Source organism: Aureimonas glaciei (assembly GCF_014643375.1).
In the GTDB taxonomy this organism is placed as follows: Bacteria; Pseudomonadota; Alphaproteobacteria; order Rhizobiales; family Rhizobiaceae; genus Plantimonas; species Plantimonas glaciei.
In genome coordinates this window covers 281,567-393,984 of the sequence record NZ_BMJJ01000002.1, presented here as the reverse complement: position 1 = coordinate 393,984, position 112,418 = coordinate 281,567, and the positions used below count along the sequence as shown (strand labels likewise).

Here is a 112,418-nt window from a genome sequence, read left to right as displayed (position 1 = left end):
GGCCCGGCTTGGCCGCCTCCTCGCGCCCTCGCCGGGCAAAGACTCAGAGCCGGCTACAGAAAAGCGAACATATCTCCGATTCGCCAGTTCATATCTCTGTCGCATCGAGGAGCAGCAGCATTATGAGACGGACGGCGGGCCACTGGCCGATCGTGGCGATCCCCGCCCGCAACGAGGAAAAGCGTCTGCCGCTCCTGCTGGCGGCCCTCGCCAATCAGACCTGGCACGCCCATTCGGGCCTTCCGCTCGAGGTGGTCATCGTCCTCAACAATTGCGACGACGGCTCTCGCACCGCGGTCATCGAGGCGACGCGGCTGGAGCCGCGCCTGTCGGTCGAGCTGATCGACATCCACTTTGCCGGCGGTGACGCCCATGTCGGCACGGCACGCCGCCTGGCGATGGATATGGCCGCCCAATCCCGCGCCGGAGCGGACGGGACCGCGATCCTGACCACCGACGCCGACGCCGTGCCGAGGTCAGACTGGGTCGAAGCCAATCTGCGCCATCTCCAGGAGGTTGACCTCGTCGGCGGCCACATTCGCGGCGATCCCGCCGAGGAAGCGCAGCTTGGGCCGGGCTTCCGCCGGCGAGCCGTCCAGCATCTGCGCTATGCCGACCTGATCAACCAGCTGGCCGCCGTGGTGGATCCCATCGCCCACGATCCTTGGCCACGTCATAGCGACCATACCGGTGCGAGCCTTGCCGTTCGTGCCGACGTTTACGCCGCGGTCGGCGGCCTGCCCGCGCTGCCGCGGCGCGAGGATCTCGCCTTCGTCACGCGCGTCGCCGCTGCGGGCTACCGGATCCGGCATCCGCTGGATGTCGAGACCGAGGTGTCGGCCCGCCTCGTCGGCCGGGCATCCGGCGGCATGGCCGATTGCCTGAGAGAGTGGATGCGTGAAGAGGCGACGGGGGCGCCTCTCCTCGTCGAAGATCCGCAACGCGTTCTGGCAAGGCTGCAACGTCGTCGCCGTCTGCGGCAGCTCGGCGACGCCTCCCCCACTGAGCGCGCCGCCGTGGCGCGCGATCTCGCCCTCGATCCCAGCGCCTTCTTCGATGAAGACGGCCTCGCCCTTTCCGCCGCACAGCTCGTCGAACTCCTGGCCGGCGAAGAACCCGACGCGCCGTCGACCGTCCCCATCGACCTGGCCTTCGCGGAAGCCGAACGTCTCCTGGCGCAGATCGAGGAGATCGCCCGTGCAGCATGAACGCCTGGATGCGCCGGTCTTTTCCGGGCTGACGCAACGTCTGGCCGCGCAGGCGGCAGACAGCGATCGGTCGGGCGAGTTTCCAGCCAAGAGCTTCGATATCCTTCGCGCCGGCGGCCACATCGCCGCCCCGCCGGTCGCGGTCTCGGACATCGGCACGCTGCTGCTGCTGCTGGCGGCCGTCGGTCGCGGCTGCCTGTCGACCGGCCGCATTTTCGAGGGGCACTGCAACGCCATGCTGCTCATCGACACCTGCGGCACCCCGGCGCAGCGCAAGGCGGCGCGGGCCGTGGCGGCGAAGGGCGGGGTGTTCGGCGTCTGGAACACCGACATGCCCGGCAATCCGCTGCGGCTGGAGGACGGCCAACTGATCGGCGCGAAGAATTTCAGCTCCGGCGTCGATGGCCTGAGCCACGCCATCGTCACGATCGCCACCACCACCGGACGGCAGATGCTGGTCGTGCCGCTGGAGGACCTCGAGATCGATCGTAGCTGGTGGAAACCCATGGGCATGCACGCTTCGGGTAGCCACATCGTCGACTTCACCGGCCGGACGGCGCTTTTTGAATGGGCGCTGGGCCGGCCCGACGACTACATCGCCCAGCCCTGGTTCTCCGGCGGCGCGATCCGCTTTGCCGCGGTGCAACTCGGGGGCATGCATGCGGTCTTCGACGTCGCCGTCGAGCATCTGGCGCGCATCCGCCGCGACGGCGACCCTTATCAGCGCCAGCGCATCGCGCGGATGGGGATCGCGGTCGAGACCGGTTATGCCTGGCTCGACCGCGCCGCCACCGCCTGGCGCGAGGCCGCCGAGGCGAAGACGCCGACGTCGAGCGAGCGTCTCGTCTCCACCTCCAATGCCTTTCGCACCGTGGTCGAGACCGAGGCGCTCGCCGTGCTCGAACTGGCCGAACGCAGCGTCGGCGCCGGTGGCTTCATCGCCCCTCACCCCTTGGAGAGGCTCGTCCGCGACCTCAGAACCTACCTTCGCCAGCCCAATCCCGACGGAGCCCTCGCCGCCCTTGGCGAGGCCATCTCGGCGGGGCGCTGGGCGCCTGGAATGAACGCATGACTCCTCCTTCCCTCTCCCTCCACCCGAAATCGGTGACGGCCGAGCGCATCCTCGTCGTCGCCCCTCATCCCGACGACGAGTCGCTCGGCTGTGGCGGGCTCGTGGCGTCGCTCGCCTGCCTCGGACGGCAGTTCCACTTTCTCTTCGTCACCGACGGAGGCGCGTCGCATCCCGGCTCGGCCAGTTGGACGCGATCGGCTCTCCGCGCCCAGCGCGAGATCGAGGCGTCGGACGCGCTGTCGCGGCTCGGGGTGCACGATGCGGGTCGCACCTTCCTGCGTCTGCCCGATGCCGCCATGCCGTCCTCGGGCAGCGAGGCCGAGGTCGCCGCGCGAACCCGCATCGTGGACCTCCTCGCCGACTTCGATCCCGACCTCGTCCTCCTGCCCTGGCGCCGCGATCCGCATTGCGACCACCGCGACTCCTGGCTGCTGGTCGACCGGGCGCTTCGCCAGGCCGACCGTCATCCCAGACGCCTCGAATACGCCATATGGCTGGATGAGCTCGGAGCCGACGGGGACCATCCGCGCGTCGGAGAGGCGGTGCAGGTCAGCTTCGATGTTCGGTCGGCAGTGGTGGCCAAGCGCGCCGCGACGGAGGCGCACATCTCGCAAACGACAGCCCTGATCGCCGACGATCCCACCGCCTTCCGCCTGACGACATCGACGATCGAGCGCCTGACGGGACCTTCGGAGATCTATTGGTCGCCCCTGCCGTGAAGGCGATCGACCCCGAGGGCTTCGAGGCCATGTTCCGCGGCGATGTCGACCCGTGGAATTACGGCGCCTCGCCGTTCGAGGCGTTCAAGCGGCGCGCGCTGCTGCGCGCCTGTGGCGACCGCGTCCGCGGCAGGACGCTGGAACTGGCCTGCGCCAACGGCGAGACCACGCTGGCGCTGGCGCCGCTGAGCCTCAGCCTGCTGGCGCTGGATTCGTCCCCGACGGTCATCGCCGAAGCCGCACGGCGCACGGCCCATCTCCCGCGCGTCGAGACGCTTCAGGCGGTGCTGCCCCAGGATATGCCGAGAGGCCGCTTCGATCTCGTCGTCGTTTCGGAAATTCTCTACTACCTTGCCCAACGCGATGCCGGCCTGATGATGGCGCGTCTGGCCGAGGTGACGCGCGGGCGCATCGTGATCGTGCATCATCTCATGGATTTTGCCGACGCGGCGCAGAAGCCGGCACGCGCCCAGCACGCGGCGCGGCACTTCTTCGGCAGCCGCATGGCGGAAGTCTTCCACGAACGACACGGCCGGTTCGAGGTCCTCGCCTTCGACGCGCCGAGGCGGCCGCGCCCACACTGAATCCCGTGGGCAGGAGACGGCCCCGCCTGGGCTCAGGACAGCGGGGCGGCGTCGACGACCGGACGACGGATATGGGCCAGCGCCTGCATGACCAGTGGGTGGACGTCCTCCGCAGTTCCGCTCTCCAGCCGCTCGCACAATTTGGCCCTCATGCGCGGTTCCCAGAACTTGTTGATGTGGTCGGCGACGTCCGCGGTCTGGCGCGCGCCCCGCGGGTTGGAGGCGCAGAAGGTGGCGATCTGGTTCGCCATGTGGATCAGTTTGTCATGCTGCATGGCTGGTCTCTTCGAGCGCGGCAGAGGCTGCGGCGGCGCCGACGACGCGGCCGGGATGGGTGAAGATCTCGAACTCGTCGCCGCGCACGACCGCGACGAGGGTGACGCCGGAGGCCTCGGCCTCCGCGATCGCCAGGGCCGACGGCACGGAGACGGCGGCGATCAGGCCGCAGCCCATCATCGCCGTCTTCTGGATCAGTTCGACGGACACCCGGCTGGTGATGGTGAGAAAGCCGCTCGCCGGATCGATGCCCTGCTGCGCCAGTGCTCCCGCGACCTTGTCCAGCGCGTTGTGGCGGCCGACATCCTCGCGCGTCAGCACCAGGCGCGCCTTGCCCTCGCGGTGGAAGGCGGCGGCGTGCACGGCGCGGGTCCGGCGGCCGATCACCTGCTCGCCCGCCATCGCCGCCATGGCCGCCACGATCGCGGCGGGCGCGATGGTCAATTCGTCGGCGACGACGGGAAGTTCCCTGGTCGCCAGCGCCAGGGATTCCACGCCGCAGAGGCCGCAGCCGACCGGGCCGGTCATCTGCCGCCGACGTGCCGTGTAGGACCGGCCGCGTTCCTCCGACAGCCAGATCTGGCAGTCGAGGCCGAGGTCGGTCGTCACGATCTCCAGCCGCTCGATCTCGTCCGGGCTGGCGATGATGCCTTCGTTGAGGGCGAGACCGATTCCGAGATCCTCGACATCCCCAGGCGTCGCCATCATCACCGCATGGGTCGATCCGTTGACGGAAATCGCCACGGCGGCTTCCGCCGGCACCGGACGGTCGACGGCGACGAAGCGCCCGCTCCGGAACGCGAGCGCCTGGCCGGGCGTCCTGCCTTCCGACATCCCCTACTCCGCCGCGTCGAGGATCGGCGCGATGCGGCGGCTGTCCTCGGTCAGTTCGCGGTATTCCTCCTGCCATTCCGTCGGGCCGTTGGAGGGCGAGATCTGCACCGCCGTCACCTTGTACTCCGGACAGTTCGTCGCCCAGTCCGAGAAGTCGGTGGTGATGACGTTCACCTGCGTCATCGGGTGGTGGAAGGTGGTGTAGACGACGCCGACGGCGACGCGGTCGGTCAGCTTGGCGCGCAGCGAGGTCGAGCCGGCACGGCTGTCGAGCTTCACCCAGTCGCCGTCGCGCACGCCGCGCATCTCGGCGTCGTGCGGATGGATCTCCAGGAGATCCTGGTCATGCCAGACGACGTTGTCGGTGCGCCGCGTCTGCGCGCCGACATTGTACTGCGACAGGATGCGGCCGGTGGTGAGCAGCAGCGGGAAGCGCGGACCGGTGCGCTCGTCGGTCGCGACATATTCGGTGACGACGAAATTGCCCTTGCCGCGCATGAACTCGCCGATGTGCATGGTCGGCGTGCCCTCGGGATGCTCTTCGTTGCAGGGCCACTGCACCGAGCCCTCTTTTTCCAAGAGCGCATAGCTGACATTGGCGAAGGTCGGCGTGACCTTCGAAATCTCGTCCATGATCTCCGAGGGGTGGCTGTAGTTCATGTCCATGCCGATCTCCTGCGCCAGGCGCTGGGTGATCTCCCAGTCGGCATAGCCGGATTTCGGGCTCATCACCTTGCGCACGCGGTTGATGCGGCGCTCGGCATTGGTGAAGGTGCCGTCCTTTTCCAGGAAGGACGAGCCGGGCAGGAAGACGTTGGCGTAGTTCGCCGTCTCGTTCAGGAAGAGGTCCTGGACGATCAAGAGTTCCAGCGCGTCGAGGCCGGCCGAGACGTGCTTGGTGTCGGGATCGGACTGCAGGATGTCCTCGCCCTGGACGTAGAGGCCCTTGAACGTGCCGTCGACGGCGGCGTCGAACATGTTGGGGATGCGCAGGCCCGGCTCGTTGTCGATCTTCACCTTCCACAGGCTCTCGAAGGTCTCGCGGACGTCGTCGCGCGACACGTGGCGGTAGCCGGTGAACTCGTGCGGGAAGGAGCCCATGTCGCAGGCGCCCTGGACATTGTTCTGGCCGCGCAGCGGGTTCACGCCGACGCCGCGCCGGCCGATATTGCCGGTGACCATGGCAAGGTTGGCGATCGCCATGACCGTGGTCGAGCCCTGGCTGTGCTCGGTGACCCCGAGGCCGTAGTAGATCGCGCCGTTGCCGCCGGTGGCGTAGAGGCGCGCGGCCTTGCGCACGAGGTCGGGATCGACGCCAGTGATCTTGGCGACGGCCTCCGGCGAACGGCTTTCGTCGGAAACGAAGGTCGCCCAGTCCTGGAAAGCCTCCCAGTCGCAGCGGTCGCGGATGAACTCCTCGGCCATCAGGCCCTCGGTGACGATGACATGGGCGAGCGCCGTCATCATCGCGACGTTGGTGCCGGGCGTCAGCGGAAGGTGATACTCGGCCTCGACATGCGGGGTGCGGACGAGATCGATGCGGCGGGGATCGATGACGATGAGCTTGGCGCCCTCGCGCAGCCGCTTCTTCATGCGCGAGGCGAAGACCGGATGGCCATCTGTCGGGTTGGCGCCAATGACGAGGATGACGTCGGAATTCTCGACCGAGTCGAAGTCCTGCGTGCCGGCCGAGGTGCCGAAGGCCGTCGACAGGCCGTAGCCGGTCGGCGAGTGGCAGACACGGGCGCAGGTGTCGATGTTGTTGTTGCCGAAGCCGGCGCGCACCAGCTTCTGGACGAGGTAGACCTCCTCGTTGGTGCAGCGCGAGGACGAAATGGCGCCGACCGAACCGCGGCCGTATTTCGCCTGGATTTCCTTGATCTTCGACGCAGCGAAGCCCAGCGCCTCGTCCCAGGAAACTTCGCGCCACTCGTCCTTGTAGGTGGCGCGGATCATGGGCTTCAGGATGCGGTCCTTGTGCGTGGCATAGCCGAGGGCAAAGCGACCCTTGACGCAGCTATGGCCGCGATTGGCCTTGCCGTCCTTGTACGGCACCATGCGCACCAGCTCCTCGCCGCGCATCTCCGCCTTGAACGAGCAGCCGACGCCGCAATAGGCGCAGGTAGTGACGACGGAATGCTCGGGCAGGCCGATCTGGATGACCGACTTCTCCTCCAGCGTCGCCGTCGGGCAGGCCTGGACGCAGGCGCCGCAGGAGACGCATTCGGAGGAAAAGAAATTGTCCGACATCATGCCGGCGGAGACCTGGCTGTCGAAGCCGCGGCCCTCGATGGTCAGCGCGAAGGTGCCCTGCACCTCCTCGCAGGCGCGTACGCAGCGCGAGCAGACGATGCATTTGGCCGGGTCGAACTGAAAATAAGGGTTCGACTGGTCCTTTTCCTTGGCCAGATGGTTCTCGCCGTCATAGCCGTAGCGCACTTCGCGCAGGCCCACTGCGCCCGCCATGTCCTGCAGCTCGCAGTCGCCATTGGCGGCGCAGGTCAAGCAGTCGAGCGGGTGGTCGGAGATGTAGAGCTCCATCACGCCCTTGCGGATGCGCTTCAGCCGCTCGGTCTGGGTGGTGACCGACATGCCCTCCATGGCGGGCGTCGTGCAGGAGGCGGGCGTGCCGTTGCGGCCGGCGATCTCGACGACGCAGATGCGGCAGGAACCGAAGGAATCCAGCATGTCGGTCGCGCAGAGCTTGGGCACCTGGATGCCGGCATCCATGGCGGCGCGCATGATCGACGTGCCCTCGGGCACGCTGACGCGGCGGCCGTCGATGGTGAGCGTCACCTCCTTCTCGGCCTTCGATTTCGGGGTGCCGAAGTCGATTTCCTGGATGAGACTCATGGGTGCATCTCCCCGTGCAAGGGTTGGCGGGCGGACAAAGGGCGAAAGCGCTCGACGGCGCCCCCCTCTGTCCTGCCGGACATCTCCCCCTCAAGGGGGGAGATCATCAGATTAACAAGTGTCGCAGCGTCGTTGGTGGTTGCACCCGCTGCGTTGTGCCGGACCAGTCGATCTCCCCCCTTGAGGGGGAGATGTCCGGCAGGACAGAGGGGGGGTGCGACCGCAGCCATTCCCATTATTCCGCCGCCTCGCGCAGGGGCGCGGGATGGTGGCCGTGGAAATCTTCCGGGAAATGCGTGATGGCGCTCATCACGGGATAGGGCGTGAAGCCGCCGAGCGCGCAGAGCGAGCCGAACTTCATGGTGTTGCAGAGGTCCTCGACCAGCGCGATGTTCTCCGCCGGGCGGTCGCCGGCGATGATCTTCTCGACCGATTCCAGCCCGCGCACCGCGCCGATGCGGCAGGGCGTGCACTTGCCGCAGGATTCGATGGCGCAGAACTCGAAGGCGAAGCGCGCCTGTTTCAGCATGTCGACGCTCTCGTCGAAGACCACCAGCCCGGCATGGCCGATGAGGCCGTCGCGGGCGGCGAAGGCCTCGTAGTCGAACGGCGTGTCGAAGAGCTCGCGCGGAAAATAGGCGCCGAGCGGGCCGCCGACCTGGACCGCCCGGACCGCCCGGCCCGAGGCCGTGCCGCCGCCGATGCCGTCGACGATCTCGCCGAGCGTCAGGCCGAAGGCCGTCTCGTAGAGGCCGCCGAACTTCACATTGCCGGCGATCTGGATCGGGATCGTGCCGCGCGAGCGGCCGGTGCCGAAATTCTTGTACTGCTCGGCGCCCTCGGCGAGGATCACCGGGACCGACGTGATCGAGATGATGTTGTTGATCACCGTCGGGCGGTCCATGAAGCCCTTGTGCGCCGGTAGAGGCGGCTTGGCGCGGACCTGGCCGCGCTTGCCCTCGAGGCTTTCGAGCAGCGCCGTCTCCTCGCCGCAGACATAGGCGCCGGCGCCGACGCGCATCTCGATGTCGAAGGCCGGTCCCGTGCCCATCACCGAGGGGCCGATGATGCCCGCGGCATAGGCGAGCCGGATGGCCTCCTCGACGACGCGGATGGCGATCGGATATTCCGAGCGGGTGTAGACGAAACCCTTCGTCGCCTTCGTGGCGAGGCCGGCGATGATCATGCCCTCGATCAGGCAGAAGGGGTCGCCCTCCATGATCATCCGGTCGGCGAAGGTGCCGGAATCGCCCTCGTCGGCATTGACGACGATGTATTTGCGGTCGGCCTCGGCCTCCAGCACCGTCTTCCACTTCACGCCGGTCGGAAAGCCTGCGCCGCCGCGGCCGCGCAGGCCGGACTGGGTGACTTCACCGACGATCTCCTGCGGCGTCATGGCGAGCGCGCGCTTCAGCCCGTCGAAGCCGCCATGGGCGCGGTAGTCGTCGAGGGACAGGGGATCGATGATGCCGCAGCGCTTGAAGGTCAGACGCGTCTGATTGGCGAGGAAGGGATGCTCCTGGACGTCGCCGATCCGCTTGGGATGATCACCGCCCTCGAGGAAGCCCGCCTTGAGGAGGCCGGCGACGTCGCCCGGCTCGATCGGCCCATAGGCGATGCGGCCCTCGGGCGTCTCGACCTCGACGAGCGGCTCCAGCCAGGCGAGGCCGTGCGACCCGTTGCGCACGATCGTGACGTCGAGATCGGCTTTGGTGATGGCGAGCAGGAATTCGTCGGCGATCTCGTCGGCGCCGCAGGCGACGGCGAAGGAGTCGAGCGGGATGAAGATCCGGGTCACAGGCGGACCTCCTCGACCAGGGCTTCGACCTTGGCCTGCGACAGGCGGGCGACGAGCCTTCCGTCCAGCATGGCCGAGGGAGCGGCCGCGCAGAGGCCGAGGCAGTAGACGGCTTCCAGCGTCACCTGGCCGTCGGCCGAGGTCTCGCCGAACTTGATGCCGAGGGAACGCTCGATCGTATCGGCGATCGCGTCGCTACCCATCGACTGGCAGGCTTCGGCGCGGCAGACCTTCAGCACGTGGCGGCCGTGCGGCTCCTTGCGGAAATCGTGGTAGAAGGAGACCACGCCATGCACCTCGGCGCGCGAGAGATTGAGCGCGGCCGAAATCAGCCGCACGGCCTCCTCGCCGATCTGCCCGAAGCGCGCCTGGAAGGCGTGCAGGATGGGCAGGAGCGGCCCCTCCAGGCCCCGCAATTCATGGATGATCTCGGTCGCGTCCGCGGCGTCGAACGCCGTCTGATAAGTCACGGGTTCCCGCCTCCCTTAGAACCGTTTCAATCAGATGACGCCCATTTCATACATAAATCAATGCGTGACTTCCGTTCGACGATAGAGGATTTCTATCGATCCAGCTTCGCGTCAGCGGCCTCCGACCAGAAGGCCGCCACCAGGGGCGGCCGGGGATCGCGCCGGGCGGCGACAAGGCCGATGCGGTAGGCGGCATCGGGATCGACGATGCGGATGGCGCGCATCGGCTCCCCGAGGCCCAGGATCTCGGCCGAGCGATAGGGCATGATGGTGGCGAAGCGGCCGGTGCGCACATGCGCGATGAGCGCGATCATCGAGTTGGACTCCAGCACGGTCTCGAACCGCGTCCCGGACGAGCCGAGCAGGCCGTTGAGGATCTTGCGATTCTGCATCGTGTTGGAAAGGAGGCACAGGGGAATCGACGCCGCCTCGGACCAGGAGACGGTTTCGTTGTCGGCAAACGGATTGCCGCGCGTCGTCACCAGACAATAGCGTTCGTCGTAGAGCATCTGCTTGTCGATGCGGCCGAGCCGCTCGTCGTCGAGATAGGTGATGCCGAGGTCGATCTCGAAATCCTCGATGCCCTTGATGATCTCCGACGAGGTCTGCGAGACGATCTCGAGGGTGACGCCGGGATGGCGCTCGAAGAAAGGCGTCGTCAGCCGGGAGACGACGGCGAGCGCGGTCGGGATGACGGCGATGCGCAGATGGCCGGAGATGCCGAGCTTCAGCGCGCGGATCTCGTCGTGCATGGTGCGCACGTCCTCGACGATGCGCCGGGCCCAGGCCAAGACGCGCTCGCCCTCCGGCGTGATGCCCTGGAAGCGCGAGCCGCGGTTGACCAGTGTGACGCCGAGACGCTCCTCCAATTGCCTTATCCCGGCCGAGAGCGTGGGCTGCGTCACGCCGAGCCGTTCGGCGGCACGGCCGAAATGGCGTTCCTGGGCGAGGGCGATGAAATATTCGAGCTTGTCGATCATTTGGCAAGCATAGCACCCGGCGCCGCGCCGGCGACAGGTGGCGTCTCCCCCGTGCCGATCCGGAAGGCGCGCCTCGCGGCCCTTCGCAGAAGGCTGTCCAGCCATCGAGCCGCGGCCGCGTTTCCGCGCCGCGTGCCGATCCCGGGACGACCGTCGTCGGCAGCGCGGTGCGGGCCTGACAACAGCGCCTGGCCTCGTCTGGATGCGACAGGCTTGATCGCGAGCCTGCTTCGGCGCTATCGCTGGTTTTTCCGGATCGGCCTGGCGGCGATCCTCTTCGCCGCGCTGAAATGCCTGGCAGGCCCGGGGACCGGCGGCGGCCGAGATGCTTCCCGGGGCCGCCGTTTCCTCCCGACCTTCCGGCGCCCTGCCTTCCCCATCGAGAGCCCGACATGACCGAAAGCCATCTGACCCAGCTCGGCGCCGAGGCGCGGCCTGCCGCCTCGCCGGACGAAGCCGTGCTGGAAACCGTGCCCTACCAGCGCCTGCCCGGACCGCCGACCATCGTGCGCTTTGCCTGCCCGGAATTCACCTCGCTCTGCCCGGTCACCGGCCAGCCCGACTTCGCGCATCTCGTCATCGACTACGCGCCGGATGAAAGACTCGTCGAGTCGAAGTCGCTGAAATTGTTTCTCACCAGCTTCCGCAACCATGGCAGTTTCCATGAGAGCTGCACGGTCGAGGTCGCCCGCCGCATCGTGGAAGTGACGAAGCCGCTTTGGCTGCGGATCGGCGGCTATTGGTACCCGCGCGGCGGCATTCCGATCGACGTGTTCTGGCAGACCGGCGCGCCGCCCGAGGGCGTCTTCCTGCCCGATCAGGGCGTGCCGCCCTATCGGGGCCGCGGCTGATATCAGCAGCGTCAACCGATCCGGCCGTTGATCCCAACGCAACCAAGGCTTACGAGCGTGGCAAAAGCGCACGCCGGCAGGAGACTTCTCATGGAACTCGACTCAATCGAAGATGCGATCGCGGCCATCGCCGCCGGTGAGATGGTCGTGGTCGTCGACGACACGGACCGTGAGAACGAGGGCGATCTGATCATGGCCGCGGCCAAGACGACGCCGGAGAAGATGGCGTTCATGATCCGCCACACCAGCGGCATCATCTGCGCGCCGATGCCGGCCGAGCGGGCCGACGCCCTGAACCTGCCGCCGATGGTCGCCAACAATCTCGACCCGATGCGCACCGCCTTCACCGTCTCGGTCGACTACAAGGTTGGCATGACCACCGGCATTTCCGCCGAGGAGCGCACCAACACGGTGCGGGCGCTCGCCAACGACAACTGCTCGGGCGGCGATTTCCTGCGCCCCGGCCACATTTTTCCGCTGATCGCGCGGGCCGGCGGCGTCTTGACGCGCTCGGGCCATACGGAAGCCGGCTGCGACCTGGCTTCGCTCGCCGGCCTGCCGCCGGTCGGCATCCTCGCCGAAGTGGTCAATGACGACGGCACCGTCAAGCGCCTCGCCGAGCTCATCCCCTTCGCCCGCGAGCACGGGCTGAAGATCATCTCGATCGAGGACCTCATTTCCTACCGCATCCGGCGCGAATCCTTCGTCACCTGCGTGAAAGAGGAGAAGATGCAGATCGCCGGCATGGAAGGCACGATCCGCATCTACGAGACGCCCTTCGACGCCATGCAGCATGTCGTCGCCGTGTTCGGCGAGGTGCGCGGCTGCGAGAAGGTGCCGACCCGCATTCACCGCGAACAGCCGGTGCTCGACCTCTTCGGCCGCACGGAAGCGTCGAAGACCTGGGTCGAGATCGCCGTGGAGACGCTGAAGACACACGGCCGCGGCGTGCTGATGCTGCTGCGCCAGCCCCATGTCGACGATTTCGAGGCCTCGCCGATCGGTGCCGCCGACGCGGTCGAGGCGCCGAGCGACGGCGAGCGGCATGTCAGCGCCCGCGCCCGCATGCGCCGCTGGCGCGAGGTCGGCGTCGGCGCGCAGATCCTGCGCGATCTCGACGTGCGCTCGATCGCCGTCCTCGCCACCGAGGAGCGCTCCTATGTCGGCCTCACCGGCTTCGGCATCGAAGTCGCCGGCACGATCCTCGTCGAGGACTGACGCGGGCCGATTTCCGCTGTGCCGCATGCTTTCGGAGCCCGGCTGATTGGACTCGATCCGGCAGTGAAGGCGGCTTGGAATGGATCCCGGCTCAAGGCCGGGATGACGATCTCCAAACTTCGTCGCCAAGCCGGAATGCGATCGTCTCGCAGATTCGTGGATCGCCCCGCACCGGTACAGGACGATCCAAGACTCCGGACGTCGTCATCCCGGGCTTGACCCGGGATCCGTTCCCAATCGTCTGAGACCGTGGCACCGACATTTCGAGGCCGCCGCCCGAGAGCCAAGCCTATTCCATGTTCGTGTGGTTGGCCCGCATCGTCTCCGGCGTCACGCCGAGGATGTCGCGGATCTTCAGCACCATGATCTCGAAGACGAGGAAAAGCGCGCCCTCGTAGAGCGAGCCCATCGGCAGGACGGAGGTCGCCGCCGCGCCCTGGTCGTTCGCCATGGTCTGGGCCGGGATGGTGAGCACCCTGTCGGCCATGGCCGCGCCCCGGCTCTGAGGCTGCGCGGTGAGGAACAGGATTTTCGCCCCCGCCGCCTTGGCGACGCCCATCAGCGCCAAAGCCGTGGAGATCTCGCCGGGGCCGACGGTGACGAGGAAGAGGTCGCCCTCCCCCAGCGCCGGCATGGTCATGTCGCCGACGACCGCGACATCCAGGCCGAGATGGAAGAGCCGCATGGCAAAGCCCTTGATCTGCAGGCCCTCCCGGCCGCCGCCGAAGACGCCGACGCGGCGCGCGCCGGCGATCATCCGGCAGGCCTCGTCGACGGCCGCATCGTCGATCCGGTCGGCGACGGCGCCGAGTTCCTCAAGGGCAGTGCGGTAGAGGGTCATGTCGGATTTTCCTTTGTCAGTGGGCGGGTTCGCACGGCTGGGCTGGATCGATGGGCGCTGCTTTCCCGTAAGCCTGCCTTTCCTCGAAGTGCGAACGCTTCCCTGGTCCTCATCCTGAGCTTGTCGAAGGGCGAGGACCACGCAGGGCGCGTCCCCGTGGTGCCGACCCCTCGTGGTTCGACAGGCTCACCATGAGGGATGAAAGCGGGAGCTCACTCATTCACACGATCCCGCCGCCCGTTCCCCGGACCGCCGGCCGCTCGGCGGCGACCTTCGCGCGGTAGCCGCTCGCGCGGTAGGCGCCGATGGGGTCGATGGCGCCGCCGGCCTTCAGCCGTGCCAAAGCGAGGATGGGCTCGACATCGGTGCGAAACGCCTGCTTCAGCGTCTCGGACGCCATCAGCGCATCGTTGTCGTCCTGATAACCGTGCAGAGCGGCGCGGTCGACGAGAAGCGCCTGCGCATAGGCGCGGCGGACCTCGCCGGCCGAGCGGATCAGGCTCTCGATCGGGTCGGTGACATTGTGCGACTGGTCGAGCATGTGGGCGGGTCGCAGCGCCGCGACGCGATCTTCCGCCTCGACGAGTTCGTTGAAGACGAGGAACAGCCGGAAGGGATCGATCGAGCCGGCATCGAGATCGTCGTCGCCATAGCGCGAATCGTTGAAGTGAAATCCGCCGAGCTTTCCCGCCTTGATAAGCCGGCTGACTATCTGCTCGATATTGACGTTCGGCGCGTGGTGGCCGAGGTCGACGAGGCAGAAGGCTTTCGGTCCGAGCTCCGTCGCCGCGAGGTAGCTCGTGCCCCAGTCCTGCACCACCGTCGAATAGAAGGCCGGCTCGTACATCTTGTGCTCGGCAAAGATCCGCCAGTCCGCGGGCAGTCTCGCGGTGATCGCCTTCATCGACTGGAGATAGCGGTCGAAGGCGCGGCCGAGGTCGGACTGGCCGGCAAAGTTCGAGCCGTCGGCGATCCAGACCGTCAGCGCGGTGGAACCGAGCGCGGTGCCGATCTCGACCGTCTCGAGATTGTGGTCCACCGCCTGCGCCCGCACCGCGGCGTCGGCATGGCTGAGTGAGCCGAACTTGTAGGAAAGCGGCTGCTTCGGATCGTGCGGATGATCCTGAAAGGTGTTGGAGTTCACCGCGTCGAAGACGAGGCCAAGGCCTTGCGCCTTCGCCTTCAGTTCGGCCGGATCGGCCTTGTCCCAGGGAAAGTGCAGCGAGACGCCGGGGGTCGCCCGCCCGAGCTGCTGGATCACCGCGCAGTCGTCCAGTTTCTCGAAAATGCCGCGCGGCTCGCCTGGGCCGGGAAAGCGGGCAAAGCGCGTGCCGCCGGTGCCGACGCCCCAGGACGGCAGCGCGACGTGGAAGGAAGCGACCTTGGCCGTCACCGCGTCGATCGAGAGCCCACGCCGCGCCAACTGATGACCGAGCGCGGCATAGTCGGCGGTCAGCGCCGCGTCGTGGCGGGCATTGTCGTCGTCGATGATCTCCGGATCGATCGGCAGTTCCAGCATTCAGCGTCTCCCCTTGCCTCGACGTTTCTTGCGTCCGTCGTCTCAACGGTGACGGCAAGCGCCCCCTACCGCGTAAAACTCTGCGCGTTGCCGGCATCGACGTTGACGATGTTGCCGGTCGATTTCGCCGACTGGTCGCCGGCGAGAAAGTAGACGGCCTCGGCGATGTCGGCGGGCAGCACCGAGCGCTTCAGCATGGAGCGCTTGCGGTAGTGCTCCTCGAGCTCCCCCGGCGCCATGTTGTAGGCGGCGGCGCGCTGCTCGCGCCATTCGCCGGTCCAGATCTTCGAGCCCTGCAGCACCGCGTCGGGGTTGACCGTGTTGACGCGGATGCCGGCGTCCGCCCCTTCCAGCGCGAGGCATCTTGCGAGATGGATCTCGGCGGCCTTGGCGGTGCAGTAGGCGGCGGCGTTCGGCGAGGCGGCAAGGCCGTTCTTGGAGGCGATGAAGACCACGGCGCCGCCGAGTTTCTGCCGGCGGAACAGCCGGAAGGCTTCGCGCGAGACGAGAAAATAGCCGGTGGCAAGAATGTCGATGTTGCGGTTCCACATCGACAGTTCCGTCTCTTCGATCGGCGCCGAGGAGGAGATGCCGGCATTGGAGACGAGGATGTCGACGCCGCCGTATTCGGCGCTGGCCTCGGCGAAGGCGGCGGCGACCGCCGTCTCGTCGGTGACGTTCATGGTCACGGTGCGGACCTGGTCGACACCGTAGGCCTCGGCGAACTTTACCCGCGTCTCGACCAGCGCGGTCTCGTCGATGTCGGCGAGGACGACGCAGGCGCCTTCCGCCAGGAGCCGTGCCGCCGTCGCCCTTCCGATGCCGCCGGCGCCGCCGGTGATGAAGGCGACGCGCCCGGCGAGAGGCTTTGGCTTCGGCATGCGCTGGAGTTTGGCCTCCTCCAGGAGCCAGTATTCGATGTCGAAAGCCTCCTGCTCGGGGAGGCCCTCATAGGTGTCGACCGCGGAGGCGCCGCGCATGACGTTGATGGCGTTGACGTAGAATTCGGCGGCGATGCGCGCGGTCGCCTTGTCCCGGGCGAAGGTGATCATGCCGACGCCGGGGACGAGGTAGACGACCGCGTTGGGATCGCGCATGGCCGGGCTGCCCTCGTGCCGGCAGCGCTTGTAATAGGCGGCGTAACCCTCGCGATAGGCGGCGACCGCCGCGTCGAGGCCGGCGACGAGGGTTCCGACGTCGCCCATGGCGGGATTGAAGTCGAGGACCAGCGGCCGGATCTTGGTGCGCAGAAAATGGTCGGGACAGGAGGTGCCGAGCGGCGCGAGGCGGCCGAGGTCGTGCGAGCCGACGAAGTCGAGCACGGCCGGCTGATCGTCGAAATGGCCGATCTTGCGCTCGTCGGCGCCGATCCGGGCGCGGATCTCCGGCATCAGCCGGGCGGCCAGAGCGCGGCGCTCGCCCGGCGGCAGTAGCTGCAGCCTCGGGCCGCCGAAGGCGGGCTTGCCCCGTGTCTCCTCGGCGAACCAGGTGATCGCCTTGTTGATGATGCGGATCGTCGTCGCGTAGCAGTCCTCGGCCGTGTCGCCCCAGGTGAACAGGCCGTGGCTGCCGAGGACGACGCCCTTGGCCTCCGGATTCTCGGCGGCGAAACGCGCCAGGTCGAGGCCGAGCTGGAAGCCGGGCCGGCGCCAGGGCAGCCAGCCGATCTCCTCGCCGAAAACCTTCTGCGTGATCGAGCGGCTGTTTTGCGTCGCGGCGATGGCGATCACGGCGTCGGGGTGCATGTGATCGACATGCCGGTAGGGCAGAAAAGCATGCAGCGGCGTGTCGATCGAGGCGGCGCGGGCGTTGAGGTTGAAGGTGCAGTGCGGCAGGAGGGCGACCATCTCGTCCTCGTGCGCCTCGCCGCGGTAGAGGACGCGCAGGGCTTCGAGCCTGTCCTGATAAAGCGTGGCGAAACCGTCGCGCTTCATGGTGCCGACGTCGCCGCCGGAGCCCTTGACCCAGAGCACCGTCACATCGGCGCCGGTCAGCGGATCGCGCTCGGCGACCTTGGCCGAGGTGTTGCCGCCGCCGTAATTGGTGATGCGCTTGTCGCTGCCGAGAAGGTTGGAGCGGTAGAGCAGGCGGCCGGCCTCGTCGAGCGCCCCGGCCGCCTCCCGGTCCCAGAGGTTTTCCAGGAGCGTTTCCGCCATCGCCATGTCCCTCGTTCCCGTCCCCGCGCCTTGGCCCCCGACCGTCCGCGCCCCGTGAACCTGCCGACGCGGCGGAAACCTGTCAATGCCATATCGTCATATCCGGTCATTGTGCGATGCGACATGACGAGATATGATCATTCTTGATTGACATGACGCTGCCCTGCGGATGTACTCGGGATGGGAGGCGCAGGATGCACGAACGCGAACGCCACAGGATCATGCTCAGCGCGGTGCAGGCGCGGCCCGTGGTCACCGTGCAGGAATTCGCCGCTTTGACCGACGCCTCCGAGGCGACGATCCGCCGGGACATCGCGACGCTGGCGCTGCAGAAACGGCTGCGCAAGGTGCGCGGCGGCGCCGAGGCGCTCTCGGCCTCGCCCTTCGGCGCCGTCTCCGGCCCCTCCTTCGAGGCCTCGCAGGGGCTGAACGCGGTGCAGAAGCGCGCCATCGCCCGGGAGGCGGCGCTGCTGTGCTCGGACGGCGACGCGATCATCATCAACGGCGGCACGACGACCTTCCAGATGGTGCACATGCTGACCAGTCTCCGGCTGCAGGTGCTGACCAATTCCTTCCCGATCGCCGGCCATCTCGTGAAGCACTCGAAATGCACCGTGCTGACGCCAGCGGGGGCGATCTACCGGGAACAGGGGCTGATCCTCTCGCCGTTCATCGACGACGGCATCGCGCATTTCCGGGCCCGGCGGATGTTCCTGGGCGCGCAGGGCGTCTCCACCCACGGCATCGCCGAGGCCGACCCGCTGCTGATCCAGTCGGAACAGCGGCTGATGCGGCAGGCCGACGAGATCGTCGTCATGGTCGACGCCTCGAAATTCAAGGGCCGGTCGTCGATGATCGTCGTCCCGCTCGACCGGGTCGGGGTGGTCATCACCGACGAGGGCGTGGCGGATGCCGACGCGGCGATGATCGAGGCGGCCGGCATCAGGCTGATCGTCGCCCGGTCGGAGCGCACGGAAGGGGTCAGCGATGTCGCCTGAGCCCCGCGCGCCCCTCGCCGCCTCGTCGGCGGCCATCCCGCCGGCGCCGCGCTTCGTCGCCGTCATCGACATCGGCAAGACCAATGCCAAGCTGGTGCTGCACGACCTCGAGAAAGCGAGGGATCGCGATGTCCGCAGCATTCCCAACCGGGTGCTGACCGACGGTCCCTATCCGCATGCCGACGTCGAGGGGCTCTCGGCCTTCATTCTCGACGGTCTGGACGCCTTTGCCGGCGCCGGCCCGCTCGACGCGATCTCGATCACCACGCACGGCGCCGCCTGCGCCCTCGTCGACGCGGAGGGGCTGGTGCTGCCGGTGCTCGACTACGAGCACGACCTCGCCGGCCCCATCAGCGACGACTACGAGGCACTCCGGCCCGATTTCGCCGAGACGCAGTCGCCCCGGCTGCCGAAGGGGCTCAACGTCGGCAACCAGCTCTACTGGCTGCAGCGACGCTTTCCCTCAGCTTTCGGCCGCGCGACGCATTTCCTGACCTATCCGCAGTACTGGGCCTTCCGGCTGACGGGCGTCGCGGCCTGCGAGATCACCTCGCTCGGCTGCCACACCGATCTCTGGAACCCGGCGGCCGGCGACGTCTCCTCGCTGGTCGATCGTCTGGGCTGGCGGTCCCTGTTTGCGCCGATGCGCTCCGCCTTCGACGTCCTCGGCAGCCTGCGGCCCGACATCGCCGCCGCGATCGGGCTGGCGCCCGGCCGGCAGCTGCCGGTCTTCTGCGGCATCCACGATTCCAACGCCTCGCTGCTGCCGCACCTCCTCTCGCGGGAGGCGCCGTTCTCGGTCGTGTCGACCGGCACCTGGATCGTCAGTTTCGCCGTCGGCGGCAAGCCCACAGCGCTCGATCCGGCGCGGGACACGCTGGTCAATGTCGACGCCTTCGCGCGGCCGACGCCGTCTGCCATGTTCATGGGCGGCCGCGAGTTCGACCTCTTGACCCGGGGCGCGGCCGACGAGCCCGACGACGCCTGTGTCGCCGCCCTTGTCGCACGCCAGGTGATGGCCCTTCCGGGATTCGTGCCGGGCACCGGCCCGTTCCCGGCGAGCGAGGGCTGTTGGAGCGAGGACCCGGACAGCCTGTCGCCGGCCGAGCGCTCGGCCGTCGCCAGCCTCTACGCGGCGCTGATGGTGGACACCGTGCTCGGTCTCATCGGCGGCGACGGCCCGACGGTGGTCGAAGGACCGTTCGCGCGCAACGGCGTCTTCCTCGATACCCTCGCCGCCCTCACCGGGCGGCCCGTGATCGCCTCGGCCGGCGTCACCGGCACCAGCGCGGGCGCGGCCCTGCTCGCCCGGGGCAGCCAGCACGAACGCCGCGAATTGAGCGGCGGACAACGGCGCGGGGAGAAGACCGACCCTGCCCTTCTCGACTATGCTGCGGTCTGGCGGCGACGCGCGGCCAGCGCCGTGTCGCCCGCCGCGACCGCCAGTACTTTCCTGCCGCCCCGGACAAGCCAGCGGCCGAACATCGGATGATCGACATGTCTCAAGCTCACGCCCTCCCCGCCAGCACCGAAACCCGCGCCCTCGTCCTCGAGGCCAAGGACAGGCTGTCGCTGCGCGACTGCCCGATCGACGAGACGGTCGGCCCGCACGATGTCAGGATCGCGATCCACACGGTCGGCATCTGCGGATCGGACGTGCATTTCTACACCCACGGCGCGATCGGCCCCTTCATCGTCAAGGCGCCGATGATCCTCGGCCACGAGGCCTCGGGCATCGTCACCGAAGTCGGCAGCGACGTCGCCACGCTGAAGGTGGGCGACCGCGTCTGCATGGAGCCGGGCATTCCGAGCCCGACGGCCAAGGCGACGCAGCTCGGCCTGTACAATCTCGATCCCGACGTCCGCTTCTGGGCGACGCCGCCGGTGCACGGCGTGTTGCGCTCCAGCGTCGTCCATCCGGCCGCCCTCACCTTCAAGATTCCCGACAACGTCACTTTCGCCGCCGCAGCCATGGTCGAGCCGCTGGCCGTCGGCGTCCATGCCGTGACCAAGGCGCGGGCCGCGCCCGGCCACGTCGCCATCGTCATCGGCGCCGGGCCGATCGGCCTCGTCACCGTGCTGGCGGCGCTCGCCGGCGGCGCCTCGCACGTCTTCGTCAGCGATCTCGACGACACCAAGCTCGACCTCGCCCGCACGCTCGGCGCCGTGACGACGGTGAATGTCGGACGGGAGAAGCTCGCCGACGTGGTGAAGGCCGCGACCGAAGGCTGGGGCGCCGACGTGATCTACGAATGCTCGGGTTCGGAACGGGCCGTCGCCGGCATCTTCGAGCCGCTCTGCCCCGGCGGCGTCCTCGTCTTCGTCGGCATCCCGATGTCGCCGGTGCCCTACGACGTCGCCTCGGCGATGGTGAAGGAGGCGCGGGTCGAGCACGTCTTCCGCTACGCCCACGTGTTCCCGCGCTGCGTCGCCATGCTCGCCTCCGGCACGATCGACGTCGCGCCGCTGATCACCCGCACCTTCGCCTTCGAGGACAGCGTCGAGGCCTTCGAGATTGCCGCCTCGGCACCCAAGGGTGAGGTGAAGATGCAGATCGTGATGGGCCTCGACGGAAAATAGACCGCCGCACATCGCGGCAAACCGGCGGGCTTTGGGAGGAGCGCAATGGAGTTCGACGGCAGACAAGTGATCGTCACCGGTGCCGGCAAGGGCATCGGCCGGCACACGGCGCAGCTTCTGGCCGCGCGCGGGGCACAGGTGACCGCGCTGTCGCGGTCACAGGCCGATCTCGATTCGCTGAGGGCCGAGATCGGCGGCCGCTCGATCGCCGTCGATCTCGAAGACAAGGTGGCAGCGCGGCAGGCGGCGGAAGCCGCGCTGCCGGCCGACCTCCTCGTCAACTGCGCCGGCATCAACATCCTCGAGCCGTTTCTCGAGATGCAGGACGAGAGTTTTGACAAGATCCAGGCGGTGAACGTGCGGGCGACGGCGATCGTCTCGCAGGTCTTTGCCCGCGACCTCGTCCGCCGGGGCGTGAGCGGGGCGATCGTCAACGTCTCCTCGCTCTCCTCCTTCTTCGGCTTTCCCGACCATGCCGCCTATTGCGCCTCCAAGGGGGCGATGGACGGGCTGACGCGGGTGATGGCGAAGGAACTCGGGTCCCACGGCATACGCGTCAACGCCGTCAATCCCGGCGTCACCCTCACCGATCTCGCCCGCGTCGCCTGGTCCGCGCCGGAAAAGGGCGGGCCGATGCTGGCCCGCACGCCGCTCGGCCGCTTCGCCGAGACCGGGGACGTCGCCGAGGTGATTCTCTTCCTCCTCTCCGACCGGGCTGCCATGCTGACGGGTCTGGCCCTGCCGATCGACGGAGGTTTTCATGTCGTCTGAGGCCAGCCCGCCGATCATCGAACTGCGGAAAGTGTCGAAGGCTTTTGGCCCGGTGGTGGTGCTGAAGGAAGTGGACTTCGACCTGCGCGCCGGCGAGGTGCACGCGCTGATGGGCGAGAACGGCGCCGGCAAGTCGACGATGATCCGCATCATGTCCGGTGCCCACCGTGCCGATGCGGGCGCGCTCGTCGCCGACGGGCGGACCACCCGCTTCGCCAGCCCCCGCGAGGCACAGGCCGCCGGCATCGCCGTGGTGCACCAGGAGCTTCTGCTGTTTCCCTCGCTGACGGTGGCGGAAAACATCTTTCTCGGCCATGCGCCGAAAACGCGGTTCGGCACGCTCGACTGGCCGGCGATGCGAGAAAGGGCGCGCGCCCTCCTCGACCGGCTCGACTGTCCCGATCTCGATGTCGACCAGAAGGTGGTGAAACTGTCCGTCGCCGACCGGCAGCGGGTGGAGATCGCCCGCGCGCTGTCGCGCGACGCACGCGTGTTGATCATGGACGAGCCGACGGCGGCGCTCGCCGAGAGCGACGTGAAGCGCCTCCTCGACGTCATCCGCTCGCTGCGCCAGGCGGGCGTCGGCATCGTCTATGTCAGCCACCGCATGAACGAAATCTTTGAGATCGCCGATCGCGTCACCGTCCTGCGCGACGGGGCGACGATCGCGACGAAGCCGATCTCGGACGTCACCGAGGCCCAGCTCGTCTCGATGATGGTCGGGCGCGACATCGCCCAGCTGTTCCCGTGGGAGGATATCCCGATCGGTCGCAAGGTGCTGGAGGTCCGCGGCCTGACGCTCGACGGCGTCGTATCGGACATCTCCTTCGACCTGCATGCCGGCGAAATCCTCGGCGTCGCCGGCCTCGTCGGCTCCGGCCGCACCGAAATGGCCGAGACCATTTTTGGCGTCCGGCCGGCCACATCCGGCGAGATCCGCATCGACGGCACCAAGGTCACGGTCGACGGCGTGCGCACCGCCATCGACAACGGCATTGCCTATGTCCCCGAGGACCGCGCGCTGCACGGCCTCGTGCGGGCGCAGTCGATCCGCGACAACGTCTCGATGGCGATCCTCGACCGGCTGGTCAAAGGCGGCACCGTCGACCGGGCGAAGGAAAATGCGCTCGCCGTCGACGCCATCGCCCGGTTCCAGATCCGCGCCCGTGGTCCCGGCCAGACCGTCTCGCAGCTTTCCGGCGGCAACCAGCAGAAGGTCGTGCTGGCGAAATGGCTGGCGACGAACCCGCGCATCCTCATCCTCGACGAGCCGACGCGCGGCATCGACATCGGCGCCAAGACCGAGATCCACAAGCTGATGAACCAGCTGGCGCGCCAGGGTCTGGCCATCCTGATGATCTCCAGCGAACTGCCGGAGGTGCTGGGCATGAGCGATCGCATCGTGGTGATGAATGCCGGCCGGCTGTCCGCGACTTTCTCGCGCGAGGAGGCGACGCCTGATGCCGTCGGCGCGGCGATGATGGCCGGGCGGACTGCAACGGGAGCTGCCGCATGACCGCGCCGGACACGGCCGCCCCGACCCGGCGCGCTTTGCGCGTGCCGCGCGTCGGCGGGCTCGGCCAGGAGCTGCTGCTCCTCGTCGCCATCGTCGCGCTGTTCGCCTTCGTCGGCTGGATGAACCCGCGCTTCCTGTCGCAGAACAACCTGACCGCCATCTTCGTCGGCAACGCCTATATCGCGGTGGCCGCCATCGGCATGTCGATGGTGATCATCTCAGGCCATATCGACGTCTCGATCGGCGCGCTGATCGGGGTGCTGGCCACCGTCTCGGGCCTCATCGCCACTTCAGGCTACCCCGTCTGGCTTGCCTGGCTGGTGCCGCTTCTGGCCGGCGGGGCGATCAACGCCTTCGTCGGCGCGCTCATCGCCTATGCCAAGGTGCCCTCGATCATCGCGACGCTCGCCATGCTGTCGATCCTGCGCGGCGGGCTGATCGTGGCGACCGGCGGTGCCTGGATCTCCAACCTGCCGCCGAGCTTCCAGCTGGCGCAGTTCCGCCTGCTGCAGGTGCCCTCGCCGGTCTGGTTCATGGTCGGCATGACGCTTCTGGCCGCTCTCCTCCTTCGCCACACCGCCTTCGGCCGCTCGATCTACGCCGTCGGCAGCAATGCGGAAGCGGCGGAAGCGAGCGGCATCGCCTACAAGCCGACCATCGTCAAAGTGTTCGCGCTGCACGGCGTCATCGGCGGCATCGCGGCGGTGCTCTTCGCCACGCAGCTGCAGGTGATCCAGTCGACCGTGCCGAACGGGCTCGAACTCATCATCATCACCGCCTCGGTCGTCGGCGGCGTGTCGATCCTCGGCGGCATCGGCACGGTCATCGGCTCGACGCTGGCGGCGATCCTGTTCGCCACCATCGGCGCCGCGCTGATCTTCCTCAACGTCTCGGCCTACTGGCTGCGGGCGGTGCAGGGCATCCTCATCCTTGGCACCGTGCTCGCCGACATGGCGCGGCGCAAGAAGACCGGCTGAGGAGAGATGAGATGACCGCCCGCCTTCTCCTCCGCCACGAAGCGATCCTCGGCCTGTTGCTGGCGCTCGCCCTCGGCGTTCTCGCCTTTCAGACCGAGAGGTTTCTGACCACCGCAAATCTCCTCAACCAGGCGCGGCTGATGACGGAGGTCGGGCTGATCGGCGTCGTCATGACCTTCGTCATCATCACCGGCGGCATCGACCTCTCCGTCGGCTCGATCCTCGGCCTCTGCGCCATCCTGATCGGGGTGTTCTGGAAGACGCTGGGGCTGCCTTTGCCCGCCGCGATGGCGCTGGTCGTCGTCGTCGGCACGCTCTGCGGCCTCGTCAACGGGCTGATCATCACCCGCTTCAAGGTGCCGCCGCTGATCGCGACGCTGGCGACGCTCGCGCTCTACCGGGGCCTTGCCGAAGGCATCAGCCAGGCCCGGTCGATCCGCGGCTATCCCGAATGGTTCTTCGCCCTGGGCCAGGGCAGCCTTCTCGGCATTCCGACGCAGCTCTGGCTGTTCGCCGTGGTCGCCGCCGTCGGCTTCTACGTCCTGCGCTTCACCACCTTCGGCCGCGCCACCTATCTCATCGGCAACAACGAGGCGGGCGCGCTCTATTCCGGCATCGACGTCGCCGGCACGAAACTCTGGATCTATTCGGCCTCGGGCTTCGTCTCGGCGCTGGCCGCCATCGTCTTCGTCAGCCGCGTGTCGACGACGCGCTCGGACATGGGCAACGGCATCGAGCTCGACGTCATCACCGCCGTCGTCCTCGGCGGCACCTCGATCTTCGGTGGCCGCGGCATGCTGGTCGGCACGCTGCTCGGCCTCTGCCTCGTCCAGGTCTTGAAGAACGGCCTGGCGCTGTCGGGCGTGCGCGGCGACGGCACGATCATCGTCATCGGCGTGGTGCTGATTTTCGCCGTGCTGATCTCGAACTTCCTCAGCCGCTACAGCGACGACTGAGGCTCAGCCGGGCGGCGCCGGAAGAGCACCGCCCTTTTCGCACCCTGTGGGAGGAAACCAGCATGAAGAAGATCACGATCGGCCTCTATCTCGGCGCCAGCCTGTTGGCCGCGCCCGCCTTCGCCCAGAGCGCCTGGACGGGCGGCGACGAGCTGCCGGCCAATCCGCTCGCCTGCGACGCCAGCGTCGCGACGGCCGCGCCCGGCGAATACAATGGCGGCGTGCCGACCAACGCCCCCGACCGCAAGGGCAAGAACCTCACGGTCGTCGACATCCCGAAACTGATCGGCGTCGGCTACTTCAACTCCACCGCCGCCGGCATCCAGGAAGCGGCCAAGGAGCTCGGCACCATGACCGTCACAACGGACGGGCCGACCAAGGCGAACATCGACGAACAGGTGACTTTCATCGACAACTACATCACCTCCGGCGTCGACGGCATCCTGTTTGCCGCCAACGATCCGGTCGCCATCGCGCCGGTGCTGAAGCGGGCGCTGGAAGCCGGCATCAACGTCGTCGGCTACGACGCCGAGGCCGAGCCCGATGCGCGCCAATGGTTCGTCAACCAGGCCGAGCCGAACGGCGTCGCCAAGGCGATGATCGACCAACTCGCCTCGGAGATCGGCGAGGAAGGCTCCTTCGCCATCGTCACCTCGACGTTCACCACGCCGAACCAGGCGCGCTGGATCTCGGAAATGGCCGGCTATGCCGAAAAATGCCATCCGAAGCTGAAGTTCCTGGAGACAGTCGAGGCGCAGGAGGACAACATCCTGTCCTTCAACCAGGCGCAGACCCTCATCAACAAGCATGGCGACGAGCTGAAGGGCATTCTCGGCATGACCTCGGTCGCGACGCCCGCCGCCGCCGAGGCGGTGCAGCAGAACCAGCTCTGCGGCAAGGTCTCGGTCGTCGGCCTCGCTCTGCCCAATGCCATGAAGCCCTACGTCAACAACGACTGCATCAAGTCGACCATCCTCTGGTCGACCGTCGATCTCGGCTATGCCGCGGGCATGGTGATGCGCGCCGTCGCCGACGGCACGCTGCAGCCGGGCGCCACCGAGTTCGAAGCCGGCCGCCTCGGCAAGCTGCAGGTGGTCAACCAGAGCCAGATCCTGCTCGGCCTGCCGAAAGTGTTCACCAAGGCGGATATCAACGACTTCGACTTCTGAAGCTTGAAAACCTTCTTCTCCCCTTGGGGGAGAAGGTGCCCCGAAGGGGCGGATGAGGGGGCACGGGTGGAGGGTTTCCGCCCACGTGGCCCCCTCTTCCGGCCGTCGCTTCGCGCCGTCCACCTTCTCCCCGGAGGGGAGAAGAATGGCGCCCCTTCTTGTGACGCTTCAATCCAACAAAAGAGCCCGCCCGGATCGCTCCGGGCGGGCTCTTCATGTCAGCCTCGTTGCAAAGCCTCAGGCCTTGCCGGACGTCCCGGTCACGGTGCCTTCAGCAACCGCCACCTCGGTGGCGGCGACGCGGACACGGCGGCGGGTGCGCCAGTCGCCGAGGAAGAGCAGGATCGGCGCGGCGATGAAGACCGAGGAGCTGGCCGCGACGAGAATGCCGAAGACCATCGGCACGGCAAAGCTCTCGACCGCGCTGCCGCCCCAGATCGCCAGGGGCAGCATCGCGAGGAACGCGGTGATCGAGGTGTACAGGCTTCGCGCCAGCGTCTCGTTGATCGACTTGTCGATCATGTCGCGCATCGGCATCGCCTTGTAGAGCCGCATGTTCTCGCGCATGCGGTCATAGACCACGACCTTGTCGTTGACGGAATAGCCGATCAGCGTCAGCAGCGCCGCGATGGCCGTGAGGTTGAACTCGATGCCGGTGAGGGCGAAGAAGCCCACCGTCTTGGTCACGTCGAGGATCAGCGTGGCGATCGCGCCGACGGCGAAGGGCCATTCGAAGCGGAACCAGATGTAGAACATCATCGCCAAACTGGCGAGGATGACCGAGATCCAGCCGGCCTGGGCCAGCTCGCCGCTGACCTTCGGGCCCACCACTTCGGTGCGCTCGATCTTGGCGGTAGGATCGATGCTGGCGACAGCCGTGCGGATCTGCGCGACGGCCTCGTTCTGCGCCTCTTCGCCACCCGGCTGGCGTTCGGCGCGGAGCAGCACGCTGTTCGGCTCGCCGAACTGCTGCAGACCGACGCCGCCGAGCCCGAGCGCCTCGAGCCCGGTGCGCATGGCCGCCAGATCCGTCGGCCCCTCGGTGCGCACTTCCATCTGGATGCCGCCCTTGAAGTCGACGCCGTAGTTGAGGCCGGGCGACAGGAACAGGATGATCGAGGCGATCGACAGCACGGCCGACACGCCGATGCCGAAGAACCGGCCCTTCATGAAGCGGATCTTGGTGTTGTCCGGGATCAGCTTGATGCCGAACAGCGGCTCGATGCGGATCGTCTTCAGGCGCCAGCGGCGGACGATGGCGGTCATCACCACCTTGACGATCGACACGGCCGTGAACATCGAGATGGCGATGCCGAGGAACATGGTGATGGCAAAGCCGCGCACCGGGCCGGTGCCGAAGTAGAACAGGATGGCGGTGGCGATCAGCGCGGTGACGTTGGAATCGACGATGGTCGAATAGGCCTTGGAGAAGCCGGCATCGAGCGCCGGGAAGGCGCCGAGCCCCTTGCGGCTCTCCTCGCGAATGCGCTCGTTGATGAGGACGTTGGCGTCGACCGCGAGGCCGATGCCGAGCACGATGCCGGCAATGCCCGGCAGGGTCAGCGTCGCCCCGAGAATGCTGAGCGCGCCAAAGGTCAGGATGACGTTGAGGGCGAGGGCGAAGTTCGCCAGAAGGCCCCAGCGGCCGTAGAGCACGAACATGAACAGGAAGACGAAGCCGAAGCCGACGAGGCCGGAGACGATGCCGCGCTCAATGGCGTCGGCACCAAGATCGGCGCCGACCGTGCGCTCCTCGATCACCGTCAGCGGCGCCGGCAGCGCGCCGGCGCGCAGCAGCGCCGAGAGCACGGTCGATTCCTCGACGGTGAAGTTGCCGCTGATCTGGCCCTGGCCGCCGGTTATCGGCTCGCGGATCACGGGCGCGCTCAGCACCTTGCCGTCGAGGACAATGGCGAAGGGCCGTCCGACATTGGCGCGGGTGATGTCGGCAAATTCGCGTGCACCGGTGGAGTCGAAGGTGAAGGAGACGATCGGCTCGTTGGTCTGCGAGTTAAAGCCCGGACGCGCGTCCGTCAGCCGCTCGCCGGACAGGGCGACCCGGTCCTCGATCGGATAGGTGGTGGTGCCGTCGGCATCGGGCAGCATGGTGACGCCCGGCGTGTTGGCGCCGCCATTGTCCGACAGCATGTGGAAGCTCATCTGCGCGGTCGAGCCGAGCAGTTCGCGCAGCCGCGCCGGATCCTGGACGCCCGGGAGCTGGACGAGGATGCGGTCGGCGCCGACGCGCTGAATCGTCGGTTCGGAGACGCCGACCTGATCGATGCGCTGGCGCACGATCTCGAGGCTCTGCTGGATCGCCTGCGTGGTGCGGTCGGAAAGGCCGGCCTCGGTCAGGGCAACCCGGATCTGGGCGCCGCTGCCGGAGATGTCGAGGTCGGACGCCGTGGTCGCGCCGAAGGCGGACGGAGCGAGCGGCACGGAGAGGGCCTGGATCAGCGGCAGGGCCTTGTCGCGATCAGCCTCGGTGGCGAGCGTCGCGGTGACCGCATTGGCGTCGCCGCGGACCGAGCGGATCGGGATCCGCGCGTCGCGCAGCGTCGAACGGACCTGGTCCTGCAGCGCGCGCAGCCGGTCGGCCTTCAGCGTGACGCCGTCGACCTCGAGCACGAGATGCGAGCCGCCGGAAAGATCGAGGCCGAGGCTGACCGCGTGCTTGGGCAGGAAAGCGGGGAAGTTTGCCCGCTGCTGTTCCGTAAAGAGATTGGGCAGAGCGGCGAGCAGGCCGAAGAAGATGATGACGGCATAGAGGCCGAGCACCCAGCGGGACGTGCGCATGGACGGTTCCGAATAATGCGTCGCCTGCCGGGGGGCGGCATGGCGGGAGAACGAAAGGGAGAAGCGGGGCCGCTAGGCGGCGTCAGGCCGGAAGGCGCGGCGGCGCACGGGCCTGGAAGGGCGGGCCGGCAAGGCCGCCGGGCACAGCCAAAGCGGCCAGCGCCGGCGTGGCGCGACGGGCGCCGAGAGACAGGAAGGCGACGGACTCGGCCGCAAGCGCGGGATCGCCGCCCGCGGGCGCGGCCTGCTGCTTGCCGTCCTTGGCCCTCAGATCGGTCCCGGCGAGCTTGGCGAGATCGCGCAGCCGCGGCGCCGAGGAGCCGAGGCTGTTGCCGGCCTGCCGTGCGACCGCCGCCTGCCGTTCGAGACCGGAAAGCGGGCCGACGGACAGACCCCATTGCAGGAGACACAGCGACGCCAGAACCCACAGGAGCGGCACGGCGCGGTGCCGTCGGTCGTCTCGCAAGGGGGCGCGGTTGGGCTGCATCGGTCCTGTCAGTTTCGCCGGTTTCTGAGGCCTATAGCAGGACAATGGGGGCTTTGCACGTCACGGAAGGGAAAGGTGATCGCCGGCGATAGATGGGCGCTCCCCCAAACGCTAGTCATCATCGGGCTTGACCCGACGACCCATGCCGAAACGGGGGAGTGGCACGGCCCCAGCAGGACAAGACTTGTCAGCTTTTATGGAGCAGTGAACCGCAGCGGCGGTTGAAGAGCTTCGGCATGGGTTCTCGGGTCAAGCCCGAGAATGACTATGTTTCGAAGGTTCGCGTTCGACGACCGAAGACAGCTATTGCCCTCTGAACCCGCCCGAAGAGCGGTTTTCTTTCCAGTCGTCATCCTCGGGGCCGTAGCCCCGGGGATGACGAGCCCTGTACGTCTGCACGACTGGGTAATCGTACCCGACCGCACCGCGCCCCTGCCATCGGCAACCAGAACGTCGCTACAGCGCCAGATATTGCAGCCGGAGTTCCTTGTTGTCGATCATCTCCTGCGCCGAGCCGTCGAACACGACCTCGCCCATTTCCAGCACGATCGCCCGGTCGGCGAGATGCAGCGCGGCGACGGCGTTCTGTTCGACGAGGATGGTGGTGATGCCGAGACCTTTGATCTCCTCGACGATGCGCTCGATTTCCTGCACGATGACCGGGGCGAGGCCCTCATAGGGCTCGTCGAGGAGGAGAAGTTTCACCTCGCGGGCGAGCGCCCGGGCGACCGCCAGCATCTGCTGCTCGCCGCCGGACATGGTGATGCCCTCCTGCGTGCGGCGCTCGGCGAGGCGCGGGAAATGCTCGTAAATGCGCTCCAGCGACCAGCCGATCGGCTTCTGGATCTGGGCGAGCTTGAGGTTTTCCTCGACCGTCAGGCCGGCGATGATGCGCCGGTCCTCGGGCACGAGCTGGACGCCGGCCTGCGCCGCCTCGTGGCTCTTCATCAGGTGCAGGGGCGCACCGTCGAGCCAGATCTCGCCGCCCTTCAGCGCCGGCGTGGTGGTGCGGGCGATGGTGCGCAGCGTCGAGGTCTTGCCGGCGCCGTTGCGGCCGAGCAGCGCCAGGATCTCGCCTTCGCGCACCTCGAAGGAAACGCCCTGCACGATATAGCTCTCGCCGTAATAGGCGTGGATGTCGCGCACCGACAGGAAGGGTTTTGCCGCCACCGAGGGCACGGCGCCGGGCGCGAGGCCAACGGCCGGGACGGAGCGCGGGGACAGGGTGCCGTGGACGTCGCTCATAGATGGGCTCCCCCGAGATAGGCTTCCTGGACGCGCGGGCTCGCCTTGATCTCGGCGGGCGTGCCTTCCGCGATCACCGTGCCCTGCGCCATGACGCTGACGGTCTCGGCCAGCGAGAAGACGACGTGCATGTCGTGCTCGATGATCACCTTGGTGATGCCGCGGCCGGCGATCTTCTTCAGGAGTTCGACCGTGTTGTTGGTGTCGGCGCGCGACATTCCGGCGGTCGGCTCGTCGAGGAGAAGGAGTTTCGGCTTCTGGACCAGGCACATGGCGAGCTCCAGCCGGCGCTTGTCGCCGCGCGACATGGAATCGACGCGCTGGTCGCGCTGGTCGGCGAGCTGCAGGTCTTCCAGGATGTGCTCAGCCTCCTCGCGGATTTCGGCGCGACCGAGCGCGCGCTTCCACAGATTGATGCGGAAGGAGCCGTCGTGGCGGGCGAAGGCCGGGATCATGACGTTCTCGAAGACGGTGAGCTCGCCAAAGGTTTCCGGCGTCTGGAAGACGCGGGCGATGCCGGCCTGGTTGATCTCATGGGCCTTGCGGCCGAGCAGCGAATGGCCGGCGAAATCCACCCTGCCCTCGTCCGGCACGATGCGGCCGACGAGGCAGTTGAGCAGCGTCGACTTGCCCGCGCCGTTCGGCCCGATGATGGCGTGGACGCTGCCCTCCTTGACGTTGAGGTTGACGTTGTCGAGGGCGCGCAGGCCGCCGAAACGCTTGTTGACGCCGCTGATCGAAAGAATGGTCATGCCGTGCCCCTCACTTCGCAGGCGAAACGGGGGACGGCGGCGTACCGGCGGCCCGGGCGCTCGGCTTCGACCAGAGCCCGCCGATGCGCTTGAAGCCTTCCATCAGGCCGCCCGGCAGGAAGATGACGAGGACCATGAAGAGGATGCCGAGCGTGAGGTTCCAGCCCTCGCCAACGAAGGGGCTGGTGATCGCGACCATGAAGCTCTGCAAGCCATCCGGCAGGAAATCAAAGAAGCGGGTGAGAACACCGTCATTGAAGGAGGAGAAGATCTGCTCGAGATATTTCATCACCGCCGCGCCGAGGACGGGGCCGAGCAGCGTGCCGACGCCGCCGAGAATGGTCATCAGCACCACCTCGCCCGAGGCCGTCCACTGCATCCGGTCGGCGCCGGCGAGCGGATCGGTGACCGCCAGGAGGCCGCCGGCAAGCCCGGCATACATGCCGGAGATGACGAAGGCGGTGAGGAGATAGGGCCGCGTGGCAAAGCCCGTGAAGCCCATGCGGTTCTGGTTCGACTTGATGGCGAGCAGCATCATGCCGAAGGTCGAGTTCTTGATCTTCATGGTGATGGCGAAGGCGATGACGAGGAGCGTGGCGCAGAAGTAGAAACCGGACCAGCCCTGCAGCGCCATGCCGAAGAAGTTCGGCGACGGGATGCTGGTCCCGGCATCGCCCAGCATCCGGTCGAGGACGCGCGGATCGGTGCGCGCGATCTGCAGGCCGGTCTCGCCGTTGGTGATCGGGGTCAGCACGGAATAGGCCAGATTGTAGGACATCTGCGCGAAGGCGAGCGTCAGGATCGAGAAGTAGATGCCCGAGCGCCGGAGGCTGACATAGCCGATGCCGAGCGAGAAGATCGCCCCGATCAGGACGGCAAAGGGCACGGCGAAGATGACGTTCATCGACACCAGCTTGAACATCCAGACCGCGGCATAGGAGCCGGCGCCGAGGAAGGCGGCATGGCCGAAGGAGAGGTAGCCGGAGAACCCGAACAGGATGTTGAAGCCGAGGGCGAAGATGCCGAAGATCGCGAACTTCTGCAGGATGTCGGGATAGCCCGCCCCGATCGGCGCCAGCCAGATCGGCATGGTGAAGACGGCAATGGCGAAGACCACCAGAAGCAGGGCGTCACGCCCCTGGCCGGAGGACAGGCGCTGGCTGAGGGACGGCGCGGCGACAGGCCGGCCGGACGGCGTGGTGGCGGCGGACCGCTCGATCGTGGTGCTCATCGCCTCAGGTCTCCATGACGCCGCGGCGTCCCATCAGGCCGCGCGGCCGCACCAGAAGCACGACGACGGCGACGAGGTAGATGATGATCTGGTCGATCCCCGGCACGACCGCCTTGACCTCGGTCATCGAGGCGAAGGACTGGAGGATCCCCAGGAGGAAGCCGGCCAGCACCGCGCCCGGCAGCGACCCCATGCCACCGACGACGACGACGACGAAGGACAGGACGAGGAAATCCATGCCGAGATGGTAACTCGGCGCCAGCACCGGCGTGTACATCACCCCGGCAAGACCGGCGACCAGCGAGGCCAGCGCGAAGACGATGGTGAAGCGCTTGCCGATGTTGATGCCGAGCAGTCCCACCGTCTCGCGATCGGCCATGCCAGCCCGCACCACCATGCCGAAAGTCGTGAACTGCAGGAAGGCGAAGACGGCGGCGATGATGATCAGCGAGAAGGCGAAATAGACGATGCGCCAGGTCGGGTAGGAAAGGTTGGCCGCACCGATCAGCCAGCCGACATCGGTCGAACCGGAAAAGGCGGCCGGAGCGTTCAGCGGGATCGGATTGGCGCCGAAGAAGGACTTGACGACCTCCTGCAGGACGATGGCGAGGCCGAAGGTGACGAGGATCTGCTCGGCATGGCTGCGCTTGTAGAAGAAGCGGATCAGCCCGCGCTCCATGATCAGCCCGACGAGCAGCATGACCGGAATGGTGAGGAGGATCGACAAGGGCACGGCCCAGTCGAGGAGAACCGTGCCGGTCTTGCCGAACCAGATCTCGGCATAGGGCACTTCCTTGTAGGCCTCGAAGAAGGTGATGCTCTCGTCGCGGACCTTTTCGGAAATGGTGAGCATGCGGGAGAAGGCGACGGCGCAGAAGGCGCCGAGCATGAACAGCGCCCCATGGGCGAAATTGACGACGCCGAGCGTGCCGAAGATCAAAGTGAGACCCAGCGCGATCAGCGCATAGGCTCCGCCCTTGTCGAGACCGTTCATGATTTGAAGAAAGATGGCGTCCATGTGCTCCCCTGGTCGCACGGCATCGGCTGTCATGGCGAAAGAGCTGCCGGCCTGCCGGCAGCCCTCTCCTCTTCCGTCTCAGATCAGGCGGCGCACATCTTGGCGTCCGCGGGGCCGAGCTCGCCGCCGAAGATCGCGGGATCGTAGGTCACGGTGTCGCGCGGCACGGTCTTGACGATCTCCATCAGGTCGAACTGGTTCGCCGGCGCCTGCTTGCCGCGCACGACCAGAACGTCCTTGAAGCACTGGTGATCGGAGCCGCGGTAGAGCGTCTTGCCGTTGCCGAGGCCGTCGAACTCGAAGTCCTCCAGCGCCTTGATCACTTCCGGCGGATAGAAGGTGCCGGCCATTTCCGCGGCATTGGCGTAGAGCAGGGTCTGCGCGTAGCAGGTCTGGGCGGCCTGCGAGGGCGGGGTGCCGTAGACGGCGCCGAAGGACTTCGAGAAGGCCTTCGTCGCCTCGTCTTCCAGCTTCCAATCCCAGTTGGCGGTGCCGAGAATGCCCTTCACCGCGTCGCCGGCGCCCTGCGCCATCAGCTCGGAGAACAAGGGCACGACGATCTCGAACTGCTTGCCGCCGACCATCTTGCTCTTCATGTCGAACTGGGTGACGGCCTGGCGCAGCGAGTTGACCATGTCGCCGCCGTAGTGGTTCAGGATCAGGACGTCGGCGCCCGAGTTCAGGACCGGCGTCAGATACTGCGAGAAGTCGCCGGCGCCGAGCGGGGTGCGGACGGCCTGCATGGTCTTCCAGCCGAGCGCCTCGGTGGCGTTCTTCATCGACTCTTCCTGGGTCCAGCCCCAGGTGTAGTCGGCCGTCAGGTGGTAGGCGGTGCGGTCCTTGCCGTATTCCTCGCCGAGCACCGGGCCGAGCGCGACGCCCGACATGTAGGCGTTGAAGAAGTGGCGGAAGCCGTAGCGCCGCTTGTCCTTGCCGGTGGTGTCGTTGGAGTGCGTCAGGCCGGCCATGAACAGGACGCCCATGTCCTGGCACAGCGACTGCACCGCGATGGCCTCGGCCGAGGACGAGCCGCCGGTGATCATGATCGCGCCGTCGGCCTCGACCATGCGCTTGGCGGACGCGCGGGCCATGTCGGCCTTGGTCTGGGTGTCGCCGGTGACGAAGACGACCTTCTTGCCGAGAATGCCGTTGCCCTTCAGGCTCGACGGCTTGAACAGCGGGATCATGCCGCCGTCGCCCTCGCCGTTCAGATGCTGGACGGCGAGCTGGTAGGCGCGCAGTTCATCGGCACCTTCGTCGGCATAGGCGCCGGACTGCGGCACGTTGAAGCCGAGCGTCACGGTCGCGCCGGTCGGGTTGTTGCAGAAGGCCTGGTCCTGGGCCCAGGCGCCGCGCGTGAAAATGTGCGGCATCATCAGGCCTGCGCCGGCGGCGGCGCCGGTCCTCAGCAGCTGGCGACGGTTCCAGCCCGTCTTGATAATCGTCATCGAAATCCTCCCAGAGTGTCGAAGCCCACAGAACCCAGACCGTCGCCGGACTTCACGCCTGTGTTCGGCGCATTTCCCCGGTCCGGCGATTTGAATTGCTGACATCTGTTTCATGCCAGCAGCGGTTTTGACTATGCTACTTTAGGGGAAAGAGCGTTCATCCGGCGGTTCTGCTGCGCTTCCAGCCACCACCACAACAGATATGCTGCAACGCACAAAGACCATCCTCACTTAAGATCGAACCGGCCGCCCGGCCTCACGCCTTAACGTTGGGTCAGGATTGCCCCGGCGCGCCGGCAGGGGACCGAGGCGCCCAGGCGGGAGCCTTCCGATCTTCCTCCTTGCCGGGAGACCGGATGGTGGACGGGACGGACGATCTGCGACCGCCCCCGCCTCCCGCGCTCAGTCGATGCGCTTCTCGGTCTCCGCGTCGAAGAGATGGACGTTCTCGGGCGCGACGGTGAGGCCGACGAGCGTGCCGGCGGCGCGCTTCTCGCTGCGCGGCACGACGGCGACGGTGTCGCGCCCGTCGATCATCACGTGCAGCTGCACGTCGGCGCCGGTCGTCTCCGACAGGATCACCTCGCCGTGAATGTGGCCGCCGGCGGCGACTGCCAGATCGTTTGGGCGCACGCCGAGAGTGACGCGCTGCCCCGGCCGGGCGCGGCTTCCGGCCGGGATCGGGATCGACACGCCCGGCGCCTGGAACACCGGCGCGCCGTCCGCCACGGCGATCTCGCCATCGATGAAGTTCATCGACGGCGAACCGATGAAATCGGCGACATATTTCGAATTCGGCCGCTCGTAGATCTCGTCGGGCGAGCCGATCTGGACGATCTTGCCGCCCTGCAGGAGGACGATCTTGTCGGCCATGGTCATCGCCTCGATCTGGTCGTGCGTGACGTAGACCGTCGTCGTCTTCAGCCGGTCGTGCAGCTGCCGGATCTCCAGCCGCATATGGGCGCGCAGCTTGGCGTCGAGATTGGACAAGGGCTCGTCGAACAGAAAGACCTCGGCCTCGCGCACCATGGCGCGGCCCATGGCGACGCGCTGGCGCTGGCCGCCGGAGAGTTCCTTGGGATAGCGGTGGAGATAGTCGGTCAGGTTGAGGATGGAAGCGGCCTGCTCGACCTTGCGCCGCACCTCGGCCTTCGGGACTTTTGCCACCTCGAGGCTGAAGGCGATGTTGTCGTAGACCTTCATCGTCGGATAGAGCGCGTAGTTCTGGAAGACCATGGCGATATCGCGGTCGCGCGGATGCTTGTCGTTGACCCTCGTGTCACCGATCAGGAGATCGCCGGCGGAGATGCTTTCGAGGCCCGCGGTCATCCTCAGAAGGGTGGTCTTGCCGCAGCCGGAGGGGCCGAGGAGCACGACGAACTCGCCATGCTCGATGCGGAACGAGACGTCGCGCATGATCTCGACCGCCCCGTAGGACTTTCCGATCTTGCGGTATTCGACACTGGCCATGATCGATGGATTCCTTGGACTAGGCGGTCCCGGTCGCGGATCGCTGCGGCACGGTCCCGGCGGCCAGAAGGCCAGTCGGGGTTGGCACGTCCGGCGCGTCAGTAGCGCTGGCGCGTCGGGGTGATGCAGATCTCCTGGACGAGGGCGTTCTGCGGCATCTGGTAGGTCGAGAGGATGAGGTCGGCGACGTGCTCGGGGCCGATGCCGCCGCCGATCGCCGCCTTGTTGGCCTGGTAGGCGGCCAACGTGCCGGCGTCCTTGACCCCCGACAGGACCTCGGTCTCGATCACGCCCGGCGAGATCACCTGGACGCGCACGTCGTAGGCCGAGAGATATTCGCGCAGGCTCTCGGACACGGCATGGACGAAAAATTTCGTGCCGCAGTAGACGGTATGGTCGGGATAGACCTTTCGGCCGGCGATCGAGCTCATCATCACCAGCGTGCCGCGGCGGCGGGCGATCATGCCGGCCATCACGGCGTGGACGGTGTTCATCACACCCTTGGTGTTGATGTCGATCATCGCGTCCCAGTCTTCCGGCGGCTGCGTCGCGATGTCGGCGAGATGGGCGACGCCGGCATTGGCGAACATGAGGTCGACCGGGCCGAAAGCCGCCTCGCCGTCGGCGACGGCGGCGGCGAGCGCGGCACGGTCGCGCACGTCGACCTGGCGCAGCACGGCGTCCGGCAGGTTCAGCGCCGCCATGCGGTCGAGCCGCCGCGCCATCAGCAGCAGCGGGTAGCCGGCGCGGGAGAAGGCGATGGCGGTGGCTTCGCCGATGCCGGAGCTGGCGCCGGTGATCGCGATCAGGGGCTTGTCGGTCATGGCGCGTCCTTGGGCGGGTCGTCGAAGCGGCTGGTCGAAACTGGGCGGCGGCGCTGGGACGCCGCCGCGGCGGGCGTTGCCGCCCGACATGCCGGCGCGGGGGAGAGCCCGCGCCGGAATGGAGGCACCGTCAGCCAGCGAGGATGCCGGTGACCTTGGCGGCGATGTCGTCCATCGCCTCCTTGGGGCTGGCGAATTCGCCGGCGAAGTAGCGGCCGAGACCGACTGGGATCGTGTCGCTGGAGATTTCCGCCCATTCCGGCAGGTCGGGCTCGGAGCCCATGTGCTTGGCGATGGTCTCGCGCACCACCGGCAGATGGCGCGTGGTGCCGGCGCCGACGCGGGCATTGGCGAGTACGCGCGGGTCGTCGTAGACGCTGGTGCGGGTCGGCCCGGTGCCGCCGCCGAGCACGGTGATCAGCGCCTGCGTGTCGGCCGAGGTCGCCCACTGCATGAACACCCAGGCGGCGTCCGGGCTCTTGGAGTATTTCGACACGGCGAGGCTCGACCCGCCCTGGTGGCCGACGCCCGGGATCTCGCCGAAGCCGGTCTTGTCGGGGGTGATCAGGCTGTTTGCCCGCGGCGGCACGGCGGCCTCCATCAGGCCGGAGATCTGGCCGGACTTCGGATCGTCGAAGAAGGGGAAGAACTCGCCCCAGGACAGCATCGACGCCGCGACGCCCTGGCTGACCGACTGGCCCTGCCCGTCCCATGTCCAGCCGTTGACGCCGGGCGGCATCGTCTTGTGCAGCCGGTCCCAGTATTCCATCGCGGCAAGGCCCGCCTCGTTGTTGCCGGCGAATTTCTTGTCGGCGTCGAAGATCTGGCCGCCATGGCCCCAGAGCCAGGCCGTCCAGTCGCATTCCAGGCTGTAATGGCCGGACTTCATCTGGCCCGACGTGCCGTACATCGCCGGCCCCTTGGCATCGGTGATCGCCTTGGAGTTCTCGTAGAGCTCCTCCAGCGTCTCCGGCGCCTTCAGCTTCAGCTCGTCGTAGATGTCCTTGCGGTACTGCATGATGAAGATCGGGATGTCGTAGGGCACGCCGACCATGGCGTCGCCATACTTGGAAATGCCGTCGACCAGCGCCGGCAGGAAATCGTCGATGTTGTAGTCGGGATAGAACAGGTCGGGCTTGGCCTCGATCTGCTCGCGCGGGTCGAACACATCCTGGGCAAAACTCGCCGCCCAGCTCTGGTCGATATAATAGAGGTCGTAGGTGCCGAGCGAGGAGGCGACGTCGAGGGTCAGCTTCTGCAGCACCTGTTCGAGCGGCAGCACCTCGATCTCGATCTTGATGCCGGTCGCCTGCTCGAAGAAGGGTTTCAGACTGTTGGCGATGGCGTTGGACGGCGGGGTGGATTCGGTCGCCAGCCGCAGCGTCGTGCCGGCGAAGGGTTTGCCGACGTCGCCGAGCCATTTCATCATCTCGGCCGAGGGTTCCATCGAGCCCTGCGCATAGGCCGGGGTGCCGAGGCCGAGGAAGGGCCGGCCGCCGCCCATGCCGGCGCCGAGCGCACCGGCGGCGAGCCCGAGCTTGCCCGCCGCGCGCAAAAAGCTGCGGCGGTCCATCGTGCCCCTGACATAGCGATCGGTGATCGATGCCAGGAAATTCTTGCGCTGCCAGTCTCTCATCGTCCGGTCTCCTCCCAATCCGGCAGTTGCGCGCCCGCCTGCCGCCTGCGGGTATTCGCTCCGCCCCTCTCCGGGGGTCGGGTCGATCACTGTTTCAGCGAGCCCATGGTAAGGCCGCGCACGAGATGCTTCTGGACCGCCAGGACGAAGATGAAGGCGGGCACGATGGCGGCGGCGCCGAGCGCGGCCATGTTGCCCCAGGCGGTGCCGACCGAGGTGACGAAGGTGGTGGAGACCACCGGCACGGTCTTGATGCCCGTCTGCGTCAACGTCAGCGCGAACAGGAATTCGGTCCAGGAAAAGATGAAGCAGAGCACCGCCGTCGCCGCGATGCCGCCGCGCGCCATCGGCAGAACCAGGCGGCGAAAAATCGTCCAGCGGCTGGCGCCGTCGACCACCGCGCTCTCGTCGATCTCGGCCGGAATGTCGTCGAAAAAACTCTTCATCAGGAGCACGGCGAGCGGCAGGTTCATCAGCGTGTGGATGAGGATCATGCCGAGATAGGTGTCGAGGAGACCCAGCGTCTTGTAGATGAAGAACATCGGGATCGCGACGGCGACCGGCGGCATCATGCGCGTCGACAGCACCCAGCCGACGAACTGGTGCCGGCCCTTGAACTGCATGCGCGACAAAGCGTAGGCCGCGAGCGTCGCGATGATCAGCGCCAGCGCCGTCGAGCCGGTGGCGATGACGATCGAATCCCAGAGCCGCGGCCCCATGTAGAAATTGCCGCCGCCCGGCGTCACCGCCACGGCGCCGCTCTCGGCGAAGGTGATGCCGAAAACCTTCTGGAAATTGTCGAGGGTCGGCGTGAAATTGAACAGGATCGGCGGCCGCGCAAAAATGTCCTTGCCATCGCGGAAGGCGACCGACGTCCAGTAGTAGATCGGGAAGAAGAACAGCCCGACCAGCGTCCAGGCGGCCAGCATGCGGACCATGCGGGGAAAGAAGGCGGCGCGCATTACCACTTCACCTTTGCCAGCTTGATGAAGAGATTGGCGACGACGACGATGATCGCGAGCGTCACCAGGCTGAGCGTGGCGCCATAGCCCCATTTCAGGAAGCTGAAGGTCTGCTGCCAGGCGTAGAGGCTGAGCGTGTAGGTGGCGGTGCCGGGTCCGCCCGAGGTCATGACGAAGACGTAGTCGAAGGCACGGAAGACATCGATGCCGCGCAGCAGGATGGCGATGGCGATCACCTTCGACATCATCGGCAGGGTCAGCCGGGTGAAGGTCTGCCAGGGGCTCGCACCGTCGATCAGCGCCGCCTCATAGGGCTCGGACGGCAGGGCACGGAGGCCGGCGAGCAGGATCAGCACCATGAAGGGCGTCCACTGCCAGATCTCGGCCAGCAGCACGCCGGCCAAAGCGAGGCTGGGAGTCGACAGGATCGGCGACCCGGGATCGAGCAGGCCGAGCGCCTGCAGCATCATGGTGATGACGCCGAACTGCGGGTCCTCCATCAGGAGGTACATCATGCCGACGATCGCCGGCGGGATGACCAGCGTCATCGTCAGGAGGCCACGCAGGAAGCCGAAGCCGGGCTCGTCGCTGTCGAGCAGCAAAGCGATGGTCATGCCGAGCACGAGTTCGACCGACAGAGCGACGACGAAATAGGTGACGGTGACGCCGAGCGACTGCCAGAACCGGGCATCGGCGACGAGCTGCGACCAGTTGGCGAGGCCCACGAACTGCAGCGCCCGCTTGCGCGGGACGAACTCGTGAAAGCTCAACCAGATGTTGTAGAGAAGCGGAAAGACGGTGAAGACAAGGAGGATCGCCACCAGCGGCAGCAGCCAGGGCCAGGGGTGATCGGACACCACGGTGCGGCGCAGTCGCGTCGAGACCAAAGACTTCCTCCCGATGCACGCCGGAATGTCTCTATGAACATTTTTCCGGTCATTGTGCATTTGTTCAAAATTGGTATAGCTCGCAGCAGGCCTTGGCAAGCGGCTTTTTGACCGGTGCCGCGCCGCGCCGGAACGGCCGCCTCGATCGGTGCAGGAAGCGCGGCCGGCGACCCGGCGTCCGCCCGTGCGAGGCGGACCCGGCGCGGGCCGGACAGGAGAAACGATGAGCCAGGAAGATCTTCTCGCGCGGGTCGCCCATCTCTATTACGTCCTCGGCGAAACCCAGCAGGTCATCGCCCAGCGCCTCGGCATGACGCGGATCCGAGTGCACCGCCTCCTGGCGGAAGCGCGAGAGCAGGGCGTGGTCCAGGTCCAGATCCGCAGCCAGACGGGCGCCACCCTGGACCTCGAGCACCGGCTGGCGGAGCGGTTTGCCCTCGCCGCTTGCCGGGTGACGCCCAGCGACGAAAGCCCCGACCATAGCCTCTCGCAGATCGTCGGCAGCTATGCCGCGCCCTTCGTGGCACCGATGCTGCAGCCCCCCCTGACGGTGGCCATGGCCTGGGGCGTGACGCTGCAGTCGCTGGCAGGCGCAATCGAGCCGGTAGGATCGACCGGCGAGGACACGGTGACCGTGGTCCCGCTGCTCGGCTCGCTGTCGCGGCGCTCCTCGATCGACCGCTACGAGGCCGGCACGCTTCTCGCGCAGCGCTTGCATGCGGAATGCTACTACCTTCCAGGCCCGATCTTTACCGATACCAAAGCGAGCCGCGAGGCGATCCTGCAGCAGCCGCTCGCACAGGAAGTGATCGCGCTGGCGCTCTGCGCCGATCTGGCGCTGGCCAGCGTCGGCGGCACCGATTGCGGCACGCTGCGCAGCGTCGGCTATTTCTCCGACGCGGTCTTCGCCGAGGTCCTGGCGCTCGGCGCGATCGGCAATTTCCTCGGCTATTTCATGGATGCGCAGGGCCGCATCGTCGATCATCCCGCCAATGAATGCGTCGTCGGCGTGCATCCCTTCGATCTCGGCGGCGTGCCCTGCCGCGTGCTCGTCTCGGGCGGCACGTCGAAGGCGCCGATGATGCGCATGCTTCTGGAGCGCGGCACCTTCACCCATCTCGTCACCGACGCGGCGACGGGGCGCGCGCTGCTGCAGGAGGGCTGAGGCCCGGCTCACAGATGCCGCAGCGCGAGGCGCGCGACGCCGACGGCCGCATCGCCATGCGCGGCCGGCACGGTGGGCAGGCCGACCAGACGCGCGCGGATGGCCTGGAAGGCGGCGCTCTTCGTGCCGCCGCCGACGGCGAAGAGGCGCAGCGGTCTCGCGGCGCCGGCCGTGGCCAGTGCCGCGTAGCCGGCCGCCTCGATGCGCGCGAGGCCCTCGTAGAGACCCTGGAGATAACGGACGTCGTCTTCCGGGCGCGGCGTCAGCCGCGCCGCCAGCGCCGGATCGCTGACGGGAAAGCGCTCGCCGCGCCCGACCAGGGGATAGAAATCCTGGCCGGTATCCTCTGAGGGGCGCAGCGCCGCCTCCAGCCGCTGCAGGTCGACGGGCGAGAAGATCGCGGCGATCGCCGCGCCGCCGGCATTGGAAGCCCCGCCGGCCAGCCAGAGATCGCCGATGCGGTGCGAATAGATGCCCATTTCCGGCGCGAAGACCGGCCCGTCCGAGAGGATCTTCACCGTCAGCGTCGAGCCTAGCGAGGACACCGCGTCGCCCGGACGGCTGGCCCCCGTGGCGAGGAAGCTGGCGCAACCGTCGGTGCAGCCGGCGACGACAAGGGTGTCTTCGGCCAGGCCGAGTTCGCGGGCAAAGGCGCCGGCCGCCTCCCCCAGCACCGCGCCGCAGGGGACGACGCGCGGCAAAAGGTCGATGGCGAGGCCGGTGGCGGCGATCCAGTCTGGCCAGCGCCGTATCACCGGATCGTAGCCGGTCTTCAGCGCATGGCTTTCGTCGGAAATGCCAGGCTCCCCGGTCAGGAGCCCGTTCAGCCAGTCGGCCTGGTGGACGAGGCGGACGGGATGGCGGGCGAACTGCAGGAACAGGGCCCGCGCCAGCCCCGACATGGCGCCGCGCGCCGCGGTCTCTCCAGGCGCCACGGCGTCGATCGCCGGGGCGAAACGCGCGCCGCTGGCATCGTTGTACATCAGCGCATCGCCGATCGGGCGGTCGGCGGCGTCGAGGCCGAGGATCGTGCCGGAAGTCGCGGCGGTCGCCACGGCCCTGACGCAGGCGAGGTCGATCGTGCCACCCAGCCGGCCGACGACCTCGGCGATCGCCGCGCGCCAGATCGCCGGACGCTGGCGCACCAGGCCATCGCTCCGGCGTGGTGCCGGCATGGCCGTCGCCGCCTTTGCGACGACCGTGCCGTCCGCGGCCAGGGCGGCAACGCGCACGCCCGACGTGCCGACATCGATGCCGAGGGCGAGGTCCCTCATCCCGTGCTCTGACCCATCAGTCCGCCATCGCCTTTTCCTGCAGCCCGTAGGAGCCGAAACCCCGCGCTGTGGCGGCGATGTCCGCATCGCTGAGGATCACCGGTCCGCCCTCGAGCTGCAGGCTGTAGAAATACTGCTTGGCGATGGTCTCCAACTCAACCGCCCGCCACATCGCCTTGTCCAGGCTCTCGCCGAGCGCGATCGTGCCGTGATTGGCGAGGAGGCAGGCGGTCCGCCCCTCCAGCGCCTCGAGCGCCGTCGCCGAGAGTTCCGGCGTGCCGTAGACGGCGAAATCCGAGCAGCGCACGTCGTTGCCGCCGAAGGCGGCGATCATGTAGTGGCAGGCCGGAATGGGTTTTCGCGCGATGGCGAGCGTCGTGGCGAAGGTCGGATGGGCATGCACGACCGCGTTGGCGTCCGGCCTGTGGCGCAGAATGTCGCGGTGGAACCGCCATTCCGTCGAAGGCTTCAGCGGCCCGTCCCATTCGAAGGCGTCTCGGTCGACTCGCATGGAGGCGATCATGTCCGGCGTCATCGCGTCATAGGCGGTGGCGCTGGGGGTGATCAGCATGTGGTCGCCGTGACGGGCCGAGATATTGCCCGACGTGCCCTGGTTCAGCCCATTGGCGTTCATTTCCCGGCAGAGCTCGACGATGCGCTGGCGCAGTCTCTTTTCGGTCTTCGACATGTCTCTCATCCTTTCTGGCCCGTCCCCGCCTCCCCGCCCCGCAGGGCGGGTGTTCAGGCGGCGGGGCGCCGGGCATCGAGCAGCCGGCGCGCCACCTCCACGAACCCTTCGCCACCCCGCCGCGTCGTCACGAAGGCCGGCTCGGCCTCCATCTCGCCGCCGAAGTCGAGGACATTGGCGACGCCGCAGGCCGCAGGGAAGAAGCCGAACATCGGCGCATCGTTCGGGCTGTCGCCGACGAAGACGATGCGGCGCCTCTCGGCATCGAGATCGAGTCCCAGAATGTCGGCGGCGAAATGGCGCGACATCGAGAGCTTATCGTAATCGCCGAACCAGCCGTTGACGTGGATCGACGAAATTTTCGCCACGGCGCCCTCCTCCTCGAAGATGTCCTTGATCCGGCGCACCATGGCCTTCTCCAGCGCCGGAACATCCTCGCAGAAATCGATGGCGAGATCCGCCTCGCGGTAGAGCTGGTCGGCCGAGATGGCCGAGCCCGGCACCTCGGCGAGGATGCGGCGACCGACGGCGTCGAGGCGGTTGCGGTTCTCGAGCCTTTCCTCAGTCGAGGCGAAGAAGCGCCGGCGCATGCGCTTTTCCCCGGCGTCATAGGCGAAATAGAAGGCGCCGTTCTCGCCGACGACGCCGCTCACCGGCCAGAACCTGGCGACCATGTCGCACCAGCCGGCGGGCCGCCCGGTGATCGGCGCGACGAACAGGCCGGCCTCGGAGAGCGCTTCCAGCGCCGCATAGGCGGCGGAGGGCAGGCGGCCCTCGGTCGTCAGCGTGTCATCGATGTCGGCGAAGACGCCGACGACCGAGGCAGCGACATCGTCGGGCATGTCCCGGAGGGGCCGTAGGGTCGGACCGGCCATCAGGCTTCTCCCGCGACGAAGTCTCGAAGCAGGCCGGCGTCGTCGGCGACGTCCAGCATCGAGAAGCGGTTGCGCATTTCGCGGCAATGGAGGACCGCCTCGCGGTAGAAATCGGTGGGCACGCCGAGTTCCGCGGCGGTGACGGCGCCGCCTGCGGCCGCCAGCAGGCGCCGCATTTCGGGGACAGGGATGGCGAAGGCCGTGAGTTCGCGGCGCAGATCCGGCCAGAGCGTTTCGAGCCGTGCGTTCAGCGCCGCGGCGCCGGCGTCGTCGAGCGCCTTCTTGCGATACTCGGCAAGGCACTCGGCGGCGATGGCCGGGCCCATGCGGGCGATCATGCCGGCCTCGTCGATCACCGTTGGGCGCACCACCGGGGCTACGTCGCTGGCGAGCATTTCCTGCTGCAGCCGCGCCATGGTCAGCGACGCGACGCCGACCTGCTGGCCGTGCAGCGTGCCGGGATGGCGGTCGCCGGCAAAACAGTCGATGTAATGCGAGATCTGGTGCTCGCCCATCGAACCGTGGTTCGACACGCCGGTGAAGGAAATGCCGAGGCCGCAGAGCGTCAGCACGCGGTGCAGATAGCCGTTGGCGGCGACCTCGTGTCCGGCGATGCCGGCGGCGCGGGCATTGAGCTCCGCCTCGTCCTTTTCCTGGATGGTGTAGGGCATCTGGAAATAGGGCGTGCCGAGCAGGCGGTGCGAGAACCACCAGTCGATCTGCGCCACAGAGCGGGCGAGGCAGTCGCCGAAGCCAGCGGCCGAGAGACGCACCGGCGCCTCGGCGGAGACCGTGAGGTCGGCGAAGAAGCCGACCGGCGCATGCGCCGGCAGCGACACCTTCAGCCCGCTCTCCAGCGTCATCGACGCCGTCGTCGAGGTGTAGCCGTTCATCGAAGCGGCGGTGCCGAAGACGCAGTAGCGCCGCCCGTCGGCAGCGGTGACGAATTTCACGAGGTCGTTGATCGTGCCGGAGCCGACGGCCACCGCGCCGTCGAAACCGGCGAGTTTCTCCTTCAGCGCCGCCGCCTCGGCCATGTCGGCATGCGGGCGCTTCAGGACGATGACCGTCGGGGACAAATGCTTCAGCGCGCGCTCGATCCGCCCGCCCATGACGTCGAAGGTCGCCTCGTCGGCGACGATCGCCAGGCGCTCGCCGAGACGCATGGAGGCGACGAGATCGGCCTCCCGCCCCGCGAGGCTGTCCTCGATGACGATCGACTCGTAGGGCACGCGGGCGGGCGTCCCGGTCACGGGGTTGATCCAACGTCCGGCGACGAAATCGTCGATGTCCGCGGTCCAGCCACCCGACGGCGCGGCGGCGCCGTCACGGCCAGTCAGTGATGACGGCATGTGCGCTCCTCCCGTTTTTGGACATTTGACGGAAGGCCATGGCAGATGTCAAACCATTTGACATCTCGATTTGACAAAAGTCACGGGCGCGTCAGAGTGACGGAATGCAAAAGCCGCTCCCCTCCCCCGCTCCTCCCGCGCCGCCGCTGGAATTCGACGACCTGCTGACTTTCGCTGCCTGGCTCTATTATGTCGACGGCCTGACCCAAAGCGACGTCGCGCAGCGCCTCGGCGTGTCGCGCGCCTCGGTGGTGAACTACCTGCAGGACGCGCGCACCCGCGGCATCGTCTCGATCCGGCTCGATCCGGCGGCGGCCAGCCGGATCGGCCTGGCGCGGCGCCTCGCCGAACGTTTCGGCCTCGTCGCCGCCCATGTCATCCCGTCGATCGCGGAGACTGCCGGCAGCGATGCCGGCCGGCCGGACCGCCGCATCGGCACGGCGGGCGCGCGGATCCTCGCCGACATGCTGAAGCCCGGCGATACGGTCGGCGTCGCCTGGGGAAGGACGGTGCTGGCGGCCGCCCGGGCCACCGTGGCCAGCGAGATCAAGGGGCTGACCATCGTCCAGGCCTCCGGCTCGTCGCTGTCGACCGACGATTTTTCGCCCGAACTCTGCACCTCGCTGCTGGCCAACCAGCTCGGCGCCCGCTGCCTGAACTTTCATGCCCCCGTGGTGCTGTCGAGCCGGGCACTGCGCGACCAACTCCTCGCCGAGCCCTCGCTGCGGCGCCAGTTCGAGCACATCCGCGCCGCCGACATCATCCTCTTCGGCGTCGGCGACATCGGCCCCGGCAGCACCTTCGCAGCCTCTGGCATGGCGGACGCGGCCGAGCTGGCGCAGCTGCGCAAGACGGAGGCCATCGGCATCGTCATCGGCCGGCTGATCGACGCCAAGGGCGAGGCCGTGGCGAGCGATCTCGACGCGCGCATCGTCGGCATCTCGCTCGCCGAGCTGAAACAGGTGCCGGTGCGGCTGTGCCTGGCCGGGGGCGCGCACAAGCGCTCCGCCATTGCCGCCGCGCTGTCGGGGGGCTGCGCCACGCATTTTGTCACCGATGCGACGACGGCGGAGGCGCTGCTCGCGGGCAAATGACGGATCCACGGGGCGCCGGAACGGCTGCGCCCCGACACGAAACAGGTCGACACGGGCGCAGAGACGCCGGGCGACGGGGGAGGACGACATGGCCGAGTCAGGGCAGGACAAGCGGGGCACAGCCGGCGCTGCGGCGGAGCGACTGGTGGTCGGCATCGATTCCTCGACCCAGAGCACCAAGGCGATCGCCTTCGACGCCTCCGGCCGCACCGTCGCCGAAGGCCGGGCGCCGGTCGCCCTCTCCAGCCCGAAACCGGGCCATGCCGAACAGGAACCGGAAGACTGGTGGACCGCCGCCTGCACGGCGCTGAAGGCCGTCACCCGAGCGGTCGGCGCGGACCGGATTGACGCGGTCGCCATCTCCAACCAGCGCGAGACGGTCGCCTTTCTGGGTGCCGACGGACGCCCGATCGGCCCGGCGCTGGTCTGGCTCGACGAGCGCGCCACGCCGACGCACGCCGCCTATGCCGAGCGGATGGGCCGGACGTTTCTGCACGAGACCACCGGCAAGCCGGTCGACACCATCCCCGTCGTCTACCGGCTCGACTGGCTGCGCCAGAACGATCCGGCCCTGCTCGACGCTGCCGCGGAGATCGTCGACGCGCACGGCTTTCTCGTGCGTCGCCTGACCGGCACGGCGGTGGCGAGCTGGACCAGCGCCGATCCCTTCGGCATTTTCGACATCACGGCCATGCGCTGGTCGCCGGAAATCCTCGCCAGCCTCGCCATTCCCCTGTCGAAGCTGCCGCAGGCGGTGCGGCCCGGCACGGCGATCGGCCAAGTGAACGCCGCGGGGGCGGCGGCGACGGGCCTCGCCGAGGGCACGCCGCTCTATGCCGCCGGTGGCGACGGCCAGTGCGCGGGCCTCGGCGCCAACGCTTTTCGCCCCGGCCAGGTCTATCTGAACCTCGGCACGGCGACGATCACCGGCGTCTACTCGAAGGAGCCGCGCACCAGCCTCTCCTGGCGCACCATGACCGGCCCGACCGGCGAGGGCTATTTCCTGGAGTCGGCGCAGAAGGCAGGCGCCTTCTTCGTCAACTGGGTGATCGACACCTTCTGCGGCGGCCGCGCCGACCCGGCGGTGTTCGACGCGCTGGAGGCCGCCGCGGCCCGGCTGCCGGTCGGTTGCGAGGGGCTGATGATGACGCCGCACATCCTCGGCGTGATGAACCCGCACTGGGACCCGAAGGCGCGCGGCGCCATCGTCGGCCTGTCGCCGGGGCACGGCCGCGCCCATCTCTACCGCGCCGCGCTGGAAGCGCTGACGCTGGAAATCGCCCGCGCCCTTTCCGCCATGGCCAGGGAAGGCATCGCGCTGGACTGCATCCGCGCCATCGGCGGCGGCGCCAAAAGCCGGATGTGGCTGCAGATGCTGGCCGACGCAACCGGTCTGCCGGTCGAGCGCTCGGCCACCGTCGAAGCCTCGGCCCTCGGCGCCGCCATCATCGCCGCCCGCGGCGCCGGCTGGTTCGGGTCCTACAAGGAGGCCGCCGAGGCGATGACTGAGGGCTGCGAGAAAGTCCTGCCGCGCCCGGAGATGCGCAGCGTCTGGGACGCGCTGTCGGCCCGCCAGGACGGGGTGTATTTTGCCACGCGGGCGTATGGAATGCCGTGAGGCAGGGGAGACGAAGCGCGGCGACCAAGCTGGCTGCGGCGAGAGTTGTATTGACATTGTGTAGACGGATGACACTATTTCGAGATGCCCGACACCCGCTCTTCACCCTCGGTCGACGATACGCTCCCTCCCGTCGACGGTCGCCCATCGGCCGGAACAAAACGGGGCAGCATCAACATGCGCATCGAAAGCGGCACGCAGCAGCTCATCGATGAGGCCGCCGCCGTCCTCGGCAAGACGCGGACAGAGTTCATGGTCGAGAGCGCCCGGCTCCACGCCATCGATATCCTGCTCGACCAGCGTCTTTTTGCGCTCGGGGGCGAGAGCTACGACGCCTTCGCGGACGCGCTCGACCGTCCGCCGACGCCGGGACCGAAGCTGACGTCGCTGATGGCGCGCAAACCATCCTGGCAGAAGTAGCAGACCCGCTTGCCGCCCCTGAAGCTGTCGCCGCCGGTTCCCCTGACGCCCGCGCACGATCTCTCCCGCTTCGACTGCGGCAAGCCGGCCCTGGACGAATGGCTCCGGCACAGAGCCTTGAGGAATGAAAGCCGCTTCTCCCGCACCTATGTCGTCTGCGACGGCGCCAGGGTCGCCGCCTATTTCTGCCTATCGGCGGGCGCGGTGGAGCGGTCGGCGGCGCCGTCGAAGCTCCGGCGCAACGCGCCGGACACCATCCCGATCTCGATCCTCGGACGCCTCGCCGTCAATCGCAGCGACGCCGGCAAAGCTCTGGGCGCCGACATCCTGTCGGACGCGCTGCGTCGGATCGCCTTCGCGTCGGAAACGATCGGCATCCGGGCCGTTCTGGTGCAGGCCATGGATGAGGAGGCGCGGCGCTTCTACCTGAAGCACGCCGAGTTCATCGAATACCCGGAAGGCAGCCGGGCCCTGTACCTGCCCATTGAAACCATCATCGCGGCGATGCGGTAGCGCATGCTCGACGGGAGGTGACTTCCAGCTTTTGAAACAGGTCGTGCGGAAACCAGGAACCATGGCGGGACGGCAAGTCGAAGAAAGCCATTTTGCTACGCGGCGACGGACTGCGCATGCGGCAGAGCCCGCTCGATCCGGTTCCGGCCGAGCGCCTTGGCCCGGTAGAGCGCCGCGTCGGCGGCGGAGAGGAGCGCCGACAACCCTTCGCGATGATTCGCCGACCCCGCGATCCCGATGCTCACCGTAGCCGCGATGCCCAGCCCTTCCGGCCGGGCGGCTTCGATCGCAAAACGCTTCATGACATGCGAGGCCACGTCATGGGCGGAATCGGCGAGAGGGACGGGCAGGACGGCCGCGAACTCCTCGCCCCCGAGGCGGGCCAGTACGGCATTCTTGCCCACGACCTCGCGCGCCACCCCGGCAAACAGCCGGAGAACGGTGTCGCCCGTGCTGTGGCCGAAGCGGTCGTTGATCGCCTTGAAATGATCGAGGTCGAAGGCGAGGAGCACGACGCTGGTCTGGTCCCGGCGCGCCTTTTCCAAGAGGCGCTCCCCCTTCTCGAAGAAAGCGCGGCGGTTGTCGAGATCCGTCAGGTAGTCCGTCTGGCAATCGGCCACCAGAGCGCGCTCCGTCCTCTCCCGGGCCGCCACAAGAAGCGCCATCGGCGCCGCGGCGGACCACAGGATGCCCTCGAACATGGTGACGGTGATGTTGCTGCCCCACAAGGTGATGGTGCTGCCGAGATCGAAGCTGGTCACCAGCGCACGGACTGCAAAGAAGCCGCCGTGGAACGCAAACAGCGTACCCGCCAGCTTCTGCGACGGCCGGCCGCCAGCGCGGCCCGTAGACAGCGCGGCGGCGGCCCACAGGCAAAGGCCGCCCGTCAGCGCCGACGTCAGCGCGATGCGGAGCGGCATCGGCTGGCTGTAGCCGCCGGCCAGCCAGGCAAAGGCCGACACCACCAGCGCCATCGGAAGCCAGTGGGGGACGCGCCTGCCGGAAAACAGGACCGCGCCGTAGCAGATGACGGCATAGCCCAGCCCGACGGCGACATTGGACAGGCCGACTGTCACGAAGCCCGGCAGTTCTGAATCGGCGATGCGAACCAGGCAGCCGGCGGAGATGAGGAGATAGCCGAGGGCCCAGAGCCCGAGTTCACGGCGATGCGGCGCATTGAATTGCCGCTCCCATACCGTCAGGCACCCGGCCACGAAGGTCGTGCCGACGATCAGGAGATAAAGGGTGGGAACATCGATGTGCATGGGGCGGATTCAGGCTGCGGTGGCTGCACGCTAAGACGGCAATGGCAAACGTTCCGTTGATCTCGGGCGTTTTTGCCCGGCATGGTGAAACAATCCTGAACGGCCAGGAAGACGGCCGGCGACGGGACGTCGACGCCGAGACCGCCCGACGCTCCCCGCGCAACCGCCCCTTCCCTCAGCGCGCGAAGTGATCCGCCATGACCTTCAGCATCAAGGCCGCCGAGGCTGCGCCCGGGTCCATGTGGCCGAGCGAGCGTTCGCCGAGACGCGAGGCGCGGCCCTTGGAGGCGAGCATGGCCTTGGTCGACTCGGCGCCCTCGGTCGCGGCCTTGGCGGCGGCGTCGAGGCAGGCGGCGAGCGGCTGGCCTTCGGCGCGGGCGGCTTCCGCCGCCTCGGCGCCGGGGAGCCAGGCGTCGACCATGGTCTTCTCGCCGCGCGTGGCCTTGCCGCGGTCCTGAATGCCCTTCGCCAGGGCGGCGACGGCGTCGACCATGGCGTCGCGGTCGAGCACGGGCTTGCCCTTCACCGCGGCGCCCGCGCGCATGAAGGCGGTGGCGTAGAGCGGGCCGGACGAGGCGCCGACGGCGTTGAGAAAGCTCTTCGCCGCCGTGTTGAACACCGCCGTCGGGTCGGCGGTGGCCGTGTCGAGATCGGCAAGCGCGAGGCCGACGGCGGTGAAACCGATGCTCATCGTCACGCCGTGATCGGCATCGCCGATGACGCCGTCGAGCTCGCAGAGATGGCCCTTGTTCGCCTCGATCATCGCGCCGATGGCGTCGAACATGGCGACGAGGTCTGTGGTGGTGATGTCGCTCACGGCGTTTTCTCCGGTCTGTCTATCGGGGTCGGACGGCGGCGCAGCGGCGCCGGATCCGGTCGGTTTCGGCGCTGCCGCCCTGCGGCGGGCAGCGCCCCATGATCACAAGCTCGACGGCGGCTTCCGGAGCGTCCCATAGGAAAAGCGGTCCCGACGGCGCGCCCCGGCGACGGCCGGTCAGCCGGCGCGGAACATCGCGCAGTCGCAGGGGTGGTCGAGAAGCTCGGTCAGCTCGGCGTCGAGATGGATCAGCGTCACCGACATCCCGGCCATTTCCAGCGAGGAGCAATAGGTGCCGACCCAGTTGGCATGGACCGCGATGCCGCGCTTCTCCAGCCGCTGGTGGACGCGCCGGTTGACGACGTAGAGCTCCATCAGCGGCGTCGAGCCGAGCGAGTTGATGAGCACCGCGACCTTGCCGCCCTTTTCCGTCGGCAGCTCGTCGAAGATGCGCTCCAGCATCGCATCGGTCACCTCGTCGGCGCTCTTCAAGGGCTCGCGCACGATGCCGGGCTCGCCATGGATGCCCATGCCGATCTCCATCTCATTCTCGCCAATCTCGAAATTATGCTTCAGGGTCTGCGGCAGCGAGCAGGGATAGAGCGCGACGCCGACGGTGAAGGTCGACGCGTTCGCCTTCTGCGCGACGCGCTCGACCTCGTCCAGCGTCCACATCTTGTCGGCCGCGGCGCCCGCGATCTTGAAGACGAAGAAGTTGCCGGCGACGCCCCGCCGCTTGTCGCGCTGGTCGCGCGGGGCGGAAGCGACGTCGTCGAGGGTGACGACGGTGCGCACCTCGATGTCCTCCATCGCCGCCATCTCGGCGGCCATGTCGAAGTTCATGACGTCGCCGGCATAGTTGCCGTAGAGATAGAGGACGCCGGCGCCACCGCTGGCCGCCTTGGTGCATTCCAGGATCGGGTCCGGCGGCGGCGAGGCGAAGACGTTGCCGACGGCGCAGGCGTCGGCCAGCCCCTTGCCGACGAAGCCAAGAAAGGACGGCTCGTGCCCGGAGCCGCCGCCGACGACGATGCCGACCTTGCCGGGCCGCGGCCCGTCGACGGCGACCAGCGAGCGGGAATTTTCGGGAAGCTGGCGCACCTTGGTCGGATGCGCCTTGACGATGCCCTCTAGCATTTCCTCGATGATGTTCTTCGGGTCGTTGATCAGTTTCTTGGTCTTCACGGCGGTCCCTCCCTGGAGCTGTGTCTTGCCTCGGCCGCGCAGGGCCCCGAGCGCCGCCGGCACGCCTTCGGCCTGCAGGATGCCGTGGCCGGTCTTGGCGTCGGTGACGAGGATGTTGGCATGGCGGCCGCGCAGCACGGCGAGGATCGCCGGCACCTTGTCGGCGCCGCCGGCGACGGCGATGCGCGTGCGGATGCGGCCGATCTCGGCCAGCGTCAGGCCGATCGTGCGGTCGTCGAGCGCGCCGAGGATCGGCCGGCCGCGGTCGTCGATCAGGCGGCCGGCGACGACCGCCGTCGCCCGGCTGGTCACGGGATCGCCGACGTCCTCCGGCGTCACCAGCGCGCTTTCGTAGATCAGGCTGTCCGGCCGGGTCGAGCAGACGCCGAAGAGGATCTTGTCGACGCTGCGCGCCAGCGCGAACTGCTCGGCGAGGATCGGCTCGGCCATCAGCACGTCGCGCACCGCGGCATGCGAGACGATCGCCGGGGCGCTGATGTTGATCGAGCGGGCCCCCAGCGCCTGGGCGAGACGCGAGGCGCAGAGCTCGGGCGAGAAGTCGAAGGTCGCGGTCAGCCCGCCGGTCGCCTGCACCACCGAGAGGTCGGGCACGACAGTCGGCGCCATCGCCCGCGCTACCGCCATCACCGTCCGCCCCCAGGCGACGCCGATGCTGTCGCCCGGCTTGACGAGACCGCGCAGGACTTTCGCGCCGGCGAGGCCCAGCCGCTCGATCAAAGGGCTCGCCGGGTCGGCGGCGGGAACCACAATGCAGGCCTCGAGCCGGAAATGCTGCTTCAGCGCCTGCGCCACGGAGAACTCGCCGAGACGCGTGGCCTCCATCGACAGGCTGACGATGCCGGTCCGGCGCGCCTCGGCGAGATAGCCGTTCACCGTCGCCCGGGACACGCCCATGACCTTGGCGATGTCGCTCTGGGTCAGCCCGTCTTGGACGTAGAGCCAGCCGGCCCACAGCAGCGGGTCGTCCTGGAAATGCCAGGGAATAGCCGGCGCACCGCCGGCCGGAGCGGCGGCGACGGGGTCGCGGACGAGGGAGGAGACATTTTGACGAGCCATCTTGACATTTGTTGTAGCTGATTTGAATAATGTCGCCAACCTAATATTCGCGCCGTCCCGTCCAGCAGAACTTTCAAGCGGATCCGGACACAGCGCGAGGACATGAACTTCGTCAAGAAGTCGATAGGGAAACGCAGCAACCGCGGTTGCACTGGGAGGGTCTTATGCAGAATACCCCAAAAAATCAGCACGGCCTTATTTTGCCGCGGCGCACAATTTTGAAAGGCGCTGCAGCATTCGGCCTGTCCGGTGCTTTGAGCGCGCCCTTCATCAACCGGTTGGCGGCGCAGGAAGCGCACCCGCTGAAGGGCCAGACGATCGAGATGAACATTCTCGGCATTGCCGGCTGGGTGCCTTCCTCGCTCGGCGTGAAGATGTCGCCGCTGTTCGCAGACTACGTGAAGGAGAAGTACGGCTACAACGTCTCCTTCGCCTTCGCCGAGGCACCCTTCTCCGACCTCTTCCAGAAGGCGGCGACCTCGCTCGTCACCAAGAGCCAGGAATACAACATCATCATCTCGGATTCGCAGTGGCTCGGCGCGCTCGCCCAGCCCGGCTGGATCCTGAAGCTCAACGACGTCATCGCCGCCAACAAGGGCCTGCAGATCGACTGGTACTCCAAGACCGTCGTCGACACCTACATGACCTATCCCGACGGCAGCCAGGACATCTGGGGCCTGCCGCAGGAGGGCGACGTCGAGGCGCTGTTCGTGCGCAAGGACTGGCTCGAAGACCCCAAGGAAATGGAGGCCTTCCAGGCCAAATACGGCAAGCCGCTGCCGAAGACCTTCGAGGACTTCGAGGCGCTGACCATGGACGAGTTCGAGAAGATCGCCGAGTTCTTCACCCGGCCGGACGAGCAGCGCTGGGGCTTTGCCCAGCAGTACAGCCGCGTCTACGATTTTGCCACCTGCGCCTTCAACAACTTCCTGTGGAGCCGCGGCGGCGAGCTGTGGGACCCGGCGACGGGCCAGATCGAGGGCGTGCTCAACACGCCGGAGAACGCCGCCTCGCTCGCGGAGTTCAAGCGCTGGCTGAAATACTGTCCGCCCGGCGCGACGAACATCGGCATCGCCGAGGGCATCGACGTGTTCACGCAAGGCAAGGTGTTCTCGACCATCCAGTGGGCCGCCGTCGGCCCCTCGATGATCACCGAGGAGCTGAAGGGCAAGGTGCTCGTCGTGCCGCCGCCCAAGCACGGCACCGGCGAGACGGCCAAGCGCATCTACTCCATGGGCGGCCAGCCGTGGGTGATCAACGCCTTCAACGACGAGACGAAGATGCGCGTCGCCATCGACTTCATGAACTGGTGGTACCAGCCGGACACGGCGCTGGAATTCGCCAAGCGCGGCGGCAACCCGGCCGACAAGGCGACGCTGTCGCGCGACGACTTCGACTCCATCAATCCGTGGAACCAGACCTACAAGTTCATGCTGGAGGACGGCCGTTCCCGCGACTTCTGGCACGACCCGAAATACTCGGAAATGCTGGCCATCCAGCAGGAGGGCTATTCCTCCTTCGTCACCGGCCAGTCGACCGACCCGCAGGCGGTGATGGACTACATCGCCTGCGCCCAGCAGCAGATCCTCTACGACTCCGGCACGTCCAAGACCGAACCGTCGAGCGCCTGCGCGATGACCTCGCTGTAGGGGTGGCTATGCGGTGGCGGGGTGCCGGTGCACCCCGCCATCGCCGTCTTTCGCTAAGGGCAGCGCCGCTGTCCGTTCGAACAGCGGCACCGCCGAACAACGGGCAGCAGTGCCCCCGAACGAAGGGCGGCGACACCCCGAATAGTCATCCCGGGCTTGACCCGGGACCCATGCCGAGGCGGTTCCGCCGCCTCTCCGGTTCAGGAGGGTTATGTCCTGACACGGAGCGCATCGGTTCGGCGCTTCGGCATGGGTCCCGGGTCAAGCCCGGGATGACTAAGCTGAGAAGGTGATGACTAGGCTCAGGGGGTGCGGCAGCGGGAACAGGCGCCAAGCACTCGACGAGACCGCAGACCGCGCCGCCGACGAGAACGCGGACCGCGTCGCCCTCGTCGATGCATGAGAACAGGACCGGCTTCGGCCTTGGAAAGAGTGACACGGCATGCCGACAGCTTCAGCCAGCACCCGCTTCGCCCGTCTGTTCGACAGCCGTCGGACGATGGTGCTGACGCTGCTCGCCCCGGTGATGATCTTCTTCATCGTCTTCAACACCATTCCGACGCTCTGGCTGCTCGGCCTCTCCTTCTACAATTTCTCGCTGACCTCCGGCATGCCGCCGGAATTCGTCGGCTTCCGCAACTTCGTGGCGATCTTCAATTCCAAGAACGCGATCTGGTTCGACCTGTCGCGCACCTTCACCTTCGTACTCTTCGGCGTCGGCATCCAGACCGTCTTGGGCGCCGCCCTCGGCTTTCTGTTCTGGGGCTCGCGCGAGATGCCCGGACGGCGCCTGGCGCTGACGCTTCTGTTCGCGCCGATGGTGCTGACGCCGGTGGCGACCGGCACTTTCTTCCGCTTCATCTACGATCCGACCTTCGGCGTGCTCAACGCGGTCGCACGTGGGCTGTTCGACTCCCCGCCGATCGATTTCCTCGGCGATCCCAGTCTCGCCTTCTGGGCGGTGCTGGCGGTGGACTGCTGGATGTGGACGCCGTTCATGACGCTGATGACGCTGGCCGCCCTCGGCTCGGTGCCGAAGGCCGAGCTCGAGGCGGCCGAGATCGACCGCGTGCCCTTCCACCGGCGCCTGTCCCTGGTGATCTGGCACCACGGCAAATTCATCCTGATGCTCGGGATTCTGCTGCGGACCATCGACTCGTTCAAGACGCTCGACCTGATCATCCCGATGACCAAGGGCGGCCCCGGCCAGCAGACGCGGCTGGTGGCGCTGGAACTCAACAAGCAGGCCTTCGAGAGCTTCAACATGGGCTGGTCCTCGGCCTATTCGGTGCTCCTGCTCCTCATCTCCATCGCGATGACCTCGGTCTTCATCTTCGTCCTCAACCTGCGCCGCCGACGGGAGGGCTGAGCCATGACACGTGTGAAAAACGGTCTCTACTATGGCGGCCTCTGGGCGATCTCGCTGATCTTCTTCGCCCCGATCGCCTGGATCGTGCTCGCTTCGTTCAAGACGCGCTCGGACATCCTCGCCATCCCGCCGAAACTGATCTTCACGCCGACGCTCGAGAATTATCTGGACCTGTTCAACCGGCAGTCGCTGTTCCTGCAGATCGGCAATTCCATCCTCCTGTCGCTCGGCGCGGTGATCATCGCCGTGCTCGTCTCCTTCCTTGCCGCTTTCTGCTTCTCGCGCTTCAAGCCGAAGGGCACGGACTTCCTGATGTTCCTGCTCTTGTCGATCCGCATGCTGCCGGGGCCGGCGGTGATCCTGCCGGTGTTCCTGATGTATGTCGCCTTCGGCTGGAAGGATTCGCATCTCTGGCTGATGCTGTTCTACGCCATGTTCTCGATCCCCTTCTCGGTCTGGATCCTGAAGGGCTTTCTCGACGGCGTATCGACACGCTTCGACGAGACCGGCATCGTCAACGGCGGCTCCTGGTTCCACGTCATCTTCAAGGTCGTGCTGCCGCAGGTGAGGCCCGGTCTCATCGCCGCCTTCATCTTCAACCTGATTTTCGTCTGGAACGAATTCCTGTTCAATTTCATCATCGGCGGCGTGACGACGCAGAACATTCCCTATGCGCTGGCGGTCGGCACCTATTCGGACGGCGGCGTGAACTGGACCTTCATCTCGGCGATGACGACGATCTACCTGCTCGTGCCGGTGACCTTCATCTACATCTTCCAGAAATACCTGCTGGTGGGCATGACCTTCGGCACCGTGCGCGGCGAGGTCTGAGGCATGAAACACGTGAGGACCTTTCCCGAGCGACTGGAGACGATGCTGATCGTCGGCCTCGTCGCCGGCATCCTGTTGATCGCCCAGCGCTACAATCTGATGCTCTACAAGGCGGGGCTCACCATCCTCGTCGTCTCGACGCTGCTGCAGATCGCCGTCGGCAATCTGCGCAAGGACGCCTCGGCAGGCCGCAGCCTCTTCTTCATCGCCAAGGTCCTGGTGGTGATCGCGGCGGTCTTTTCCCTCGGCATCGTGCTGGTGCCCTATTTCTCGCAGCTCGGGCGCTAGATCGGTGACGGTTTCCTTTCAGTCCATCGTCAAGACCTATGGCGCCAAGCGGGCGCTGGACGGCCTCGACCTCACGGTCGCGCCGAAGAGCTTCACCGTTCTGTGCGGCCCGCCGGGCTCGGGCAAGTCGGCGCTGTTCCGGCTGCTCGTCGGTCTGGAGAAAGCGGATGCCGGGCGCATCCTTCTCGGCGGCCAGGACATCACCGACGCGCCGCCGGCGACGCGGGCGATCGGCTATGTCCCGCAGAATTTCGCGCTGTTTCCCCATCTGACGGTCGCGCAGAACATGGCCTATCCGCTGACCCTCGCCAAAGCGCCGAAGGCGGAGATCGCGGCGCGCGTCGACCGCACCGCCGGCATCCTGTCCATCACCCATCTCCTGAAGAAGACGCCCGACCAGCTCTCCGGCGGCGAGAAACAGCGCGTCGCGGTGGCGCGCGGCCTTTTGAAGGACGCCGAGGTCTTCGTGCTCGACGATCCGCTGGTCGGCCTCGACTACAAGCTGCGCGAGCGGCTGATGGACGAGCTGAAGGCGCTGCGCGAGGAACTCGGCGCGACCTTCCTCTATGCCACCTCCGACAGCCTCGAGGCCCTCACCATGGCGCAGCGCCTGGTGGTGATCGACCAGGGGCGGGTCGTCCAGCACGACGCGGCGATCGAGGTCTACGACCATCCGCGCTTTGCCCGGGCGCTCGATCTCATCGGCTTTCCCCATGCCAATCTCCTGCCCGGGCATCTCGCCGGCGGCCGGGTGGAAGCGGGGCCGCTGAGTTTTCCTTCGACGGCCGGCGGGCGCGACAGCGGCCAGATCGTCGCCGGGCTGCGGCCGGAGGCGATCCGCTTCGCCGACCGGCCCGATGCGGCCACCAGCACGCTGACGATCGAGGCGACGGTCAGCCTGGTCGAAAACCTCGGCGGCGAGGCCGTGGTTTATCTCGACGCCGGCGGCATTCCGCTCACCGCGACCCTGCCGCTCTCCGGCGCGATCCCGCCGGCTTTCGGCGCGGCGATCACGGTGCAGGTCGATCCCGCCGACGTCATGCTGTTCGACGCCGCCTCGGGCGCGCGTCTCGACGCCAGGAGGGTCTGATGGCCGAGATCACCATCGACCACGTCACCAAGCGTTTCGGCGGCTTTACCGCCGTCGACGACATCGACATGCGCTTTGCCGATGGCGAGGTCGCCTGCCTCCTCGGCCCCTCCGGCTGCGGCAAGACCACCTTGATGCGTATGCTCGCCGGTTTGGAAAGGCCGACGTCGGGCCGCATCCTCTTCGGAGGCCGCGATGTCACCGCGCTGCCGCCGCGCAAGCGCAATGTCGGCATGGTGTTCCAGTATCCCGTGATGTATCCGACCCTCTCGGTCAAGGAGAACATCGCGCTGCCGATGGTGCACGACCGCAGCGTCTCCGCCGCCGAACGCCAGCGCCGCGTCGACGAGGTGCTCGACGTCCTCGACATCCGGCCGCTGGCCAAAGCTTTCATCGAGGAGCTCAGCCTCGGCAATCGGCAGAAGGTGGCGGTCGGCCGCGCGGTGGCGCGGCAGTCGGAGATCGTGCTGTTCGACGAGCCGACGACAAATGTCGAGGTCAACGCCAAGCTGCAGCTGATCCGCGCCTTCAAGCTGGTGGCGCAGCGCCTGCGCCAGACCATCGTCTACGTCACCCACGACCAGACCGAGGCGATGACGCTCGCCGACCGCATCGCGCTGATGCAGGCCGGGCGCATTCTGCAATATGACCGGCCGCAGGCGCTCTACAACGAGCCGACCTCGCAGTTCGGCGGCTGGTTCCTCGGCAATCCCGGCATGAATTTCGTGCCGGCGACCGTGGTCGGGCGCGAGGTACGCTCGGCCATCCTCGCCCGCCCCTTGCCGCTGCCGGCCGGCTTGGCTGTGGACGCGACGATCACCGTCGGCATCCGTCCCGAGCAGATCCGCATGTCCGGCGCGGCCGAGGCGGGAAGCCTTTCCGCCGTGCTCGTCGACCAGGCGATCGGCATTGCCGGCCGCTATCTCACCAAGGTGCGGATCGGCGAGACGATGGTGAAGGTCAACACGGAAACCCGCCCGCCGGCGCCGCTCGGCGGCACCGTGCATCTCGTCGCCCCGCCGGACCGCGTGATGCTGTTTGCCGACGGCCGGCGTGTCGGCGCCTGAGGAGATTTTCATGCGCTACGACGTCTCCGTCATCGGCCTCTACATCCTCGACATTCTGGGCCGGCCGGTCACCCGGATTCCCGAGCGCGGCAATGTCGAATTCATCGACGAGATCAGGCTGACGGTCGCCGGCACGGCCGGGGGCGTGGTGGTCAACACCGCCAAGCTCGGGCTGAAGAGTCTGGCGGTCGGCGCCGTCGGCGATGACGAGAAGGCCGACTTCGTGCTGGGGGCAATGGAACGGCTCGGCATCGACACCTCCGCCATGCAGCGGCTAGCCGGCATCCCGACCTCGGCGACCATCCTCAACATCCGCCCGAACGGGGAGCGCCCGGCGCTGCATCAGCGCGGCGCCTCGGACCATTTCGACCTGCCGGAAAGCCTCTACGACCAGGTCTTCGACGCCCCCATCGTCCATCTCGGCGGCACCGGCCTGTTGCGCCGGCTCGATGGCGAGAGGAGCGTGACGCTTCTGAAGGAAGCCAAGCGCCGCGGCTGCACCGTGACCTTCGACCTCATCGCGGCCTCGGCAGAGACCGCCGGGCTCGTCCTGCCGCTCTTGCCCTTTATCGACTATTTCATGCCCTCCATCGAGGAGGCGCGCGACATGTCGGGCTGCTCCACGGTCGAGGACTGCGCCGCCTTCTACCTCGACCACGGCGCCAAGACGTGCGTCTTCACCCTCGGCGGCGACGGCGCCTATTTCGCCGATGCCGGCGGCACGCGGCTGAAGGTCCCGGCCTATGCGATCGATGTCGTCGACACCACGGGCTGCGGCGACGCCTTCGACGCCGGCTTCATCACCGCTCTGCACCACCGGATGAATCCCGAGGATGCCGTCCGTTTCGCCCAGGGCGTCGCGGCGCAGGTCGCATCGGGGCTCGGCTCGGACGCCGGCGTCGTCTCCTACGACGACACGGTGTCGAAAGTGGCGGCTGGCGGGCGGCGGCGGCCCCGGCCGGTTGACTTCCGCGCCGGTCCTGCCGAGACCGGGCGGATCTGAAACGCGCATCCCCATCGAGGAAGAACGACATGCCCAAGCGTCCGTGGGTCGGCACCAGCTGGAAGATGAACAAGACGCTGGCGGAGGCGGATGCGTTCTGCGCAGCGCTGAAGGCGTCGCCGCTCGCCGCCGGCGAGAAGGCGCAGCTCTTCGTCATCCCGCCCTTCACGGCCCTTTCCCGCGTCGCCGAGAGCCTTTCCGGCAGCGGCGTCGTCGTCGGTGCGCAGAATGCCCATTGGGAGGACGCCGGGGCCTGGACCGGGGAAATCTCGCCGCTGCAGGTCAAGGACGCCGGCGGCAGGCTGGTCGAGATCGGCCATTCCGAGCGGCGCACGCATTTTGGCGAGACCGACGCGACGGTGGCGCTGCGCACCGCGGCCGCCGTGCGCAACGGCCTCGTCGCTCTCGTCTGCATCGGCGACACGGCGGAGGAGTTTGCCGGCGGCCACACCGCCGCGGCCCTGAAACGCCAGACCGAGGCCGCCCTGTCGAAGGTCGACTGGACCCTCCCCGGCGCCACGGTGATCCTCGCCTATGAGCCGGTCTGGTCGATCGGCGAAGGCGGCACGCCGGCCGAGCCCGGCTTTGCCGACGAGCGCCATGCCGAGATCAAGGCGCTGACGGAAAGTCTTCTGGGCAGGTCCCTGCCGGTGCTCTACGGCGGCAGCGTCAATCCCGGCAATGCCGTCGATCTCGCCACCCGCCCCCATATCGACGGCCTGTTCATCGGCCGCTCTGCCTGGCAGCCGGAAGGCTATCTCGGCATCGTCGCCGACGTCGTCGCCGCGCTCGGCTGAGGACCTGCCGCGCCCCTGACACTCGGCCGAACGCTGCGGGGGTCTGGACGGCTTTGGGCCATCGCCTTCGCTCCCCGTCCAGAAGGCCGAACCCGTCAGCGATAGCATGGACGCCCTCCCCGACCTAGGCCTCCGGCGTGATGATGCGTCCGTCACACATTGGTGATCGGAGGCCAGACTGTGGGCGGCCGAGGGGGCGACAGGCCCATCCAGCCATCAATGCGGGGAAACGCCGCGCCCCTGCCCTTCCTGCCGTCTCGTCAAGCCACGTTGCACCATCCGACAAGGATGCTATGGCAGGGGGGTTGTCCCCCTGATCGGCCCGGCACCGTTGCAACCTTGCCCCGTGCCCGCCCTTCCCTCCACCGAGTGCATCGCTTGTCAGTCGAAACCCGCTCAAAGCCCATTGCTGTTTCCTGGACCGAGGCCGAGCGTTCGGCGGCGCTGCACGGCTACGGCATTCTCGATACTCCGCGCGAGCAGGATTTCGACGATCTCGCCAGGATTGCCTCGGAAGTTTGCGGAACGCCGATCGCCGTGGTCAATCTCGTCGACAGCACCCGGCAGTTCTTCAAGGCCGAGGTCGGGCTCGGCGTCAGCGAGACGCCGCTGGAGACCTCCTTCTGCGTCCACGCCCTCCTCTCCGATGACGTCACGGTGGTTCCCGACGCGCGGGACGACCCGCGCTTTGCCAGCAATTCCCTGGTCACCGATGAGGGCGGCATCCGCTTCTATGCCGGCGCCCTGCTGAGAACGGCCGCCGGGCTCCCGATCGGAACCATGTGTGTCCTCGACACCGTGCCGCGCACCCTCGACCAGCACCAGATCCGCACGCTGCAGCTCCTCGCCCGGCAGGTGATGACGCAGCTCGAGCTGCGGCGGACGCTGCGCGAACGCGAGGAGGCGCTACGGCAGTCCGAAATGTACGAGACGCGGCACCGCCAGATCGTCGACAGCGCCACTGACTTCGCCATCATCACCATCGACCTCGGCGGGCGTGTCAGCTCGTGGAACATCGGGGCGGAAAACATTCTCGGCTGGACGGAAGCGGAGATGTGCGGCCAGCCGGCCGACGTCTTCTTCACCAAGGAGGACGCTGCCGCCTTGATCCCCGACAAGGAGATGGAGGCCGCGCGCACCGTCGGCCGTGGCGCCGACGAGCGCTGGCATGTGCGCAAGGACGGCGGGATCTTCTGGGCCTCCGGCGAAATGATGCCGCTGATGGACGACGACGGCGCTCATGTCGGCTATCTCAAGATCCTGCGCGACCGGACCGCATCCAAGATGGCCGAGGAGAGGCTCGCCAAGAGCGAGGAACGCCTTAATCTGGCGCTGGGCGCCAGTAGTCTGATCGGCATCTGGGACTGGGACCTCCTGGCCGACATCGTCTATGCCGACGCCAATTTCGCCCGGGTCTACAATGTCGATCCGAGCCTCGCCTCGCGCGGCGCGCCGCTCGCGGACTATCTGAAGAATTTTCATCCCGACGATCTCGACGATTTTCGCGCCGAACTGGGTCGCACGCTGGATGCCGCCGACGAATTCTCGTGCGAGTACCGGATCGTCCAGCCCGACGGCAGCATCCGCTGGCTCCTGGCGCGCGGCCGCGTCGTGCTCGACGACGACGGCACGCCCGTCCGCTTTCCCGGCGCCTCCATCGACATCACCGACCGCAAGATCGCCGAGCAACAGCGCATCGTGTTGACGCGGGAGATGTCCCACCGGATCAAGAACATCCTGGCCATGGTCCAGGCCATCGCGACACAGACCTTCCGCATGGTGTCGAGCGTCGAGGAGGGCCGGACGGCCTTTACCGGGCGGCTGACGGCGCTGGCGCGGGCGCAGGATATCCTGACCCAGAAGAGCTGGGAGACCGCCGACATCCGCGCCGTGGTCGAGGGGGCGCTGGAGCCGCACCGATCGGGCGAGGACCGCTATCGCATCGAGGGTCCTGCCTACACGCTGACGGCGCAACAGGGGCTCGGGCTGTCGCTGGCCATGCACGAGCTTGCCACGAATGCCGCCAAATACGGCGCCCTGTCCAACGACACCGGGAAAGTGACGATCGACTGGTCGGTCCAGCCGTCCGGCGCCTTCGCCTTCAACTGGATCGAGACCGGCGGCCCGACCGTGGCCGTGCCCGAGCGGCGCGGCTTCGGCTCCCGTCTCGTCGAGCGGATCGTGGCGACATATTTCGACGGCGCCGCGCAACTGGCGTTCCCGCCGGAAGGCGTGACTTTCCATCTGCAAGGCAAGCTGCCAGTTCCAACCCAGCCCGATGTGCCATCTTCAAACGAGAGATCTAGTCCTGGCAACCAATCCGGGCCTTCCGCGTTGTGCGAGCAGGGGTAACACTATGAAACCAGATCGATTTGCCGTCCTCGTCGTCGAGGATGACCCGCTGCTTCTGATCGACGCGATGGATCTCGTCGAGGAGACCGGGCTTCTGGCCTATGGCGCGCGCCATGCCGACGCGGCGATCCAGATGCTCGAGCGGCATCCGGAGATCCGGATCCTCTTCACCGACGTCCAGATGCCGGGCTCGATGGACGGCCTGAAGCTGGCGCGCGCCGTGCGCGATCGATGGCCGCCGGTGACGATCATGGTCACGTCCGGCATGGTCAAGGTAACCAAGGACGACATGCCGGAAAACGGCATGTTCTTCGCCAAGCCCTATCCCCCCGCCGATATCATCGCCGCGCTGAACCAGATTTCGAGCCAGATCGTCTCCTGAGCCGCCCCGCCCTTCGCAGGGCGTGCTGATGGTCCATCGGCGGCCGCCCGACCGAAGACCGCTTCTGGTGCCCCCGTTCCTCCCCAGACAAGCATCAGACTTCACGGACAATCGCCGCGCAAAGCGGGTCAGACCTCCCCGACCAGGCTTTGATAAGGGACAGCCCCCTGCCCCGCGGCACGGCTTGGACCCTCCTCGCGCCCGGAGTGGCAAGCCAGTCCGGCGGTCGCGAGCCCGGCGACATAGGCGTCGAGCAGGGCCGGATTCATGAAGTGCAGCGCGTCTCGGACCGTGGCCTCGGTGACGTCCTGGCGCTGGGAGCAGAAGACGTCGAAGGCCGCCTTGGCCCCCTCTTCATCCCCGGCCGCGCCGAGAAAAGCCGAGAGATCGCGAAACGCCCAGGTCATTCCCGGCTTTTCCGCCAGCGCCCGCCGCGTCCAGCGCGCCGCCTCCGCCGCCCGTCCGGCGGAAAAATGCGCCAGCCCCATGCCGACCATGCTGTTGAAGCTGAAGGGATCGCGCGGCGACAGGCGCATGGCGCGCTCGAAGCAGGCGAAGGCCTCGTCGGTCCGGCCGGCATAGACCCGGGCAAAGCCCCGCCGCGTCCAGGCCCAGGCGTGGTTGACGTCGATATCGATGGCCCGGTCGATCAGCGCATTCGCCCGGTCCAGGTCGCCGTCGACGAGGGTCATCGCCGTCGCCGCGGCGGTCAGCGCCAGGGGATCGTCGTCGATCCGCCCGGCGGTCCTGTCCAGGAGATCGTGCGCGGCATCCCGCTCGGCGGAAAAGTCGCCGCTCCAGTGATAGGCAATCTGCTGTCCGTGCGCCCAGGCACCGATCGCCGCTGCCCGGCCATCACGCGGCTCGCGGGCGAGCGCCTGGTTGACCAGCGCAATCGCCTGCGCGTTCTCCTCGCGCCGGTGCGCCCACAGATGCGGCAGAGCGCGCATGACGAGATCGTAGGCGACGAGGCTCTCCGGCGGCTTGCGGCGCGAACGCTCCACCTCCGCTTGCCGGATCGTGGGATGCAGGGCTCCGGAGACGAGCTCGGCGATGTGGTCCTGGACCTCGAAGACGTCGGCGACCTGCGCCTCGATCCGGTCGCTCCAGATCTGCAGCGCGCTTTCGCCGTCGACGAGGCGCAGCGAGACGCGCATCCGCGCCCCGGCAAAGCGGACACTGCCCTCCAGGAGGTAGCGGACACCCAGCTCCTCGGCGATCTCGCGCACGTCCTGCGTCGAGCCGCGAAAGGCGTAGGCCGAATGCCGGGCGATGACGAGGAACTCTCGCACCCGCGACAGGCTGGCGGTGATCTCCTCGACCATGCCCTCGATGAAAACGTCCCGTTCCGGATCGCCGCCCAGATTGTCGAAGGGCAGGACGACGATGGACGGGTGGGTCGCCGGATCGGGCGTGGCGACGGCATGCGGACGGGTGACGCCGACGATCTTCGGATCCCAGATCCAGATGCGCTGGGCGCCGGACAGGCCCTTCAGCGCGCGTTCGCCGATATCGGTGAAATAGAGATCGGTCTTGCCGGCGAGATACTCGAACACGCCGCGCGAGATCGCCATGCCGCCGGGTGGCGACAGCGCCTGCACGCGCGTCGCGACATTGACGCCGTCGCCGAAACGATCGTTGCCGGCCACGACGATGTCGCCCATGACGAGGCCCGCCCGGACGCGCAGCTTCGGCCCCAGGGCGAAATCGTCGGCAGCCAGGACGCGCTGGAAGCGGGCCGTCCATTTCACGGCGCTGACAGGGCTGGCGAACTCCGCCAGAAGCCCGTCGCCCGTGGTCTTGAACACCTCGCCGCCGAAATCGCCGATGCTGGGCAGAATGAGATCGCGATAGGCGTGCTCGACCGAGCGCAGCGCGGCCGCCTCGTCCTTTTCCACCAGGCTGGTGAACCCCTCGACATCCATCGACAGAATCACGGCAAGCCGTCGCATCGTGCTCATCTGGAAAACAGCCCCGACCAATGGCCGGAAACCTTACCAGATGGCCCGACCCGGTTCCACCAGATGCCAAGGCGGCCTTTGAGTCCGGGTGCCCGGCTCGGCGCCCTGTGCCCGGCCTGGCTTGCCGGCGCCGTGAAATCGCCATCACCCGTTCGCGCGGCACACTATTCCTCGCCCTCCGCATCGAAAATCGCAATCGCCCAATCGTAGCGCTGCGATGACGGGTGGAGGGGATCGAACACCCGGCTGTATCCCGACAGAAAACGGGTAGGATGCGCTCGAGATCATCTCGCCCGTCTAGGACTTCTTGCTTGAAAACAAGCCTGCTCTTTTGGCGGACATCGCAAAATAGGTCTGTCCGATTCGCCGGCGCGCCGGTTAATCGTCGTTGAAGGCGGAACCGATCCGGGCTTACCTGCCTTCTACCCTCAGCCTGCAAGCCTAAATCCGGAGAATCACGATGAGAAAATCCCTGTCGCGCCTGTGTGCGCTCGGTCTGACGGCGGCCATGACCCTTGGAAGCTTTGTCCCGACCCAGGCGGCGCCCGTGGTTCCGATGCGCACCACGACCTCCCTGCCAGCGCCGACCGCCGGCGCACCGGCCGCTGAAGTCGTTCCCGTTCAGTACAGGCAGGGCAACCGCCAGATCCGTCGTGGCGACCGCCGTCATATGCGCCGCCACGATCGCCGCCAGATCCGGCGCGACGCCCGCCGCGACTACTACAACGGCCATCGCGGCTATCGGAACCAGCGTCGGGGCTATCGCCGTCACAACGGCTACTGGTTCCCGCCGGCGGCCTTCATCGCCGGGGCGATCATCGGGGGCGCGACCAGCAACCGGGGCGTGAGCAGCGCGCATATCCGTTCGTGCCAGAGCCGCTACCGCTCCTACAGGGCCTCGGACAACACGTTCCAGCCCTATAACGGTCCGCGCCAGCAGTGCCGCTAGGCCGTTAAAGCCATCGCTGATCCATCGAAAGGCCGCCCCATCGGGCGGCCTTTTTCATGAGGAAAGGCCTTGCGAGCGGAAGGTCCGACCCCGGTCTCGCCGGCCCCGTCGCAGTGCCCCGACCTGCCGAACTTGCATCGCAGGCCCGGCCCGGAGATCCACGACCCGCTGCGCTCCCTCGAATAATTCGACGCCTCATCTTGCGCAGGGACAATAAAACGCTCATATGCGGCCTGTCGGACGATGGCCTGACCATTTGGCCCCGCGTTGAATTCAACGCTCGCTCATTGCGTCTCCTCCAGAATATTCGATTTACAACGGGTCCCATCTCCTGGGTCTCGAACAACTTCTTTCGTAGAAAGGTATCCCATGATCACGGGAACCGTAAAATGGTTTAACAACGACAAGGGCTTCGGCTTCATCGCGCCGGACAACGGCGGCCAGGACGCCTTCGTGCACATCAGCGCCGTCGAGCGCGCCGGCCTCAGCACGCTGACGGACGGCCAGAAGATCAGCTTCGAGCTGGTGTCCGATCGCAAGACCGGCAAGATGTCCGCCGACAACCTGGCGACCGTCTCCTAAGACTCCAGTTTCCCGCAAGGGAAGCGGTACACAGTCATCGTTCTGAACGACGTCGACCACGGATGTACTGGCGGCCAAGTTCGGAACGACGCATGACGGGCAAGCCACAGGCTGCGCCCGTCATCGCCCAGGCCCTGCGCTCAAACGAGCCGCAGGGTTTTTGCGTTGAAGGGGCTCGCTTTGTGGCGCTCCTCGATTCGGCGGCAGGGCGAAATTTCGCTGGCACGGTCCGGCGAAATGTCCCCCGCATCGCGGGCTGGCCCGGTCGCCAAGGGCAGTTTGCAGGGGCAAAAGTGCCTCGCGGGCGGCTTTCCGCAAGAGTCCGGTCGACCTTTGCCGCGGAAGCGGATAAGAATTATCGCCAAGAGCTACCCACTCGAACAAAAATGTGCGAAGCGTAGCCCATATCAGCCGGATCGGATGATCGGTCGGCTGGCGAAGCATGACCGATTGAACCACCGTCGCCGGTCCATTGCGCCACAAGCGCAGGAGGATCGTTTGGCGATGTCACACACGTTAGGACAGATTTTTGCGCGTTGAAGTTCGGGACAACAATATCGATCAGGCCCTGCGGGTCCTGAAGAAGAAGATGCAGCGCGAAGGCGTCTTCCGCGAAATGAAGGCTCGCTCGTTCTTCGAGAAGCCGTCGGAGAAGCGTGTCCGCGAGAAGCAGGCTGCGATCAGCCGCGCCCGCAAGGTCGCCCGCAAGCAGCTGCAGCGCGAAGGCCTGCTCCCCGGCCCGAAGAAGAAGCTGCCCGAGCGCGGCGCGGCGCCCGCCCGCCCGTAAGCCTCGCCCGGCACGATCCCTCTCGGGATCTTGCCGTCGCGTCGCGGCGAGGACTCGCCGGTCCTGCCAGAGCCATGTACCCGGGCCGCGCCAAGCGCGGGTCGGGTTTTTGGTTTGGAGCGGGACCTCGGCCAATGGGTGCGCTCCTCTCGCCTCGGCACCGGGGCTGGATTGAGGGCGTGCCGCATCGGCCGGCGCCACGGATCGGCGCGCGCCCAGCGCGGAGCGGAATTGCCGCCGACGCCTCGGCCGGAGAGCGAAGCCGTCTGCGCAGAGAGCCTCGGACGAACCGCGCCGGTTGCGGCAGCGGTGTCTGCTCCCGGCACGGCCCTATGACGCACGGCGCCCTCAGGCGCGTTCACTTGCGGCACAGCCGCAACGGGAGGCCCTGATGAAGCTCCTTCTCATCGGCTCGACCGGCCTCGTCGGGCAAAGCGTGCTGGCCGGCGCCCTCGCCGATCCCCGCTTCCGGGAGGTCGTGGCCCTGACGCGGCGGCCGCTGGCCGCCCATCCCAAGCTCGTCAATCCGATCGTCGACTTCGACGCGCTGCCGCCGGCGGCGCCCTGGTGGGCGGTCGATGCGGTGATCTCGACGCTCGGCACGACGCGCCGCAAGGCCGGCTCGGCCGCCGCCTTCGTCCATGTCGATCACTTCTATCCGCTGGCCGTGGCGCGCCTGGTGCACCGGCACGGGGCCAGGACCTTCGTTCTGAACTCCGCGCTCGGGGCCGACCCGGCGTCCCGCCTGCTCTACAGCCGGACCAAGGGGATCCTCGAGCGCGACCTCGAGGCCCTCGGCTTCGACTCGCTGACGCTGGTCCGTCCCGGCCTGATCGGCGGCGAAAGGCCGGAAAGGCGGACGGGCGAGGCGCTCGCTTCCGCCGTCCTCGGCGCCCTCGCCCCTCTCCTGCCGGCCCGCTACCGCATCAACCCGGCCGACAAGATCGCGGCCGCTCTGCTGGATGCCGCCGCCGCCGGACTTCCCGGCCGGCACGTCGTCCCGTCACAAGCGCTGGTCTGAAGAGCAGGCTTCGGGACGCCTTGCCGTGGCCCTTGAGGCGAATGGCCCTTCAAACCCTCTCCTCCGATGATCCGTTTCGCATGGTGCCGAGGGCCGGAGGCGGGCTTTCCCGGTCATGCTGCGAAAGCGTCAGGCAACCGGCACCATCGCCGGGGCAAGGCCGGCCGGGGGAACGGCCCCTGCGGCGTTCTGGTCGAGGCGCTGCCGGGCGATGGTCTCGATGCGCAGGCGCAGGGTCGGGTGCAGAGCCAGAAAGCGCTGGAAATCGGCCAGCGACAGCCGCAGCATCGCCGAATAGGCGATCGCCCTGACATCGGCCTGGCGGCGCAGGTCGAAGAGCAGCGCCATTTCGCCAAAAATCTCGCCGCGTCCGAGGCGCAGTTGCGCTGTCCCGGTATCGATCTCGACGGCGCCGGACAGGATGAAATAGGCGGCATTGCCGACTTCGCCCCGCGTGATGATCGGCATGCCCGGCTCGGCGAAGAAGGGACGCAGAAACCGCTCGAGATCGTCGCGATGGCTTTCGGACAGGGGCTCGAAGAGCTCGCAGCGGGCGATCAGCTCCCGCGTGTTGAGGCCGAGATCCAGCGCCGGGCTGGACAGCTCGCCAGCATCCCCGAAGCTCAGGAGCACGTCCCGCTCGACCTCGGCATTGATCAGGCCGGAACGGCGGAGATGGCTGATCTCCCGCGCCGCCAGCGCCCGCGCCGAACGGGCGATGACCGCCCGTTCGAGCTCCACGACATAGGCGGGATATTGCAGCTTCACCGCGTCGATCTCGCGCTCGATCAACGCCGCGCGCTCCCGCAGCGCCTCGACCGCCATTTCGACCGTCTCGGCGCCGACCACCGGCCTCAGATCGCTGTCGACGAAACGCTGCAATTCACCGACCACGAGGGCTGTCTCGATGAGCGTCTCGAAGCGGGCCGCCATGCGGCGCGACAGCATGCCGCTGTAGCCGAAGCGGCGCTGCAGGGAAAAGCTCAGGCGGTCGAGCCAGAGAAACTCGGTCTCCTCGCGGTTGGCCGCCCGGTACCCCTCGACGCCGGCGACGCGCGCCATGTCCAGCCGCCGCCGCGCATCGGCGGCGAGGCGCTGGGCGATCCGCGGTCCGACCGTGCCGTTGGCGAAATGCTCGAGCACCGTCTCGCGCTCGCGCAGCGTCAATGCCGCCAGCGCGATGGCGCTGCGTTCGGCCTCGGAAATGGCCGCCGATGTCGGCGGCTCGTCCGTGTCCGACCTTTCGTCACGGCTCGGCCCGGCCTCTCCCGCCCCGTCGAAGCGCGACGCCATTTCCTTCGAAAGCTTGGCGACACGGTGCGTCGTGACGTTGACGGCGAGATCGCGCAGCACCCGGTCGACGCCGGTCAGCCGGTTCAGGCCGAGCCGCTGGATCAGCATCCGCAGCGTCGTGCCCTGCACGAACAGGGTCATCAGGGTGAAGCCGGTGGCGAGTGTGGCGACAAAGGCCGCGACGGTCGGCGGAATGGCGGCGTTCTCCGTCACCGCCAGGGCCAGGGCCAGCGTCATCGACCCGCGCAGTCCGCCCCAGAGGACCACCAGCCGGTAGGGACGTGAGATGTCGGCGGACAGGCCGAGGCGCGTCAGGAGCGGCAGCAGACCGAACAGCACCACGGCCCGCGCCAGGAGCGCGGCCACGAAGAGGACGACGAGCAGGAGGAGGTCGAACAGGCCGACATCCGTCATCAGGTGCGGCACCCGAAGCGAGGTCAGGACGAAGATCAGGATGGCGGCCCAGGAGGCCAGTTGCTCCCAGGTGTCGCGCAGATGGCGCCAGACTTCCGGCGTGACCCGGCCCGGCGCGAGGGTGGCGAGCGTGACGCCGGCGACCACGACGGCGATGATGCCCGACACGTGGAACACCGCTTCCGCCGTCCAGAAAGCGAGATAGGGCACGGCGAGGCTGAGCGAGATCGCCGTGACGCGGTCGTCGCGGACGAAGCGCAGCAGTGCCAGGAAGGCAGAGGCCGTCGCGAAGCCGAGAACGGCGCCGCCGATCGGCAGGACCAGGAACTCGGCGGCGGCGGTGGAAAGGCTGAGGCTGTCCGGCACGGCCACCGCGGCCGAAAAGATCAGGAACAGCGCGATCGCCGCCGCGTCGTTGAACAGGCTTTCGCCCTCGACCAGCCGGGTCAGGCGTTCCGGCGCGCCGACATCGCGGAAGATGGCGATGACCGCCACCGGATCGGTGGTGGCCACCAGCGAGCCGAGCAGGAGGCAGGCGATCAGCGGCATGCCGGAGATCGGCCAGAGCGCCAGCGCCACGCCGAAGGTCGCCACCACCACCGCCACCAGGGCCAGCAGCACGATCGGCAAGAGGTCCTCGCGCACGCGGTGGATATCGACCACCAGCGCGCTCTCGAACAGGAGGGTCGGCAGGAAGACAAAGAGAATGAGGCTGGAGCCGATCGGCAGGCGCGTGATCGTCTCGGCGAAGTCCACCGGCAGAAGCGTGCCGGGATGGGCGATGGAGTAAAGGCTGGCAAAACCCAGCGTCGCGCCGCCGAGGGCGAGGAGAATCGAGGAGGGCAGGCGCAGCCGCGTGGCCAGGGGCCGGGCCAGCGCGCCCAGCGCGACGACGGAGGCAATCAGGACCACGGCGGTCGATACGTTCATGGCTGGCTCGCGTCTGTCACCCTCGTGTCCGGCACGAGCTGCACGAGCAGGTGTAAGAAAGTTTCCCTTGCGAAAGCAAGAGCCGACATGCGCGCAGCGAACGCCTTGTCCGAACGTCCTTACCGGCGAGCCTGTCCGCCGCTCTCCGACGCGGCTTCGCCAGCGTCAGCCGGGCGTCATGAGAAGAGAAAGACGCTGCCGGGTCCTGGCCCGGCTGATCCGCTTTGGGCATCGGCGCGCGAAGCGGATCGGCGGAACATCTCAGCCGCGGGCGAGCAGCGCGGGTCCGGCCATGGCCGGGACGAAGGCCGTGGCGGCGACGGTGCGGGCGATGATGCCGCCGCCGAGCACCCGGGCCCCCGCCTCCGCGCCATCATAGAAGACGCAGGCCTGCCCCGGCGCGACCCCGTCCTCCCCGTCGAGAAGCTCGATCGCCACTCCGCCGGCCTCCATCGTCAGCCGTGCGGCGGCTGGCGGGCGGGTCGAGCGCACCTTGACCTGCAGTTCGCGCCCGGCCTCGGCCGCCTCGGCCAGCGGCTCGTCGCCGAGCCAGTTGATGTCGCGCAGGATCAGCCGGCGCGTCGCCAGCGCCTCGCGCGGCCCGACGATCACCCGGCTGGCGGCGGCATCGAGCGCGACAACATAGAGCGGCTCGGGCGAGGAGAGCTTGATGCCGCGGCGCTGGCCGATGGTGAAGTGCACGACGCCCTCGTGCCGTCCGAGCGTGCGGCCATCGACATGCACGATGTCGCCGGCGACGCCGGCGCCCGGCTGCAGCCGCTCGATGACGTCGGCATAGCGGCCCTTGGAGACAAAGCAGATGTCCTGGCTGTCGGGCTTGTCGGCGACGACCAGCCCGTGCCGGGCGGCGACCTGGCGGGTCTCGGCCTTGGTCAGCGCGCCGAGCGGAAAGCGCAGGAAATCGATCTGCGCCTGCGTCGTGGCGTAGAGGAAATAGCTCTGGTCGCGGTCGAGATCGGCCGGACGGTACAGGCTGCGGTGCGGCGAGCCGCCGAGGCCGGCGCGGCTTTCGATGTAATGGCCGGTGGCCAAAGCGTCGGCACCGAGGTCGCGCGCCGTCGCCAGAAGGTCGCGGAACTTGACCGTCTGGTTGCAGGCGACGCAGGGAATCGGCGTCTCGCCGGCGATGTAGCTGGCGGTGAAGGGATCGATGACCGACTTGCGGAAGATCTCCTCGTAGTCGAGCACGTAGTGCGGAATGCCGAGGCTCTCGGCGACGCGCCGGGCGTCGTGGATGTCCTGGCCGGCGCAGCAGGCCCCGGCCTTCCGCGGGCCGGCGCCGCTGTCATAGAGCTGCAGGGTGATGCCGACGACGTCGTAGCCCTCGGCCTTCAGGATCGCGGCGACCACGGACGAATCGACGCCGCCCGACATGGCCACGACGATTCTCGTGTCCCCGGGGGCCTTCGGCAGATCGAGGCTGTTCAGCATGGCGGGGTCTCCTCTGCCGGGTCCGACAGGCAAAATAAGTCTTCGGCAGGGTTTAGCGCCTGTCGGCGCCGATGCCAACGCACCGGAAAAAGCGGCGGCACCGGCTCCGCCCCATCGCGTCAATGTGCTGGAATCCCGAGGGAATTGCGGCAAGCAGAGCGGAGCTTGGGGCGAAACACGGTGCCGGCCCGGCGTCTCCACATCTTATCAAATGATTACAGTGGGTTTAGCGGAATTTTAAAAGCGCCGCGCTAAGTTCGGGGGCGATTAGGTCTTGAGCATTAGTAGAGAGTACAATGACCGATCAGGTTAGACCACGAGTAAAGTACGTCATCGGCCCCGACGGAAGCCCACTGACGATTGCCGATCTTCCGCCATCGAACACCCGCCGCTGGGTCATCCGCCGCAAGGCGGAGGTCGTCGCGGCGGTTCGCGGGGGCCTGTTGAGCCTCGACGAAGCATGTTCGCGCTACACCCTGACGGTGGAGGAATTCCTCTCCTGGCAGGTATCGATCGACAGTCACGGTCTGGCCGGCCTGCGCACCACGCAGTTGCAGGAATACCGCAAGAAAATCGATATGCACCACTAGGGACGACCCTCGCCCCCAGGACAAATCAGCCGGCGCAAGCCGGCTTTTTTGCGCGCCGAGATCAGGTCGCAAGAAGGGGAAGGATCTGCACGGGCAGGAGTGATCCGATTCCGGGCGTCGCTATCGGCCGGCGGATGCTCGCCGGGTTCAGCGCGTCCTGCGCCAGCGCCACGCCATCGTTCACGCCTCAAATCGGCGAAAAACGGGTGGCGGCGCCCGGAACAGGCGGATCGGCGGTCGCGAGAGAGAAAGACGCCAAGCAGACGCGACGTGCCGGACCGGCCGCATGGCGGCAGGGGTCGACGGCGAGCGACGCCGAGAGCGGCGAGAGGCCCGGACGGCATGCCGCCGGGGCCCTCCCCGTCAATGCCGCTTCAGAGTCGTGGCACGGCCACCACCAAGGGCTGATCGCTCTCTCTTATCGGGAGGCGATCTGCGCGCGGCGGCCGCCGGCCGCCTTATCCTGGCCGGTCAACATGTCCGGCGATCCGTGTCGCCGACCGCCGCTCGTCACCGCAAGACACCGGGTGCTGCGGTGGGATGCGGCGCGCCGGCGCCCGGTCAGCCGTTGGCGAGACGGCGATCCTCGGCCTCGTCGCGCTGTTCGAGCTTTTCCGCATGCACCAGTTCGGCCTCGGCCTCTTCATGGGCGATGCGGGCGGCGCCGAGCTGGACCTTCAGATCCTTCACCGAGTTCATCAGATTGTCGCGCCGGGCGCGTGCCGCCTTGGCGAAGGTCGGATAGGCGAAATGGGCGATGTCGGTGATCCCCGCCTTTTTCTCCTCGTTGCCGATCTGAGCGTCGAGATCCCCGGCCATGCGGGCGAATTCGCCCATCATCAATTCCAGCTGTTCGACCTGGCGACGCTTCTCGTTCACTTTGAAGCGCGTCAAGCGCACGAGGTTGTCCCGCTTCATTCCGTCATCCTTGATCATCAGGCAGCCTTGGCGGCAACCTTTCCGGAGGCGCGAGTGGGTGGTTTCAGGCAAGCCTCACAGACTATGCCTTTAACGATCTGTTTACGCGCACCGTTAATCATAGGGACGAGGTTTTAAGGCACGGTAAATCGAAACCCCCAGATGGTCCGCTTCCGTCCGTTCGTCCGGAGGAGGTTACCAGACGGGAATTCAATCTCGGGCCCGACAAACAGCCGGCATATCGCCGGTCCAGCCAAGAGTTTTTGTTAACCATTCCGTGGCAAGTTTTAGGCACGGACACACGACGAACCAGGAACCTGCCGGGCATCGGTCACGGGCGAGTTCTGCGGAAGGGATATTTTGATGCGCGTACTTTTGATCGAGGATGACAGTGCGGTCGCGCAGAGCATCGAACTGATGCTGAAGTCGGAAAGCTTCAACGTCTACACCACCGACCTGGGTGAAGAGGGCGTCGATCTCGGCAAGCTGTACGACTACGACATCATCCTTCTCGACCTGAACCTTCCGGACATGTCCGGCTACGAAGTGCTGCGGACCCTCAGGCTGTCCAAGGTCAAGACGCCGATCCTCATCCTGTCCGGCATGGCCGGCATCGAGGACAAGGTTCGCGGTCTCGGCTTCGGCGCCGACGACTACATGACCAAGCCCTTCCACAAGGACGAGCTGGTCGCCCGCATCCACGCCATCGTGCGGCGTTCCAAGGGCCATGCCCAGTCGGTCATCAACACCGGCGACCTGACGGTCAATCTCGACGCCAAGACGGTCGAGGTGAACGGCCAGCGCGTGCACCTGACCGGCAAGGAATACGCCATGCTGGAGCTGCTCTCGCTGCGCAAGGGCACGACGCTGACTAAGGAAATGTTCCTCAACCATCTCTATGGCGGCATGGACGAGCCCGAGCTGAAGATCATCGACGTGTTCATCTGCAAGCTGCGCAAGAAGCTGTCGACGGCCACCGAAGGCAAGAATTACATCGAGACGGTCTGGGGCCGCGGCTACGTGCTCCGAGAGCCGGAAGCCGACACCCGCGCCGCCTGACCCCGTCCCGAGCAGGAAAACTCCCGCTCGACGCACGCCACGGCACGAATCGCTTAGAAAAGGAGACCTGCGCTGCGGCGCGGGTCTCCTTTTTGCATCGGGCTTCGGTCCGGCGGCGGCAGAGCGGTCAGGCGGCGGCGCTGATATAGGGGCTGATCCACCGCGTCATCGCGTCGCGATCGAAGGGTTTGAACACGAAGCCCGTCGCCCCCGCCCGCTTCAGCCGCGTCATCGTGCCGAGATTGGCCTCGACCAGCGAGGCGAGGATGATCGCCTCCTTGCCGCCGGGGCGCTTGCGCAGCGCCCGGACGACGTCTTCCGCCGGCATGTCGGGCAGCGTCGACGCGACGATCACGAGATCCGGGACATCGCCCACCGCCGCCAGTTCCAGGGCTTCGGCCCCGGTCGCGGCGTTCTCGACGGTGAAGGAGAGCTGGAAGAGGATGCGTCCGGCGACCTTGCGGATGACATTGGACTCATCGACGATCAGACAGGTTTGCATCGGCGTCTCCGTGCAGGGCGGCTGAAAAACCCCGAGGGGAAGTCAGCTTCGATGCCCGGACGCTACACCTGCAAGTTTTCGCTCTGGTTGATAATCACGGAAAAGATTGAGTGAAAATCGCGGCGTCGCGGCTCACGCCTCGATGCCGGGGCTTTCCACCGGCAGCGGCGCCTCGGCCAGAGGCTGGACCGTGAACACCGCGCGATCCTCGGACAGCTCCAGATGGACGTCGAGCCCGAGTTCCCGGGCCAGGAGGAGCGTGTAATAGGGCTGCACGCCATGGGCATCGACCGCCTCGGCGCCGGCCTCGCCCGCCAGCAGCGCGCGAAACTTCGCCGGCACCCGCAGCGGCGTGCCGATCGCCCGCACGGTCAGCTTCAGATGCGGCTCCAGTTGCTCGACCTCGACCTGCACTTCGCGCCCGCGCGGCACCGAGGCATTCGCCACGACGACCAGGTTGAGGATCAGCTTGGCGATGTTCTTGGCGACATAGGCGCGCTCGCCCGACCAGCTGAGATTCGCCCGTTCGAAGGTCATCAGTCCTTCCGCCACCTGGCGGGCATCGCCGAGATCGATCTGCGCGGTCGACGATCCCGAGGCGCCGTAGGCGATGCGGGCGAACTGCAGCTTGACCACCGCGCTCTTGGTCGAGCTGCGCACCAGCGCCATCGACTCCTCGTCGCCCGGCATCTCGTCGAGCAGTTCCAACCCACTCTGCACCGCACCGACCGGCGAGATGATGTCGTGGCAGAGCTTGCTGGCGAGGAGCGCCGCAAGATCGGGTGCCGACACGTGGGGAAGGTCCGTCATCCTGATTCCATTCGAAAAGCTGGTGCCTTGGCGCGGGATGCGCGGCGAATCGAGCGTCCCGATGATGCTGCGAGAATGAGTCCGCGGCCGCCGCCAGTCAACCGCAGGGCAGCGGCCGCGGGCCGGGCGCCGCGCAGGCCGTTAGGCATTTGAAAAGCATATTCTGCTCTATTGCCCTGCATCCGTCGCTGCCCGGTCCTTGCCGGATGTGGGCGCGCGGCGCGCGATATCCGACCGAAAGGGAACGACATGCCGAGCCTGTTCGACGCACTTCGCCGCATGACGATCGTGGCCGTGGCGGCCTTCGCCTCCATGGTGGCGCTGGCCGCACCGGCTTCGGCGCAGCAGAATGGCTACACCATGGACGAGATCATCGCCCAGGGTCACGGCTTCTTCGGCTCCACCTCGGGCGGTCTCGCCACCCTCGTCGAGAAGGCCTTCCAGGAGCATGGCCTGCCCAACGGCTATATTCTCGGCGAGGAGGCGTCGGGCGCCTTCATCGGTGGCTTGCGCTTCGGCGAAGGCACGCTGTTCACCAAGAATGCCGGCGAGCACCGGCTGTTCTGGCAGGGCCCCTCCTTCGGCTTCGATGCCGGGGGCGACGGTGCCCGGACGATGATGCTCATCTACGACCTGCCCTCGGTGGAATCGGTCTATGGCCGCTTCGGCGGCGTGACCGGCTCGGCCTATCTCGTCGGCGGGGTCGGCATGACGCTGCTGACGCGCGACAACATCAAGATCGTCCCGGTGAAGACCGGTCTCGGCGCGCGGCTCGGCATCAATATCGGCTATCTCAAGATCACCCCGATGCCGACCTGGAATCCTTTCTGAGCCGAAGCAGAGGTTTGGGGCCGCAGGGTTTTCCGGACCCGGGATGGCCGGCAGCGATGCGATGGCCCCGCGGCGAAAGCTGGGCTAGGGTGAAGACGCTGAGCGCCGATCCGGGCGGATCGGATGAACCAGCCCAAGCTTCTGCAGGATTTCCATGATCGCGACCGGCCTGACCTTCCTTCTGGGTGTCTTCCTGACGACCCTGATCATGCTGCTCGTCGGTCCGCTCGTCTGGCGCAAGGCGCAGAGCCTCGCCCGCCGCGACTACGAGGCGACGATTCCCGTCTCGGCCAACGAAATTCGCGCCGAGTTCGACACCGTGCGCGCCGCTGCTGCGCTCACCGTCCGCCAGCATGAGATCCTTGTCGCCGAGACCCGAGAAAAGACGGTCAGGGTCCAGGCCCAGCTCGGTCGCAGCACGGTCGAGAACGTCGCGATCCTGAAGCGGAACCGGGAGCTTCTGGAGCTCGCCGAGGATCGGGCGGCGGAGATCACCCAGCTGACCGCGGCGGTGGCGCGCCGGGACGAGGAAAACCAGGCGCTGTCGAAATCCCTGGCGGCGACGCGGCGGGAAGCGGAACTGAGGGGCCAGGAACTGGCGGCCCTGGCCCAACGCTTCGAGGATCTCGGCGAGATTGCCGAGGAGCGCAAGATCCAGCTAGTGGCGACCGAAGCCAAGCTCGACCGGCTCGCCGACGCGCAGCGGGTCGCCGAGCGTTTCGCCCGCGAGCAGCAGACGACGATCGAGCGACTGCGCGGCGAAGCGGCCGGACTGGAGCGCACCGTGGCCCACGACAAGACGGCCCTGGCGCAGCTCAACGAGCGAATCGCCGGCCTGTTGACGAGCCTTGCCGAGCGCGACACCGAGATTGCGCGCCTGTCGCCCTCCTGGCAGGCGGCGGCCGTCCTCGACCCGGCCTCGCCGACCCTCGCCGCGGTCCCCTCCCCCGTGACAAGCGTGGGTGAACCGGAGCCGTCGCCGGCCGCGGAATTGGCCGCGCCGAAACCGGCCGTCGCGCCAGCCGCGTCAGCTGCGCCAGTGGCAGCGTCGATCGCGCCATCGGCAGCGGAGGACGAGGCCGGCATCCTCAGCGCCAGCAAGCGCCTGCGCGCGGCCCTCGCCCGCAATGCCGAAACCGCCCCGGCTGCCGAGACGTCGCGGTCCGAGATCCGCGATCGCGTTTCGGAGATCGCGGCGCGGGTGATCCGGATGAGCACGGCGGCCGAGGGACCGCAATCGGCCGCCATCAACCGCGCCCTTTACGCTGCGTCCGACGAGGGCGGCACAGCGGCGGGTCCCGAGGATGGCAAGGCGCCGAGCCTGGCCGAGCGGGTGCGACGGATGGCCATGGCCGAGCCCAACAAGAGTCCGGGCGCCCAGCGCCCTCAGTCGGCGGGCGGCCGGCGCGAATAGAGCCGGTGCAGCGCCACGGCGGCGGCCGTGGCGACGTTGATGCTGTCGAAGCCCGGCACCATGGGGATCCGGATGGCCGACATCCGCGCCGCCAGTTCGGCCGGCAGGCCCGGCCCTTCGGCCCCGAGGAAGAGCGCGGCCGGCCCCGGCTGATCGAGCGGCGCCAGACCCGCCGCCGCGCCCGGCGACAAGGCCAGGCAGCGGAAGCCGGCATCCAAGAGGCGCGCGAGCGCATCGTCGGCCGCGCCGACGCGCTCGTAGGGCACGGTGAAGACGCTGCCGGCCGACACCCGGATCGCCTTGCGATAGAGCGGGTCGCAGCTGGTTTCGTCTATCAGGACGGCATCGGCGCCGAAAGCCGCGGCGTTGCGGAAAATCGCCCCGATATTGTCGTGGTTGGCGATGCCCACGGCGACGACGACGGTGCCGCCGGCGGCCGCGATGGCCGGCAGGCGCAGCGCTTCATCCGGATCGGCCAGCGCCTCGCCATGCGCCAGAAGCCCGCGATGCACGGAAAAACCCGCAATGCCGTCGAAGGTCGCGCGGTCGGCCAGGTAGGTCGGCACGCCGGCGGGCACCCGCGCCAGGAGGGGCGCGAGACCGGCGAGGCGGTTCTCCAGGACGAGGAGGCTCAGCGGCCGAAACCGCCGCGAGGCCAGCAGAGGCTCGATCACCACCCGCCCCTCCGCGATGAAACCCTTTCGGCCGACGAGGTCGCGCTCGCGCACGTCGCGGTAGGCGTCGATACGGCTGTCCTCGAGGTCGTGGATCCGGATCGGGATCTCGGTGCTGGTCATCGTCTCTCCGCCTGGTGCCCGATGCCTCGCCCCGGCACCCGCAACCGCGGACCACGAGAACGGCCCGGGCTCTTGGTCGCGCCATCACGCGGGGGATAACGCCATATTTGCAACGTGTCCGCGGCAATCGGCATTTCTTCTTGCCTTTTCGGGCGTTTGCCCACAACCAAGAGGGATGCGGACTCGCCTTCTCCTCCTTGCCGGCGTCGTTTGCGGCCTCGGTGCCTGCACGTCGATGCGCATCCCGACGATCGACCTGTCGGGCACGTCGCTGCCGCGGCTCGACGAGATGTTCCGCTACCGGGAGACGGACACCAGCCAGCCGACGACGCCCTATGCGTTGAGGCCCGACGAGCTCGCCACCATCAAGACCGCGTTTTCCGGCGCCTTTCGCGACGGACGAACCGTCCAGTTCGGACCGGTGACCGCCCGCCGAACATCCTCCGGCAACCTCATCGTTTGCGGCCTCGTCAGCATCCGCAAGCCGGATGGCCGCCAATCCGGCATGACCCTTTTCGACGGGACCGGCAGTTTCGACGCACCCGGCGGCGGTCTTTCCTTCGTGCCGCGGCGCCTGGCCGGCGGCAATGCCGATTCGGTCGACGTCTACGGCGACTGCCGCGAAGCCGGCGCGCTGTAGCCCAGCCCTTCGGCGCTTCGCCACCGCCGCGCCGAGTGTGAAGATTTGAACAAAAATCACGATGGGTTGGGACTCCGGCCAAAAACGTGTTACGACAGGTCACGGATCGTGATCTTTCGCGGTCCCCGCACCGCAAAGCGGTGCCCGGATTTCTATAGGATTGAGTGACATGGCCCAGACTGGCACAGTAAAGTTCTTCAACGCGGACAAGGGCTTCGGCTTTATTTCGCCGGACAATGGCGGCGCGGACGTTTTCGTCCACATCTCGGATGTCGAGCGTTCGGGTCTTTCCCGTCTCTCCGACAACCAGAAGGTGTCGTTTGACTCCGAAGCCGACCCGCGCGGCAAGGGCCCGAAGGCCGTCAACATTCAGGAAGCCTGATCTTTCAGGTTTCGTGACTGATGTGGCCCCGCTTCGGCGGGGCCATTTTTGTTTGGGGACGGCGATGGCGGAAAGAACCCTCTATATCGTGCAGCAGTTCGAGCGGATGGGCGGCAAGCTCGTCGCCGGCCGCGCGATGGAATTCAAGACCGCCGACGAGGCCGCCGCGCGCGCCGAACGCGATGCGCCGCGCATGGCCGGCGTCGTCGCCCTGGCGCAGACGGTCGATCTCGACACCGACGAGGTCATGGAAGAGCCGGAGATTCTGGCGCGCTACGGCGAGCTTCCGGCCGAGTTCCGCGAGGAATAGCGCTCCTCCCGCCGGCCCGCCGGCTCCGCTTCCCGTTCCGGCATTATCGCCCGAATGCCGGCTGATCCGCCTGCAGGGTGACGCACGGGACCACGGCAAGCCTCAGGCTGCTTCCCGTGCCGCCCCGGCCGCGGCAACGGTGTCGGCAATGGCGCCCAGAAGGCTCGTATCGTCGCCGGCGATGCCGTCCATCGCCACCATGCGGCCGATGACGACGGCGGCGATCTTCTCCTCCACCGTTCCTTCGGCATAGGTGTAATAGATCACCGCGCGCTGGCCGTCGCGATGGCAGCGCCCTTCGATCTGCTGCAGCTGGATGGCGCTGTGGCGCATGTCGTGGATCACCAGCGAGCGCTCGCGCTCGCCGCCTTCCATCTCGCCCCGGTGCAGCGAGATCGATTCGGTGACGGTGAAGACCACGGCGTCGAGCTGCCCGGTCTGAAAGGCGATGCGCACCGCCTCGTTGGTCTCGCCGGTCTGCGTGCCGTTGATCTCGCCGACCCGCCAGCCGCGCCCCGCGAACTTTTCCGCCAGCATGGCGCTGGTTTCCAGAAACGCGACGGAGACGGCGATCTGCTGCCCGTTGTCCAGGAGATCGCAGCCGAAATCGGTGGTGCCGGCAGTGCGCACGAGGCTCGCCTTCTGACGGAAGCGCAGGTCGGCGGCCCAGCCCGTCGGCTTGCGGATGCTGCCGCCGGCAAGGCCCAGCTCGCGCCGGAACTCGCGCCAGGTCGCCTCGTAGAGGCGCCTGTTCTCCGCATCCAGCGCCGTCGGCGCCAGTTCCCGTTGCACTTCCGGCCAGCCGGCGATGTGCTCGGGCCGGCGGCGCAGGCCGATGGCGTTCGCGCCCTTGTAGAGGAGGTCGGCCATGACGGCGCGGTCGTCCTCGTTCGGCTCCCAGTGCCAGTTCTGCCAGCGGCCGCGGGCTCGGCCGATCTTCAGCCGCTTCATCAGCGCCCGGAATTCGTCCATGTCGCCCGAGGTGCCGCCGGTGGCGAAGGCCAGGAGCTTGCCGAGATAGGACAGCTCGTGCGGCGACTGGCCCGCGGTGGCGCTCATGTAGACGGTGAAGTCGGCGGCGGCCGCGACGCGGCGGCAGACCGTGCCCTGCTGCGAGGCGGGATTGCGGATGCGGTGGCTCTCGTCGATCACCACGAGCGGAAAGCTGCGCTTCAGCGATCCGGCCCGCGCGAGCTCGTTGTTCTTGGCCCGGGCCGAGCGGCGCTTGCTACCCTCCGGCGGCGCCATCAGCTGCTTCGTCCGCTCGAAGTTCATGAGGGTGATGCGCTTGCCGGTCGGGGGCGACCGATCGATGGTGCGGTGCCATTGCGGCATCGCGCCTTTCGGACAGATGATCAGGACCTCGTTCTCCGGCATGGCGCTGATCGCCAGCCAGGCGGACAGGGTCTTGCCGAGGCCGGTGAGATCGCCGAGCAGGAAGCCGGGGCGTCCAGCCCTGCGGGCAGCCAGGATCGCGTCGCGCGCCGAGATTTGGTGGTCGCGCGGCACGAAAGTCTTGGCGGGATCGGCGCGACCGGCTCTGGATGTCATCGGTGGAGTGCCCTCATGGTCGCAGACTGCCCACCCTCCAAGACGGCGCGAAGGCCGGTCTCCCACGATCCCCCGGCCTCGGCCTGACCGTGCGAGCCCTCGTCGCCCAGTGCGTCATCGCCCCGACCCGCAGCCGCGCTGGCACACAGGCAAAAAAAGGCCCGCCACGGCGAACCGGGCGGGCTGAATTTAGCAAAGTATCTGGGAGGAAACATTTGCATCGCGATATAAACATGCTGCAGCGCATCGAACCAATGCAAATTTGGCATGGCTGCCATGCGAGCGCCTGCGCGCCATGCAGGGAAGGCCTTGGCGCGCTTTCGCCGAGCCGATTATCGTCAGGAAATGACGACGCGACCGCCGTCGGCGGAAGTGGCGACGAGGCGGGAATAGTCGGCGATCCAGTCCCGGCCCTGCAGCGCCTCGGGCTTGAGGAGCGTCGACAGGACGACGACATGCGCGCCCGCCGCCTCACCCGCGGCGATTCCCGCCGGCGCGTCCTCGAAGACGACGCAGTTTTCGGCGGCAAAGCCCAGCCGGCGCGCCCCCTCGCGGTAGCCCTGCGGGTCGGGCTTGCCGCGGGTGACGTCGTGGGCGGTGATTAGCACCGGCGGCGGCGTCAGGCCGGCGGCGCGCAGGCGGATGTCGGCGAGGATCGGATCGGCCGAGGTGACGATGGCCCAGCGGCCCTCCGGCAGCGACCGGAGGAAATCTGCCGCGCCGGCGATGGCGACGATGCCGTCGGTGTCCTCGCGCTCTTCCTGGTCGAGACGCGCCGCCTCCACTTCCGGCGACAGCCCGGGCGGGCAGAAGCGCCGCATGGTGTCGATCATGCGCACGCCATGGGCCGAGGCGATGATTTCCTCGCCGTCGACGCCGTTGGCGGCGGCCCAGCGCCGCCAGATGCGCTCGACCACGGCATGCGACAGGAGGAGCGTGCCGTCCATGTCGAACAGGAGGGCATCGGCTTCGACGGGGCGGCGGGGGACAAATGACAAGACGGCTTCCTTTTCGAAAATAGAGGGGCGCGCGCCGGCGCCCGGTGACCACGCGCCCTTGAACGCGTCAGAGTGGGTGGAAATAGGTCGGCCTCGCCGCGGATGCCCGCACGGCCCAAGCCTTCACGTCTTCGGAGGGCCGATGCCGGGCGCGCCATAGCGCAGGCCGTCCATCAGGAGCGCGACGAGGCGGCGCGAGCGCTCGCGCCATTCCGGGCGGTCGGAGGTCGAATAGATGCTCGATAAAGCGTGCAGCACGTCGACGCTGTCGGCATCGGCCCGGATGGCGCCGGCCGCGACCGCGCCGTCGACGAGGCTCTTCAGCGCCAGGGGGATGACGCCGGAGGTCTCGGCGAACAGCGGCGAGTTCGATTCGTACATCAGCTTCAGGCTGTCGCTCATGCCGCGCTTGGTGGCGATGTAGTCGACGAAGCGCTGCATCCACTGCGCCAGCGCGACGTCCGCGGGCTCGGTCCGGGCAAGGTGCAGGGCGGCCTCGCGCAGAGCCTCGATCTCGCGCCGGTAGACGACCTCGATCAGCGCCTCGCGCGTGGGAAAATGCCGGTAGAGCGTGCCGATGCCGAGGCCGGCAGTGCGGGCAATGGCCTCAAGCGAGGTGTCGACGCCCTCCGCCGAAAAGGCCGCGGCGGCGGTTTCGACCAGGAGGTCCCGGTTGCGCCGAGCGTCCGCCCGCATCGGCCGGCGACGGGGAGAGGGAGGGGCTTCCCGCTCGCTCAAGACTGGACCTGCGGCGGCTTCACCTTGGACTTCTTCCAATGGGGGGCTTGAAGGCGCTCGGCGGCAGCCCTAGCTTGCAATTAAACGGAGGCATCCTCCGCTTATCTTTCGGATTGTCCGCGTTCATAGCACCTGAGGTCGTCGATGCGAAGTGCATCGTCGCCGCATCGCTTCCGGACACCGAAGCTTTTTCCCGCGGACGGAGACCGCTCATGGCGACCACACAATCCATGGAATTGTCGATCAACGGACGGCTGCACGCGCTGACGCTGGAGCCGCGCGTCACCCTGCTCGACGCACTGCGCGAGCATCTCGGCCTGACCGGCACGAAGAAGGGCTGCGACCAGGGCCAGTGCGGCGCCTGCACCGTCCATGTCGACGGCGAGCGCGTCCTGTCCTGCCTCACCCTCGCCGTGCAGGCCGAGGGGCGCTCGGTCGAAACGATCGAAGGTCTCGGCGGCGAAGACGGCACGCTGCACGCCGTGCAGCAGGCCTTTCTCGACGCCGACGCCTTCCAGTGCGGCTACTGCACGCCGGGACAGATCATGTCGGCCGTCGCCTGCATCCGCGAGGGCCATGCCGGTTCGGACGACGAGATCCGCGAATTCATGGCCGGCAATCTCTGCCGCTGCGGCGCCTATCCCAACATCGTGACGGCGGTCCGTCAGGCCGCGGAGGCGCTCGCATGAGAGACTTTTCCTACGACCGCGCCGCGACCCTGGACGGCGCCCTCGCCGCCGGCGCCCTGCCCGGGACGATGTTCCTCGCCGGCGGCACGACGCTGCTCGACCTCGCCAAATGCGGCGTCGCGGCGCCTCGCCACGTCGTCGACATCACCCGCCTCCCCGGCCTGTCGGACATTCGCGTCGAGGCGGACGGGGCGGTGATCGGGGCGCTGGCGACCATGGCGAAGGTCGCCACGGATGCCCGCATCCGCGCCTATTTTCCGGCGGTCACGGACGCGCTGGACCTCGCCGCCTCGCCGCAGATCCGCAACATGGCGAGCCTCGGCGGCAATCTCCTGCAGCGCACGCGCTGCGCCTATTTCCGCGATCCCGCCGCCTTTCCCGCCTGCAACAAGCGCACGCCCGGTTCCGGTTGCTCCGCCCTCGGCGGCGTCACCCGCAACCATGCGGTGCTCGGCATCAGCGACCATTGCATCGCCACCTATCCCGGCGATCTCGCCGTCGTGCTCGTCGCCCTCGACGCGGTGATCCATCTCGGCGAACGCCGGGTCGCGGCGGACGACTTCTTTCTGCTTCCGGGCGCGACGCCCGAGCGCGAGACGGTTCTTTCGCCCGGCGAGATGATCACCGCGATCGCCATCCCGGCGGCCCGGGCCGCGGCCAACTCGACCTATCTGAAAGTCCGCGACCGGCAGTCCTACGAGTTCGCCAGCGCCAGTGCCGCCGTCGGCCTTGCGCTGGAGGCCGACGGGCGCACCATCGCCGACATCCGCGTCGCGCTCGGCGGCGTCGCGACGAAGCCGTGGCGGGCCCGGAGTGTGGAATCTGCCCTGCGCGGCAAGACCCTCGACGAGGCGACGGTCCGCCAGGCCAGCCTTCTCGCCATGGAAGGCGCGGTCTCGCAGGGCGACAACCAGCACAAGATCGATCTCGGCTCCCGCGTCGTCGCGCGCGCCATCCTCACAGTCGGAGGCCTCGCATGACCGTTCACGATATCCCGCTGAAGCACGGCCGCGCCGCCGACAGCATCGGCGCCCGCCTCTCGCGCTACGAAGGCAAGGGCAAGATCACCGGCGCGGCCGACTACGCGCTGGAGCGGCAGCTGCCGGGCCTTGCCTATGGCGTGCTGGTTCCCGCCACCATCGGCGCCGGCCGCGTCCTGTCGATCGATACCGCCGCTCTCGCCGCGCCGGGCGCGCTCCTCGTGCTGACGCCGGAGGACGATCTGGGCCTCGCCCAGGCGACCAGTTTCACCGGCCAACTGGCGGAAGGCGCCTTTGTGCCGATGCCGCATGAAGTGCGCCACAACGGCCAGCCGGTTGCGCTGGTCGTGGCGGAGAGCTTCGAGCAGGCTACCGAGGCAGCGCGGCTGATCGCCGTCACCTACGACGAGACCCCTGCCGTCGCCAGCCTGACGGAGACCGGACCCGAGGCCGGGACGCTGGCCGAGCAGTTCACCGTCGCCTGGGGCGAGGCGGAAGCGGCCTTCGGCGCCGCGCCGGTGCAGATCGAGGCCGACTACCACACGCCGCGCGAATACCATGCGGCGATGGAGCCGCACGGGCTGATCGCCCGCTGGGAGGGCGACCGGCTGACGGTCTGGCAGCCCAGCCAGTGGACGCATGCCATGGCCCGCAACTACGCCGAATGGTTCGATCTGCCGGTCGAGAACATCCAGGTGATCTCCCCCTATGTCGGCGGCGGTTTTGGCTCGAAGGGCTTCAACTACGGTTTTGAGGCGATCTGCGCCTTCGCGGCGCGCCGGCTCGGACGGCCGGTGAAGCTCGCTCTCACCCGCCCGCAGAATTTTACCTTCTACGGCGGCAGGGCGTCGACACGGCAGACGTTGAAGCTCGGCGCCGGCACCGACGGCGTCCTGCACTCGATCGTCCTGACGGGCGCCAGCGAGACCTCGACCTACGGCCTATGGCCGGAGCAGATCGGCGCGGCGACGCCCATCCTCTACGCGACGCCGAACTATAGCGGCCAGCAGCGCGTGGTGCCGGTCAACACGGTGACGCCCGGCGCCCTGCGCGCCCCCGGCAAGTCGCCGAGCGCCTTCGGCATCGAGAGCGCGATGGACGAGCTGGCCTATGCCGTCGGGGTCGATCCCGTCGAGATCCGTCTGCGCAACTACGCCGAACGCGACCACCAGTCGAACAAGCCCTGGTCGACGCGGCGGCTGCGCGAGGCGCTTAGCGAAGGCGCCAAAACCTTCGGCTGGTCGAAGCGGTCGATGGCGCCGCGGTCGATGCGTGAGAGCCGCCACCTGATCGGCTGGGGCGTCGGCCTCGGCACGTTTCCGGTGATCCGCAACTATGGCGAGGCGCAGATCAACGTCACCGCCGACGGACGCATCGAGGTGGTCAGCGGCGCCACCGACATCGGCCAGGGCACCTACACGATCCTGGCGCAGACGGCCGCCGACGCTTTCGGCGTGGCCGTCGAGGACGTCTCGGTGCGGCTCGGCGATTCATCGCTGCCGGGCTCGCCCGTCGCCGGCGGCTCGAAGCTCGCGGGCGTCATGACCGGGGCCGTGCACAAGGCTGCGACGGCCGCCCGAGACGAGCTGATCGGCCTCGCTCTGACGCATCCGGACTCGCCCTTCCACGGCGTCGCGGCGAACACGCTGACGGTGTCGCAGGGCCGGATCAGCCCGCCGCGCACGGAATCCCCCAGCGTCTCGGTCGCCGACCTCATGCGCGCAATCGGCCGCGACCGGCTGGAGGTGACGCGCGACACGCTGCCGGACAATCTGCAATCGCCCGAAGAGCGGCTGCGGACCTGGTCGACGATGACGACGGCGATCGGCCCGACATCGGGCGAGGAATCCATGCACTCGTGGTGCGCGCACTTCATCGAGGTGCGGGTGGACGAGGATTTCGGCACGGTCCGCGTCTCGCGCGTCGTCTCGGCCTTCGATTGCGGGCTGCTCTACAATCCCAAGCTCGCGGAAAGCCAGTGGAAGGGCGGCATCATCATGGGCATCGGCATGGCGCTGTTCGAGGAAGGCCATGTCGACGCGCGCAACGGACGGGTGATCAACAACAATCTCGGCGACTATCTCGTGCCGACGAATGCCGACGTGCCGGACATCAAGGTCATCTCCGTCGGCATCCCCGACCTGGGCGCCTCGGTGCTCGGCGGCAAGGGCGTCGGTGAGGTCGGCATCGTCGGCGTCGCGCCGGCCATTGCCAACGCCGTCTTCCACGCCACCGGCAAGCGCATCCGCAGCCTGCCGATCACGCTCACCGATCTGATCTGAACCGGAGCCGAGGCTCGGGCTCAAAAGGGCCAAGAGCGCTCACCAGGCCAGCGGGCGCAGCTGACCGGCGCCTCCTCGCGGGGGCGCCGACCGCGGCGTTGAGGCGGCGGCTTCAGGCTGCCGTCTTCCGGCCAGCGGTCAGTGTCCGCTCTCGACCGCCTGCTTCAGGCCGCCGAGAGCGGTGCCGATATAGCGTTCCATCGCCGCGATGGCGGCCGCATCGTCCTGCTCGGGCGATGGAAAATTGCCGGTGTCGCCGCGATAGAAGCGGCCGATCCAGCGGACCTCGCTGGCCTCGCCCTTCGGCACGACGGTGATCTTGGCGGTGTAGAAGGAGACCGGCAGGGCCGCGATGTTCTCGCCGGACAGGCGGAAGGAATAGACTTTGCGCTCGGCGCTGTAGCTGTCGAGGCTCTCGGTGATGGCGCCCGTCGACAGGTTGAGCTTGCGCGTCGCCCCGCGCTCGTTTCCGCCCGCCGCCTCGACCGACGTCACCGCCGGGTTCCAGGCGCCGATCCCGGCGAAATCGCCGACGACGGCCCAGACCGCGTCGGCAGGGGCGTCGATGGTGACGGCCTGGTCCATCTTCTGCGGCGTCGGACCATGGGCCGAGGCCGTTGGGCCAAGGAGGAGCGGCGCGAGAAGCACGGCGGCGGCGAGCAATCGGCGAAACATGGTCTGTCCTTCTGTCATGGTCTGGCTGTCATGGTCTGGCGGCGGTGAGGCGTCGGTCTGGCGAGGCGTCTGGCCGAGGCTGCGCCGACGGTGGATGCGCGCCGGCGCTCGCCGGGCGCGGCCGCGGCAGGCGGAGCCAGCCGGATGCGGCGAAATGGGCCGCCACCAGCGCGACCAGCGCCAGGGCGGTGAAGACCGCGTCCAGCGGGACGCGGGTTGCGGCGAGCCGGGTCCGGCTGGCGCCGGCGATCGCCCGGTCGAGCGCCGGGCCGCGGTCGAGCGGCGCGTAGCCAAGCCCGGCTTCGGCCGCCATCTGCCGCAGATAGTCCGTCCGGACCGCGCTGAGATGCTCGGTGCCCTTGAGGTCGGCCTCGCCATAGGGGTTGTTGCGCGGGTGAAAGCCTTCAGACGAGGAGGCGGTCGGCGGTGCCATGCCGACCCGCGAACCGTGCACCATGTCGCCGACGCCGTAGAAGCCGATCTCGCGCCCGTCCTCGTCGTATTTCGGGATCGGCGACGGCCTCGCCCCCCCGACGCCGACGATGACGCCGCCAATGCCCGCCTCCCCCCGGATCGGACGGCGCCCCTGATAGGGCAGCGGCGGTGCCTCGTGGCCATCGGTGAGAAAGACGAGATCGGCCTCGAGGCTCGCGGCAAGCCGGATGGCGCTCTGCACGCCCGAGGCGACGCGGCTGTCGCCGTCCCAGCCCATGCGCCAGTCGAGCGACGCGGTCGCATCCGCCATCGGCGCAAAGTTCTCGCAGACCTCCGCCGGGGCGAACAGCGGAAAGCTGCGCCGCTCGGTGAAGATGGCGAGGCCCGCGCGCGAGCCGCAGGGCAGGCCGCGCAGCACGCGGGCGATCTCCGCCTTGGCGATGTCGAGCCGCGACACCGGACTGCCCGCCCGCTCGTAGTCGCGCACGTTCATGCTGCCGGTGATGTCGACGACGAAGAGGAGATCGCGCAGGGCGACCTCGCGCACCGTCGCCGGTCGGCCGAGGGCGACGAGCAGGCTCACCGCGGCGAGGACGAGCCACCAGAGCCCCGCCGGGCGCGCCGCCAACCAGCCGGCTGCGGCCTTCACGGCAGCCCCCGCGGCAGGCCCGGCATGTCGGTCCAGACATTGCGCGGCCGCTCGCCCGGCTGCTCCTCCTGCGCCGGCCGCGGAAACGTCCGCACCAGGCGGCTGGCGATGTCGAGATTGACCTTGGAATCCCACCGCGCTGGATCGAGCCTGAGGGCCTGGGAAAAATCCTCCTGGGCAAGGCGCACCAGGGGCGTCGCGCCGGTGATGTCGTTGTCCTCGATCCGCCGGAAGGCGGCCCGCAGCCGGGCATTGCCGAGGTCATGGGCGAAGTCGCCGATGGCGGCGGCGTCGGCCGTGGCCCCCAGTTGCGGCGCGAGGGCCTCGGCCGCCTCGATGCGGTCGCGGTCGAGCAGAAATTTGCCACGGGCGACCAGAAGACGGGCCGGCGCGTCCTCGGAGATCTCGACGTCCTGTCCCGCCGCCAGCGCACGAATGGCGTCGTTGACGGCGCGGGCGCGGACAAGATCGGCAAGCGACCACGCCGTGAAGGCGATGGCGGCGGCCAGAAGCGCCAGCAGCAGCGCGGTCGTCAGGCCGTCCCGCCGGCGCGCACTAAAGAAGTGTTTCGGCGCTGCCCTGGCGGCTCGACGAGGGGAAAAAGGGCCGGCGGGCGCGTTCATCACAACACGTCCCGTGCTGCCACTGCCGCCGCGCCCGATCCCCGATGCCGCAGCGGCGGCAGCGGCGCCCGGGCGGCGAAGGGCGCGTGCTCGCACAGCTTGACGGCGATCAGCGGCAGGAGCGCGCCGAGCGCGGCGAGACAGGCGAGGAAGCGCAGTTCGGTCCGGGGAATACGCTCGGAAAAAGTGAGGGGCCGCGCCTCCAGCCGGTCGATCTCGGCAATGGCGGCGGCCACGGCGTCGGGGTTTTCGGCCTCGAAGGCGCGGTAGGGAACGCCGAGCGTCTGCAGGAAGAGGTTCAGGTGACGCTCCGGGCGAACCTGCGGCGTGTCCTGCTCGCCGCGCGCCGAGGGCTCGAACAGGCCTTTCGAGCCTTCCGAGCGCAGGAACAGCCAGTAGAGATTGACCGGTTCGCGCGCGATCATGTCGCGCAGTTCGGCCTGCACCTCGCGGCTGATGACGCCGGCGCCGTCGGAGACGAGCACGACGGCGCGCGAGGCCGAGCCCGTCTCGCGCCCGAACATCGACACCGCCAGCGCCAGCCCGCGCCCGACATTGGTCTGGGCGAGGCCCGGCTCGTCCAGGGTTTCGAGGGCGGCCGCGACGAGACCGAGATGATCGGTCAGGGGCACGGCGAGCATCGGCGCGGTCGAGAAGGTGGCCACGCCCATGCGGTCGCGCGGCCGGCTGCGGACGAAGGCGAGGATCAGCCGTTTGGCGGCAGCGGATTTTGCCTCCTCGGTCCCGTCCGGCCGGCGGTTGGCAAAAGTGTTGTCCATGCTGCTGGAGCGGTCGATGAGCAGCACCAGATGCGCGCCGACGCCGGTCCGCTCGACGATCTGATCGGTGCGGTGGAGACCGGCCAGCGCCAGCACCAGCGCCGCGATCGCGGTGACGGCCAGGGCGCGGAGGGTCGCGTCCGCCCAGCGCGATCCGGCGTCGGCCGGGGTCAAGGCGGACCAGGGCGTCGGCGATGCCGCGAGCAGCGGCAGGAACAGCGGCACGGCGCAGAGGGCCAGAAGCAGCAGCACCAGCGGCCGGTCGACCGAGAGGCTCGGCAGCGCGCTCATGGCGCCCGCTCGATCGACGCCAGCCGCCGCGCCAGTTTTGCGAGGTCGCCCGCCGGCAGCTGCCACATGGCCTCTGCAACGTCGTCGCCGAAATGGAGGCTTCGCGAAGCCGCGAAGAAGCGGCGGAGATCGCTAGAGGCCTCGGCGAAGCGCGGGTGAAGCGCCAGGAAAAGGTCGAGGTCGTCGGCGAGCAGGCGGCGCGCGAAGCGCGCGTCGAGCGCCCGGTGCAAAACGAGGAGCCCGGCCCGGTAGGCCTGCGGCGAGGCATGCGGAGCGGAGCGGGCAAGGCTTCGCGCCGCCTCTGCCAGCGGCCGCGGCCGGCGAGCGCCGGTCGGCAACCAGCCGCGATAGGCCGCGAGCACGCCGAGCAGCGCCAGGCTGACTGCGAAGGCCGCGCCGGTCCGCCACTGCGCCGGGCGGGTGTCGAGAACGAGAAGCGGCGCGTCGGGCCGCATCGCCGCCGGCGCGCTGCGCTCCAGGATCGGGCGCAGGGGCGAACTGACGAAGGTGAAGCCAGGCAGCGTCGCCTCGAGCCTTGCCCCGTCCGCCGCCCTGACGAAGCCGATCGTCACCGGCGGAATGCGCAGTTCGCGCGGCTCCAGCGGCACGTAGAAGGTTTGGTAACGCAGCTGGACCGCATAGGCGGTCCCCTCCCCCTCCCCCCGGCCGGACGGCTCGATCGAGACCCGGTCCAGTTCCAGCCAGTAGTCGAGATCGCGCGGCCGCGGCCGCGACGCTTCGTCGACGGCATAGCCGGAAGGCACGCGGATCGTGCCGGCATAATCGAGCCGGTCGCCGACGAAATAGCCGACGCTGCGGGGCGGGCGGCTGTCGACGAAGACACCCTCTTCGCCCTGCGCGGCGGCGGCCGTGCAGCAGAGGGTGGCGGCGAGCGCCGGCAGCGCGCGGATCACGACACGATCCCCTGGCCGGCGAGCGCCTCGAAAAACGCGTCGACATCGATCTGGTCGGTGATCTCGATCGGCGACAGGCCGAAACTGGCGAAGGTCGCGTTCAGGGCGGCGCGGTGGCGCTCGCGCGCGGCCCGCCACCGCGCCAGCGTCGCGCGCCGCGTCATCACCACCCGTGCCTCGCCCGTCTCGAGATCGCGGATCCGGGCAAAGCCGAAACGCGCTGGCGGGTTCTCGGCCAGGCTGTCGCGCAGGACGATCGGCCGGACGTCGTGGAGAACGAGCGTGCCGAGCAGCGCCTCCAGCGCGCTCGGTGGAACCTGGAAGTCGGAGATCAGAAAGACGAGCGCCGGACGGTGCGGCAGGCTCTCCCGCGCAGCTTCGGCAAGGCGGGCTATGCCGGTGCCACCGACGCCCGTTGCGGCCAGCGTCCGGCGAAGCTCGGCCGGCAGGTCCGAACGACGGTTGGCCGGCACCGCGACGGCCGGGCCGTCGGGTTCGCCGCGAGCGGCGACGAGGCCGAAGCGATCGCCCGATCGCCGGACCATGCGGGCCAGACCGGCAACGAGAAGCTCCGCGACGGCGGTGCGGTCGACCGTGCCGACGAGGCCCATCGAGGCCGACAGGTCGAGCAGCGCGAAGACGGTCGCGCGCGACGGCTGCCGGAAACGACGGACGAAGACCGTGCCCGCGGGATCGCGGATCGAAGCGGCGATGTCGATGTGGCGGGGATCGGGAAAATCCACGAGCGGAGCCAGGCCGTGAAAGCGCCCGTCGGCGCCGAGGCCGAGGCCCCGGTGGCCGCCGACCGTGGCGCTGCGCACGTTCCGCGAAAGGCGGTAGCGCAGGTCCGCGAAGGCGTCGACGTCGTCCGCGTCGCGGACGGCCGCGTCTTCCTCCCGCGCGGCCGCGTTCATGCGGGCGTCGGGACCGCGGCAAACACCGCGGCGAAAAGCTCGGCAACGAGGGCATCGCGGCGGATCTCGTACATCGGCGCGAGGAAGATGCGATGCGCCATCACGGCGGAGAACACCGCGCGGATGTCCTCGGGAACGACGACCGACCGCCCTTCCATCCAGGCGCGCACGCGCGCGGCCCGAACCAGGGCCGACATCGCCCGCGGGCTCGCGCCGCCCTCGACGAGGCGGCTGGCATCGGCGCTGGCGAGCGTGATACCCGCCACGTCCGGCGCGCGCACGGCGGCCCAGATGTCGGCGACATAGGTCTCGATCGCCCCGCTCGTCGTCACCTGCGACTGGATGGCGACGGCGACCCGGTTGAGCTGGCGATGGTCGAGAAGGCCCTCCTCGACCTCGCCGAGCAGGCGGTCGACATCGTGGAAGCGCGGGTCGAAGGCGAGACTGCGCCGGCTGGCCGCGTCGCGCGGCGCGGCTATCGAGATCTCCATCAGAAAACGGTCGCGCGCCGCGGCCGGCAGCTCGAAGGTCTCGTCGCGCTCGACCTTATTGCGGTCGGCGAAGACCTGGAGATGCGGGAAGGCGTATTCGCGGCGAAAGGCGGTGACGCTGCGCTCGGCCATCAGCCGCAGCAGCAGGGAATGGACCTGCGGCCGCGCCCGGTTGATCTCGTTGAAGAAGAAGACGGCGAGCTCCTCGCCATGGCGCAGGACCGGCCCCTCCTCCATGCGCGGCCGCCCGTCCTCGCCGATATAGGCGGAATAGACCATGTCGCTCGGCATCAGGTCGATCGTACCCTCGATCCGCTCATAGGGTCCGCCGAGGCCGCGCGCGACGGCGCGCAGGAGCGTCGTCTTGCCGACGCCGACATCGCCTTCGAGGAGAACATGGCCGCGGCAGAAGATCGCGATGGTCATCAGCCGCAACGCCTCTGCCTGGCCGAGCACGACCCCGGCGATCGTCGTCTCGAAGGCGAGAGCCCGCTCGCGCCATTCGTCGAGCTGGATCGTCATCGACAGCATCGCGCTTCCTTTGATCCATGTCATGCGGGTCGGGCCATGCCGGCACGGCATGGCCTGCGGGAAAAATGGGGTCCGCCGGGCGGGGTGACGGCTCCGCCAGCTTGGGAGGCCAGCGAAACGTTCCTTGGGAGAATGTGTCGCGCGCCCGGCTTCCCACGTCCCTCCCCGGCCGCAGTGGGCACGACGGCCGGGAAGGGTGTTCGAAATGTTATTGGGTGATTTTGGCGACGTCGAAGACGAACTCGCCGGTCTTGGCGAAATGCTCGACGCGCTGCTTGTTGCGCGCCTCCATCTCCTTGATCGACTCCGCCTGCTTGTTCACCTCCATCGGGTCGTGCTGCGGATCGTATTCCGAGCCCTCGACCTTTTCGGGATAGCCGGGCTTCGGCTCCCAGCAACTGCCCGCCTCCTTGCAGACCGTGCCGTCATAAGCGAGGGCGGCGGGGGCGAAGGCACCGAGGGACAGCGCCAGGGCGCCAAGGGCTGCGATGATGGTCTTCATGTCGTTTCTCCCTGATCTCGTTGTTCCGGTCGCCCGCCGGCGGCGTCGACCCTTGCGCGGGTTGCGGTCTTCTGATCGAGGCCGCTTTCCGGTCCTTGCGACGGCCGCGCCGGCTGGGCCCGACCGTCCTCATCGCCGCCTCACGGCTTGCGCGGGCGGGCCTCCGGTTTCTCGTAGGGCTTGAAGGCGGCGCGCTGTTCGGCCGTCAGCCAGACCGCCGCGGCGGGGTCCCCGGTGTAGAGATGCCGGATCCAGGCGATGGTCTTCAGCATCTCGTCGAGGGTCAGGCTGCCGTACTGCGGCCCCATCTGGCCCTGCGCGCCGCCGTAGATCGTCTCGAACAGGCCCTTGTCCGTCTCGTTCTTGGGATAGGTCCAATAGGCGTCGTTGAGCCCCGGGCCGATCTTGCCCTCGGCATAATGGCCGTGGCAGCCCGAGCAGGCCGTCAGGAAGAGCTCCTCGCCTTCCGGCAGCACGGCATCGTCCCCGGTGTAGGGATTGGTGCCGGACTGCAGGAAAGTCTTGACCGCCGCAGTGTCGCGGCCCTCGTCCATGGCGAAGCTCAGGTCGAGCGGCGAGCCGTCGACGGTGTTGGTCAGCTGGATGTTCGCCGCCGCGCCGAAAGCGATCAGCGCGATGCCGGATGCCAGGAAAATGATGCGCTTCATGATGCGTTGTCGTCCCGAAGTATCGCCAAGGGTTCAGCTGCTGGGCGGCAGGAGGGGAATTCCCTCGGCCTCCAGGATCGCGTGGATCTGCGGGGCGGCCTTGGCGAGCCCCGTGTTGACCGCCTGCAGCAGCGCCTCGTCGCCTTTGCGCACGCCGACCGACTGGTCGTATTGCAGAGCCAGGGCGACGCCGTTCTGCTGCTCGAGCGCATTGGTGATCAGCGTCAGCTTCAAGGCGCCGTTCGAGGCCTTGACGTAGCGGGCGACCTCGGGCGCAAACGCGATGGCCAGATCCGCCTCGCCTTGCAGTTCGGAGACGATCCGCTCCGGCGCAACGTCGGAATACTGGTTGCGCCGCGACTCGAAATTGACGAGCGAATAAAGGTAGGCAAGGTTGTCCTCGTATTTGCCGGCATACTTCATGATCGTCTCGGCCGGCGAATAGAGGCGCATCGACACGCGTTTCACACCGGGGCTGTCGACGTCCTGCCAGCGCGAGCCGTTGAAATTGTCCTTGGTCTCGCTGACGAAGGCATAGCCGGTGCGATAGTAGGGCTCGGACGTCAGCAGACGGGGATCGCCGGTGTCGACGCCAAGCACGACATCGCACGTCTGCTTTTCCAGCCCGTCGCGGACGAGATAGATCGCGTTCTTTTTCGTCCAGACGAACTGCGCCTCCCGGCCCATCGCCGCGGCCAGGGCCAAGCCGATCTTGTTCTCGAAGCCGGATCCGTCCGCCTGGGAGAAAGGGACTTCCTTTTCCGAGGAGCAGATCCGCAGCGTGTCGCTGATCGAGTAGGCGCTGGGGCCGACCTTCAGGTCGGCGTCGGTCGGCTGGGCTGCCGGGGTCGTCGCTGTCTCGGCAAGGGATCCTGTGGCAAGGAAGACGGCGAGCGCCGACCCTGTGAGGAGGGCGCGGGCGCCGGGCAGCCGGCCCCTGAAGGTGGATGAGGGTGTGGTCATCGGTGTTCTCCCGAAAGAGCGATCCGGGCGCCCGTGGTTCGGCGCGCGAGGGACGCGGTGGGCGGAGGCGGAGGACATGCCGGCCTGTGCCGGCATGCCTGTCGTCGCTCAGGGATCAGGACGGGTCCTGGCCGGTTTCGAGGGCGGCGCGGTTGCCCTTGTTGGCCGGCGGCGGCGAGCCGATCGTCGGCTGGTACTCGCCCTTCTCCAGATCGCTGTAGGGACCCTCGCCGTTCAGCGAGAAGACCATCACGCCGCCGCCCATCTGGGTGTAGTTCGCCAGTTCCTTGAAGGCGCCGACGGCACCGAGGCCGGCGGTCGGATCGGCGAGGTCGAAGACGAGGCCGACGCCCGGCCAGCCGCCGACGCCGTAGTAGATGGCGACGTACTGCACGCCATTGTGCTCGTAGGTCATGGGATGGCCGATGACGCCCGACGGCAGCTTGTACTTCCACAGGAGCTCGCCCGTGTCGGAGTCGCGCGCCTTGATGAAGCCGTCGAGGGTTCCGTAGAACATCACGCCGCCGGCGGTGGCGAGCGTGCCGCCCCAGGCCGCGAAGCGCTCCATGACTTCCCACTTGAAGTCGCCCTTGATGGCGTCATAGGCCTTGACCTGGCCGAGGCCGAGATAGTTCTGCCGGTCGCCCTTCGGCCCCGGATACATGTTCAGCGTCGCGCCGACGAAGAACTGCCCGGCCCGGTAGGGCAGCATGAAGGGCTCCCAGTCCATGCAGATGTGGTTGATGCCCATGTAGAAGAGCTTGCGGGCCGGGTCGAAGGAATCATGGCCCTGGTTGTGGTAGCCCATCGCCGACGGGCAGATGTCGCGCGCCGTGTGGTCCATGCGCGTGCCGAATTCCGGATCGCGCTGCGGCAGGCCGGTCTTCAGGTCGACCTGGGTCACCCAGTTCACCGTGTCGTCGATCTTGTCGGCCGAGACGAGGTCGCCATTGGTGCGGTCGAGCGTGTAGACGATGCCGTTGCGGTCAGGGTGGGTCAGAAGCTTGCGCATCTTGCCCTCCTTGTCCTCCTGCTCGGACAGCATCATCACGTTGACGCCGGCATAGTCCCACTCGTCATGCGGCGTCTTCTGGTAGCCGAAGGCGGCCATGCCGTCGTCGGGGTCGCGGCCCCAGATGGTCATCGTCCACTTGTTGTCGCCGGGCCGCATGGTCTCGTTCCACGGCGCGGGATTGCCGGAACCGTAGTAGAAGAGATCGACGTCGGGATCATAGGCATACCAGCCCCAATTGGTGCCGCCGCCGATCTTCCAGGCGTCGCCCTCCCAGGTCTTGGTGCCCAGCCCCTTCTGGCCGTATTGCGGATTGGCGTCGTTGAAGTTGGCGCCGAGGCGGACCTCCTCGTCGGGGCCAGTGGCGTAGGAGCGCCAGAGCTGCTCGCCGGTCTTGACGTTGTAGCCGGTGACGTAGCCGCGCACGCCGAGCTCGGCGCCCGAGGAGCCGACGACGACGATGTCCTTCATGATGTAGGGGGCGATGGTGAGGGTCGAGCCGACCTTGATGTCGGAATTCTCCAGTTCCCAGCGGGTGACGCCGGTCTTGGCGTCCATGGCGACGATCTTGCCGTCGAGCTGCGTGCGGAACACCAGAGGGCCGACGCTGTCGTCGCCCGGCCAGTAGGCAAGACCCCGGTTGACGACGTCGCAGCAGGCCACCGCGCGGGCGGTCGGATCCTGGCGCGGCTTGTTCTGCCAGACGATCTTGCCCGGCTCGTCGAGCGAGAGCGCGAAGGTCGTGTTCGGGAAGGGCGTGTGGACGTACATCATGCCGTCGACAACGAGTGGCGTTCCCTCGTGGCCATGCAGCACGCCCGTCGAGAACGACCAGGCAGAGCGCAAATTCTTCACGTTCTCCTTGTTGATCGTCGTCATCTCGCTAAAATTCTGGGCGTTGTAGTCGCGCCCGGTCATCACCCAGTTCGCCGGGTCCTTCGCCAGCTCGACCAGCTTCTCATTGGCGGACGCGCTCAGCATCGATCCCGTCAGCACGGTACAGAGCAGTGCGGCACCCGACACGGTGGACAAGTACTTCATCATTGTTCCTCCCTGGATTGATCGATCCGTCTCTTGACGTTCATCGAACGGAAATTGCTGGTGCCCATCTGAGAAGCCACTGAACACACACCGTATTCGGCAGTGTCCAAATGCTGTCACGCCCTCCCGGAGCCGTCCATGGGAACAGGAAGTGCATTCATCGGGAAGAACTTCCCGACGATCATCGGACTGTTACAGAAAAATGCTGCCGCCAATAAAGATGTTGCGCCGCGCTTTCGCAATGCAACATCAAAATTCAGCTGTTCTTGTGATTGATTTGCTTGCAGGCACGGGGCAGGATCAGGACGGGCACCGAGAAAGCAAACGAGCATGCAGGCGAGATCGCGATTGGCCGACGCACACTGTTGGGGGACCACGATCGCCTTCACGGCCTGCCTGCTGGTGACGGCCTGCGACGACGCCCCGGTGCCGCTGGTCGACGCCCGCATACCAGGTCCGCCCGAGCCGCGATGGCAGGCGCTATCCGAGACGACGGCGCCCGAGGTCTGGCTGGCGGGCCTCGATTCCGGCGAGGTGCGGCGACCGCCGGCGGAGCGGGTCGAGCGCTTCCGGAAGCTTCTCGGCGAGGCCTCCGTCTCCTATGTCGAAAGCCCCCGAATGATCGCCAACCGGCTGGTGCAGGCGCAGGACTCGATCGAGGCGACGCCGGGGCTGGGTGGCGGCGCCGACGCCACGCTGGAGGCGCTCTTCCACCGCCTGCTGTTCCGGTCGCGCGACGGGCAGAAGCTGTTGTTCGGCACCCTCGTCCACCACTATCTCAATCTGCTGCGCCAGGGGTTCGACAAGGAGGCCGCCAGTCTGCGGCTGGCGGCGGAATTCCGCGCGGAAAGGCTGCCGCATGGGCTCTGATCGCGCACGGTCATCCTGGGATCGAGACCGCCTCTTGCCGGGGACGGGGGCATGACGGCCGAAACCGCGCCGCACGCTTTGGCACTGGACGGGGTCCCGGCCCGGCGGGCCGTTCGCCTGAAGCTGCGCATCCTCGCTGGCCTCCTGTGCCTCAGCGCCCTCGTCTGGCTCGCCGTCGCCTTCGGCCTCGTGATCAATGCCCGCCTGGCGACGGAGCAGGAGGTCGAAGCCTCCTTCCAGATCGCCGCGCGCTTCATCGCTTCGCGGATCCCCGCGATCGAAGCGGCCGATGCGCCGGGCGCCGCCCTGGCGGAGCTGATCGAGGAACTCTCCGAGATGCGCCATGTCTCGGCCACCGTCACCGAGGAAGGCGGTGTCGAGCGATCCTCGGTGCCGGCGCACGAGGCGCGCCAGGCCGAGGAGGACGAGGGCGTCGCCTCCCCTTCCTGGTTCACGTCCCTCATCCACGCCGAACCGCGGGTGGAAGTCTTTCCGCTGCGGTTTGCCGACGACCACAAAGGCCGCGTGCTGCTCGAATCCGACGACAGCGACGAGATCCTGGAAGTCTGGATGGATTTTCGCATCATCCTGCCGCTCACGATGGGCTACGGCGCGCTCATTCTCGTCATCTCCTTCGTCTCGATCGATCTCATCTTCTCCCGCCTGAAGCGGGTGACCGAGGCGCTCGACGACCTGCGTGGCGGCCAGCTCGAGACCCGCGTGCCGATCACCGGCTACGCCGAATTCCGTCCGCTGGCCGACGGGGTCAACGACCTCGCCTCGCATCTCCTGGCCAAGCAGCGGGAGAACCAGCACCTCGCGCTGCGCCTGCTGCTGGCGCAGGAGGACGAGCGGCGGCGGCTGGCCAACGATCTCCACGACGAAATGGGCCCGCATCTCTTCGGCATCCGAGCCACCGCGGGCTCGCTGAAGCATCTGGTCGAGGCGCAGTCGACCGACCGGGACGGCACCCTGTCGGAGACCGTCGCCGCGATCGACGCGCAGGCGCGCACGATCCAGGAGATCGTGCGCCGCGTGCTGTCCAATCTGAGGCCGATGTCGATCGCCAAGGTTCCCTTGTGCGATTCCATCGGCGAACTGGCTGCCGAATTCGAGCGCATCTCGCCCGGCACCGTCTTCGACCTCGACTGCCGGACAGAGGATTTCAGCTTCGGCGACGTCGTCGACCTTACCGTCTATCGGTTCGTTCAGGAAAGCGTCCTCAACGCCATTCGCCATGGCAGAGCGAGGCGCGTGAGCGTCGCGCTGGTCAGCGGTCCCGCCGCGGGCGCCGTGTCGTCCCTGCCGACCGTTCTCGACGTGACGGTCGTCGACGACGGCACGGGACCGCCGCCCAAGCCCGGCACGGGTCTCGGGCTTCTCGGCATCGCCGAGCGGGTCGAGGCGCTCGGCGGTTCCTGGACGGCGCCGCAGCGCACGGCGGACGAAACGCGCACGTCCATGCGGGTTCCCTGCGCCCTTGCCCGGCGCATCGATCCCGACCGGCCGACACGCCCATGAACCGGTTCCGCGCAGAGGGACAAGGTCGGCGGCATCGCCCGGTCGATTGCCCGGCCGGGGCCAGGAGAAGCCAGCCATGTACACCTTGATCATCGACGACCATCCGATCGTCCTGCAGGGCTGCAAGCGGATCGTCGCCGCCTACGGGGCCTGCGAGATCGTCGGCGCCGGCTCGCCGCTCGAAGGATTCCGCTCCTATCGACGCCAGCGGCCGGAAACGATCCTGCTCGATCTCTCCTTCGGCACGAACGCCTTTGCCGGTCTTTCCTTCCTCCGGCGGCTGCGCAGCTTCGACCAGCGGACGCCGATCCTGGTCTTCTCCATGTACGACGATCCGATCGTCGTGCGCCGGGCATTGAATCTCGGCGCCACCGGCTTCGTGCAGAAGGACGCCAGCCCGGAGGAGATCGGCAGCGCCTACGAGGCGGTGAGCCAGGGGCGGCCCTTCCTGTCGGCGAGCCTCGCGACCAAGGTGGCTTTCCTCAACCAGCCCTCGGACAACCCCGCGACGGCCTCCTTTTCCGCCCGCGAACTCGAGATCATCGGCGCGCTGGCCGCGGGGCATTCCTACCAGGGCATCTCCCAGGCGCTGGGCATCAGCTACAAGACCGTCGCCAACATCTGCTCCAGCCTGAAGGTGAAGCTTTCCGCCAAGGCCCTGCCGGACCTCGTCTTCAAATGCATCCGCCTCGTCGACGCCCAGCGCTCCAGCCGGCGCCTGTAGGCGGACGCCGCCGGCAGAGCCGCGAGCGACGCTTCGAAGCGCCGCGACACCGCCCCGCCACCCTCGTCGCCAAGGCTTCGGAACGCGGTCGCCTGGCGATGTCCTACAGGAGACATCGATGCTCAACGCTCTCGATCGCTACAGCCCCCATGCCCTCGCGGCCCTGCGCATCGTCACGGCCCTCATCTTCATGGAGCACGGCACCCAGAAGCTCTTCGGCTTCCCGGCGGTTTCCGAGCGCGGCATGCCGGCGCTTCTCTCGCTGTCGGGAGTGGGCGGCATCATGCAGTTCGTCGGCGGGATCCTCATCCTGTTCGGCGTGCTGACCCGGCCGGTGGCCTTCCTGCTCTCGGGCCAGATGGCGGTCGCCTATTGGATGTTCCACGCGCCAGATTCGCTCTATCCGGTGCTGAACGGCGGCGACACGCCCATCCTCTACTGCTTCGTCTTCCTGCTGTTCGTCTTCACCGGTCCGGGCGCCTGGAGCGTCGACGGGCTTACCGCCGGTCGCGGGACGCAGCGGCTGGCGTGAGAACGGTGGCCTGGCCTTGGATCTACCGGCAGGGCCAGGGGCAAGGCGGCGCAGCCCGGCGGCGGCGCGGACTCAAGGACGCTCGACCGAGACCGCACGGCAGCCCAAGGACGCCGACACGCACGGTTCGACAGCCGCGGGCGCCGCGCAAGGCAGGCGCCATCATTCTCAAGAGATGTCTTCGATGGGAAGGGGAACTGGTACGCCCAAGGGGAATCGAACCCCTGTTTACGCCGTGAGAGGGCGTCGTCCTAACCGCTAGACGATGGGCGCGTAACCAGTGCGGTGGGGTATAGTCGGGGATTTTGCCGAACGCAAGCCCCTTCCGCCGACTTCCGTCGCATCGCGCCAAAGCGGCACCGAGGCCCCAAGTGTCAGGGGGGCGAGACCTTGTAGCGGGCGATGATCGCCCCCGTCCGCAGGTCGACGCGCAGAAGGTCTGATGTCGCGCCCTCGAGGCGCAGGAGGGCCTCGTCGCCGTCGAGCGCCATGTCGGCGATGGCGCTGCCGGCCGGAAGGTCGATCGCAAGGTCGAGATCGCCGGCGGCGGGGCTGTCCTGGTTGATCTTGTAGACAACAGCGCCGAGCACGGCCATAACGCCGATCAGCATCGTGGCGACGGCGACGGCCAGAAGCCGCACCATCTTTCGCCGGAGGCGTTCGGTGGCCGGGTCGAGCGGCGCGTCGTCGTCGTCGTTCACGTCGGCCATCGCCGTCTTCTCCCCGAGCGCCACCGCTCACGACGCCTTGTCCAGCGCATCCCTTGTCCGGTCAGTCTCGCGAGGCGCCGGATCTTTTTCCTGCCGCGGAGGCTCCCATCGAACCCGGTCCTACAGTCGAGGACGACGTCGAGGCAAGCAGCTTCGTCGTCGGCGCCGAACAAGCCGGACAGCGGCTCGACCAGTTTCTCGCCGCGCAGTTTCCCGGCGTGCTCTCGCGCAGCCGGATCCAGGCGCTGATCGAGGCCGGCGAGGTCACGATCGGCGGCGCGCCCAGCCGCATCTCCAAGCGCAAGGTCGCCGAGGGCGAATCGGTCGAACTGGTCGTGCCGGAGGCGGTCGACGCCGATCCCTTGCCCGAGGCCATCCCGCTTGCCGTGCTCTACGAGGATGCCGCCCTCATCGTCGTCGACAAGCCGGCGGGGCTCGTCGTCCATCCCGGCCCCGGCAACTGGACCGGAACGCTCGTCAACGCCCTCCTCCACCATTGCGGCGACAGCCTGTCGGGCATCGGCGGGGTGAAGCGGCCGGGCATCGTCCACCGGCTCGACAAGGACACCAGCGGCGTCATGGTCGTCGCCAAGTCCGACATCGCCCATCGGCATCTCGCCGAACAGTTCGCCGCGCATGGCCGCGACGGCCGGCTGGAGCGCGCCTATCTCGCCATGGTCTGGGGCGTGCCCTTACGCGCCGCCGGCACCATCGACGCGCCGCTCGGTCGTTCGGGCAGCGACCGGACGAAGCGCACCGTCGTCCCGGCGACGCGCGCCGACGCGCGCGAGGCGATCACACATTTTCACGTTCTCGCGCGCAGCGCCGTGGCCGGCGAGGATTTCGCCTCGCTCGTCGAATGCCAGCTGGAGACCGGACGCACACACCAGATCCGTGTCCATATGGCGCATGTCGGCCACCCCTTGATCGGCGACGAAACCTATGGCGCGGGCTTCGCCACCAAGGTGAAGCGCCTGGAGCCGGAAGCGGCGGCGATCGTCGCCGCGCTCGGCCGCCAGGCGCTGCATGCCCATCGGCTGGGCTTCGAGCATCCACTGACGGGCGAGACGATGAGCTTCGAGACGCCGATGCCGGCGGACATGCAGGCGCTGGCGACGGCGCTGGGACTGTGAGAGGCGGCGCGTTCTGTGCGGCGCCGCAGCGAAGTGCGCCGGCGTTTTCGGGGACTCGATAGGGCCCCAAACGAAAGCGCTTGCAATTTAGACCGAATGGTATAAAACGGCGGCTCACGGTGTGGTGCATTGCCGCGCGCCCTTATTCGGACGCGAAAATCGGCAATGTATCCTCTCCTGTTCACATTGCCGGATCGGCCGTGTGCGGTCCGAGCATCGGCCGGCTTCGAGCGAAGCGGCCGTTTTCAGAAGGAGGGTGCATTCCATGGCCCAAGCCAGTTTGCCCAGTATCGCTTCAGCCGAAGGCGGCCTCAGCCGCTACCTCGAGGAAATCCGCAAGTTTCCCATGCTGGAGCCGCAGGAAGAGTTCATGCTCGCCAAGCGCTATGCCGAGCATGACGACCGCGTTGCGGCGCACAGGCTCGTCACCAGCCATCTCCGGCTCGTCGCCAAGATCGCCATGGGCTATCGCGGCTATGGCCTGCCGATCGGCGAGGTCGTGTCCGAGGGCAATGTCGGCCTGATGCAAGCGGTCAAGCGCTTCGACGCCGATCGCGGCTTCCGGCTCGCGACCTATGCGATGTGGTGGATCAAGGCCTCGATCCAGGAATACATCCTGCGCTCGTGGAGCCTGGTGAAGATGGGGACGACCGCCAACCAGAAGCGGCTGTTCTTCAACCTCAGGAAGATGAAGTCGAAGATCCAGGCGCTCGAGGACGGCGACCTCAAGCCCGAGCAGGTCGATCACATCGCCACCCAGCTCGGCGTGTCGAAGGAAGAGGTGATCTCGATGAATCGCCGGCTGTCCGGCGACGCGTCGCTGAACGCGCCGATCCGCGCTGGCGAAGGCGAATCCGGCGAGTGGCAGGACTGGCTCGTCGACCAGTCGGAGAGCCAGGAGGCCATGCTCGTCGAGCAGGACGAACTCGACCAGCGCCGCGGAATGCTGCGCCAGGCGATGAACGTCCTGAACGATCGCGAGCGGCGGATCTTTGAAGCGCGGCGCCTGTCGGAGGACCCGTTGACGCTCGAAGCCCTGTCGGACGAGTTCGACATCAGCCGCGAGCGCGTGCGCCAGATCGAGGTGCGCGCCTTCGAGAAGGTGCAAAAGGCGGTCAAGGACACAGCCGAAGCCGCTCAGCGCCAGCTGCGGGTGCTCGAAGAGGCCTGAGGGTTTTCGCCCGGTCGGCGGCGGCAGCCTTCACTGGGACCCGTCGCCGGCAAGGGCGGGCATCTGAGGATATCATCAAGGGCGACCGGTCTGCCGGCCGCCCTTTTTGCATGTCGGAGCCGGTTGCGGCGGCCAACGCCCGGGCACGAGCCCGCCGCAGGGACCGTCAGTTCACGTCGCCACCCGTCGCGCCCGGGTCCCGCCCGACATCGCCGGCCGGTTGGCCATCGCCGCCCTGCCGCGGCCGGGTCTCGTGATGGTGAAGAAACAGCGCTAGATCGCTGTCCGAGATTCGCCATCCCTTGCCGATGTCGATCGCACGCAGTTCGCCGTCCTTGATCCAGCGACGGACCGTGGCCTCGTGCACCTTCAGGCGCTCGGCGACTTCGAGGACGGATTGATATCGATCGTGGGGCACCGCGTCGCCTTGCCTTCTGCATTTTCGTTCATAATAGCGAAGCCTGGTGCAACCGACTTGATCCAGGTCAAGTCTGGCAGCGTTCGGACGTGCTTAGTCACGCTGGAAGCTCTCCGGAGACTCTGATGAAACGGACCCTGATGGCGACCGACCCCTCCGAGCGTGCGGATCGCACGATCCGGAGCGGACCATGCCTTCACGCTCGCGACCGGCGCGCTGCCGGCCGATCGCCCTGCCGATCCGTCCCTCATCATGGTTCCGGTTGTTCCTCAACGCGTTAGAAAGGACATCCCGTGTCGCCCGTCCGCCTCGCCTACATGCCCCTCGTCAGCTATCCGGAATCCGCGCCCGACGACGCCGTGAGAGCGGGACAGGCTCTCGCCACCTCCCTGCGGTGCGAACTCAGCGCGACGGCCTTCGCCGTCGATATTCCCCGCGTCCCGCTGCCGATCGGCGGCCTCTTGCTCAACATGCCGGAAATGACCCGGATGGCGGAAAAGCACAGCCTGACGCGGTGCGGTGAACTGGAGGCGTTGCTGACGAGCGAGACGGGATCCGATCTCAGAATCGACGTGTCGACGCGGCATGCCGGGCTGGGGCGGGCGCAATACGGCGCGGCGCTCGAGGCGCGGTCCTTCGATGTGGTGCTGCTGCCCTGGTCGAAGGAAAGCGTCTCCGTCCGCGATTTCGCGCAGGCCATCGTGTTCGAGGCGGGTCGCCCGTCCATCCTCGTGCCTCCCGGCGCGACCGCCGCGCCGATCCGGCACGTGGCTATCGCCTGGGATGCGAGCCGTCTCGCCGCCCGGGCGCTGGCCGACGTCCTGCCCCTCCTTCCCGATGACTGCGAGATCACCGTCCTGACCGTCGAAGACGACAAGACGCTTCCGGGAAAGGGTCTCGCCGAGGCACTGGCCGCTTCACTGCAAAGGCGCGGCTATAAGGCCACGGCGCAGGCCGTGACGCTGGACAAGCGGAAGATCGCGGTGGCCCTGCAGGAGGCCGCCCTCTCCGCCGGCGCGCAGATGCTGGCGATGGGCGGCTTCGGCCATTCCCGCATCAGGGACTTCGTCCTCGGCAGCGCGACCACCGGGGTTTTCGACGATCTTCGCTTGCCGGTCCTGTTGTCCCACTGAAAGCCGCCACAGTCGGATTCTCTCCGGCTCGGCAAAGAAAAACGGCCCCGCTGCGAAGCGGGGCCGTTTTGCGATTGCAGCTCTGGTCTGCGCCTCCGCTGCGCAGGCGCGGCTGCCGCGCCGGCGGACCGTCAGCCCTTGGCCGCCCAGGCCTCCATCGCCTCCTTGAAGGCGCGGTCTCCGGGGATGCCCTTGTCGATCGAGATCAGCGCGCGGCGTCCGGTGGCGTAGGCGATCGGAATGTCGATCCATTCCTCGCGGCCCATGAGCTCAAGATTGGTCTTGGTCGCCTGCTCCAGATTGTTCAGGGCGATGATGAAGAAGCCGTCGGAAATCTGCCCGGCGACGCCGATCAGCGGCTCGCCGCGGGCCTCCTCGGTCGGCTTCAGCGCCAGGCGTTGCACGTTGGCGATCTGGCCGCCGGCAAAATTCTCGGGAACGTCGAACATCAGCTCGATGACATGGCTCGCCGGCAGCGTGGCATCGGCGTTGCGCCGGATCGTCATCGTCAGCTTGAGATTGCGCTCGGGAATGTCGGCCACGGCGCGGATCGCCGCTTCCGGCGGCTGGCCCTCGGACGGCGATTCGTTGACGACGCTCCACACCACGTTGCCAGCCTGCTGCGACCCCTGCTCGGCCTCGGTGCGCTCCTCGTAGAACACCGCCTTCTGCGCGACGGCGGGTGCGCCGGCGACCGTCGCCGGCGGCAGAGCGGCCGTCTGCGTCTCGGTCGCGGCGGGGGCCGCTGCGGTCTCGGGCACCGTCGGCGTCTCCGTCGGCGCCGCCGGCGGCGGCACGGCCGGCGCCAGCGTCGCGCTGGTGTCGGGCGGAGAGGCGGCGGCGATGTTGGTGCCTTCGTCGAAGGCGTTGGCATCGGGCGTGCCGGGGCCCTCGTCGACTTCCGTGCCATCAGGCAGCAGGCGCTGGGTAAAGCGACGCGCGGACGCCGGCGCCGGCGCAGCGGCCGGCTCCTCACCGTCGGGCGCCAGTGCTGCCGTCTCTTGGCCGGCAAGCGGCTCCTCGACGGCAGCCTCACCGGCCGCGGCCGCTTCGCCCTCGCCGGTGGCCTCTGCCGGAGGCTCCGTCCCGGCCAAGGGTACCGCCGAAGCCGGCGGCGTCGTAACAGGCGCCGTCGCCGGAGACGGCGCGGCACTGGGCGCCGTGGCCGCGACGGTCGTCGTCTCGCTGTCCGGGGAGATCAAAAGGGCCTGGAGATCCTCGCGGTACACATAGGCCAGCGTTGCGCCACCGCCAACCAGGAGGACGGCGAGGCCGGCCAGGATCGAGGTCCGGTTGCGGTTCGGCGTCGCCGACCGGCGGCCGTTGTTGGCATAGCGCGGCGCGGCGATGTCGGCGGCCGGGATGCTGTCGAGGCCCGATTCCGGTTCCGTGCGATCCTGCGCCGGCTGCGGCTTCAGGACGTTGACCGGTGGATCGCGCCGCTCGCCGGACAGACGCGGCTCGGTCGATGGAATGCCCGTTCGCCCGTCGGCAGGTCCCGTCCTGTCGGCCTTCGACGGTCCGGCGGCATCGGCCAGTCGCTTCGACGCCATGCCCTCGCTGGCGGCATCGGTCCGGCGCACGCCGCTGGCAGGGTCGACGGCCACTTTCGGCCAGGCCGGCTTTTGCGCCGAGGGTAGGGAAGACGGAGCCGGTGCAGCGGGACGAGCCGGCCCCTGCCCCGGGGCCGCCGTGGCGATCCCGCGGTCGGCCCGCGGCATCGGCGCGCCTGCGACCGTCGGCGCGGGCGGCGCCGGCCGTGCGGGCTCGGGCGGCGCCGACTTGTCGGTCGGCGGCTTTTCCGCGGCCGGCCTCTCCGGCGACGGCTTTGCCTCCGCCGGCGCTGCCGCCGGCTTTTCGGCCGCGGGCTTTTCTGCCGCGGGCTTTTCGGCCGTCGGCTGATGGGTGCCGGCCTCGAGCTCCAGATAATGGTCCTCGGTGCGGTCGATGGCATCGGCCAGCGCCGATCGGCGTGCCTCGATGACGCTCTCCGACAGAGGCGGGCTCGCCGAGGCGATCTGCCGCTCGATCGCCGAGCGGGCCTTTTCGTAGACCTTCGCCCTCAGATCGGCAGAGGCCCTGGGCAGGCCGTCGATCGTCTTACGCAGAACCGCGCTCAAATCGGCCATGGGTCGCAGTCACTCACTCGGCTTGGTGCTTGTTTGCACAAAGGATTTAGGACGAAGCTAGCAAAGCTGACTTCGGGAGGAAAGGCTAGTCGCCGGCCTTGGCCGCCCCGGCGGCGGACCGGGGACCGTCGCCGAACGAGCATCGGCACCGGCAGCTTTCGCGAAACGAACCTCTAGTCTTGAAACGGATCGCGAACAAGTATCGTGTCTTCTCTCTCAGGAGAGGTAGACAAAAGCGTGACCGGCGCACCGACCAACTCCTCGATATGGCGAACATATTTCACGGCCTGGGCCGGCAGGTCACTCCAGCGGCGGGCACCGGCGGTGGTCTCCTTCCAGCCTTCCAGCGTCTCATAGATCGGCTCCAGCCGCTCGGTCGCGCCGAGCGTCGCCGGGAGGTAGTCGATCTCCTTGCCGTCGAGGCGGTAGCCGACGCAGATCTTCAGCTCGTCGAGGCCGTCGAGCACGTCGAGCTTGGTCAGCGCCATGCCGGTCATGCCATTGATCGCAACGGCCTGGCGGACCAGCACCGCATCGAACCAGCCGCAGCGCCGCTTGCGCCCGGTGATGGTGCCGAATTCATGGCCCTTTTCGCCCAGAAACTGGCCGATCTCGTCGGTCAGCTCGGTCGGGAAAGGTCCCTCGCCTACGCGCGTCGTGTAGGCCTTGGTGATGCCGAGCACGAAGCCGAGGCTGCCCGGGCCCATGCCGGAGCCGGCGGCCGCCTGTCCGGAAACGGTGTTCGACGAGGTGACGAAGGGATAGGTGCCGTGGTCGATGTCGAGCATGGTGCCCTGCGCGCCCTCGAACAGGATGCGGGCACCGGCCTTGCGGCGCTCGTCGAGCAGCTTCCAGACCCGGTCGATATAGGGCGTGATCTCGGCGGCCACCGAGGTGAGTTCGCTGAGGATCGTCTCCGCCGCGACCTCCGCGACGCCGAGGCCGCGGCGCAAGGGATTGTGATGGGCGAGCAGCCGCTCCACCCGCTCCGGCAGGATGTCGGGATCGGCGAGGTCCATGACGCGAATCGCCCGGCGGCCGACCTTGTCCTCATAGGCCGGGCCGATACCGCGACGGGTCGTGCCGATCTTGGTGCCGGTCGCCGCGTTCTCGCGGATGGCGTCGAGCTCGCGGTGCAGCGACAGGATCAACGAGGCATTGTCGGCGATCCGCAGCGACTCCGGCGTGATCGACACGCCCTGCTCCCCGAGCCGCTTCTTCTCGGCGACGAAGGCATGCGGGTCGAAGACGACGCCATTGCCGATGATCGACAGCTTGCCCTGGCGCACGACGCCGGAGGGCAGCAGCGACAGCTTGTAGGAGACGCCGTCGACGACGAGGGTGTGGCCGGCATTGTGCCCGCCCTGGAAGCGCACGACGACGTCGGCCCGTTCCGACAGCCAGTCGACGATCTTGCCCTTCCCCTCGTCTCCCCA

The 112,418-nt window shown here is 67.8% G+C and carries 104 protein-coding genes, 1 tRNA gene and 1 pseudogene (1 of these 106 cut by a window edge); 52 read left to right on the top strand and 54 right to left on the bottom strand.

What is annotated here, in order from left to right; all coding sequences use genetic code 11:
* The first annotated feature begins 122 nt into the window (after positions 1–122).
* The 4 genes from IEX88_RS05845 to IEX88_RS05830 are packed head-to-tail and all read left to right on the top strand — an operon-like array spanning position 123 to position 3,583.
* A complete protein-coding gene (locus tag IEX88_RS05845) occupies positions 123–1,208 on the top strand; it encodes a glycosyltransferase family 2 protein (RefSeq protein WP_188849630.1) in 1,086 nt (361 codons plus the stop codon).
* Complete coding sequence (locus IEX88_RS05840; protein WP_188849629.1) at positions 1,198–2,280, top strand: acyl-CoA dehydrogenase family protein; 1,083 nt, start codon at positions 1,198–1,200, stop codon at positions 2,278–2,280. Before IEX88_RS05845 ends, IEX88_RS05840 begins: the two co-directional genes overlap by 11 nt.
* Positions 2,277–2,999, top strand: a complete 723-nt coding sequence (locus IEX88_RS05835; RefSeq protein ID WP_188849628.1) for a PIG-L deacetylase family protein — start codon at positions 2,277–2,279, stop codon at positions 2,997–2,999. Before IEX88_RS05840 ends, IEX88_RS05835 begins: the two co-directional genes overlap by 4 nt.
* On the top strand, positions 2,981–3,583 hold the full coding sequence (locus IEX88_RS05830) for an SAM-dependent methyltransferase (protein WP_188849627.1): 603 nt from the start codon (positions 2,981–2,983) through the stop codon (positions 3,581–3,583). Before IEX88_RS05835 ends, IEX88_RS05830 begins: the two co-directional genes overlap by 19 nt.
* 32 nt (positions 3,584–3,615) lie before the next feature.
* Here IEX88_RS05830 and IEX88_RS05825 read toward each other — a convergent pair whose 3' ends face one another.
* From IEX88_RS05825 to IEX88_RS05800, 6 genes are all read right to left on the bottom strand, one after another.
* Entirely contained in the window at positions 3,616–3,858 is a 243-nt protein-coding gene (locus IEX88_RS05825; RefSeq protein WP_188849626.1) for a formate dehydrogenase subunit delta, read from the bottom strand.
* The gene (gene fdhD, locus IEX88_RS05820) at positions 3,848–4,693 is read right to left on the bottom strand and encodes a formate dehydrogenase accessory sulfurtransferase FdhD (RefSeq protein ID WP_188849625.1); all 846 of its coding nucleotides are present in this window, start codon (positions 4,691–4,693) and stop codon (positions 3,848–3,850) included. The genes IEX88_RS05825 and fdhD overlap by 11 nt, the downstream gene beginning before the upstream one ends.
* A gap of 3 nt (positions 4,694–4,696) precedes the next feature.
* Positions 4,697–7,546, bottom strand: a complete 2,850-nt coding sequence (gene fdhF / locus IEX88_RS05815) for a formate dehydrogenase subunit alpha (protein ID WP_188849624.1) — start codon at positions 7,544–7,546, stop codon at positions 4,697–4,699.
* A 235-nt stretch (positions 7,547–7,781) separates the two neighbouring features.
* The gene (locus tag IEX88_RS05810; protein ID WP_244639868.1) at positions 7,782–9,344 is read right to left on the bottom strand and encodes a formate dehydrogenase beta subunit; all 1,563 of its coding nucleotides are present in this window, start codon (positions 9,342–9,344) and stop codon (positions 7,782–7,784) included.
* Entirely contained in the window at positions 9,341–9,814 is a 474-nt protein-coding gene (locus tag IEX88_RS05805) for a formate dehydrogenase subunit gamma (RefSeq protein WP_188849623.1), read from the bottom strand. Before IEX88_RS05805 ends, IEX88_RS05810 begins: the two co-directional genes overlap by 4 nt.
* Before the next feature lie 92 nt (positions 9,815–9,906).
* Positions 9,907–10,794 carry a LysR family transcriptional regulator gene (locus tag IEX88_RS05800; protein ID WP_188849622.1) on the bottom strand — a complete coding sequence of 296 codons (888 nt, stop codon included), beginning with the start codon at positions 10,792–10,794 and terminating at the stop codon, positions 9,907–9,909.
* A gap of 213 nt (positions 10,795–11,007) precedes the next feature.
* Between IEX88_RS05800 and IEX88_RS05795 the strand changes: the two genes are divergently transcribed.
* From IEX88_RS05795 to ribB, 3 genes are all read left to right on the top strand, one after another.
* Complete coding sequence (locus IEX88_RS05795; protein WP_188849621.1) at positions 11,008–11,190, top strand: hypothetical protein; 183 nt, start codon at positions 11,008–11,010, stop codon at positions 11,188–11,190.
* Positions 11,187–11,645, top strand: coding sequence for a preQ(1) synthase (queF, locus tag IEX88_RS05790; RefSeq protein WP_188849620.1), 459 nt, complete (start codon positions 11,187–11,189; stop codon positions 11,643–11,645). Before IEX88_RS05795 ends, queF begins: the two co-directional genes overlap by 4 nt.
* 90 nt (positions 11,646–11,735) lie before the next feature.
* On the top strand, positions 11,736–12,863 hold the full coding sequence (gene ribB / locus IEX88_RS05785; protein WP_188849619.1) for a 3,4-dihydroxy-2-butanone-4-phosphate synthase: 1,128 nt from the start codon (positions 11,736–11,738) through the stop codon (positions 12,861–12,863).
* 289 nt (positions 12,864–13,152) lie between these two features.
* Here the strand turns inward: ribB and IEX88_RS05780 are convergent, their stop codons facing one another.
* From IEX88_RS05780 to IEX88_RS05770, 3 genes are all read right to left on the bottom strand, one after another.
* The gene (locus tag IEX88_RS05780) at positions 13,153–13,704 is read right to left on the bottom strand and encodes an SIS domain-containing protein (RefSeq protein WP_188849618.1); all 552 of its coding nucleotides are present in this window, start codon (positions 13,702–13,704) and stop codon (positions 13,153–13,155) included.
* A gap of 220 nt (positions 13,705–13,924) precedes the next feature.
* Entirely contained in the window at positions 13,925–15,223 is a 1,299-nt protein-coding gene (rhaI, locus tag IEX88_RS05775; RefSeq protein ID WP_188849617.1) for an L-rhamnose catabolism isomerase, read from the bottom strand.
* Between the two features lie 65 nt (positions 15,224–15,288).
* On the bottom strand, positions 15,289–17,385 hold the full coding sequence (locus IEX88_RS05770) for a bifunctional rhamnulose-1-phosphate aldolase/short-chain dehydrogenase (RefSeq protein ID WP_373289550.1): 2,097 nt from the start codon (positions 17,383–17,385) through the stop codon (positions 15,289–15,291).
* A 188-nt stretch (positions 17,386–17,573) separates the two neighbouring features.
* Here IEX88_RS05770 and IEX88_RS05765 point away from each other — a divergent pair, with 188 nt between their 5' ends.
* The 8 genes from IEX88_RS05765 (at position 17,574) to IEX88_RS05730 (ending at position 26,346) form a co-directional block, all read left to right on the top strand.
* The gene (locus IEX88_RS05765; protein ID WP_188849615.1) at positions 17,574–18,377 is read left to right on the top strand and encodes a DeoR/GlpR family DNA-binding transcription regulator; all 804 of its coding nucleotides are present in this window, start codon (positions 17,574–17,576) and stop codon (positions 18,375–18,377) included.
* Positions 18,367–19,869 (top strand): FGGY-family carbohydrate kinase, encoded by a 1,503-nt coding sequence (locus IEX88_RS05760; protein ID WP_188849614.1) that lies wholly within the window; start codon positions 18,367–18,369, stop codon positions 19,867–19,869. The genes IEX88_RS05765 and IEX88_RS05760 overlap by 11 nt, the downstream gene beginning before the upstream one ends.
* Before the next feature lie 5 nt (positions 19,870–19,874).
* Positions 19,875–20,957 (top strand): NAD(P)-dependent alcohol dehydrogenase, encoded by a 1,083-nt coding sequence (locus tag IEX88_RS05755; protein WP_188849613.1) that lies wholly within the window; start codon positions 19,875–19,877, stop codon positions 20,955–20,957.
* Between the two features lie 45 nt (positions 20,958–21,002).
* Positions 21,003–21,728 carry an SDR family oxidoreductase gene (locus tag IEX88_RS05750; RefSeq protein ID WP_188849612.1) on the top strand — a complete coding sequence of 242 codons (726 nt, stop codon included), beginning with the start codon at positions 21,003–21,005 and terminating at the stop codon, positions 21,726–21,728.
* Positions 21,718–23,244, top strand: a complete 1,527-nt coding sequence (locus IEX88_RS05745; protein WP_188849611.1) for a sugar ABC transporter ATP-binding protein — start codon at positions 21,718–21,720, stop codon at positions 23,242–23,244. The genes IEX88_RS05750 and IEX88_RS05745 overlap by 11 nt, the downstream gene beginning before the upstream one ends.
* Complete coding sequence (locus IEX88_RS05740) at positions 23,241–24,221, top strand: ABC transporter permease (protein WP_188849610.1); 981 nt, start codon at positions 23,241–23,243, stop codon at positions 24,219–24,221. The genes IEX88_RS05745 and IEX88_RS05740 overlap by 4 nt, the downstream gene beginning before the upstream one ends.
* A gap of 11 nt (positions 24,222–24,232) precedes the next feature.
* On the top strand, positions 24,233–25,177 hold the full coding sequence (locus tag IEX88_RS05735) for an ABC transporter permease (RefSeq protein ID WP_188849609.1): 945 nt from the start codon (positions 24,233–24,235) through the stop codon (positions 25,175–25,177).
* Positions 25,178–25,239: 62 nt separating this feature from the next.
* Positions 25,240–26,346, top strand: a complete 1,107-nt coding sequence (locus IEX88_RS05730; RefSeq protein ID WP_188849608.1) for an autoinducer 2 ABC transporter substrate-binding protein — start codon at positions 25,240–25,242, stop codon at positions 26,344–26,346.
* Positions 26,347–26,583: 237 nt separating this feature from the next.
* Here the strand turns inward: IEX88_RS05730 and secD are convergent, their stop codons facing one another.
* The 12 genes from secD to IEX88_RS05670 form a co-directional block, all read right to left on the bottom strand.
* Positions 26,584–29,142, bottom strand: coding sequence for a protein translocase subunit SecD (gene secD / locus IEX88_RS05725; RefSeq protein WP_188849607.1), 2,559 nt, complete (start codon positions 29,140–29,142; stop codon positions 26,584–26,586).
* An 82-nt stretch (positions 29,143–29,224) separates the two neighbouring features.
* Positions 29,225–29,629: a hypothetical protein gene (locus IEX88_RS05720; RefSeq protein ID WP_188849606.1), complete on the bottom strand. Its 405-nt coding sequence runs from the start codon at positions 29,627–29,629 to the stop codon at positions 29,225–29,227.
* 456 nt (positions 29,630–30,085) lie between these two features.
* Positions 30,086–30,874, bottom strand: coding sequence for an ABC transporter ATP-binding protein (locus IEX88_RS05715; RefSeq protein ID WP_188849605.1), 789 nt, complete (start codon positions 30,872–30,874; stop codon positions 30,086–30,088).
* The gene (locus IEX88_RS05710) at positions 30,871–31,626 is read right to left on the bottom strand and encodes an ABC transporter ATP-binding protein (RefSeq protein ID WP_188849604.1); all 756 of its coding nucleotides are present in this window, start codon (positions 31,624–31,626) and stop codon (positions 30,871–30,873) included. Before IEX88_RS05710 ends, IEX88_RS05715 begins: the two co-directional genes overlap by 4 nt.
* A gap of 10 nt (positions 31,627–31,636) precedes the next feature.
* Positions 31,637–32,857, bottom strand: coding sequence for a branched-chain amino acid ABC transporter permease (locus IEX88_RS05705; protein ID WP_188849603.1), 1,221 nt, complete (start codon positions 32,855–32,857; stop codon positions 31,637–31,639).
* Positions 32,858–32,861: 4 nt separating this feature from the next.
* The gene (locus IEX88_RS05700) at positions 32,862–33,875 is read right to left on the bottom strand and encodes a branched-chain amino acid ABC transporter permease (protein ID WP_188849602.1); all 1,014 of its coding nucleotides are present in this window, start codon (positions 33,873–33,875) and stop codon (positions 32,862–32,864) included.
* Positions 33,876–33,958: 83 nt separating this feature from the next.
* Positions 33,959–35,323 (bottom strand): substrate-binding protein, encoded by a 1,365-nt coding sequence (locus tag IEX88_RS05695; RefSeq protein ID WP_188849601.1) that lies wholly within the window; start codon positions 35,321–35,323, stop codon positions 33,959–33,961.
* A gap of 402 nt (positions 35,324–35,725) precedes the next feature.
* Positions 35,726–36,793, bottom strand: a complete 1,068-nt coding sequence (locus IEX88_RS05690; RefSeq protein ID WP_188849600.1) for an ABC transporter ATP-binding protein — start codon at positions 36,791–36,793, stop codon at positions 35,726–35,728.
* 98 nt (positions 36,794–36,891) lie between these two features.
* Entirely contained in the window at positions 36,892–37,617 is a 726-nt protein-coding gene (locus IEX88_RS05685; RefSeq protein WP_188849599.1) for an SDR family oxidoreductase, read from the bottom strand.
* 130 nt (positions 37,618–37,747) lie between these two features.
* Positions 37,748–39,253, bottom strand: coding sequence for an ABC transporter substrate-binding protein (locus IEX88_RS05680; RefSeq protein WP_188849598.1), 1,506 nt, complete (start codon positions 39,251–39,253; stop codon positions 37,748–37,750).
* Positions 39,254–39,339: 86 nt separating this feature from the next.
* Positions 39,340–40,215, bottom strand: a complete 876-nt coding sequence (locus IEX88_RS05675) for a carbohydrate ABC transporter permease (RefSeq protein ID WP_188849597.1) — start codon at positions 40,213–40,215, stop codon at positions 39,340–39,342.
* Positions 40,215–41,102: a carbohydrate ABC transporter permease gene (locus tag IEX88_RS05670; RefSeq protein ID WP_188849596.1), complete on the bottom strand. Its 888-nt coding sequence runs from the start codon at positions 41,100–41,102 to the stop codon at positions 40,215–40,217. Before IEX88_RS05670 ends, IEX88_RS05675 begins: the two co-directional genes overlap by 1 nt.
* A 223-nt stretch (positions 41,103–41,325) precedes the next feature.
* Here IEX88_RS05670 and IEX88_RS05665 point away from each other — a divergent pair, with 223 nt between their 5' ends.
* On the top strand, positions 41,326–42,267 hold the full coding sequence (locus IEX88_RS05665) for a sugar-binding transcriptional regulator (protein ID WP_188849595.1): 942 nt from the start codon (positions 41,326–41,328) through the stop codon (positions 42,265–42,267).
* Positions 42,268–42,275: 8 nt separating this feature from the next.
* Here the strand turns inward: IEX88_RS05665 and IEX88_RS05660 are convergent, their stop codons facing one another.
* The 4 genes from IEX88_RS05660 to IEX88_RS05645 are packed head-to-tail and all read right to left on the bottom strand — an operon-like array spanning position 42,276 to position 46,456.
* Complete coding sequence (locus tag IEX88_RS05660; RefSeq protein WP_188849594.1) at positions 42,276–43,541, bottom strand: FGGY-family carbohydrate kinase; 1,266 nt, start codon at positions 43,539–43,541, stop codon at positions 42,276–42,278.
* Positions 43,542–43,557: 16 nt separating this feature from the next.
* A complete protein-coding gene (locus tag IEX88_RS05655; RefSeq protein WP_188849593.1) occupies positions 43,558–44,229 on the bottom strand; it encodes a class II aldolase/adducin family protein in 672 nt (223 codons plus the stop codon).
* Between the two features lie 53 nt (positions 44,230–44,282).
* Positions 44,283–45,104 carry an HAD-IIB family hydrolase gene (locus IEX88_RS05650; RefSeq protein ID WP_188849592.1) on the bottom strand — a complete coding sequence of 274 codons (822 nt, stop codon included), beginning with the start codon at positions 45,102–45,104 and terminating at the stop codon, positions 44,283–44,285.
* Positions 45,104–46,456, bottom strand: a complete 1,353-nt coding sequence (locus IEX88_RS05645; protein ID WP_188849591.1) for an iron-containing alcohol dehydrogenase — start codon at positions 46,454–46,456, stop codon at positions 45,104–45,106. The genes IEX88_RS05650 and IEX88_RS05645 overlap by 1 nt, the downstream gene beginning before the upstream one ends.
* Positions 46,457–46,560: 104 nt before the next feature.
* Here IEX88_RS05645 and IEX88_RS05640 point away from each other — a divergent pair, with 104 nt between their 5' ends.
* The 4 genes from IEX88_RS05640 (at position 46,561) to IEX88_RS05625 (ending at position 50,101) form a co-directional block, all read left to right on the top strand.
* Positions 46,561–47,550, top strand: a complete 990-nt coding sequence (locus IEX88_RS05640) for a sugar-binding transcriptional regulator (protein WP_188849590.1) — start codon at positions 46,561–46,563, stop codon at positions 47,548–47,550.
* Between the two features lie 88 nt (positions 47,551–47,638).
* Positions 47,639–49,168 (top strand): FGGY-family carbohydrate kinase, encoded by a 1,530-nt coding sequence (locus IEX88_RS05635; RefSeq protein ID WP_188849589.1) that lies wholly within the window; start codon positions 47,639–47,641, stop codon positions 49,166–49,168.
* A gap of 177 nt (positions 49,169–49,345) precedes the next feature.
* Entirely contained in the window at positions 49,346–49,588 is a 243-nt protein-coding gene (locus IEX88_RS05630) for a type II toxin-antitoxin system TacA family antitoxin (RefSeq protein ID WP_244639866.1), read from the top strand.
* Between the two features lie 9 nt (positions 49,589–49,597).
* Complete coding sequence (locus IEX88_RS05625) at positions 49,598–50,101, top strand: GNAT family N-acetyltransferase (RefSeq protein WP_210319238.1); 504 nt, start codon at positions 49,598–49,600, stop codon at positions 50,099–50,101.
* Positions 50,102–50,196: 95 nt separating this feature from the next.
* Here the strand turns inward: IEX88_RS05625 and IEX88_RS05620 are convergent, their stop codons facing one another.
* From IEX88_RS05620 to IEX88_RS05610, 3 genes are all read right to left on the bottom strand, one after another.
* On the bottom strand, positions 50,197–51,366 hold the full coding sequence (locus IEX88_RS05620) for a GGDEF domain-containing protein (protein ID WP_188849587.1): 1,170 nt from the start codon (positions 51,364–51,366) through the stop codon (positions 50,197–50,199).
* A 175-nt stretch (positions 51,367–51,541) separates the two neighbouring features.
* Complete coding sequence (gene dhaL / locus IEX88_RS05615; RefSeq protein ID WP_373289549.1) at positions 51,542–52,183, bottom strand: dihydroxyacetone kinase subunit DhaL; 642 nt, start codon at positions 52,181–52,183, stop codon at positions 51,542–51,544.
* A 177-nt stretch (positions 52,184–52,360) separates the two neighbouring features.
* Positions 52,361–54,445 (bottom strand): bifunctional sugar-binding transcriptional regulator/dihydroxyacetone kinase subunit DhaK, encoded by a 2,085-nt coding sequence (locus IEX88_RS05610; RefSeq protein ID WP_188849586.1) that lies wholly within the window; start codon positions 54,443–54,445, stop codon positions 52,361–52,363.
* Between the two features lie 164 nt (positions 54,446–54,609).
* On the opposite strand from IEX88_RS05610, the gene IEX88_RS05605 reads away from it, so the two are divergent.
* From IEX88_RS05605 to IEX88_RS05560, 10 genes are all read left to right on the top strand, one after another.
* Positions 54,610–56,094 (top strand): ABC transporter substrate-binding protein, encoded by a 1,485-nt coding sequence (locus tag IEX88_RS05605; RefSeq protein WP_244639864.1) that lies wholly within the window; start codon positions 54,610–54,612, stop codon positions 56,092–56,094.
* A 442-nt stretch (positions 56,095–56,536) separates the two neighbouring features.
* Entirely contained in the window at positions 56,537–57,463 is a 927-nt protein-coding gene (locus tag IEX88_RS05600) for a carbohydrate ABC transporter permease (protein ID WP_188849585.1), read from the top strand.
* A gap of 3 nt (positions 57,464–57,466) precedes the next feature.
* Positions 57,467–58,294 carry a carbohydrate ABC transporter permease gene (locus IEX88_RS05595; RefSeq protein WP_188849584.1) on the top strand — a complete coding sequence of 276 codons (828 nt, stop codon included), beginning with the start codon at positions 57,467–57,469 and terminating at the stop codon, positions 58,292–58,294.
* Positions 58,295–58,297: 3 nt separating this feature from the next.
* Entirely contained in the window at positions 58,298–58,582 is a 285-nt protein-coding gene (locus IEX88_RS05590) for a hypothetical protein (RefSeq protein ID WP_188849583.1), read from the top strand.
* Positions 58,583–58,586: 4 nt separating this feature from the next.
* On the top strand, positions 58,587–59,672 hold the full coding sequence (locus tag IEX88_RS05585; protein WP_188849582.1) for an ABC transporter ATP-binding protein: 1,086 nt from the start codon (positions 58,587–58,589) through the stop codon (positions 59,670–59,672).
* The gene (locus IEX88_RS05580) at positions 59,672–60,739 is read left to right on the top strand and encodes an ABC transporter ATP-binding protein (RefSeq protein ID WP_188849581.1); all 1,068 of its coding nucleotides are present in this window, start codon (positions 59,672–59,674) and stop codon (positions 60,737–60,739) included. The genes IEX88_RS05585 and IEX88_RS05580 overlap by 1 nt, the downstream gene beginning before the upstream one ends.
* A 10-nt stretch (positions 60,740–60,749) precedes the next feature.
* Complete coding sequence (locus tag IEX88_RS05575; protein WP_188849580.1) at positions 60,750–61,742, top strand: carbohydrate kinase family protein; 993 nt, start codon at positions 60,750–60,752, stop codon at positions 61,740–61,742.
* Positions 61,743–61,771: 29 nt separating this feature from the next.
* Entirely contained in the window at positions 61,772–62,539 is a 768-nt protein-coding gene (locus IEX88_RS05570; RefSeq protein WP_188849579.1) for a triose-phosphate isomerase, read from the top strand.
* A 378-nt stretch (positions 62,540–62,917) separates the two neighbouring features.
* Positions 62,918–64,891, top strand: a complete 1,974-nt coding sequence (locus IEX88_RS05565) for a PAS domain S-box protein (RefSeq protein ID WP_188849578.1) — start codon at positions 62,918–62,920, stop codon at positions 64,889–64,891.
* Positions 64,892–64,895: 4 nt separating this feature from the next.
* On the top strand, positions 64,896–65,273 hold the full coding sequence (locus IEX88_RS05560) for a response regulator (RefSeq protein WP_188849577.1): 378 nt from the start codon (positions 64,896–64,898) through the stop codon (positions 65,271–65,273).
* A gap of 128 nt (positions 65,274–65,401) precedes the next feature.
* On the opposite strand, the gene IEX88_RS05555 is transcribed toward IEX88_RS05560, so the two are convergent.
* Entirely contained in the window at positions 65,402–67,234 is a 1,833-nt protein-coding gene (locus IEX88_RS05555) for a tetratricopeptide repeat protein (RefSeq protein ID WP_188849576.1), read from the bottom strand.
* Positions 67,235–67,694: 460 nt separating this feature from the next.
* Between IEX88_RS05555 and IEX88_RS05550 the strand changes: the two genes are divergently transcribed.
* From IEX88_RS05550 to IEX88_RS05535, 4 genes are all read left to right on the top strand, one after another.
* Positions 67,695–68,183 carry a BA14K family protein gene (locus IEX88_RS05550; RefSeq protein WP_188849575.1) on the top strand — a complete coding sequence of 163 codons (489 nt, stop codon included), beginning with the start codon at positions 67,695–67,697 and terminating at the stop codon, positions 68,181–68,183.
* Between the two features lie 369 nt (positions 68,184–68,552).
* Positions 68,553–68,765 carry a cold-shock protein gene (locus IEX88_RS05545; RefSeq protein WP_188849574.1) on the top strand — a complete coding sequence of 71 codons (213 nt, stop codon included), beginning with the start codon at positions 68,553–68,555 and terminating at the stop codon, positions 68,763–68,765.
* A 529-nt stretch (positions 68,766–69,294) separates the two neighbouring features.
* Positions 69,295–69,552 carry a 30S ribosomal protein S21 gene (gene rpsU, locus IEX88_RS05540; RefSeq protein ID WP_188849573.1) on the top strand — a complete coding sequence of 86 codons (258 nt, stop codon included), beginning with the start codon at positions 69,295–69,297 and terminating at the stop codon, positions 69,550–69,552.
* Between the two features lie 391 nt (positions 69,553–69,943).
* On the top strand, positions 69,944–70,573 hold the full coding sequence (locus IEX88_RS05535; protein WP_188849572.1) for a Rossmann-fold NAD(P)-binding domain-containing protein: 630 nt from the start codon (positions 69,944–69,946) through the stop codon (positions 70,571–70,573).
* 129 nt (positions 70,574–70,702) lie between these two features.
* Here IEX88_RS05535 and IEX88_RS05530 read toward each other — a convergent pair whose 3' ends face one another.
* Complete coding sequence (locus IEX88_RS05530; RefSeq protein WP_188849571.1) at positions 70,703–73,210, bottom strand: cation:proton antiporter; 2,508 nt, start codon at positions 73,208–73,210, stop codon at positions 70,703–70,705.
* 261 nt (positions 73,211–73,471) lie between these two features.
* Entirely contained in the window at positions 73,472–74,662 is a 1,191-nt protein-coding gene (gene mnmA / locus IEX88_RS05525; RefSeq protein WP_188849570.1) for a tRNA 2-thiouridine(34) synthase MnmA, read from the bottom strand.
* 296 nt (positions 74,663–74,958) lie between these two features.
* On the opposite strand from mnmA, the gene sciP reads away from it, so the two are divergent.
* On the top strand, positions 74,959–75,252 hold the full coding sequence (sciP, locus tag IEX88_RS05520) for a CtrA inhibitor SciP (protein WP_188849569.1): 294 nt from the start codon (positions 74,959–74,961) through the stop codon (positions 75,250–75,252).
* Between the two features lie 561 nt (positions 75,253–75,813).
* Here the strand turns inward: sciP and IEX88_RS05515 are convergent.
* Positions 75,814–76,170: a flagellar export protein FliJ gene (locus tag IEX88_RS05515; RefSeq protein WP_188849568.1), complete on the bottom strand. Its 357-nt coding sequence runs from the start codon at positions 76,168–76,170 to the stop codon at positions 75,814–75,816.
* A 363-nt stretch (positions 76,171–76,533) separates the two neighbouring features.
* On the opposite strand from IEX88_RS05515, the gene ctrA reads away from it, so the two are divergent.
* Positions 76,534–77,229, top strand: a complete 696-nt coding sequence (gene ctrA / locus IEX88_RS05510; RefSeq protein ID WP_188849567.1) for a response regulator transcription factor CtrA — start codon at positions 76,534–76,536, stop codon at positions 77,227–77,229.
* A gap of 127 nt (positions 77,230–77,356) precedes the next feature.
* Here ctrA and IEX88_RS05505 read toward each other — a convergent pair whose 3' ends face one another.
* Together IEX88_RS05505 and chpT are read right to left on the bottom strand one after the other, a co-directional pair.
* Positions 77,357–77,731: a response regulator gene (locus tag IEX88_RS05505; RefSeq protein WP_188849566.1), complete on the bottom strand. Its 375-nt coding sequence runs from the start codon at positions 77,729–77,731 to the stop codon at positions 77,357–77,359.
* Positions 77,732–77,863: 132 nt separating this feature from the next.
* Entirely contained in the window at positions 77,864–78,541 is a 678-nt protein-coding gene (gene chpT, locus IEX88_RS05500) for a histidine phosphotransferase ChpT (RefSeq protein ID WP_188849565.1), read from the bottom strand.
* A gap of 279 nt (positions 78,542–78,820) precedes the next feature.
* Between chpT and IEX88_RS05495 the strand changes: the two genes are divergently transcribed.
* Together IEX88_RS05495 and IEX88_RS05490 are read left to right on the top strand one after the other, a co-directional pair.
* Complete coding sequence (locus IEX88_RS05495) at positions 78,821–79,372, top strand: DUF1134 domain-containing protein (RefSeq protein ID WP_373289555.1); 552 nt, start codon at positions 78,821–78,823, stop codon at positions 79,370–79,372.
* A 154-nt stretch (positions 79,373–79,526) separates the two neighbouring features.
* Positions 79,527–80,786, top strand: coding sequence for a hypothetical protein (locus IEX88_RS05490; RefSeq protein ID WP_188849563.1), 1,260 nt, complete (start codon positions 79,527–79,529; stop codon positions 80,784–80,786).
* On the opposite strand, the gene IEX88_RS05485 is transcribed toward IEX88_RS05490, so the two are convergent.
* A complete protein-coding gene (locus IEX88_RS05485; protein ID WP_188849562.1) occupies positions 80,759–81,583 on the bottom strand; it encodes a TrmH family RNA methyltransferase in 825 nt (274 codons plus the stop codon). The two genes, IEX88_RS05490 and IEX88_RS05485, sit on opposite strands and share 28 nt — an antisense overlap.
* A gap of 175 nt (positions 81,584–81,758) precedes the next feature.
* Between IEX88_RS05485 and IEX88_RS05480 the strand changes: the two genes are divergently transcribed.
* The 3 genes from IEX88_RS05480 to IEX88_RS05470 all read left to right on the top strand — a co-directional run bounded on the left by IEX88_RS05480 (position 81,759) and on the right by IEX88_RS05470 (position 82,915).
* Entirely contained in the window at positions 81,759–82,223 is a 465-nt protein-coding gene (locus IEX88_RS05480) for a hypothetical protein (protein ID WP_188849561.1), read from the top strand.
* A gap of 169 nt (positions 82,224–82,392) precedes the next feature.
* On the top strand, positions 82,393–82,605 hold the full coding sequence (locus tag IEX88_RS05475) for a cold-shock protein (RefSeq protein ID WP_188849829.1): 213 nt from the start codon (positions 82,393–82,395) through the stop codon (positions 82,603–82,605).
* Positions 82,606–82,669: 64 nt separating this feature from the next.
* Positions 82,670–82,915 (top strand): hypothetical protein, encoded by a 246-nt coding sequence (locus tag IEX88_RS05470; protein ID WP_188849560.1) that lies wholly within the window; start codon positions 82,670–82,672, stop codon positions 82,913–82,915.
* 102 nt (positions 82,916–83,017) lie between these two features.
* Here IEX88_RS05470 and IEX88_RS05465 read toward each other — a convergent pair whose 3' ends face one another.
* The 3 genes from IEX88_RS05465 to IEX88_RS05455 all read right to left on the bottom strand — a co-directional run bounded on the left by IEX88_RS05465 (position 83,018) and on the right by IEX88_RS05455 (position 86,160).
* The gene (locus IEX88_RS05465) at positions 83,018–84,466 is read right to left on the bottom strand and encodes a DEAD/DEAH box helicase family protein (protein WP_188849559.1); all 1,449 of its coding nucleotides are present in this window, start codon (positions 84,464–84,466) and stop codon (positions 83,018–83,020) included.
* 338 nt (positions 84,467–84,804) lie between these two features.
* Complete coding sequence (locus tag IEX88_RS05460; RefSeq protein WP_244639862.1) at positions 84,805–85,464, bottom strand: HAD-IA family hydrolase; 660 nt, start codon at positions 85,462–85,464, stop codon at positions 84,805–84,807.
* 123 nt (positions 85,465–85,587) lie between these two features.
* Positions 85,588–86,160: a TetR/AcrR family transcriptional regulator gene (locus IEX88_RS05455; RefSeq protein WP_188849827.1), complete on the bottom strand. Its 573-nt coding sequence runs from the start codon at positions 86,158–86,160 to the stop codon at positions 85,588–85,590.
* Between the two features lie 254 nt (positions 86,161–86,414).
* Here IEX88_RS05455 and IEX88_RS05450 point away from each other — a divergent pair, with 254 nt between their 5' ends.
* The 3 genes from IEX88_RS05450 to IEX88_RS05440 are packed head-to-tail and all read left to right on the top strand — an operon-like array spanning position 86,415 to position 90,153.
* Positions 86,415–86,891 (top strand): (2Fe-2S)-binding protein, encoded by a 477-nt coding sequence (locus IEX88_RS05450; RefSeq protein WP_188849558.1) that lies wholly within the window; start codon positions 86,415–86,417, stop codon positions 86,889–86,891.
* Positions 86,888–87,871: an FAD binding domain-containing protein gene (locus tag IEX88_RS05445; protein WP_188849557.1), complete on the top strand. Its 984-nt coding sequence runs from the start codon at positions 86,888–86,890 to the stop codon at positions 87,869–87,871. Before IEX88_RS05450 ends, IEX88_RS05445 begins: the two co-directional genes overlap by 4 nt.
* Positions 87,868–90,153 (top strand): xanthine dehydrogenase family protein molybdopterin-binding subunit, encoded by a 2,286-nt coding sequence (locus tag IEX88_RS05440; RefSeq protein WP_188849556.1) that lies wholly within the window; start codon positions 87,868–87,870, stop codon positions 90,151–90,153. The genes IEX88_RS05445 and IEX88_RS05440 overlap by 4 nt, the downstream gene beginning before the upstream one ends.
* Positions 90,154–90,291: 138 nt before the next feature.
* Here IEX88_RS05440 and IEX88_RS05435 read toward each other — a convergent pair whose 3' ends face one another.
* The 11 genes from IEX88_RS05435 to IEX88_RS05385 all read right to left on the bottom strand — a co-directional run bounded on the left by IEX88_RS05435 (position 90,292) and on the right by IEX88_RS05385 (position 100,644).
* Complete coding sequence (locus IEX88_RS05435; RefSeq protein ID WP_188849555.1) at positions 90,292–90,828, bottom strand: SRPBCC family protein; 537 nt, start codon at positions 90,826–90,828, stop codon at positions 90,292–90,294.
* A gap of 28 nt (positions 90,829–90,856) precedes the next feature.
* Complete coding sequence (locus IEX88_RS05430; RefSeq protein WP_210319237.1) at positions 90,857–91,912, bottom strand: vWA domain-containing protein; 1,056 nt, start codon at positions 91,910–91,912, stop codon at positions 90,857–90,859.
* On the bottom strand, positions 91,909–92,535 hold the full coding sequence (locus IEX88_RS05425) for a hypothetical protein (protein ID WP_188849554.1): 627 nt from the start codon (positions 92,533–92,535) through the stop codon (positions 91,909–91,911). The genes IEX88_RS05430 and IEX88_RS05425 overlap by 4 nt, the downstream gene beginning before the upstream one ends.
* On the bottom strand, positions 92,535–93,605 hold the full coding sequence (locus tag IEX88_RS05420; RefSeq protein WP_188849553.1) for a vWA domain-containing protein: 1,071 nt from the start codon (positions 93,603–93,605) through the stop codon (positions 92,535–92,537). Before IEX88_RS05420 ends, IEX88_RS05425 begins: the two co-directional genes overlap by 1 nt.
* On the bottom strand, positions 93,602–94,519 hold the full coding sequence (locus tag IEX88_RS05415; RefSeq protein ID WP_188849552.1) for a nonribosomal peptide synthetase MxaA: 918 nt from the start codon (positions 94,517–94,519) through the stop codon (positions 93,602–93,604). The genes IEX88_RS05420 and IEX88_RS05415 overlap by 4 nt, the downstream gene beginning before the upstream one ends.
* A complete protein-coding gene (locus IEX88_RS05410; protein WP_188849551.1) occupies positions 94,516–95,433 on the bottom strand; it encodes a DUF58 domain-containing protein in 918 nt (305 codons plus the stop codon). The genes IEX88_RS05415 and IEX88_RS05410 overlap by 4 nt, the downstream gene beginning before the upstream one ends.
* On the bottom strand, positions 95,430–96,455 hold the full coding sequence (locus IEX88_RS05405; protein WP_308423829.1) for an AAA family ATPase: 1,026 nt from the start codon (positions 96,453–96,455) through the stop codon (positions 95,430–95,432). The genes IEX88_RS05410 and IEX88_RS05405 overlap by 4 nt, the downstream gene beginning before the upstream one ends.
* 208 nt (positions 96,456–96,663) lie before the next feature.
* Positions 96,664–96,957, bottom strand: a complete 294-nt coding sequence (locus IEX88_RS05400; protein WP_188849549.1) for a methanol dehydrogenase — start codon at positions 96,955–96,957, stop codon at positions 96,664–96,666.
* Positions 96,958–97,097: 140 nt separating this feature from the next.
* A complete protein-coding gene (moxG, locus tag IEX88_RS05395) occupies positions 97,098–97,625 on the bottom strand; it encodes a cytochrome c(L), periplasmic (protein WP_188849548.1) in 528 nt (175 codons plus the stop codon).
* Positions 97,626–97,658: 33 nt separating this feature from the next.
* Positions 97,659–98,588, bottom strand: a complete 930-nt coding sequence (gene moxJ / locus IEX88_RS05390) for a methanol oxidation system protein MoxJ (RefSeq protein WP_188849547.1) — start codon at positions 98,586–98,588, stop codon at positions 97,659–97,661.
* Positions 98,589–98,703: 115 nt separating this feature from the next.
* A complete protein-coding gene (locus IEX88_RS05385; protein ID WP_188849546.1) occupies positions 98,704–100,644 on the bottom strand; it encodes a methanol/ethanol family PQQ-dependent dehydrogenase in 1,941 nt (646 codons plus the stop codon).
* Positions 100,645–100,779: 135 nt separating this feature from the next.
* On the opposite strand from IEX88_RS05385, the gene IEX88_RS05380 reads away from it, so the two are divergent.
* The 5 genes from IEX88_RS05380 (at position 100,780) to IEX88_RS05360 (ending at position 104,288) form a co-directional block, all read left to right on the top strand.
* A complete protein-coding gene (locus IEX88_RS05380; protein WP_188849545.1) occupies positions 100,780–100,917 on the top strand; it encodes a hypothetical protein in 138 nt (45 codons plus the stop codon).
* Between the two features lie 72 nt (positions 100,918–100,989).
* On the top strand, positions 100,990–101,511 hold the full coding sequence (locus tag IEX88_RS05375) for a hypothetical protein (protein WP_188849544.1): 522 nt from the start codon (positions 100,990–100,992) through the stop codon (positions 101,509–101,511).
* Between the two features lie 51 nt (positions 101,512–101,562).
* The gene (locus IEX88_RS05370) at positions 101,563–103,032 is read left to right on the top strand and encodes a histidine kinase (protein WP_188849543.1); all 1,470 of its coding nucleotides are present in this window, start codon (positions 101,563–101,565) and stop codon (positions 103,030–103,032) included.
* 76 nt (positions 103,033–103,108) lie between these two features.
* Entirely contained in the window at positions 103,109–103,756 is a 648-nt protein-coding gene (locus IEX88_RS05365; RefSeq protein WP_188849542.1) for a response regulator transcription factor, read from the top strand.
* A gap of 118 nt (positions 103,757–103,874) precedes the next feature.
* On the top strand, positions 103,875–104,288 hold the full coding sequence (locus IEX88_RS05360) for a DoxX family protein (protein ID WP_188849541.1): 414 nt from the start codon (positions 103,875–103,877) through the stop codon (positions 104,286–104,288).
* A gap of 198 nt (positions 104,289–104,486) precedes the next feature.
* On the opposite strand, the gene IEX88_RS05355 is transcribed toward IEX88_RS05360, so the two are convergent.
* Together IEX88_RS05355 and IEX88_RS05350 are read right to left on the bottom strand one after the other, a co-directional pair.
* A tRNA-Glu gene (locus IEX88_RS05355) sits at positions 104,487–104,561 on the bottom strand.
* 287 nt (positions 104,562–104,848) lie between these two features.
* A pseudogene (locus IEX88_RS05350) lies at positions 104,849–104,968 on the bottom strand (fimbrial protein); the annotation flags it as partial.
* A 137-nt stretch (positions 104,969–105,105) separates the two neighbouring features.
* On the opposite strand from IEX88_RS05350, the gene IEX88_RS05345 reads away from it, so the two are divergent.
* Positions 105,106–106,131, top strand: a complete 1,026-nt coding sequence (locus tag IEX88_RS05345; protein ID WP_188849825.1) for an RluA family pseudouridine synthase — start codon at positions 105,106–105,108, stop codon at positions 106,129–106,131.
* Between the two features lie 265 nt (positions 106,132–106,396).
* On the top strand, positions 106,397–107,302 hold the full coding sequence (gene rpoH / locus IEX88_RS05340; RefSeq protein WP_188849540.1) for an RNA polymerase sigma factor RpoH: 906 nt from the start codon (positions 106,397–106,399) through the stop codon (positions 107,300–107,302).
* A gap of 166 nt (positions 107,303–107,468) precedes the next feature.
* Here the strand turns inward: rpoH and IEX88_RS05335 are convergent, their stop codons facing one another.
* Positions 107,469–107,720: a helix-turn-helix domain-containing protein gene (locus IEX88_RS05335; RefSeq protein ID WP_188849539.1), complete on the bottom strand. Its 252-nt coding sequence runs from the start codon at positions 107,718–107,720 to the stop codon at positions 107,469–107,471.
* Positions 107,721–108,013: 293 nt separating this feature from the next.
* On the opposite strand from IEX88_RS05335, the gene IEX88_RS05330 reads away from it, so the two are divergent.
* Entirely contained in the window at positions 108,014–108,853 is an 840-nt protein-coding gene (locus tag IEX88_RS05330) for a universal stress protein (RefSeq protein ID WP_244639861.1), read from the top strand.
* A 131-nt stretch (positions 108,854–108,984) separates the two neighbouring features.
* Here IEX88_RS05330 and IEX88_RS05325 read toward each other — a convergent pair whose 3' ends face one another.
* Together IEX88_RS05325 and IEX88_RS05320 are read right to left on the bottom strand one after the other, a co-directional pair.
* Positions 108,985–110,982 (bottom strand): hypothetical protein, encoded by a 1,998-nt coding sequence (locus IEX88_RS05325; protein WP_188849538.1) that lies wholly within the window; start codon positions 110,980–110,982, stop codon positions 108,985–108,987.
* 173 nt (positions 110,983–111,155) lie between these two features.
* A protein-coding gene (locus IEX88_RS05320) for an adenylosuccinate synthase (RefSeq protein ID WP_188849537.1) crosses the window boundary here: on the bottom strand, positions 111,156–112,418 show its 3' portion. It continues 30 nt past the right edge of the window; 1,263 of the gene's 1,293 nt are visible here — the last part of the coding sequence; the start codon falls outside the window, past its right edge; it ends in the stop codon at positions 111,156–111,158.

Bases quoted from the DNA above. Each gene is read 5' to 3' on its own strand.
- IEX88_RS05845 (WP_188849630.1), top strand. From the start codon at position 123: ATGAGACGGACGGCGGGCCACTGGCCGATCGTGGCGATCCCCGCCCGC.
- IEX88_RS05835 (WP_188849628.1), top strand. From the start codon at position 2,277: ATGACTCCTCCTTCCCTCTCCCTCCACCCGAAATCGGTGACGGCCGAG.
- IEX88_RS05825 (WP_188849626.1), bottom strand. From the start codon at position 3,858: ATGCAGCATGACAAACTGATCCACATGGCGAACCAGATCGCCACCTTC.
- fdhD (WP_188849625.1), bottom strand. From the start codon at position 4,693: ATGTCGGAAGGCAGGACGCCCGGCCAGGCGCTCGCGTTCCGGAGCGGG.
- fdhF (WP_188849624.1), bottom strand. From the start codon at position 7,546: ATGAGTCTCATCCAGGAAATCGACTTCGGCACCCCGAAATCGAAGGCC.
- IEX88_RS05800 (WP_188849622.1), bottom strand. From the start codon at position 10,794: ATGATCGACAAGCTCGAATATTTCATCGCCCTCGCCCAGGAACGCCAT.
- queF (WP_188849620.1), top strand. From the start codon at position 11,187: ATGACCGAAAGCCATCTGACCCAGCTCGGCGCCGAGGCGCGGCCTGCC.
- ribB (WP_188849619.1), top strand. From the start codon at position 11,736: ATGGAACTCGACTCAATCGAAGATGCGATCGCGGCCATCGCCGCCGGT.
- IEX88_RS05780 (WP_188849618.1), bottom strand. From the start codon at position 13,704: ATGACCCTCTACCGCACTGCCCTTGAGGAACTCGGCGCCGTCGCCGAC.
- rhaI (WP_188849617.1), bottom strand. From the start codon at position 15,223: ATGCTGGAACTGCCGATCGATCCGGAGATCATCGACGACGACAATGCC.
- IEX88_RS05770 (WP_373289550.1), bottom strand. From the start codon at position 17,385: ATGGCGATGGCGGAAACGCTCCTGGAAAACCTCTGGGACCGGGAGGCG.
- IEX88_RS05765 (WP_188849615.1), top strand. From the start codon at position 17,574: ATGCACGAACGCGAACGCCACAGGATCATGCTCAGCGCGGTGCAGGCG.
- IEX88_RS05760 (WP_188849614.1), top strand. From the start codon at position 18,367: ATGTCGCCTGAGCCCCGCGCGCCCCTCGCCGCCTCGTCGGCGGCCATC.
- IEX88_RS05755 (WP_188849613.1), top strand. From the start codon at position 19,875: ATGTCTCAAGCTCACGCCCTCCCCGCCAGCACCGAAACCCGCGCCCTC.
- IEX88_RS05750 (WP_188849612.1), top strand. From the start codon at position 21,003: ATGGAGTTCGACGGCAGACAAGTGATCGTCACCGGTGCCGGCAAGGGC.
- IEX88_RS05745 (WP_188849611.1), top strand. From the start codon at position 21,718: ATGTCGTCTGAGGCCAGCCCGCCGATCATCGAACTGCGGAAAGTGTCG.
- IEX88_RS05740 (WP_188849610.1), top strand. From the start codon at position 23,241: ATGACCGCGCCGGACACGGCCGCCCCGACCCGGCGCGCTTTGCGCGTG.
- IEX88_RS05735 (WP_188849609.1), top strand. From the start codon at position 24,233: ATGACCGCCCGCCTTCTCCTCCGCCACGAAGCGATCCTCGGCCTGTTG.
- IEX88_RS05730 (WP_188849608.1), top strand. From the start codon at position 25,240: ATGAAGAAGATCACGATCGGCCTCTATCTCGGCGCCAGCCTGTTGGCC.
- secD (WP_188849607.1), bottom strand. From the start codon at position 29,142: ATGCGCACGTCCCGCTGGGTGCTCGGCCTCTATGCCGTCATCATCTTC.
- IEX88_RS05720 (WP_188849606.1), bottom strand. From the start codon at position 29,629: ATGCAGCCCAACCGCGCCCCCTTGCGAGACGACCGACGGCACCGCGCC.
- IEX88_RS05715 (WP_188849605.1), bottom strand. From the start codon at position 30,874: ATGAGCGACGTCCACGGCACCCTGTCCCCGCGCTCCGTCCCGGCCGTT.
- IEX88_RS05710 (WP_188849604.1), bottom strand. From the start codon at position 31,626: ATGACCATTCTTTCGATCAGCGGCGTCAACAAGCGTTTCGGCGGCCTG.
- IEX88_RS05705 (WP_188849603.1), bottom strand. From the start codon at position 32,857: ATGAGCACCACGATCGAGCGGTCCGCCGCCACCACGCCGTCCGGCCGG.
- IEX88_RS05700 (WP_188849602.1), bottom strand. From the start codon at position 33,875: ATGGACGCCATCTTTCTTCAAATCATGAACGGTCTCGACAAGGGCGGA.
- IEX88_RS05695 (WP_188849601.1), bottom strand. From the start codon at position 35,323: ATGACGATTATCAAGACGGGCTGGAACCGTCGCCAGCTGCTGAGGACC.
- IEX88_RS05690 (WP_188849600.1), bottom strand. From the start codon at position 36,793: ATGGCCAGTGTCGAATACCGCAAGATCGGAAAGTCCTACGGGGCGGTC.
- IEX88_RS05685 (WP_188849599.1), bottom strand. From the start codon at position 37,617: ATGACCGACAAGCCCCTGATCGCGATCACCGGCGCCAGCTCCGGCATC.
- IEX88_RS05680 (WP_188849598.1), bottom strand. From the start codon at position 39,253: ATGAGAGACTGGCAGCGCAAGAATTTCCTGGCATCGATCACCGATCGC.
- IEX88_RS05675 (WP_188849597.1), bottom strand. From the start codon at position 40,215: ATGCGCGCCGCCTTCTTTCCCCGCATGGTCCGCATGCTGGCCGCCTGG.
- IEX88_RS05665 (WP_188849595.1), top strand. From the start codon at position 41,326: ATGAGCCAGGAAGATCTTCTCGCGCGGGTCGCCCATCTCTATTACGTC.
- IEX88_RS05660 (WP_188849594.1), bottom strand. From the start codon at position 43,541: ATGAGGGACCTCGCCCTCGGCATCGATGTCGGCACGTCGGGCGTGCGC.
- IEX88_RS05655 (WP_188849593.1), bottom strand. From the start codon at position 44,229: ATGTCGAAGACCGAAAAGAGACTGCGCCAGCGCATCGTCGAGCTCTGC.
- IEX88_RS05650 (WP_188849592.1), bottom strand. From the start codon at position 45,104: ATGGCCGGTCCGACCCTACGGCCCCTCCGGGACATGCCCGACGATGTC.
- IEX88_RS05645 (WP_188849591.1), bottom strand. From the start codon at position 46,456: ATGCCGTCATCACTGACTGGCCGTGACGGCGCCGCCGCGCCGTCGGGT.
- IEX88_RS05640 (WP_188849590.1), top strand. From the start codon at position 46,561: ATGCAAAAGCCGCTCCCCTCCCCCGCTCCTCCCGCGCCGCCGCTGGAA.
- IEX88_RS05635 (WP_188849589.1), top strand. From the start codon at position 47,639: ATGGCCGAGTCAGGGCAGGACAAGCGGGGCACAGCCGGCGCTGCGGCG.
- IEX88_RS05630 (WP_244639866.1), top strand. From the start codon at position 49,346: ATGCGCATCGAAAGCGGCACGCAGCAGCTCATCGATGAGGCCGCCGCC.
- IEX88_RS05620 (WP_188849587.1), bottom strand. From the start codon at position 51,366: ATGCACATCGATGTTCCCACCCTTTATCTCCTGATCGTCGGCACGACC.
- IEX88_RS05610 (WP_188849586.1), bottom strand. From the start codon at position 54,445: ATGGCTCGTCAAAATGTCTCCTCCCTCGTCCGCGACCCCGTCGCCGCC.
- IEX88_RS05605 (WP_244639864.1), top strand. From the start codon at position 54,610: ATGCAGAATACCCCAAAAAATCAGCACGGCCTTATTTTGCCGCGGCGC.
- IEX88_RS05600 (WP_188849585.1), top strand. From the start codon at position 56,537: ATGCCGACAGCTTCAGCCAGCACCCGCTTCGCCCGTCTGTTCGACAGC.
- IEX88_RS05595 (WP_188849584.1), top strand. From the start codon at position 57,467: ATGACACGTGTGAAAAACGGTCTCTACTATGGCGGCCTCTGGGCGATC.
- IEX88_RS05590 (WP_188849583.1), top strand. From the start codon at position 58,298: ATGAAACACGTGAGGACCTTTCCCGAGCGACTGGAGACGATGCTGATC.
- IEX88_RS05580 (WP_188849581.1), top strand. From the start codon at position 59,672: ATGGCCGAGATCACCATCGACCACGTCACCAAGCGTTTCGGCGGCTTT.
- IEX88_RS05575 (WP_188849580.1), top strand. From the start codon at position 60,750: ATGCGCTACGACGTCTCCGTCATCGGCCTCTACATCCTCGACATTCTG.
- IEX88_RS05570 (WP_188849579.1), top strand. From the start codon at position 61,772: ATGCCCAAGCGTCCGTGGGTCGGCACCAGCTGGAAGATGAACAAGACG.
- IEX88_RS05560 (WP_188849577.1), top strand. From the start codon at position 64,896: ATGAAACCAGATCGATTTGCCGTCCTCGTCGTCGAGGATGACCCGCTG.
- IEX88_RS05555 (WP_188849576.1), bottom strand. From the start codon at position 67,234: ATGAGCACGATGCGACGGCTTGCCGTGATTCTGTCGATGGATGTCGAG.
- IEX88_RS05550 (WP_188849575.1), top strand. From the start codon at position 67,695: ATGAGAAAATCCCTGTCGCGCCTGTGTGCGCTCGGTCTGACGGCGGCC.
- IEX88_RS05545 (WP_188849574.1), top strand. From the start codon at position 68,553: ATGATCACGGGAACCGTAAAATGGTTTAACAACGACAAGGGCTTCGGC.
- IEX88_RS05535 (WP_188849572.1), top strand. From the start codon at position 69,944: ATGAAGCTCCTTCTCATCGGCTCGACCGGCCTCGTCGGGCAAAGCGTG.
- IEX88_RS05530 (WP_188849571.1), bottom strand. From the start codon at position 73,210: ATGAACGTATCGACCGCCGTGGTCCTGATTGCCTCCGTCGTCGCGCTG.
- mnmA (WP_188849570.1), bottom strand. From the start codon at position 74,662: ATGCTGAACAGCCTCGATCTGCCGAAGGCCCCCGGGGACACGAGAATC.
- sciP (WP_188849569.1), top strand. From the start codon at position 74,959: ATGACCGATCAGGTTAGACCACGAGTAAAGTACGTCATCGGCCCCGAC.
- IEX88_RS05515 (WP_188849568.1), bottom strand. From the start codon at position 76,170: ATGAAGCGGGACAACCTCGTGCGCTTGACGCGCTTCAAAGTGAACGAG.
- ctrA (WP_188849567.1), top strand. From the start codon at position 76,534: ATGCGCGTACTTTTGATCGAGGATGACAGTGCGGTCGCGCAGAGCATC.
- IEX88_RS05505 (WP_188849566.1), bottom strand. From the start codon at position 77,731: ATGCAAACCTGTCTGATCGTCGATGAGTCCAATGTCATCCGCAAGGTC.
- chpT (WP_188849565.1), bottom strand. From the start codon at position 78,541: ATGACGGACCTTCCCCACGTGTCGGCACCCGATCTTGCGGCGCTCCTC.
- IEX88_RS05495 (WP_373289555.1), top strand. From the start codon at position 78,821: ATGACGATCGTGGCCGTGGCGGCCTTCGCCTCCATGGTGGCGCTGGCC.
- IEX88_RS05490 (WP_188849563.1), top strand. From the start codon at position 79,527: ATGATCGCGACCGGCCTGACCTTCCTTCTGGGTGTCTTCCTGACGACC.
- IEX88_RS05485 (WP_188849562.1), bottom strand. From the start codon at position 81,583: ATGACCAGCACCGAGATCCCGATCCGGATCCACGACCTCGAGGACAGC.
- IEX88_RS05480 (WP_188849561.1), top strand. From the start codon at position 81,759: ATGCGGACTCGCCTTCTCCTCCTTGCCGGCGTCGTTTGCGGCCTCGGT.
- IEX88_RS05475 (WP_188849829.1), top strand. From the start codon at position 82,393: ATGGCCCAGACTGGCACAGTAAAGTTCTTCAACGCGGACAAGGGCTTC.
- IEX88_RS05470 (WP_188849560.1), top strand. From the start codon at position 82,670: ATGGCGGAAAGAACCCTCTATATCGTGCAGCAGTTCGAGCGGATGGGC.
- IEX88_RS05465 (WP_188849559.1), bottom strand. From the start codon at position 84,466: ATGACATCCAGAGCCGGTCGCGCCGATCCCGCCAAGACTTTCGTGCCG.
- IEX88_RS05455 (WP_188849827.1), bottom strand. From the start codon at position 86,160: ATGCGGGCGGACGCTCGGCGCAACCGGGACCTCCTGGTCGAAACCGCC.
- IEX88_RS05450 (WP_188849558.1), top strand. From the start codon at position 86,415: ATGGCGACCACACAATCCATGGAATTGTCGATCAACGGACGGCTGCAC.
- IEX88_RS05445 (WP_188849557.1), top strand. From the start codon at position 86,888: ATGAGAGACTTTTCCTACGACCGCGCCGCGACCCTGGACGGCGCCCTC.
- IEX88_RS05440 (WP_188849556.1), top strand. From the start codon at position 87,868: ATGACCGTTCACGATATCCCGCTGAAGCACGGCCGCGCCGCCGACAGC.
- IEX88_RS05435 (WP_188849555.1), bottom strand. From the start codon at position 90,828: ATGTTTCGCCGATTGCTCGCCGCCGCCGTGCTTCTCGCGCCGCTCCTC.
- IEX88_RS05425 (WP_188849554.1), bottom strand. From the start codon at position 92,535: ATGAACGCGCCCGCCGGCCCTTTTTCCCCTCGTCGAGCCGCCAGGGCA.
- IEX88_RS05420 (WP_188849553.1), bottom strand. From the start codon at position 93,605: ATGAGCGCGCTGCCGAGCCTCTCGGTCGACCGGCCGCTGGTGCTGCTG.
- IEX88_RS05410 (WP_188849551.1), bottom strand. From the start codon at position 95,433: ATGAACGCGGCCGCGCGGGAGGAAGACGCGGCCGTCCGCGACGCGGAC.
- IEX88_RS05405 (WP_308423829.1), bottom strand. From the start codon at position 96,455: ATGCTGTCGATGACGATCCAGCTCGACGAATGGCGCGAGCGGGCTCTC.
- IEX88_RS05400 (WP_188849549.1), bottom strand. From the start codon at position 96,957: ATGAAGACCATCATCGCAGCCCTTGGCGCCCTGGCGCTGTCCCTCGGT.
- moxG (WP_188849548.1), bottom strand. From the start codon at position 97,625: ATGAAGCGCATCATTTTCCTGGCATCCGGCATCGCGCTGATCGCTTTC.
- moxJ (WP_188849547.1), bottom strand. From the start codon at position 98,588: ATGACCACACCCTCATCCACCTTCAGGGGCCGGCTGCCCGGCGCCCGC.
- IEX88_RS05385 (WP_188849546.1), bottom strand. From the start codon at position 100,644: ATGATGAAGTACTTGTCCACCGTGTCGGGTGCCGCACTGCTCTGTACC.
- IEX88_RS05380 (WP_188849545.1), top strand. From the start codon at position 100,780: ATGGGAACAGGAAGTGCATTCATCGGGAAGAACTTCCCGACGATCATC.
- IEX88_RS05370 (WP_188849543.1), top strand. From the start codon at position 101,563: ATGACGGCCGAAACCGCGCCGCACGCTTTGGCACTGGACGGGGTCCCG.
- IEX88_RS05365 (WP_188849542.1), top strand. From the start codon at position 103,109: ATGTACACCTTGATCATCGACGACCATCCGATCGTCCTGCAGGGCTGC.
- IEX88_RS05360 (WP_188849541.1), top strand. From the start codon at position 103,875: ATGCTCAACGCTCTCGATCGCTACAGCCCCCATGCCCTCGCGGCCCTG.
- rpoH (WP_188849540.1), top strand. From the start codon at position 106,397: ATGGCCCAAGCCAGTTTGCCCAGTATCGCTTCAGCCGAAGGCGGCCTC.
- IEX88_RS05325 (WP_188849538.1), bottom strand. From the start codon at position 110,982: ATGGCCGATTTGAGCGCGGTTCTGCGTAAGACGATCGACGGCCTGCCC.